The following is a 115,343-nucleotide window of genomic DNA, read 5'->3' as shown; positions in this document are numbered from 1 at the left end:
TGATTGGTATGTAGGGTTTTCTGTGTGGCCTCCAGAATAACCTGATATGGATTCTTTTACTCCGATAACACTTTCGTAAATCGCTTCTACACACCAAAAACATCCACTGGCAAAATAAGCTCTTTCTAAACCGTTTACTGGTGCTACCTGTACCGGTTGAATTTCTTGATTGGCTGCTTTTGCTTGCTTAGAGGTTTGGCTGTTGCTTTGACAACTTGTTAGTAGTATAATTGAGCTACATACAATGTATAAGATACGTTTCATGATTCTAAATTTATTGTATTGGTCATTCTTACTGAGAAAAACTTTCAGAGATTTTATTGAGATGTATACAAAATTAGTAAAACGCGAAATAAATATGACTTAAATGGGTGGGTTCAAGTAAAATAAAAACGACTATCAATTTTGATAGCCGTTTTTGTTTTATCTATATGTTTAATAAAATTTATCCGTTCATAGAAATAAGAAATTCATCATTATTTCTAGTTTGTTTGAAGCGTTCATTAATAAATTCCATAGCTTCTACAGGGTTCATATCAGCAAGATATTTGCGCATCACCCACATTCTTTGGATGGTGTTTTCATCTAATAAAATATCATCGCGACGTGTGCTTGAAGATGTAAGGTCAATTGCAGGGAAAATTCTACGATTAGAAATCTTACGATCTAATTGTAACTCCATGTTACCGGTTCCTTTAAATTCTTCAAAAATCACCTCGTCCATTTTAGATCCGGTTTCTGTTAATGCTGTAGCGATAATCGTTAATGATCCTCCATTCTCGATATTACGTGCAGCACCAAAGAAACGTTTTGGTTTGTGCAGGGCATTAGCATCTACACCACCACTTAAGATCTTTCCAGAAGCTGGTTGTACAGTATTATATGCTCTTGCCAAACGAGTTATAGAGTCTAATAGTATTACAACATCGTGACCACATTCTACCAAGCGTTTTGCTTTTTCTAATACAATGTTGGCAATTTTTACGTGTTCGTGAGCTTCTTTGTCAAAAGTTGAAGCAATAACTTCTCCGCGAACATTACGTTGCATATCTGTTACTTCTTCTGGTCTTTCATCTATTAGAAGGATCATTTGATATACTTCTGGATGATTAGCGGCAATTGCATTGGCTACATCCTTTAGTAACATGGTTTTACCAGTTTTAGGTTGAGAGACAATCATCCCACGTTGACCTTTACCGATAGGAGCAAATAAATCCATAATTCTGGTAGAAATCGTACTTTGTCTTTCTGCCAATGTGAATTTCTCCTGAGGGAACAAAGGAGTTAAATGCTCAAAAGATACTCTATCTCTTACGACTTGAGGGTCAAGTCCATTTATTTTATTTACTTTAATAAGAGGGAAATATTTTTCACCTTCTTTAGGAGGTCTTACTTGACCAAGTACTGTGTCTCCAGTTTTAAGACCAAAAAGTCTTATTTGCGATTGTGATACATATATATCATCAGGAGAAGAGAGGTAGTTATAATCACTTGAGCGTAAGAATCCATAACCATCCTGCATGATGTCAAGAACTCCTTCACTTTCTATAATAGCATCAAACTCGTAATCTGGTTCTTTGTATCTATTTCTGTTGTCACGATTTCCATGATCCCTATTTCCGTTTTCTTTCTTGTTATTGTTACGGTTTTTATTTTGGGGCTTGTTATCGTTACCTCTGTTGTTTCTGTTGTCTTTTTTGTCCTCTTTATTATTATTCTGCTGAGGTTTATTGTTGTCAGAACTCTCGTTGTTTTTAGTGCTTTTGGCACTTTTTTCTTCCTTAGAGACTGGAGTGGCTTTAGCAACAGGAGCAGTTTCAGGAGTTTTTGTGTTTTCCTGAGGAGTTTTTGCTTCTTTGGCAGGAGCTTTTTGACCATCTTGTTTGCGAGTTCTAGGTCTTTTTTGACGAGGATTGTTTTTTGGTTTTTCAACCTCGTTTTTTTCAGGAGTATCTTCTGTGATTACTTCTTTTACTTTGTTGGGATTGGCTGCTTGGTAATCTAAGATCTGATATACCAAGTCCAGTTTTTTCATTGTACGAAACTTGGGTACATTTAGGGTTTTTGCAATTTCCTGCAACTCAGGAAGCTTTTTTGCTTTTAATTCAGAAATATCTAACATTTAAATTTGTTATATAATTTACGTTTTGGTATAAATTTTCTAAAGAAGAATTCTAGGAAAATTTTATTTTGAAGGTAAGTAACCTTGATTGAGCGGGTTACAGATTTTGTGATGCAAGTATACAACTTTATTTTTAATTTTAGACCATATTTATGAAAAGAAACTCTTATTTTTGCTTTTCCTTTAGAAAAGGTCATAATGATACAAAGAATTCAAACTATTTATCTTTTATTAGCTGCAGCAATCTCTGGTGGACTTGGTATGTATTTACCTTATGGATTGGATAGTAATAAGATAGATCTTTATGCTACAGAAAAACCCCTAATTATGGGGATGCTTGTAGGATCGGCAGTTTTATCACTGATTGCCATTTTTTTATTTAATAATAGAAAGCTTCAATTTGTATTGGGGCGTGTCAATATAATATTAAACTTTATTTTACTAGGAGTATTTGTTTATTGGTCTCCAATAGTATCTGGAGAAACTTTTGTTTCTGAGAAAGGTATTGGGATGATCATTCCTATTATTTCTATCGTTTTATTAGTGATGGCCAATAGGGCTATTAAAAAGGATGAAAATCTTGTAAAATCGGTGGACCGATTGCGATAAACCTAACATCTTAGTAGTATTAGTGCGTTAAAACCCGGAGTATGCCAACTCCGGGTTTTATATTGTTAAGGTAATTGATCCTTATTATTACATTCAAGTTGTTATGCAAAATTAAATTTTAGATAAGAATATTGATTATTTTTTTCCTAACTCAATTACTTCCAGATTTTCAATTTTTCCTGAATCCAAAGTAAATCTCAGCATGGTTCTTACCTTATGAAATCCATGTTTTCCAGCTGCTCCCGGATTCATATGTAATACTCCATTTTTTTTGTCAGGGATTACTTTAAGAATATGAGAATGCCCGCATATAAACAAATCAGGAGGGTTGTTGCGTATCTCTTCTCTTGTGTTGATGTTGTATTTTGGAGGGTAACCACCAATGTGGGTGATCCAAACTGAAACCCCTTCGCAAGTAAATTTTTGATGTAATGGATAAGTGGCTCTGGCTTTATCGTTGTCAATGTTTCCATAAACTGCGCGAAGTGGTTTTATGGCCTCTATAGCATCAGTAACTTGAAGGTCACCAATATCTCCTGCGTGCCATATTTCGTCTGCTTCTTTTGCATAATGTAAAATGCGATTATCAATATAACTATGAGTATCGCTGAGTAGGAGTATTTTCTTCACTTTAGAACTATAAAAATGATTTATGGGATTATAAAAAAACAGAAACAATATAGCAGTATTTATCTTTATTTTATAAAGTATATTTGCACTCTGCTTAATGCAAAAATAAACACTTTGAGATATTTTTTAGAACTTTCTTATAACGGAACTCCTTATCACGGATGGCAAAGACAACCAAATGCCATTTCGGTTCAGGAAGTTTTGGAGGAATCATTGTCAACCCTACTTCGATTGAAAATCAATATTGTGGGGGCTGGAAGAACAGATACAGGTGTTCATGCAAGGCAGATTATGGCTCATTTTGATTATGATAATGAGTTAAATACTGATCAATTAAAATATAAACTGAATTCTATTCTTCCGCCAGAAATATCAGTTCAGAAGGTTTATGAAGTAATGGATGAGGCACATGCTCGATTTGATGCTATAAGTAGATCATATGAATACCATATTACGCTTGCAAAAGATCCTTTTGCAATAAATAGATCTTATTATTTTAAAAAAGAGCTGGATGTGGATGCTATGAATGAAGCTGCTAAATTACTGTTAAACTATACTAATTTTAAATGCTTTAGTAAGTCCAAAACCGATGTAAAAACGTATAATTGTACCATAACCGAAGCAATATGGGAGAAACAAGAAAACCAATTAATTTTTAAAATTTCTGCTAATCGTTTTTTAAGAAATATGGTAAGAGCTATCGTTGGAACTCTTATTGAAATCGGTGAAAATAAATTAAAGGTAATTGATCTGGAGCGGATTATCAAAAGCGAGGATCGAGGACAGGCAGGATATTCAGTTCCTGCACACGGTCTATACCTTACATCAGTAGAATACCCAAAAACAATATATCCTACATAAATGGCAGCAAAAAACGGTAATGCATTTGATTTTAAACTGTTCAAGCGATTGATTAGATACACTAATCCTTATCGTTGGACTTTTTACTTTGTTGCTTTTTCGGCGATATTGTTATCAATATTTGCTGTGCTTAGACCCTATTTTTTGCAACAAACAATTGATAAAACCATAATTCCTCAGGATGGTGATTTGTTGATCTACTTTATTAGCTTAATGCTGGGAGTTCTAGTTCTTGAGGTTATTTCTCAATTCTTATTTATCTATTTTGCTAATTGGTTGGGGCAGGAGGTAATTCGTGATATACGTATTACTCTTTTTAAACACATGTTAGGTTTTAAAAAAGAATATTATGATCAATCCGCAGTAGGTAGATTAGTAACCAGAGCGGTTAGCGATATAGAAACTATAGCTAGTATTTTTAGTCAAGGATTATTTATGATCATTAGTGATTTGCTTAAAATGCTTGTCATAATAGGATATATGTTTTATCAAAGCTGGCAACTTACTTTGTTAGTTTTTGCCGTATTACCATTGATTTTATATGCAACCAGAGTTTTTCAGCAGAAAATGAAAGCGGCTTTTGAAGAAGTTCGTACTCAGGTTTCTAATCTGAATTCTTTTGTTCAAGAACGTATAACCGGTATGAAAATCGTACAATTATTTACAAGAGAAGAAACCGAGTATGCTAATTTTAAAGAGATTAATGAAAAACATAAAAAAGGTTGGATAAAAACAGTTTGGTATAATTCTATATTTTTTCCCATTGCAGAAATGTCAAGTTCTGTAACTATAGGTTTGATAGTATGGTTTGGAGGGCTTAAAGCTGCACAAGGAGATGTAATTACTTTGGGAGTTGTTATTGCTTTTATTGAGTTATCTCAGATGCTTTTTAGACCATTAAGACAAATTGCAGATAAATTTAATACGCTACAAATGGGAATGGTAGCTGCTAATAGAGTGTTTGCAATCTTAGATACAGAGTCTAAAATAGAAGATAAAGGAGAAATTAGCTTACTTGATGTAAAAGGAAAGATATCTTTTGATAATGTTAGATTCAGTTATGTTGAAGGAGAAGAAGTGCTGAAAGGAATCTCGTTTGATGTTAAAGAAGGTGAAACTGTTGCTATCGTAGGAGCTACAGGAGCTGGAAAATCTACTATTATTAATTTATTAAGTAGGTTTTATGAAATAGATAATGGGGTTATAACTATAGATAATACAAATATTAAAACTGTAAAATTAAAATCTTTACGCTCACATATTGCTGTTGTATTACAGGATGTATTCTTATTTGCAGATACCATTCTTAATAATATTACTTTGAATAACCCTGATATTACTGAAGAACAAGTGCATCTTGCAGCAAAAGAAATAGGGATTCATGATTTTATAATGAGCTTGCCAGGAGGATATAATTATAATGTAAAAGAAAGAGGGGTGATGTTATCTTCTGGACAACGACAGCTGATATCTTTTTTAAGAGCTTATGTGGCAAATCCAGGAATCTTAGTATTAGATGAAGCTACATCTTCTATCGATTCGCATAGTGAGGAACTTATTCAGGATGCTACTAATAAAATTACTAACGGAAGAACTTCAATTGTGATTGCGCATAGACTCGCAACTATCAAAAAAGCAGATAAAATCATTGTGATGGATCAAGGGGCTATAGTAGAACAAGGTAATCACAATGAGCTTTTGCAGATCACAAACGGATATTACAAAAATCTCTACGAAGTTCAGTTTGCAGTCACGACAGATTGATAATATTCTATATTAATTATTACCAGAGGGAGAAGGCATAACACCAGTTTTAACCATTATTATTGCCATAACTATTGAGAAAATAATAAAAAGTATTACCATTAATATGGTAAACAATAATGTTTTAATAGTGATTTGCTTAAAATTTAAATTATATAATCTTTTTAAAACGTAGGCAATATACAATACTGGTAGAGGAAATTGTATTAATAACGCCCAAAAGATATTTTTAGAAATTAAAAGAAAAGGAAGCAGTATAAAACTTAGAATCATCGCTATATGCGAGTAAGCGTATAGGTGAATAACCAAGTGCTCTGTCAGGTTATATTTCTTATAATTTAGAAAGATAAACCTAGAAATTAAAGCAAGAAAAGGAAGCGTTAAAAAGGTTATCATAGAGTTATAATCAAAAGCGAAATCAGATGACATTTGAGAGATCTCTATTTGATCTTTAGAAAAGAAGGATTGAGCAAAAATTTCATCTTTATATCTTTTAAGAATAAATGTATACAATCCCGCTATCGTTAACGAAATGGCAAAATAACTAAACGGATTAAGATATCTTTTTCTCAACCCATTAACGAATCCATCGATCACTTCTTCAGGTTTTGTAAAAAGATGAATAAATGTTTTAAAGAAAGAATTTTCAATATTTAAGAAACGATCAGTGAATTCCTGGAACAAATGTTTAGAAGTGATTCGTTTAGTAATTTTTTTAGCTCCACAGTGTGGACAATAATTGTAACTTTCAATCTGTTCGCCACAATTTTTACAGTTGTTAACAACAATTAAATCACTCATTAAACTAAATGCTTTTTTATTTTTTCGATTAATTCTTCCCTCGTTTTGAAGATGATGAATTCACCATTTTTTAGATATGATATTTGGCCAGTTTCTTCGCTTACTACAAGTGCTAATGCATCTGTCTTTTCTGTAATTCCTGCTGCAGCACGATGACGTAGCCCAAAACGTAAAGGCATGTCTCTTTCGTTTGTTACTGGTAAGATCACCCGAGTAGCAACAATTCTATTGTCTTCAATAATCATTGCGCCATCATGTAAAGTACTGTTTTTATAAAAAATGCTTTCGATAATTGGAGAGTTTACAACAATATCCATTTTATCTCCCGAGGTTTTAACAAAATCTAATGAGGTATTTCTTTTAATTACAATGAGGGCGCCTGTATATGATTTACCCATGTTTTCACAAGAGGCAACGATAGATTTAACATCTGTCAAAGTTTCTTCAGAAGTATCTCTTATAATTTTAAGTTGTCTTAAAAAGTTGCGTCTTCTCCCAAAATTAGTAGATCCTATCATCAATAAAAACTTTCGGATTTCTTGCTGAAAAACAACAATAAGTGCAAACATTCCAACACCAATAAATTCACCTAAAACACTACTTAACATCTCCATAGCTAGAAACTGAGTAAGTTTCCATACCAGATAAATCATTACAATACCAATAAATATATTGATAGCTGCTGTTCCTTTAACCAGCTTGTAGATATAGTACAAAAGCAAAGCAACAAGTACAATATCTAATATGTCAAGTATTCTAAGGTTGATTAAATCCAAAAGCCTGGTTTTTTGTAAAAATAGAAAAATTAGTGAAACCCTGTTTTGAAAAGCAAATGCAAAACGATGTATTTATTTTACAAGTTCTTCTTTATAGGTGTTAATTAAAGTTATACATTCTATTGCTTCTTTAACATCATGAACTCTTAAGATCGAGGAACCGTTTAATAATGCAATGGTATTTAAACAAGTTGTACCGTTCAAAGCATCAGAAGCTTCAATATTGAGGGTTTTGTATATCATTGACTTTCTTGACACTCCTGCTAAAACAGGGACATTATGAAAATGTAACAATGATATCTTTTTTAATAACTCAAAATTCTGATTTATGTTTTTAGCAAAACCAAACCCAGGATCTATTATAATATCGTTGATTCCGTTTTTTTTAGCTAATGCTATTTTCTCTGCAAAGTATAACTGTATTTCTTTAATCAGATCATCGTAATAATCCAATGATTTCATGGTTTGAGGAGTACCTTTCATGTGCATCATAATATAAGGTACTTTTAATTTTCCTATTAGTGGAATCATAGCTTCATCCAGATTCCCTGAAGAAATATCATTAATAATGGCAGCACCTTCTTCAATACAAGCTTGAGCGACATCACTTCTAAAAGTATCTATAGAAAGTAATACATCTGGAAATTTTTTTACCAGTAATTCTACTACAGGTACTATTCTATTAAGTTCTTCTTTTTTAGAAATATGTTCGGCTCCAGGTCGAGAGGAGTAAGCTCCAAGATCAATAAATGTGGCTCCTGCAGTCAGCATTTTCTCAGTTTGCCGTAGTATGAGTTGTTCATTTTTATATTTTCCACCGTCATAAAACGAATCTGGAGTTAGGTTAAGAATCCCCATTACTTTTGGAGTAGAAAGATCAATTAAAGAACCTTTACAATTGATGGTCATTGGCTGGTATTCAGTTTTTTTGGTTTTTATTTGGTATAATTCCCATATTAAAGCGAAATTTACGCAAAATTCAACAGTTTTATGCAAGATACGTCTACACAATATGATGCTATAATACGTACATGTCGTGATTTATATATTAAAAAGATGAAAGATTATGGTAGTGCTTGGAGAATTCTAAGGCTTCCATCTTTAACCGATCAAATTTTTATAAAAGCTCAACGAATAAGAAGCTTGCAAGAAAATGAAGTCCGTAAAGTAGATGAAGGTGAAATCCCAGAGTTTATAGGTATTATCAATTATAGTATTATGGCATTGATCCAGATTGAAAAAGGAATTGCAGAACAACCCGATTTATCGGTAGAAGATGCAGCTGATTTGTATGATAAACATATCCAAGTTACTAAAACATTGATGATGAATAAGAATCATGACTATGGCGAGGCCTGGCGTGATATGAGGGTAAGTTCGCTTACTGATTTAATTATTCAGAAATTACTTAGAGTTAAGCAGATTGAAGATAATAAAGGGAAAACTCTAGTCAGTGAAGGTATTGATGCAAATTATCAGGATATGATAAATTATGCAATATTTGCTATGATTCATTTAGGAGAGGCAAAAGATTAATCAGGTTTTATAAAATACTGTTAAATTAAAAACAACAAGAAACACAAACATATTATCTTGTCAGAATTATACTAAAATACCACAACTCAAACATGAAAATACTCGTTCATTTTTCCAGAATATTTGTAGCCGCACTTTTTTTATTTTCGGGATTTATAAAGCTCAACGACCCATTAGGATTTTCTTATAAACTACAAGAATATTTTAGTGAAGGTGTATTAAATTTGGAGTTTTTGATTCCATTTGCATTATTAATTGCTGTATTTCTTGTGATTTTTGAAGTGATTTTAGGGATAACACTTATACTTGGATATCTACCTAAGTTTACGGTGTGGTCCTTATTATTGATGATCGTCTTCTTTACTTTTCTCACCTTTTACTCGGCATACTTTAATAAAGTAACTGATTGTGGATGTTTTGGTGATGCTTTGCCACTTACACCTTGGGAGTCCTTTACAAAAGACATTATCTTGTTAGTATTGATATTAATGCTTTTCTTTGGGAGAAAATACATTACTCCAATCAATCCGGCAGCAATGCATAAATGGGTGGTTTTTGTTTGCTTTTCTGCTTGTTTAGGATTTGCATATCATGTGTTGATGCATTTACCTGTTTTTGACTTTAGAGCTTATAAGATTGGTGTAAATATAGAAGAAGGAATGAGTTTTCCTGATGATGCACCTAGGGCAGAACTAGCGTATCATTGGAAGTTTGAAGTAGATGGAAAAGAGAAGGTGATCACAACAAGTGGAGACTATCCTCAGGTAGAAGGTAAATATATAGCTGTAGAAACTGAAGAGATTAGTGCAGGATATGAACCGCCAATACATGATTTCTCGATAGAAAAAGGAGATATTGATTATACCTCAGAGTTTCTTCAAAGAGAGAATCTGATTTTGATAGTAATGTATAATTTATCAAAAAGTGAAGCTGAAGGTTTACATAAAATAAAAGAAACGACGGATAAAGCTATTTCTCTTGGATATGATGTTATTGGTTTGACAGCTTCAACTCCTAAAGATGTTTCACAATTACAACAACAATATGATCTTGATTTTGAATTCTATACTGCTGATGAAACAGCGTTAAAGACGATTTTAAGATCTAATCCCGGAATAGTACAACTAAGTAAAGGAACCATTGTAGATAAATTACATTGGAATGATGCTTCAAAATTGAAATTAGAAAAAGTCGAACCTTCCAAACCGATGCTTAATCTGGAACTAAAGACTCAATTAGATAGTATTATGAAATTGGATCAGGAAGGTAGAAATGCAGGAGATATTTCGTGGGAAGAACAAAAGGTGATTGATAGTACGAACACACAATTTATAGAAGAAGTATTTAAAAAACATGGATACCCAGGTAAATCATTAGTAGGAGAGCCTACAAATATTGCAGCCTGGTTAGTAATTCAGCATTCTGACAAAATAGGAGATTATTTACCGATTATTAAAGAAGCTGGTGAAAAAGGAGAATTAGATTATGCATCAGTTGCCATGATGGAAGATCGTCATTTAATGCAACAAGGATTAGAACAAATTTATGGTACGCAAGGTATTACTTTAAATGATAAAAAAGGAAATTCTGTACCATTGATCTGGCCAATTAAAGATGCAGAATCAGTTAATGAAAGAAGAAAGAAAGCTGGATTTACAGATACTGTAGAGCAATATTGCGAGCGTTTGATGGGAGTACCTTATAAAGTATATACTCTTGAAGAAGTAGAAAAAATAAAACAAGGTTTATAATCCTAATGCTAAGTTACCTTGTCAATAAAACCAGTTATGCATTACTTACTCTGTTAGGAGTGGTGACGGTTATCTTTTTATTGTTCACATTGCTTCCTGGAGATCCTGCTCAAATGATGTTAGGGCAAAACGAAACCGAGGAGCAGTTAAAAAATGTACGAAAGAAATATGGATTTGATCAACCGATTTCTACTCAATATAGATATTATTTAAATGATCTGTCACCAATTTCATTTCATAGTTTAGATGAAGAAGATTTTTCTTATTTCACTGCAGAGAAGTATTCGGCAATACGATTGTTCGCGGTAAAGAATACTGTAGTGGTATTAAAATTACCCTATCTCAGAGAATCTTTTCAGAAAAATGGTAAAAAGGTAAGTGAAGTTATTAAGGAAACACTTCCTAATACAGCGATATTGGCTATATCGGCTATTTTTATTGCAATATGTCTAGGAGTTTTTCTAGGAATTATAAGTGCATTGACCAAAGATCAATGGGCAGATAAGTTGATTCAGCTTTTGAGTACTTTTGGTATGAGTGTCCCTTCTTTTTTTAGTGCTATCATCTTTGCGTGGTTGTTTGGATATGTATTGCATGAATATACTAATCTTAATATGACAGGGAGTTTATATGAGATTGACGATTTTGGAGAAGGAAGGTATATTCAATGGAAAAACCTCATATTACCTGCTATAGTATTAGGCATACGACCTTTGGCTGTAGTAACTCAATTGATGCGTAACTCTATGCTAGAAGTTATGAGTCAGGATTATATTCGAACCGCAAGAGCAAAAGGCCTTTCTACTTTTCAGATTGTTAGTAAACATGCTTTAAAAAATTCTTTAAATCCCGTAATAACAGCTATTTCTGGATGGTTTGCCTCTATGTTAGCAGGAGCTGTTTTTGTTGAATATATTTTTGGATGGAACGGACTAGGAAAAGAGATCGTTGATGCCTTGAATACACTGGATTTACCCGTTATTATGGGATCGGTTCTGGTGATAGCTACTATGTTCATTCTAATCAATATATTTGTCGACATTATTTACGGATGGCTAGATCCTAAAATAAGAGTTTGATCAAATTGTATATAAATTTTGTAACCATACTATTAACCAAAATATAACCTTTACATTAATGAGAAAAAAAATTGTAGCCGGAAACTGGAAGATGAATAAAAACCTGGAAGAAACAGGAAGATTACTTTCAGATCTAAAAACGAAAAAAGAACAAACATCACAGGCCGAAATTATAGTTGCGCCTACATTTACCAGTTTGCAATATGCATCAGAGGCATTAAAGGGCTCAGGAATTAGTGTTGCAGCCCAAAACATGCATCAGTCAGAAAATGGAGCCTTTACTGGAGAAATATCGGCAGATATGATCAAAAGTGTAGGAGTAGAAACAGTTATTTTAGGGCATAGTGAGCGTAGAGCATATTTCGGAGAAACAGATGAGTTGCTTTCTGAAAAAGTAAATACAGCATTAAAACATAATCTCACCATTATCTTTTGTTTTGGTGAAGAATTGCAGGATCGCAAGAGCGAGAATCATTTTTCGATTGTAGAAAGTCAGTTAAAAAACGGTTTATTTCATTTAAATGCCGATGCCTGGGATAATATTGTTTTGGCGTATGAACCTGTGTGGGCGATAGGAACTGGAGAAACTGCAAGTCCTGATCAAGCACAAGAAATGCACGCATTTATTCGCACAACAATACAAAATAAATATAATGATGCTATAGCTGATGAAGTATCTATTTTATATGGAGGTAGTGTGAAACCAAATAATGCCGAAGAGATTTTTGCAAAACCAGATGTTGATGGAGGACTGATAGGTGGTGCTTCTCTTGATGCAGAAAGTTTTTTAGCTATTGCCAATGCAATTTAGATAAAAACTAATATACGATATAAAAAAGCATTCTGCCTTTAAACAGAATGCTTTTTTGTTTTGTAAAGATTAACTTTGCTGCCATAAAATAATGATATGTCAAACACAAAATATTTAGGATATTATTTTAATATTTCTCCAATTCAACTAGCTTCAGAAATTCTGATAGCTGAGCTGGGAAATCAAGGTTTTGAAAGCTTTATTGAAACAGAAAACGGTGTTAATGCATTTATTCAAAAAGAAGATTGGAATGAGAATATACTAGATTCAATACACGTATTAAACTCAGGAGAATTTGAAATAGAATATACTTTTGAGGAGATTGAACAGGTAAACTGGAATGAAGAATGGGAGAAGAACTTTACACCTATAGTGGTTGATGAGGAATGTAGCGTTAGAGCTCCTTTTCATGAAAAGCCCAATACACAATATGATATCATTATAGAACCTAAGATGTCTTTTGGTACAGGACATCACGAGACTACTCATATGATGATACAACATTTACTTAAAACAGATCTTAAGGATAAGAAAGTATTGGATATGGGCTGTGGAACAGGAGTTTTGGCAATCTTGACAGAAATGAAAGGTGCTAATCCTATTGATGCAATAGATATTGATAATTGGTGTTATTTAAATACTATAGAAAATGTAGATCGTAACAATTGTAAAGCTATTACTGCTTATGAAGGAGATGCTACTTTATTGTCAGGTAAGAGCTATGACGTTATTATTGCTAATATTAACAGGAATATCTTATTGAAAGATATCCATATCTATGCAGAATGCCTAAATAAGGGAGGAAAACTGTTTTTGAGTGGTTTTTATAGTGAAGATTTAGATATGATCAATAAAGAGTGCGCTAAGCATAATTTATATTTTAAAGATAATTTTAACAGAAATAATTGGATAGCAGTGTGTTATGACTTGAAATAATTCAAAACATAAGCTTTTGTTTTCCTAAATTTCTATATTTGTAAAAAAGTAAATGGAATGAGCACTCAGGAAAAGGTATTAGAAGAAGTTCTGGAGAAATCTGTTGAACAGAATAATAATGAGATTGTATTGTATAATGATGATGTCAATACATTTGATCATGTTATAGAAACATTGATTTATACCTGTGAACATAGTCCTGTACAAGCAGAACAATGTGCATTATTGGTACATTATAAAGGAAAATGTACTGTAAAAACAGGCCCGTATAAAGAATTAGAACCTAGATGTTCTAAATTACTTCAAGCGGGTTTAAGTGCAGAAATCGTATAAAAAAACTATTTTATCATAAAAAAGCCTAATACCTCTCCGGTGTTAGGCTTTTTTATTTATGGTTATGATATATCAAAAATTTATTTTTAATAGACTATAAATGTGTTTTTAATTCTTAATGCGGGGAAATATCATATTTTTTATAAAAAACGGCTAAAGAGCTTATTGTTATATACTTGTAAAAGATCACATAGACTTGTTGTATAATTAACAAGAAATTGATTTTTGTGTGAATTAATATTTCTTTAACAGTTTCAAAAATCAAATTTATGCTTTGTAGGAAAAATCTGATAATAGTGGTTTTTAAACCTAAAACCTTAAGTTTTCTTTAACAAGTGGATTACTCTATCAATTCACTAGATAAGAGTATAATTTCTATAAAATAGATTGTGTATTTGATCGGTTTTTTTGACAAATTCAAAGGTTCTGATTTAAGGTGATTTTTTCATTTTTTTGAATAAATCGTATACTTAAGCCTGTTTTTAGGAGAATAATTCAAAATATTAACTAATATTTCAAAAAAAATATTATATATTCAAACCGCTAAAAATTCAGAAAAAGTTCAAAGTTTAATGAATTAATTGCTTTTCGAAATTGATTTTATTTTAGTCTATTTTGAAATTAGTAACTACACAAACTCAACTTATTAAAAATGAAGAAAATCAAATTATTAGCGCTTTGCGCTATCGCGGCAGGAGTTATAACATCTTGTCAAAAAGAAGACATTGCTAACGAAACACAACCTGAATCCTCTGTAGAATTATCTAAAGCACATCTAAGTGCCTTAGAAAAGGCTGGTGTAAATATCACTGGTGCAAAATATGCTACAATAGAGTATCTAGATGGATCTTCTGCTGATGTAATTCAGTCTGGAGATTTAAGTCTTAAGGTAAGTCTATTAGAAGAAGGTGCATATGATTTACAAGGTGATGTTAATTCACAAAGACAATACAGAACAAATAACCTTATCAGTGGTTCTAATAGAACTATTGATATTTTAGGATATACGGGTTCTTGTTGTGCACTTACAAGCACAATGCAAACAGGTTTGCGTTGGGCAGTAAACAATTATAACAGAATCAATACAACACTTAATTTCAGATTGACTTTTGGTACAAATTTCCAGGCTGCTGATATGGTAGTATATAACAATGGTTCATCTGGTGCCGGAGGACAAGCAGAATTTCCTAGTGGAGGAAGACCAGGTAAATTTATCCAGATCAATGCTGGAACTGGTACTTTTGGAGGAAATAATGTAAACAATGTTAATGAGCACGTAATCGGGCACGAAATAGGTCACGCTGTAGGTTTCAGACATACTGATTATGCTCGTAGAAGATGTGATAATATTAACGAAGGAAGTAGTAGTGTTGGTGCTATACACGTTCCAGGAACTCCAACTGTTAATCAGTGGGGAGCTAGTGGATTGGATTCTGATTCTTTAATGATCTCTTGTTTTGATGGGAGTGAAGATGGAGAATTCAGTAATTTTGATGTCGTAGCATTAGAATTTTTATACTAACGACTAATTATCAACTTTGAACTTTTTATTTAAAAAGTCATTCTAAACTGGGATGGCTTTTTTTTATGCTATTATCATAAAAATAGGTAATTGACTAAGAATTCTTCGATTTCTATGATGAAAACTGAAAATAGAAGAAATGCAATTTTTTCATGTTTTTACCCCTATTTGTTAGCGTAATATCACGGTTTTGCGGTTTTAACATAAAAATTTTTAGTGTTTAGCATAATACTTTGAAAAAAAATTATATCTTCGATCCCGCAATTTTTTAGAAAAGTTCAAAGCTTTATTAAAAATAATTGTATTCAAAATAGGACTAATTTTTAGTCTATTTTGTTTAAAGAATACACAAACTCAACTTATTAGAAATGAAAAAAATCAAATTATTGGCGCTTTGCGCTATCGTGGCTGGTTTTGCCACTTCTTGTCAAAAAGACGAAATCGCTAACGAAACACAACCCGAATCTTCTGTAGAATTGTCTAAAGCACATTTAGGAGCTTTAGAAGCGGCTGGAGTAAATGTAACTGGAGCAAAATATGCAACTATAGAATATATTGACGGATCTACTGCTGATGTAATTCAATCAGGAGATTTAAGCCTTAAAGTTAGTTTATTAGAAGAAGGAGCATATGCTTTACAAGGGAATGTTGGTACTCAAAGACAGTACAGAACAAACAACCTTGTTACTGGTTCTAATAGAACGGTTGATATCTTAGGATATACTGGTTCTTGTTGTGCACTTACAAGTACTATGCAAACTGGTTTACAGTGGGCTGTAAATAACTATAACAGAATTAACTCTACACTTAACTTTAGACTTACTTTTGGAACTGATTTCGAAAGTGCTGATATGGTAGTATATAACAACGGTTCATCTGGTGCTGGAGGGCAAGCAGAATTTCCTAGTGGAGGAAGACCAGGTAAATTTATCCAGATCAATGCTGGAACTGGTACCTTTGGAGGAAACAACGTAAACAATGTTAACGAACACGTAATCGGACACGAAATAGGTCATGCTTTAGGATTCAGACACACTGACTATGCACTTAGAAGATGTGATAATATTAACGAAGGAAGTAGTACTGTGGGTGCTATTCATATTCCAGGAACTCCAACTGTTAATCAGTGGGGAGCTAGTGGATTAGATACTGATTCTTTAATGATCTCTTGTTTTGATGGAAGCGAAGATGGAGAATTCAGTAACTTTGATGTAGTAGCATTAGAATTCTTATATTAATAATAATAAATTCTAAGCTTTGAACTTTTATAAAAACCATCCCAAATTGATTTGGGATGGTTTTTCATTTTAATATTGTTAATAAACGAACTTTTTAGTCATTAAACCTAAAAATATTTCGAAATAGAAATCCTTAAAAAACTATCTTGTCTAAAATTTGATAAAATCAATTCACTTTGATCGATATCACTAAAAATACGAGCTTCGATTTCAGCAGTCCAACTACTACCAAAACGTCTTGATGCTTCTAGACTAAATATTTTACTCGAAGATTCCAGATCTGAAATTCCGCCTATTAGTATAGATGTGTCCTGAGTATCATTAAAAGCAATACGACTACCCAGAAAAACATCATTTTGCAATGCGTTTAATGAGCGCTCATCTCGTTCATCATACAAATATTCTCCTAAAAGACCTATGTCTAACCCATTATGGTCTATGTTACTAAAGGTGTATTCTAAACCTGCTACTAAAGCAATAAAATCTTGAGCATCTGCATGTCTATAAATAGATTCTAGTTTCCATAAAAACGCATCATGGGTAATTTGAAGATCTAGTCCTGTTTGATTAATTACCGGATAAAAAGCATTAATATTTCCTGAAGAATCAAAAGAAAAAAGAGGCTCTCTTCCTGTTCCATAAAAATGAGAAACACCAATATCTACTATATCAAAATAATGACTCCATCTAAAAGCAAAATCCTGATGCCATTCTGAAGCACTACTTTGATAATCAATATCATCTTTGTCCAAAACTACAGGAAATCGAAGTCTTCCTTTATTTCCGGCAAAAGTACGTTTACGATGATAAGGAAGATAGAAAAAATCAAATGTTCCATATTTATCGGTGACCCAAGTAAATTGTGCCATAGGTTGCCCTAATTTTTCTTCTCCATCAAAGGTCTCAACAGCATCCGTTTGATTAATGATATCAACCAGGTGATTACTTTCTGTAACACCCCAGTATACTTTTTTTAACCCTAAACTAAATTCCCAGTTACTCTTGGCCTTTTGATAATATAACTCACGTATATCCCAATGTGTTCTTTCATCGTCCTGATCAAGTCTGAAAAAACCTTTAAAATTGATGCTTTCGTATCCTTTATTCCATTCAATAGTATACTCTGGTGTAATAGCTATAGATGGAAAATGATCCTCTTGATCAGGAAAAAGAGCACTATCATAAAAGTAGCGATATTCTCCTTGTAGCTCTAATTCAAATTCCTGATTTACCTTGTTAGAACTTTCGTCCTGAGCAAGTAAACTATTAATTATTAATAATTGAATACAGATAAAATATATAAGTTTGATTCTCATGTAATGTTTTTTATTTCCTGATCCTTAACCAGACCAAGAACAGTGATCAATACTCCAATTAGAATGATAAATAAAAATGCTATAAAGAATGGATTTTGGTATTTGTAATAAAATCCTATTGTACAAAGACTAAAAAAGATTCTGATGAATATGGTCCATCGATAAATCTTTTCTACTTTATAATAAAAGATAAGCCCTACCATAGATCCCAATCCTAAAAATATCACACCCAGGAGATTTGATAATTGTGGAGGGAATGATGTATTACTCCATAAGGTAGAAAACACAAGGTTGGGCCAGGATAATAATAACAATCCACTCACAAAAAGAACTGTTATAGAATATAATAGACTTAGCCTTGTGTATTTCATAATTGTATTAAACTATTGACCTACTCTTTTAAGAGCTACTTGTGTGAAATCTTCTTCGGCTAAACTTGCTTCAAAATTATAGTCGCTAAACTTTAAGAGTGTTTCTTTATTACTTTGGTGGTTAACCATATTAAGGGTTAATGCTCTCCAGAATTTTCCTTTATAAAGTTTATAATCGCTATAAGTAAGAGTTTTTAATAGTGAATTTTTTCTATCATAAAATTCAACTTTCTCTAATCGATATCCTTTGTCTTTATTATAGGTTACTATACGTTTTGTATAACCTGATTTAGGATCTACCGGATCTTGTTCTACAATTAAAAAACTACCATTTTCTTTAAGGAATTTGTAGTTGTATTTTTCTACCTCTTGAGAAGAAAGATCCTCATAGGCAAACTCACTTCCTACAAACGGTCCGGACTTATTATTTGACGATATTCTTTTTACTCTTTTAATAGAGGGTAGATATAACCATTGATCATCTGATCCAACTTTATGAGTAAAAGTTAATGTTGAGGTTCCTTTTACATCTTTAGGACTATTAAAAACAATTAAAGATTTATCTCCGTCCTCAATTTGTTCTAAGGTTCTGGTGATCAATAAACGCTCACTGGTTTGTCCATTTTTATTCTTTAAGGTCATTTTAAGGTTTACAATAGAGCTATTAAAACCTACATCTGCTTGTTCTGCTTTTTTAGCGATTTGTAGTCCCTTTTCTTCTGCAGTCTGTGCACTTATTGTATAGATGCTTACTAATGCAACTGCAATTAAAATTAAATTTCTCATGATTCTATTTTGTTATTTGTCTAATTGTATTTGTGGTTTTAAATCTTTTACTGGTTGTTTTACTTTACTCTTACCAACAAGGATAAGCAGTGAGGGTAATAGGATGAAATCAATAATTAGTGCAGCCAGGATAATGATAACTGTTATTCTGGCCATATAACTATTTAAGGCAAAAGACGAAGTAGATAAAACAGCAAAACCTGCTAAAAGAACTATTGTAGTGGTTACCAATGCTTTTCCTACGGTTTCAAATGCATAAATAACTGCTTGTCTGGCATCATATCCTAATTCTCGCCGCGCTCTTAAAAATTTGCTCATAAAATGAACAGTATCATCCACAATAATCCCAAGTGTCATCCCAAAAACGATCACCATTCCTGTATTGATCTGAGCTTTATACATTGCCCAAAAACCAAAACCAACTAAAACAGGAGTGACATTAGGAATGATACTTAACAATCCTAATTTGAAATTTCTTAAGGCTAACATTAAAACTAAAGAGATCAATATAAGCGCAATAATATTTCCTTTAAACATACTATCAGCTTGTCTGAAACCTAGTTTAGAGAACATTAATGTTGGACTCACTGCAATAGCATGCATAGACGATGGAGTATTGCTCTGTAGCCACCTTTCTGCTCTTTTAGAAAACGCAATCATTTCTGAACTCGAGATATTTTCGATAGTCACAGTTACACGAGTTTCAGATTTATCAACATTAATCTGATTGTTTAGGTCTAACCCAAAAGGCAGCGAAAGTTCATATAACAAGAGATATTGCGCGGCTTCTTCTCTATTATCAGGCACTTTGTAATAGGACGGATCATCACCGTGCATAGATCGGTTGACTCTTCTGGCCACTTCGCTAAACGCATTTACATGAATTACTTCAGGTTGTTCATTTAACCAATCTTCAAAGGCATTTAGTTTTTGTAAATATTCTGTGTTGTTAATACCGCCACTTTCACCACTTCCCACAGAAAACTCGACATTGTAAATACCTGTTAGATTTTCACTGATGTAATCGGTATCACTTCTAAATTCTACGGTTTCATCAAAATAATTAATGAATTCATCATTAAATTGATTTCTAGTGGCGAGGTAAGTAAGTACACCAATAACCACTACTGAAATTATGGTTAATCGTATAGGTTGTTTAGCAACAAATAATCCTAGGTTTGTGTACCAGCTCATTTTTTCAGTAAATTTTTCCTCTTTTATTTTTATCTTAACCGGAAGGATTGCCATTAAAGCTGGTAATGCTGTGGTAGAATATAGAAAGGCCATAGTCATACCAAACGCAGTGATATTACCTAAATCCCAAAATGGAGGAACATCACCAAAATTCATAGTTAAAAAACCAATTACAGTGGTTAAACTAGTAATGAACACTGGCATAAAGTTAAGACGCATGGATTCTACTAAAGCTTCTTTTTTGGCGTAGCCGTCTTTGCGCATTTTTTGAAGCATAGTGATAAGAATATGAATACTATCTGCAACGGCCAAAGTGAGTATCATGGTAGGAAATACCGAAGAAGGTGGAGTAAGTTTTATACCCATAATCCCTACAAAACCAACGGCACTAATAATTGAAAACAATACCACAACAAGCGTAGCTAATGTGCTGTAAAAATTTCTTGTAAGTATTAAAGTAGTAATGATCACAATGATAAGCATAATCATAGTTAACATCATGTCTCTCATTGAAGATTCAAAAAATGCGGTGTTAAGAGGTACTAATCCAGAAGAATGTACCTGAAAATCAGGGTTTTTTTCTTTGAAATCTACAATGGTATTTCTAATAAAAGCTGTGACTTCAGGGATTTCTTTAGCACTATCTTCTCCAGGAAGTCGTACAGTAACATTAATTGCTGTTACACTACCGGTTTCATTAATTAAACGATTGACTAGCAGAGGCTCTTTTAAAGCTTTTTCTTTAATCTCTGCGATTTCAGCATTCGTTTTTGAAGCAGATTCATAAGAAAGGTCATCTACATAAAGATCATCTCCTTGTGCGCTTGTATGCTGAAAATTGGTAACTGCATCTACTCGAGAGGAATAAGGTGTATTCCAGGCTTCAGTGGTGAGTTGTTCTATCGCAATAAGGTTTTCTTTAGTAAAAATATCACCATTAGAAGGAGATAGAACGATAACAACATTATCATCTTTTGTGTATTTTTCTTGTAAAGCATCAAAAGCCTCTAATTCGGGATTGGATTTGCTAAAGAATACATGGTAATCTCCATCAAACTCCATATTTCCTTGAGAGCCAAGCCCCAAAGCTAGAATTAAAGACAGGATGAGTACGGGCCATTTGAATTTGATCACAAATTCTGCCCATTTTTTTGTAAACGCATTGGTAGCGTTGCTGGCTTTTTTAAGTGCATTCATATGTATAATTGTTAGTTGACCAGTCGACTATTTCTAAAAGAAGATCTGATACTGATTGTTGTGAATTTTATATAGTTATGACGATTTTGATTTGAATATTAGGACACGGTTATAAACAAATAATGTTAATATTTAATTGACCGGTCGATTATGATTGATTTTTGAATAATTAAATAGTTATTAATTGGTTTGATATATATTAAAAATATATATAGTTGACCAGTCGTCTATAAAAATGTTAAAAAAAATTATTTTAAAATAATATGACTTAGCATATTCATAGCATTATCAATGGGATAAGAACTGTCCATTTCTTTCATAGATACCATGGCTCCTCTAGCTGCATCTTCCATAAACTCAACTAGATCTCTTGCATTTAAAGTATTACTGATCTCACCAAAATCCTGAGCTTCTTCAACAACTTCTGTTATGTAGCTTTTAACCATATCAGTTTTTGTCTGAACGGCATTACGAATCGCTTCACTATGCTCAGCCATTTCGTTAACCAAATTACACCCCATACACCCCATTTTGCAATCAAATTCGTCTTTAATAACTCGGGTACGGTATTCATAAAAATCTAATAATCGTTGTTTGGGAGAAACAGATTTGTTTTGTAATCGTTCCAGAGAAGGAGGAAACTGTGTACTGAAATATTTTTCTATCGATTTGACCGCAAAATCTTCTTTGCTATCAAAATAAAAATAGAAAGATCCCTTCGGCACTTCGGCTGCTTTTACTATGTCATTAACACTGGTAGCATTATAACCTTTGGACCATAAGAGCATCATACCTTTTTCTATAAGGGCATCAGCTTTAGTTTCATGTTTTAAGGTTTTAGACATTCTCTTATTTTCTAGCAGCAAAATTATGACCAGTCGTCTAGTAATTCAAAATTTTTAGTGTTAAAGTTTTGTTTAACTAGGATTTGGTTCATTTTTATTAAGCAGTTTATAAGTAAAAAATGATGTTATAAAATTTTGAAAAAAATATAGCTATTGAGTTGTTTTTAAAATAATTAATTAGCTATATTCTTCATCTATATTTGTTATAATTCACGAGTTTATAATTAAATATTATAGATGATTATAAACCAAAATAAACATGGAAAAATCAAACTTCGAAATTCTCTTTTTGTTTTTAGCTTTATTTTTTGGATTATGTTTTTCTTCTTCTGCACAAATATTTAATCCAGAAATAGAGAATTATTCGATCCAAGATTATGGGGCGGATAATCAAAATTGGGGCATCGATGTGGATGAAGATGGTTTAATCTACATCGCAAATAATAAAGGACTTCTTAGGTATAATGGAACTTCTTGGGAATTATTGGAATTACCTAATAAAACTATAGTACGATCTGTATTATGTGTTGAAGATAAAATTTATACTGGATCTTATGAAGAGTTTGGTTATTGGGAGAGGGATGATTTAGGAAACTTTAAATATACCTCATTAATACCTGCAATTAATAAAACACATGATTTCAGTAATGAGCAATTTTGGCAAATAATATCACATAATGAAGAGATTTTTTTAAAATCTTATACAGGAGGTATTTATAAATATAGTAATGGTAATGTACAGTATCTTGCTGAGAGTGCCGATTCTTATGATTTAGCAACTTATGACAACAAAGTTATTGTAGCAAATAGGAATAGGGGACTTCTGCAAGTTCAAAATGAAAAACTTGTGCCTTTTGATATTACTGGTTATCGTGATTATTTTAAAAACGTCAATAACCTAGCTTCAAACAAGGAATTATTATTTTTTTTCGATTTGAATAAAGGAGGCTTTCTTTATAATAACAAATCTCTCAAAACTATACGATTACCAGAGGAGATAAATAAGTTTTTACAAGAAAAAATACTCAATAAAGTTGTTTTTATAAACCCAGATGAATTGGCTTTTGGTACAATTAAGGAAGGGATTGTTATTTATAATATAAAAACAAAAAATCACCGATACATAAATACTTCTAAAGGGTTAAAGAATAATACCGTATTAGGGTTGAAAAATAATAAAGGTTTCTTATTGACAGCTCTTGATGATGGTCTAAGTGTTATTGATTACAATTCTCCTTTTGCATTTTATACGGATTATAGTGGTATACTTGGAACTGTTTATGACATCGCTTTTTTTAAAGGGAGATATTTTTTAGCTAGTAATACGGGAATTTATAAAATTTCGGATAGCGGTGAACCAATACTTATTCAAGGAACCGAAGATCATGTTTGGGATTTAAACGAAATAGAAGGCCAACTTATAGCAGGTCATAATGAAGGAAGTTTTATTATAGAAGATGGTAATCTTTTAAAAAAGGTTGGAGAAACCGGGGTTTTTTGTACCGTTAAAATTCCTGATAGTTATAATAAATATTTACAAGGAACTTATTATAGTATTAATTTTCTAGAAAAGGATAATAATGGTTGGAAATCCGTCATGATAGGAAATATTCCCTTTCCTGTGAATGATATAGTATTTGAATCAAAGTATGTTATATGGGCAACTCATCCATATAAAGGAGTTTATCGTATTAGACTAGATGAAAGTTACTCAAAAGTTTTAAAAATAGTTAACTATAGCGATAATCAAAATTTTAAACAGTATAGGACTAGAGTTTTTAATATAAATGATACTATAGCTTTTTATAATTCTAATACCTGGTTCCAATATTTTAAAGATAAAGATAGTGTAGGGTTATTTAATAAATTTCAAAAATTTAACGGAAAAAACTTAATCTTAAAAAACAAAGGAGAAGGGTGGTTGATAGATGAGAATAATTCAGGAGATATTACTTATTTTAATAATAATTATGAAGAAATTCTTAAGGTTGACGTGCCAGAAATAAAGCGAAGATTAGTTTCGGGTTATGAAAAAATAATTAATAAAAATGACTCATTGAAACTTTTAAATTTAAATGAGGGTTTTACCATTTTTAATGTAAATAAATTAAAAAAGAGAGAAATTGAAATAGCAAAATCTCCAGTAATAAATAAGATTTATTCTAATAGAAAACAGTTTTCTATCAGAGATTCAATATTACATTTTCCGTTTAAAGATGGTCAATACCTTTCTTTCGAGATATATACCCCTGGTAGATATAAGAATATTCATTCTTATTCTTTGTCAGGGGAGATAGAGCAAAAAGAACTGGTTAAAAACGGGAAGTTGACGTTACAGAATCTTGATTATGGAGATTATTTTTTGTCTATTAAAAATGAAGATATAGGTTCTAAAAAAAGTAAGATTAAAAACCTCTATTTTAGGGTGCTCCCTCCTTGGTATTTATCTAAACCGTTAAAAGCAGTTTATTTTTTAATGTTTTTAAGTATACTTTTTCTGATATACAAAATCAATAAAAGAAGAGTTAAAAAACAACGGTTAGAATTAAAGAAGTTGCATATAAGAAAAACTCAAAAGAGAATTAGTGAATTAGAAAAACAAAACTTGGAAAAAGAAATCAAGACCAAGAAAAGAGAATTGATGAATACAACTGATTCGATAATCAGAAAAAATGAAACAATTATGGTATTACTCAATGAACTTGAACGTTTAGAGAATGTTTCTCCTAATCAGATTCGTACAAGAAAAATTCTTAACACGTCAAAAAAAGATATTAGCGGTACTAATGATTGGAAGGTTTTTGAATCTAATTTTAATGAGCTTAATCAAGAGTTTTTCAAAAGATTAATAGAAATGCATCCAAAACTAACTACAAAAGATTTAAGATTGTGCGCTTATATAAAAACAGGTCTAACTTCAAAAAAAATAGCCCCATTAATGGGTATTACTGTCCGAGGTGTTGAACTTCAAAGATATCGTTTAAGGAAGAAGTTAAGTATATCGGTAAATGATAATTTGACTAATTTTTTAAGAAGTTTTTGATGGATGGCTTTAATTATTAAACTTTTGTCAATCTAAATATTATTGTTTATTTTATTAAAAAATTACCTCTACTCAATAAAAACATAAGGCTTTAATTTCTAAAATAACTCATTCAAAAAGATCTTCTGTTTTTATAAAGCCTTACATTTTTATTACATAAAAAACATCATTTTATTGTGGTTACTCAGTAATTGTATTATGTTTTTTGATACATCATTAATACATCAGTTTGTTAAAATTAATTAATTATTATTTGTTTAAATAATTAATAATCAGTGTGTTAATTTTTTATATCGCATTTTGTAAAATACTACATTTAACGTTTTGATAACTTTGAGGTAAACAAATTAAGTTTTGCTGCAAACAAATTAAATTCAGATTTTATTATGAGATTAAAATTATTATTTACGATTCTTTTTTCATTGGTTATGCAGGTGATACTATCACAAGAACTAATAAAAGGAACAATAACCGATGAACGTAAGATACCGATGTCAGGAGCCTCAATAATAGTTAAAGGTACTACTAATGGTACAACAACTGATTTTGATGGAAACTTTGTAATTGAAGCCAATATTGGAGATATCCTATCTATTAATTATCTCGGTTTTTTAACTAAAGAGATTACGATTACGACAAACGAAGATTATTCGATTGTATTAGAAGAAGATCATAATCAATTAGAACAAGTAGTTGTAGTAGGGTATGGTACTCAAAACAAAGCTATTTTAACCAGTTCGGTAAGTACTATCTCCAATGCAGAGTTGATTAAAGAACCTGTGGTTAATGTAACTCAATCCTTACAAGGAAAAGCTGCAGGAGTACAAATTATAGCCTCCGATGCTCCAGGTCAGGCATCTACTGTTATCATACGTGGTTTAGGTACTATTCAAGGAGGACGAGCACCTTTATATGTTGTAGATGGCATACTAACTGATAATATAAATAATATCAATTCATTTGATATAACTTCGGTGAACGTATTAAAAGATGCTGCTTCATTGGCTATTTATGGAAACCGAGGAGCTAACGGTGTTATTATCATAACTACAAAAAAAGGGAAGACCGGGAAAATGCAATTGTCATTTGATTCTTATACAGGTTTTAGAGATATTTTGAGCACTGTAGAAATGGCTAATGCATCGCAGTTTGTTACTTATAGTAATGAGGCTATATTAAGGGATTTACTTTCAGACAATGACCCAAATAATGATAATGATACGAGTGGTTTTTTCAGTATAAATCAACCATATGATACAGATTGGTTAGATGTAATTACAAGAACTGGTAGAATATCAAATTATAATCTATCATTATCAGGAGGGTCGGAGAATGTACAAGCTTTTTTTAGTGCAGGATTTAATGAAGAAGAAGGTATCTTAAGGGATAATGATTTCAATAGATTAACCCTTCGTAGTAATGTTAATTATAAAATTAGTGACAAGTTTAATTTTTCTCATAATGTAAGTGCTCAATTAGCAAGTATAACACCTCAGGATTTTACACAGTTTACTACGGCATATAAACAATCACCTATAGTACCAGTAGTAGACGAAAACGGAAGATTTGGTTCATCGGCTGCTTTTAATAATGTTGGTAATCCAGTAGTTAATAGATTATTTAATGAAAGTGAACAAAAATTCTTAAAACTTCAGGGAGCTTTTAAATTTGACTATAAGATTTTTGAACCTTTAACATATACTTCCCGCTTTTCAATAGAGGCAGAATATGGGAGATTTTATAATTTTCAAGATCGTCTTGGGTTGTTTTTAGCATCTAATCCGGCAAATCTTGAAGAAAATTTTGATGGAGGAATAGAAAACCCGGCAAGGACTAGACTTACAGTTACTCATACTAATAATTATAGATGGTTTTTAGATAATTATTTCACCTATAAAAAAACGTTTAATGATGACCATACTATAAAAGCTACTCTAGGGATTACTGCCGAAGAAAGTGGCGGTGAATTTTTAACCGGTACCCGAAACAATGTTCCTTTGGACCGTAATCTCAGATTTAATCTAAATATCGGAGATCAGGATGATACCCAACTTTCTGGCGGAGCTCAAAGTATTACCGATAAATTATATTCTTATATAGCTCGTGTTAATTATGATTATAAAGACAAATATTTATTTAATGCTTCCTATAGAAGAGATGGATCCAGCAGGTTTCAAAAAGGGAATCGCTTTGGTAATTTTTATGCTATTAGCGCTGGTTGGGTGATAAGTGAAGAGGATTTTATGCAGAATGGAATATTTGACCTTTTAAAGTTAAGAGGAAGTTATGGAGAACTAGGAAATCAAAATGTACCTTTTAATGTATTAACAGCAACTACAGGTTCAGGTGGATTCTATGCTTTTGGTCCTAATCAGGATTTACAACAAGGAATTACTATAACTGGGATTGTTCAGGAAAACCTTACTTGGGAAACTACCGAAGAGTTCAATATAGGTTTAGAATACGCTCTTTTTAATAAAAAACTGAATGGAGAGATTGATTATTATGAAAGAACAAATACAAACGCAACTTTACAACTAGAATTACCAGATGTTTTTGGTTTTGATCCTTTTAATTCTCACGTAGGAGAAGTATCTAACAAAGGATTAGAAATAGCGATTAATTGGTCTGATCAAATTAATGAAAAGCTAAGTTACTCTATCGGAGGTAATTTTTCATATAATAAAAATGAGTTAACCAAAGTGACAAGTCCATTTTTTAATGAGCAATTAGGTGGTTTTATTAATAATGGACAATACACAAAAAAAGTAGCTGAAGGAGAACCATTAGGAAGCTTCTTTTTATATGAGGTTGCGGGTATAGATGATAATGGAGAGTTTATCTATACTGATTTAAATGAAAATGGTATCACAGATGAAGGAGATAGAAAATTTTTCGGATCCTATATCCCTAAATATTTCTTCGGATTCAATGTGGGGATAGATTATGGAAATTTTGATTTTTCGATTGATACTTTCGGTAATTTTGGGAATAAGATTTATAATGGAAAAAAAGCACAGCGTTTTGGAAACGAAAATATAGAGTTATCTGTATTCAATGATCGATGGACCTCAGGTCGACCCAATAGCCCAGGACCAATTGCATCGAATGAAGTACCATTATCTTCTAATTATTATTTAGAGTCGGGAGATTTCTTTAGAATTAACAACGTTACTTTAGGATATACACTTCCAAAAGAGATATTAAAGTTCTTTTCAAAAGTACGTATATATGCTTCTGCCAAAAACCCTGTAATTTTTAAGAAATTTTCCGGTTTCACTCCAGAACTTTCAGGCAATGGTGATGGAAACCCTCTCGGTACAGCAGGTATTGAATTAGATGCGTATCCCACTTTAAGATCTTTTTACATGGGTATTAATACCTCTTTCTAAAATATATATATGATGAAAAATATAACACAAAAAATAAATTATAGTATTTCGATGATTGTGATAACATTAATATTATTTTCTTGTTCAGAAGATTTTATAGATGTAGAATCCAATCAGCAAACAGAAACAGATCTAACGGCCGAGTTAGCTCCCGAATTAGTAAATGCAGTTTACAATAGTTTTTTACAATGGCCCATGTCATCTTTCTCTTGGGTAGGGTTAACAAGTATTGCCTCTGATGATGCAGATAAAGGAAGTGATCCAGGTGATTCAGGTACTGATAAAAACTTGTTGGATGCTTTAGAGATTGATGCTACACTTATATCTGTAGCAGAGGTTTGGGAAGCTCATTTTGATGGGATACAAAGAGCTAATCAAGCTTTAAGTAGATTACCATTATTTGATATAGATTCAGATGTACAGGACAGACTTATTGGAGAAGCAAAATTTCTAAGAGCTTTAATTTATTTTAGATTGGTTAAAACTTATGGTGGAGTGCCTTTAATTGCAGATGTTCCTCAAATAGATGCTAATCCCAAAGAATTATTAGAAAGAGCAACAAGAGAAGAAACTTATGAGTTTATTGAACAAGATTTACAAGATGCAATTTCTGTATTGCCAGAAAAAAGCGAATATCCAGATAATGAGTTAGGTAGAGCTACCAAAGGGGCTGCAAAAGCTTTATTGGCCAAAGTCAGCATGTACCAGAGCAAGTGGTCAGAAGTAATGACTTTAACTAATGAAATAATAGGGTCTGGTGAATATGGTCTTACTGCAAATTATGAGGACATCTGGAAAGAAATAGGAGAAAATAATATCGAATCTATTTTCGAAATTCAAGCTAGAGGAGATACTCCGACAGCTGGAGTGCAAGGATATTCAGTAAGCCAGGGAGCCAGAGGCGAAGGTGGCTGGGGCTGGGGTTTCAATACTCCATCGCAAAACCTGGCAGATTCATATGAACCTGGTGATACCAGAAGAGATGCTACAATCATCTTTAGAGGAGAAACGCTGTTTGATGGTAGAGAAGTGCTTAATACCGTTGTGAATCCTATGTATAATCAAAAAGCATATTCAAGTGCATTTTCTGATGCTTGGGAAACAGGTAAAAATATAAGAATACTACGTTATGCAGAAGTATTATTGATGAATGCAGAAGCAGCGATTCAAATAGGAGGAGATGCAGCTACACCATTAAACTTGGTACGAAACAGGGCTGGGTTATCCGACATAGTTAACCCAACACAAATGGATATCTGGTCAGAAAGGAGGCATGAATTAGCTTTTGAACATGATCGTTACTTTGATTTGGTTCGACAAGGAAGAGCTGGAAATGTTCTTAGAGCTATTGGATTGCCCTTTGTTGATGGTAAACACGAAGTTTTTCCTATACCTCAAGAACAAATTACTAAAAGTGATGGAATCCTTGTTCAAAATCCAGGATACTAAACCCAAGACAAGGGTTAAATAGATTTTCAAAAACTTAAAAACTAATACAGGAACGTAACGCTAGGTTACACGTTTTCAATATCGTTATATGCCTAAGTTAGTAGATGGAATTAGAAATTAATCATATGAAATGAGTCATAACAATTTGATTTATATCAGTCAAAAATGATTAGTGACGAGTCCCAACTGATAATTAAAAAACTATAAAAAGAAACAGATGAAATTGATGTTAGTCAAAGAATATAATATAATGTTAACAATTAGCCTTTTTATACTTGGTTTATTGTATAGCTGTGATAGCGGGAGTGATAGTGCTCCTCCACCAGAAATAATACCTACAGAAGAAGAAGTTACAGTAATCCCGCATCAGGAACTATTAGAGCTGGTACAGGAAAAAACATTTAATTACTTCTGGGATTTTGCAGATCCTACTAGTGGTATGGCTCGAGAACGTTCTCAGGGTTTGGAAACTCTTACTTCAGGAGGTTCTGGTTTTGGAATTTCTTGTTTTCCAGCAGCTGTAGAAAGAGGGTGGATAAGTAAAACCGAGGCTATACAAAGATTACAAAAAATATTGACCTTTTTAGAAAATGCAGATACTTATCATGGGGTGTATTCTCATTGGTATAATAGTTCGGGAAACACAATACCATTTAGTCCTCAGGATGACGGAGGAGATATTGTAGAAACTGCTTTCTTGATTCAAGGACTATTGATAAATCGACAATATTTCTCAGGAGATGACCCTGATGAAAAAGATATACGTGATCGCATTACCACCATTTGGGAAGCAGTAGAGTGGGATTGGTATACACAAGGAAATAAATCTATAACCTGGCATTGGTCATCAACTCATGAATTTGCTTTAAATCATATTGTAAGTGGCTGGAATGAAGCTTTGATTGTCTATGTTTTGGCAGCTGCGTCTCCAACTCATACTATTGATAAAGAAACATATGATAATGGATGGGCAAGAAACGGTAACATCAGAAATGGAACCGTATATTATGGACAACCATTACCATTAGGAGAACAATTAGGTGGCCCTCTGTTTTTTGCTCATTACTCGTTTATAGGGTTAGATCCTAGAGAGCTTAAAGATCAATATGCTAATGATTATTTTGAGCAAAATAAGGCGCATTCACTTATAAATTATCAGTACTGTATAGATAACCCAAAAGGATTTATAGGCTATAATGAAAATAGTTGGGGTCTTACTGCAAGTGATAATAATAATGGATATTCAGCACATAGTCCTACAAATGATTTAGGAATTATAACACCAACTGCGGCATTGTCTTCATTCCCATATACACCAGACGAATCAACAAAAGCACTAGAATACTTTTACTATCAACAAAATAGCAGACTTTGGGGAGATTATGGCTTTTATGATGCTTTTTCAGAACACCATAATTGGTATGCCAATGGATATTTAGCGATTGATCAGGGACCAATAGTCGCTATGATAGAAAATCATAGAACTCAATTGCTTTGGTCACTCTTTATGAATGATCAGGAAATAAAAGATGGACTTACAAAATTAGGTTTCAGTAGCCCTAATATTTAAAATCTGAAAGAAATAAAGTTATGAATAAAAGACTCTTCATATTAATATGTGTTATACCCTTTTTGGGTAGTTGTCAAAAAGAATTTAAAAACACTAATGCAGATACAAATGACCATTTCAGGAAAGAAATAGATTCTTTAATGGCAATGATGACATTAGAAGAAAAAATTGGTCAAACGGTGTTGTACAGTAGTACTACAGATGTCACAGGGCCGGTATTAGATAAGAATTATATAAAATATTTAAAAGAAGGACAAGTAGGAGCAATTTTTAATGCTACAGGATCAGCTTTTACCAGAAAATTACAGAAAATAGCTATTGAAGAAACGCGTTTGGGTATTCCACTGTTGTTTGGTTATGACGTAGTACACGGGTATAAAACTATTTTTCCAGTTCCTTTAGGTGAATCATCAAGTTGGGATTTAGAATTGATGGAAAAAACAGCGCGCATAGCAGCAATAGAAGCATCTGTAGAAGGGTTGCATTGGACTTTTGCTCCAATGATTGATATAGCTAGAGACCCTAAGTGGGGAAGAATTTCAGAAGGAGCAGGAGAAGATACATATCTGGGGAGTAAAATTGCTAAAGCAAGAGTCAAAGGTTTTCAAGGAAATAACCTCGAAGATAAAAATACAATTTTGGCTTGTGCTAAACATTATGCAGCTTATGGAGCAGCTCAAGCCGGTAGAGATTATCATACGGTAGATATGTCCATAAATACTCTACATAATGTTTATCTCCCACCTTTCAAAGCTGCTTTAGAAGAGGGAGTAGCAACATTTATGACTTCGTTTAATGAACTTAATGGAATTCCTGCAACTGGTAATAAATACCTTCTGAAAGATATTTTAAGAGAAAAATGGAATTTCGACGGTTTTGTAGTTACAGATTATACTTCTATTAACGAAATGGTACATCATGGATATTCAAAAGATTTGAAACATGCTGGTGAATTAGCTATGAATTCGGGAGTGGATATGGATATGCAAGGAGGAGTGTATCTAAATTATATGAAAGAATCTCTGGAAAACGGAAAAATATCAATGAATAGATTAGACGATGCTGTTAGAGCTATTTTGAAAATGAAATTCAAATTAGGGTTATTTAAAGATCCTTATCGTTATTGTAATGAAACTTTAGAGAAGGAAATAATTCTAAATAAAGAACATTTAGAAATTGCTGAAGAAGCTGCTGAGAAATCTATAATACTGCTAAAGAATGACAGTCAATTGCTGCCATTAGATAAAGAAAAAAAAATAGCTCTTATAGGCCCTTTGGCAGATGATGAGTTTCATATTATAGGGCATTGGATAGCTCAAGGTGATCGTAAAGGAAGAGCTGTAAGTGTTAAAGAAGGTTTTGAAACCAAAGGCTACGATTTTAAATATAGTAAAGGTTGCGAAATTGAAGGAGGAAATACTTCTGGTTTTGCTCAAGCAGTAAAAGTAGCTGAAGCATCAGACGTTGTTGTGATGGTTATGGGAGAAGCAGAACATATGAGTGGAGAAGCTGCAAGTCGGAGTAGTATTAAATTGCCCGGATATCAACAACAATTGATTGAAACCATAAAAAAGACCGGAAAACCTGTCGTATTGGTTTTGATGAATGGTCGACCTCTAGACTTAACTTGGGAGAACAATATGGTTGATGCAATCATTGAGGCTTGGTTTCCTGGAACCAGTGGAGGCCACGCGATAACAAATGTATTATTTGGAGATTATAATCCATCCGGAAAATTAACGGTTACATTTCCTAGAAATATTGGTCAGATCCCAGTTTTTTATAATATGAAAAATACCGGAAGACCAGCTGATATTAAAGATGCAAACCCCAGATACACTTCAAAATATATAGATGTTGATAATTCACCTTTATTTCCATTTGGCTATGGATTAAGTTATAGTTCTTTCAAATATGGAGAAATAGTAATGGACACCAAGGTTCTTACATCAAATTCAAAAATAAGAATTACAGTAGATGTATCAAACACAGGTAAGTTTGATGGAGAAGAAATTGTTCAACTTTATATAAAAGATAAAGTAGGAAGTATAACAAGACCAGTAAAAGAATTAAAAGGATTCAAAAAAATATTTCTAAAAAAGGGAGAAACAAAAAAAGTTGACTTTACAATCTCCTCTAAGGATTTAGAATTTTATACAACCAATAGAGGATTTGATACTGAAAAAGGAGATTATGAATTTTTCATTTCAGGAAGTTCAGATCACGAGTTTACCCACAACTTTAGCTTTAAATAAACCGATGTCATGTTTTAAGAATAAAACAATGTATCGAAATAATATTAATCAAAAACCATATACAATGAGACAATTATTAATTTTATTCGCTTTTTTAGGATATCAATCCTTTGGACAATGTATTGATCCGGTAATAACAGATTTTGAGTGTACTCCTCCATCACAAACCCTACCATCTACAGTTGTAAGTATTGCTAATTCATTTAGTGGCGGAATTAATACTAGCCCAAACATTGGGCAATATACTGATAACGGAACAGATGCATTTGATGGATTAGTAATTGATTACGGAACAACCATAGATTTATCAACGAATAGTGTACTTAGATTTAAACTATATTCACCAACTTCTATTCAGGTATTGGCAAAGCTGGAAGGTGGAACAGGAGATGTCGAGATATGGTCTGGTTTTAGCCAAGTAAATACTTGGGAAGAATTTGTATATGATTTTTCTGCTGCCATTGGTAATGGTAATACCAGATTGGTATTATTCTTCAATGCAGCTGTAACTAATGGAACACCTGCCGATCTATATTATTTTGATGATTTAAAATGGGATACCCCTAATATTCTTAATATTGACGATATTTCTATAAACGAGACTAAGTTAATAGCATTATTCCCAAATCCCGTTGATGATCAAATCAATGTGACGTCCTCTGTCGATAGAATAAAAAAAATATCAGTTGTGGATCTATCCGGAAAACAAATCCTACAAAATAAGGTTGATAATTTGGGTTTTTATTCAATGGATGTATCTCTGCTACAATCAGGTTTATACTTCTTAGAAGTTGAATTTATGAACGTATTAGAAGTAGAGAAAATTAAGATTGTTAAAAAGTAAGATTAATCAAAACAAGCACTTGCTGAATAATCAAAAACCATAAATCATGAAAAAAATTGGGTTTTATATAGATGCGTTTATAGTATTATTCTTTGCGACTGGTTTATTTATTTCTTCTAATATAAAAGATGATATACCAGAGAAATTATCTAATGTAACCTTTATTTCTAAAACAGATATGAATTTAGATGAGAATGATATTTATGACTCTAAATGTCAAGATAACTTTGAGTTGATTGAGATTCTAGAATATTAAAAAACCAAATCAAGAATATAATGTGGTACAATCTTTAATTTGAGAAATAATCATAGTAAAGAATAGCTGATAATATTTATTATGTGAAGAAAAACAAGGTTTGAGATAATACAAAGCCTCAAATAAAAGAGAAGTACATTTTATATATGAATGAGTGATTTGAGTTAGTTTGATAAGAGGAGAGGAAATCATAATCCTCTCCTTTTTATCAACAATTCGGATCTAAAACGAAAATTAGAATTATAAAAAAATAAATACGCATATATGGCAATTCTTTCTTTTTTAATATTTACAGTATTAGTAGGTGTTATTTCATATTTTTCTACACGCGGTACTAATGAGAAATCTTCTGAAGGTTATTTTTTGGGAGGCCGTAGTCTAACTGCGGGCGTAATAGCTGGATCATTGTTATTAACCAATTTATCTACAGAACAAATTGTAGGTCTAAATGGAGCAGCTTTTAAAGAAGGTATTTTAGTAATGGTTTGGGAAACTTTAGCCGCGATTGCAATGGTAATAACAGCGGTATTCCTACTACCTAGATATTTAAAAGGAGGTATCACAACCATCCCTCAATTTCTAGAACGAAGATATGATACCACAACAAAGGCGATTACATCAGGTCTTTTTTTAACAGGGTATGCGTTTATATTGTTACCTACAGTACTTTATTCAGGAGCACTAGCTATTAATACAATGTTTGATATTTCTCAAATACTAGGGCTTTCAGAAACTTCTGCTTTATGGATAACAGTTTGGGGTATTGGTATCATAGGTTCTATATATGCAGTTTTTGGAGGGTTAAAAGCAGTAGTAATATCAGATACAGTAAATGCTATAGGATTACTAATTGGCGGATTAATGATTCCTATTTTTGGACTATGGGCAGTTGGTGATGGAAGTATTTTTAACGGAATTCAGATATTAATAGATTCTCACCCAGAAAAATTTAATGCCATTGGTAATATAAAAGCTTCTGTTCCTTTCTCTACAATTTTTACGGGAATGATGCTGGTTCAATTATTTTATTGGGGAACAAATCAAGCCATTATACAAAGAGCATTAGGAGCTAAAAATCTAAAAGAAGGCCAAAAAGGATTGTTACTAGGTGCATTCATTAAAATTTTAGGACCTTTGATTGTTGTACTACCTGGTATTATCGCTTTTCACTTATTTGAAGGAACATTAGAAAATCCTGATGAGGCGTACCCTACATTAGTTAGTGCGGTTCTGCCTGTTTCTTTAGTTGGTTTTTTTGCTGCAGTGTTATTTGGCGCTATTTTAAGTTCATTTAATAGTGCTTTAAATAGTTCTGTAACGTTATTTGGGATAGATATTTATAAAGAATATTATAATAAAAATGCCAATGAAAGAACAATAGTCAAAGCAGGTAAAACATTCGGAATTGTTTTGGCAATTATATCTATGTTTATAGCGCCATTATTATTGTATGCTTCAGATGGTTTGTTTGGATACCTTCAAGAAGCAAATGGGATTTATAGCATTCCTATTTTAACAATTATCGTTGTAGGGTATTTAACAAAAAAAGTACCTGCCATTGCTGCAAAAACTGGTATTATTTTGGGCTCTTTACTATATATGTTCAGTCAGTTTGTTTTAAAACCATTTGTAATAGGTAATGAAAATTACCCTCATTTTTTACATGTTATGGCTATTCTGTTTATACTTAATGTGTTAATAATGTTGGGGATAGGTAAGGTACAGCCCAAGGTAAAAGAATACCATCAAAAATATACAAAACAAGTAGATATAAATCCTTGGAAATATGTAAACATAGTTGGTGTTATTGTTTGTGTCATTGTGATAGGGATTTATATTTATTTTTCTTGAGAATAAAAAACCTCTAGTAACCTGCATCATTTTTTTATTAGCTCGTCTTAGTGGGTGAATTAAAAAATGAAAAGATGCAAAAAGATAATTTACCGATAGCAATAATAGGGGCAGGTCCTGTCGGACTTGCCGCTGCAGCCCATTTAACAAAGAAAAATATCCCATTTATAGTATTTGAAGCTGGAAATTCTGTTGGACACAACTTTTTATCTTGGGGACATGTAAGGGTTTTTTCTCCATGGAAATATAATATAGATTCTGCTGCGGAAGAACTATTATCCCAAACAGATTGGATTTCTCCAGATAAAAATGATTTGCCAACAGGAAACGAATTAGTTGAACAATATTTTAAACCGTTATCTAAGCTTCCTACAATAGCAAGTAATATTCACTTGAATTCAAAGGTAATTTCTATTGGCCGTAAAGGACTTGATAAAATGAAAACCTGGGGACGTGAGAACAAACCTTTTTCTATTAAAGTAGAAGAAAGCGGAAATATTGAATATTATGAAGCAAAAGCAGTGATTGACTCATCAGGTACCTGGAACCAGCCTAACCCTATAGGTTCTGGAGGCGTATATGCAGAAGGAGAACAAGAATTACAAGATCATATTTTTTATGGTATTCCAAACGTAAAGGGTAAGGCTTTGGATAGGTATAAAAATAAAAACGTAGCAGTAGTAGGAGGTGGTCATTCTGCAATTAATGCCTTGTTAGATTTAGCAATGGTTCAGGAAGAATATCCAGAAACACAACTCAATTGGATATTAAGAAAGGATACCTTGGATAAAGTTTACGGAGGAAAACAAGATGATGCCTTAGAAGCCAGAGGAGCACTTGGCATTAGAATTGAAAAACTAGTTAATAGTGGAAAACTGAATGTATACACCCCTTTTCATATTCTTAAATTAATAAAAAATAATAAAGGGATTCAGATCGAGGGCGATTTAAATGGTGTGACAGAAACGATTAAAAATGTAGATGAAATCATTAGTAATACAGGTTCTCGTCCTGATTTAGATATGATTCGTGAAGTACGTGTTGACTTAGACTCTTCTCTTGAGTCAGTGTTTGATTTAGCAGAATTAATAGATCCAAATATCCATAGTTGCGGAACGGTACGACCTCATGGAGAAAAAGAACTGAGACATCCAGAGAAAGATTTTTATATCGTTGGATCAAAGAGTTATGGTCGTGCACCAACTTTCTTAATGGCCACAGGATATGAACAAGTGCGATCGATAGTAGCATATATGGATGGTGATATTGAAGCAGCAGAACGGGTAGAATTAAATCTTCCTCAAACAGGAGTTTGTAGTTCTGATCTTGGAGGTAGCGATGTAGCTTGTTGTGGAACAGAAAAAACTGAAGAAAAAAGCAGTGGAGTATTCGTAAGTACTTCAGAAGCAGGAAAACCAATACCCGCAGAAGTAGAAGTAGGAGGGTGTTGCAACTAAGGTTTTGCATCATTTTTTAAATGATACGTCTTAGTACATGAAAATAATAGATAATTTTAAAGTAAATCGTAATGAAAACAAGAGAAATAAAAGAGATAGTAGAAAAAAAAGGAGGAGGATGTTGCGGGTCAACACCAGACGCAAAAGAAATAACACATACTTCTCAAACCAATCATACTCCTATTGTTGAAGAAAAATCTCAGATTACTGGAGGATGCTGCGGATAGACGATTCAGTATCAATTCAAAAAACTAAAAGCTCCTCTTTCAGAGGGGCTTTAATTGCTAGTACGGTAATGGCATTTGCCGGACTTGGCGATGCTCTTTTATACCCATTACTACCCGTTTATGGAAAAGATATGGGTTTTTCTGTATTCTTTATAGGTTTACTATTATCTGTAAATCGTTTTGTAAGGATATTGATGAATACGGTTATTGCTAATATGGTGAATCAGTTAGGGATGAAAAAAATCCTTATCATAACATCAATTTTAGCTACAATTACCACATTTCTTTATGGAGTGAAACTAGGGTTGATTGTTTTCTTAATTGCCCGTATCTTATGGGGGCTGAGTTATGCGGGTTTGAAGATTGCTACTTTAAATTATGCGGCTTATTCTGAAAATAAATCAGGCCTTGCCTTTGGGCTTTCAACAAGTATAAAAACTCTTGGTGCATTTTTAATCCTTTGGTTTGGCCCAATGGTAATTACCAAATATGGTATTGCTAACGGACTTTTTATTGTGTCTTTAATAAGCTCAATAGGAGTCGTTTTGGTAATCTATTTACCAAAATATAAAGGAATAAAAACGGATAAGGTTCAAACTAAAGAAACATTTAAACCCAGTGCGATCAATATACTTGTCTTTATGTTGTCTATTACTATAGATGGAGTTTTAGTAGTCGTATTGTCTTATTTGTTAAAAGATGAATACCTTAATTCAAATCAGTTACTAGCTGCTGTGGCATTTTATCTTTTATTAAAACGTTTATTTGTTTTGATCCTTTCTTTTGTTAGTGGATTGATCACATTAAAAATTCCTGCTATTAAATTATTTAATACGGCAGTTTTATTCTGTGTCATAGGATTATTTTTGATCTCAGCAGGGTTTATTATTCCAGGAATATTATTAACATTTCTATTCAATCCAATCATTGTTACATTTTCTCCACTTGTGGTCATTGAGAGACAACAACAAGAGAAGAATGTTTTACAAGCTATTTCTAGTATTAGTACGTGGTGGGATTTTGGTGCTGCCATGGGCGCTTTTATAGGGATATTTCTAATTAATGCAATAGGACAGCAACTCCTGTTTTTCATACTCAGTATATTTATTTTAATTTTGTTTACCAGTTACCTTATTCAAAATGCAAAGACAGATAGAAAAATTATATAACCCACTTTTTTTATATGTTAAAAAAAGGGTAAACAGTCGAGAAGACGCCGAAGACTTGACTCAAGAAGTTTTTTATAAACTATCAAAATCCCAAAGTGATACAGTGGATAATGTAAAAAGTTGGGTATATACCATTGCAAAAAATACAATTACCGATTACTATAGAAAGAAGAAAGTCTATTTTGAAGGTATCAATGAAATATCGTTTACTTATGAAGAGGAAGAAGAAGATGCTTCTAAAGAATTAAGTAAATGTGTTAATTCATTTATTGACGAACTTCCAGAAGAGTATCGATCAATTATGACACTTTCAGAGTTAGAAAATGTTTCTCAAAAAGAGATAGCAGATCGATTAGATATGAATTATGTCACAGTTCGTTCCAAAATTCAACGAGGTCGTAAAAAACTAAAAGAACTTTTTTCTGAGTGTTGTATAATTATCCAGGGTGGGAAAGGAAGTATTTTGAGTTATCATCAGAAAGAAGATTGCGATGAAAACAATTCCTGCTCAGATTAGTTAAGAATCATTTCATTTGATATTTAATAAAAAAAGCTACCAGAAGGTAGCTTTTTTTGTGCATCATTTTTTGATTATATCGTCTACTACTGGTGAATAAACAAATTATAAAAAAACAAAAAGATGAAATTTAACTTAAAATCACCATTAGTATTAGGATCGTTCATAATTGGAATGTTCTTGAATACCAATGCGATTGCACAATCTTCTGATAGTAGTGGTAAAAACCACGAGAAAACTACTTGCTCAAAAAAACATAATGATAAATCAAAAACTACGTGTGCAACTTCAGCGACTGCATCAGATATATCCACTTCTGGATGTTCTCCTTCTAGTTGTAGAGGTGCTAAAACAAAGTTTGGTGAAGCCAAAATAATAACTACCCTAAGAAGTAACTTAATTGCTCTTAAAGCCAATATGGAAAAATCAAAAAAGATAAACTTTGAAGCAAGATCATACGATATTCATGGTATAGTAGGTAAAACAGATGAAGAAAGCCTAGTAATTATCACAAAAGAAGTTAAGATCGTAGAACAAGCGTTTTCTGAAAAATTAAACTATAAAACTCCAGAATTTATACTTCCCGAGAGTAAGGCCAAACAGGTGGTATATCTAACTAATCGAATTGAAGCTTTGAAAAAACTTCTTTAAACACCGATTAAGAATCCTTAATGTAAAGATTGAGGGTTCTTAATTACTAACTATTATACTCTTTTTATGACTTTTAGGAAAATCATAAGTCTTTCTATTGCCATAAGCTTTATTGTTTTATGCATTACAGGTGTATTATCTTTCTTTAATACATACTCTCGTGTGGTAGCATTATTACATACAATTTTTGGAATACTATTTACAATTGGAGTGCTATTTCATTTCAAAAACAACTTTCGTTCTATTAAAACATATAGTAAAGGAAAACTCATTGTATTTGTTTTTACCGCGATATCTCTTTTTTTTCTTGGAGCCTATTATCAAGCAAAACCTTTTGAATATATAATGAATTATGGAGCAAGATTAAAAGCTAATTCTGAACAAGAATTAAATCTTTCAGAATATGAAATTATAGAAATGAATACAGTCAATAATGTACATTTAACTATAGATTTATTACGATCAGAACATTATTGGCATCCGCAGATGGCAATTTGGATAGAAGATAGTACAGGAAATTATCAAGAAACATTATTTGTATCAAAGGCAACTGCCAGAGGATTATTTTTTGGAGGGAGAAATAAAGAAAATTATAAAAGTTTTGATGAAGAAAAAGAAACTTCAGGAGATTATAGACGAGTAAATGCATTACCCGTTTGGTCACACAAAAGAGATGTGAAATATGAAGATGGATTGTATGTTCCTACAAATAAAAACCCACTTCCTGATGCAATTACTGGAGCAACTATCACGGATAATTTTAAATTAAAAACTTCAATCGCTAAGATTTCTAATTTCAGGTTAAAAATAGAGCTAAATGTAGCTTTTGATGATAACGAATATTATTCTGAGTTTGATTTTCCTGAGGATGAAGTATATCATAGCGGAACCGGGCAATTAGGTCAACCTTCTATCATTTTTGATGCTCAAATAGACATGAACGATGGTAAGAATTATTATCTTATGGAGTTAATAGGTCATGGCCATCATTCAGGGCAAACAGGAGAGATTTTTAAAGATTTATCAACTTTAACTACCGCAAAGAAAATTGTAGAACGCATTGTAATAGGTGTTCATAAAAATTAAAAACAATGGCATGCATCATTTTCTGTTTTTTGCATCTCATTAGATAAAACTAAAAAAATATGAGTTTATTTGACAACGTTTTAGAAAACTACAAACATCATTTTGCAAAGCATAATCCTCAAATGCTAAAACATATATTTGGATCTGATGATGTTATGCCTTTTTGGATAGCTGATATGGATTTTAAAGTTGCAGATCCTATTTCTAAAGAATTAAAAAGATTGGTTGATAGAGGTATTTATGCCTATGAGTTTGATGCTAGCAATGTTTATAAAGAAATTGTAAGTTGGAATGAGAGAAGGCATCAACTTTTACTTGATAAAAATGCTTTTGTTCAGGTTACAGGAGTATTAACTGGTATTTCTTTGGCTATTCGCGAATTAACAGAGATAAATGATGGCGTGTTAATACAAACTCCTGTATATCATCAATTTGCTCAAATCATTAAAACGGCAAACCGAAAGATTGTAAAAAACCCATTAAAAATGGTAAATGGGGCTTATGAAATGGATTTTGAGGATTTAGAACAAAAACTGAAAACTGAAAATGTAAAAATAATACTATTATGCAACCCTCATAATCCAGTTGGTCGCGTATGGAAACACGAAGAACTTGAAAAAGTAATCAAACTAGCCAGCATATATAATGTAACTATTATAAGCGATGAAATTCATGCTGATATTATTTATTCAAAGCATAAATTTCAGAGTATCACATCATTTAGTACAAAAAATCAAATAACACTTATAGGTTCTCCAGCCAAGACATTTGGAATGCAAAGTATTTCTAACGGATATCTTTATATTCCTGATGAATCCATTCGACAACAAATTAAAAACGAGGTTGATTCCATGTATTTGAATCACGGAAATGCTTTTTCCACTTTTGCTACGATTGCAGCGTTTAAATATGGAGATTTCTGGTTGGATGAACTATTAACATATTTAGAACAAACAATTATCTGGATTCAAGAATACCTAAAAGAAGAGCTTTCTATGATAGCTATGTATCCGGTTGAAGGGACATATCAGGTTTGGTTAGATTTTAGTAAATTCAATTATTCTAAAGAAGAGTTAAATGATTTATTGGTAGATAAAGCAAAACTAGGACTCACACCTGGTTACTGGTTTGATAAAGAGTACAAACAATTTGCAAGAATGAATATAGCATCTCCTTTACCCAAAATACAAGAAGCTTTTAATAATTTGAAAGTAGCAATTCATGAAAATATATGATACTATTGTTATTGGAGGAGGACAAGCAGGGCTATCAGTCGCTTACTTTTTAAGGCGACATAAACTTGATTACTTAATATTGGATGATCAGGAAAAACCTGGAGGATCGTGGTTAGAAACCTGGGATAGTTTGAAATTGTTTTCACCAGTCACCTTTAGTTCTTTGTCAGGTTGGATGATGCCAAAAGGAAAAGAAGAATATCCTACCAAAGACGAGTTTTTAAGTTATATCGATGCTTATGAAAAACGATATGATTTTCCGATCAGGAGGAAAACTGAAGTTATTCAGGTAACTAAAGAAAATGAACTTTTTAAAATTCAAACTAACAAAGACGAGTTTTATTCCAAAACATTGGTAAGCGCAACAGGAACAGCTAGAAACCCTTTTATTCCCGAATATGATAATTCTACTATTTTTTTAGGAGAACAAATACATTCTTTGAATTATAGAAATACTGATAATTATATAAACAAGAAAATACTGGTAGTAGGAGGCGGTAATTCTGGCGCACAGATTTTGGCTGAGGTCTCAAAAGTTGCCGAAACCAAATGGGTAACATTAGAAGAGCCCATTTTCCTGCCAGAAGATATTGATGGTCGTTATCTTTTTAATGAAGCAACAAGAAAATTTTATAACCAATCGTCAACGATATCATCAGTAAAAGATTCTACAAAAATATCATTAAGCAATATAGTTCAGGTAGAAACAGTAAGAGAGGCTCATAAAAGAAGCGTTTATACCTCGTATAGACCATTTAAAGCTTTTTATGAAAATGGTGTGCTTTGGGATGATGGTACTAAAGAAGAATTTGATATTGTAATATGGTGTACAGGTTTTAAAGCAAATCTTAAACATTTAGAACCTTTAAACGTTATCAATAATAACCGAATTAAAACCAAACATACACGATCTATTTTAGAGCCTAAACTTTGGTTAGTAGGCTACGGTAGCTGGACAGGCTTTGCTTCTGCCACTATTTATGGAGTAGGCAAAACCGCACGCCAAACAGTAAAAGAAATTATTGAATCTTTTAGATATTGATATTGTCATTGTGATCAAGGTAAGTGGTTTGTTATTAGTTTGTTTGAAAACAAATTAGACATCAAAATGTCTATGTAGCTTATATTTTTTAATATTCTTAATTAATATTAAAATATCTCAGTATCTGTAAGGATTATGTTCTTTTGTTTTTTTAATAGTGATGACTATCCTCAACAATTACAACTTTAAGGATACAAAGTTTTTTTTAGTTATCTTATTGATGGATTATGAGGTGTTTGTTTAGATATAAAGAATAAGCTGTACGTATAAAATGGCTTTTTTATATTACAGTAAATTTTTCTTTTTTGAATTAATTCCTATTATAATGAAACCAATTAAACTTATCCAAACGAAGAATGTTCGTACATTATGATGAAAACCCCAATTATCCAATGTTTTTAAAGCGATCAAAGGCTCAAGTATACCAGATTGTAGAGCTGGATTGTAAACAAAACTAAAAAGGGTAAAATTATACATTTGACAAATAAGCAAAGTTACAAGGGATAAAAACCATAGTTTTTTTAAATTTCCTCTCGTATTTTTATGTAATCTATATGCTCCAATCATTGTTATAATTGACAATAAATGAACAGGAATCATTAAATAAGAGAATCGATTAAAAGGACCTGAAAACCATATTTGAATTTGAAAGCCATCTAATTCCTGCCAATATGGTACAAATCCTATTGCAATAAATAAGTAAATGAATGCTACAGCAGATACAAAGGTAAATGCTAAGATATAAGAAACGGATTGTTTTTTAAGATACATTGTTTTGTTGTTTAATGATTTAATAAATGAATTTGGTTTTATTGAACAAGTAATTTAAGGCTTACAATATTTCCTTGAGTGTTACTTTTTAATGTTCCTATTTTGTGGTCAAATAACCCCTGTAAGTTGTTTCCTGATGGATCTTCTAGTCTAGTATTTATTTGGATATTGTAATTTCCAAGACTCCATTTTTCATCAGGTACAAACTGCCACTCTTTTTCTTTATTAAGGGTTTTTATCTTTCCTTTGAGATAAAAGCCTTCTTGATTTAAAATATGTATACTCCCTAATAGTGAACCATAATCTAGCGTGTTAGGAAAGGTTATAGCCAATGGTTCTTTTGTATTAGGTTTAGGAGCTTTTATTTTCCAAAGATTTGTATTAGGTTCAGATATATCTTCTTTAATTACTGTGAATATTTTTTTATGTGAAATTTTTAAGGTTTGACCATGGATATCTTTTACATTTTCTATAATTAAAGAACATTTCTGATTAGGTTTTAAAACTCTTCCCATGATTTGATTTGCCTGTAAACCGGTCTTGACTCGAGAAGGATCAAATAAAATTGTCAATCTTTTTTGATCTTTATCCCACAGTTCATACACATTGTTGAAAATAGCATGACTTACATCATTGTTTTTCTCATCATATAACCTGATTTTTTCAAGAGTACCAGAAGTTCTCATTGAGTTTGAAAAAACAATGTACATTCGAAGAAGATTTTCAGGAAGCGAATCTAAAGTGGGATAGACAGATTCTATAGACAGAGGATCGATGTTTTTTTTAGGAAGTGAAAACCACTGTTTTCTTTTTTCTTTTTTAATGTTGTATACTAATACGTACTGTGTGTTTTCTAGCAAAGGAAAATCCGGAATGAATTCGGATATATTGGCATTATTAAACTTAAATTTTCCTGCTAAAGGAATCGTGCTTAATTTGTTTTCATTAATGTCCCATATATAAATGTTAACAGGTTGGTCAGATAGATGACTATTATGAAATACTATCTTGTCTTTAAGAACAGTAAGCTTAATGTCCTTTGAATCATTACATGCAAAAAGAAATGAAATAATAAATATGTAGAAAACTCTATGCATTATTTTATGATATTAACCCTAACAAGTTTTGTATAAAACTTGCTAGGGCCTTTTAATATTAATTTTTTCGTACTAATTCTGGATAGCCTTCAAGAGGTCTTGACATATTGTGATAATTTTTATAAAGTTCTGCTCCTTTTGGATATTTATAGTCAGTAAAATCAAATTCATTTATAAAATCACTTAAACGAAAATATGTTCCTTTTAATTCTGATAATAAATCGACAGTCCCTTTATCTATATTTCGTCTTAAAACAGTTAACAGCATAGGGTTTTGGTCATCGATATGCATAACACCAGATAGAGGTACAGGAAATATAGGTAACCCTTCAGGCCCGTCTGTATAGGTAGTTAACCCTTTTCCTAGGTTTGCTTTTTCCAAATCTTTAATAGAAATGATACTACCACTACGATTTTTATTAATAATCAATAACTTTTTGTCAATTTTACCTTCAAAATCTTGCGCATCAAAAACAAGCATATCTATAGGGACATTTCCATAACCTAATTCGGCTACTGTTTTAGATTTCATGTTTCCATTTTCTGTTATTTGAGAAACTGGGAACGTAACCAATGGCGTACAAGTATATGCTGCAATCAGTGTTTCTACACCATTGAGCTCTTGAAATAACATCGTTCTGATAGGAGCTCGAGTTTCATTTTGTACATGCACGGTATGAAACATCTCAATACTGTTCACCTTGGTCTGTTTTCCATTAAATGGATAAGGAATTACACGTAGGGTAGATGCAAATTCACCATTACTTAAGCCCGATACATATAAGTTATTTTTATGAAAATCAAGATCCGTGATCGTTAGAGTATAAGCAGGAATATCTCTCCAAAAGTTAGGAGTGTTTTCAGGAGTTCCTAATATATCTATTTTGGTATGTTCAGCCTTAGCTACATTAAAAAACCGAACATCACCTGTTTTAGGACTTACTATAGCAATTAATGATTTTGCATCTGGAGCATAACCTCGTTTTACAGAAATATAGGCTTCCTGACTTACAGGATGAATTTTCATATCCTGAATAACAACATCAGAAGCGGCAATACCTAGTTTTTCTGCAATCTTTCTGTCGATTCCTCTAAGGTTATACGGTACTGGATCTTTTAGTTCTATAGCTTCTGTACTTAATGCATGTACTACGGCCGATTTGCTATCTCCGACAAACAAAACATTATTTGGGCCAAAAGTCATAATACTTGCTCCAGGTAATGTGTATTCTTCTATATTAATACTTCTTTTTGTGGTTGTAGGTTTCGAATTTACTGCCAATATTTTATCATTGTCGGTATTTGTTTTACAGCCTATGGTAAAAAGAATTATAGCTGTAAATGCCATTATTTTTTGAATTGTTTTCATAATCATTATTTTGAATTAGAATTTTTAAAGTGTTTTTTAGAATTTATAGCTTAACGTTGGTGCGAAGTGAAGAATGTTTTCTGATTCGCCTGTTGCTTTTTGAAAATCTCCAGCTATGAAATAACTCAAGTCCCAATCAAATGATAAGTGCCGGCTAATCTCATATGAAGCTTTAAAACCGAACTGATTTCCTAAATTTCTATTAGAAACCCCGTTTGTTTCTCTATTTACAAAGCGAGGTGGTTGATATAAACCATCATTTCTAGAAGCTCTCCAAAAGAAGGCCCATTCTAGATATAAGTTTAAGTTTTCTGTAGGTTGAATGCTAAAAGAAGGGTGTACTCCGATAAGGTTAACAGGAGTAATGGTTAAAGCCAAACTATAATAAGAGGGATTAACAAACATTGGATTAAAAGTGTTTATCTTCTGATCATTGGTGTCTTTATCTCCACTTGTATATTGCAACTTCAGACCAGGTCTTGGCTGCCAGGGAGTATTGATAAATTTGTAGTGCCAATCCGTTTCAATATCAAAAGCGTTAATGTTCGAATTTCCTATTTCACCAAATTGAAAAATGACTTCGGTATTATACTGCCAACGTTTTCCGGATGTACCAAAACGACGAATCCCTATACTATGCCTGGTTTCTTTACCTGTCACATCATTAAATCGAGCATTATCTGATTGAAAACCTAAATAATACACCTCATTTAAACCATTGAACTTTCTTATTTTAAACTGGGAATATACACCCCAAAGCTTTGGATTAATCGCATCATTCTTAAATAAGGTAAACTTATTGTCAAACGCATTAAAGGTTGGTTGTACCTCGCGAGCATAAAATGCTTGAATATTAGTTTCCTCGTTTTTAAATATCAATCTACCGGCATCAAAAGATCTACGAATATTTGGCCCTTCACGTAAACCTACCAACCGTGCGGCTCCAAATGGCATTTCTTGACGACCAAACCGAAATAATAATCGAGAATCATTTTGAAGTGGTAGTTTAAAATCAATAAATAATTGGTGAAAATCTATTTCGTCAAATTCTGTAAACTCTCTTTCGTGACTGGTATACCCATGGTAAAGCTCTCCAAAAACCCGTACATATTTTCCCAACACCAAATTAACGTGTAGATTAATACGCTGTGAATAGAAATCCTGATCTTTTTGGCTTTCCCATAACCTATTCGAATAATGTTCAAATCGTGATCTGAGCTGACCACCAAAAGATAGGTATGCATCTTTACTTTTATTTAAAGGAATAAATTTAACTGGATCAAAGAAGTCTTTTTCGTATGGATTTTTTTTCTTATTATTTAAATAAGAATAGTTTTCCTCTGCTCGTAAAACTTTAAAGGGTGGAAGTTTTGATTTTGTATTTGAATTACCTTCCTGACTAAAAGTAATTCCAATGCAAAGAATAATTAATAGATATGAGATGTGAGTTTTCATTAAAATTTATTTATACTTCAAATTTCGATGTATAAAGAATGTTCTGCATTGATGTATGATAAGAAAGAGCTTTATTGAGGATTGATAAAATCAAAAGCTCTTTCTAATTAGATAAAATATTTTAAGATTAAGTGAGACCACTATAAGGTCCTGAACGTGAGAAAGGAGCATTTTGATCTAACTCAAAATACACTAAATCAGCTGATCTATTTAATAATTCAATACTTAGATCTTCGTCCAGTACAAGGCTTTCTCCTTTGGTCAATGAAACTGTGTTATTGATTTTAATATCACCATCAAAAACATATAATAAACCTGTTTTACCTTTATTTACCTGAAGTGTAGTGTTTTTGGTAAGATGATTGTCAAAAACCTTTATTTTGCTATTAATGACAAGCGGAGTATTTTCTTCTTTATACCCAGCAATCAATCTCCAATTGTTTATACTGTATTCTTCTTTAAAATCATAAAACTGTACGCTAGGTTCTATGTCATCTTTTTCTGGACGTATAAAGATTTGAAGCATTTCTACATCTTCACCAACATCAACAACTGTTTCTTCATGAAGAATACCACTTCCAGCATTCATCATCATCATATAAGTATTATGAATAGGGATGAGGTTTCCGGTACTATCTTCATGGGTCATTCTTCCTTTTCTGATATAAGATAAGATCTCGTCATTTTTATGAGGATGCATGGATACAACAAATCCTTTTTTTATATAAGAATAATCGACTCGTCCTAACTGGACTAATCCTATATCATCGGGATTGTTCATGTTAATTCCTGGTAAAGTCGATTCTATTTGAAATTTATCGCCTCCAAACAACCTTCTCTGATCTAAGCTGTTTTTTACAATCATAGTTTCTAATTTTATTGTGTTATTATTTTTCTGATATTGAATTATCTCTAAATAGTGAGCTATTTTTTTTCCTTTTTAGATATTCAATTTTAAAGTTGTTTAACAAACTCTTGTATAGAAGTATGTAGTTTCTCATTCTCTTCTATTGAAGAAATGCCGTTGTCAAATTCGTTGTAAAAACCAGGTAGACTATAAGAGGCTGCAACTTTGGCTCCTAAAAAAGGGATTACCTGGCTTACTTGCCGAACTGCATATTGTCCGCCAGAAGGACCAGGAGAAGTACTTAATAAAAATACATTCTTATTATTAAAAATGTTCCTATCAATTCTTGATAACCAATCCAATGTGTTTTTTAATAAAGCGGTCATTGAACCATTATGTTCTGGTAAAGCCAGAATAAACCCATCATAATTTTGAAGCTCCTGATATAAAGAAGTTATATAATCGGGGATACCCTGTGTTTCTTCAATATCTATGTTATAGATAGGTATATCCTCTCCCAAATCGAGAATAGTTGTTTCGATTTTGGGTATTTGTGTTAGAGTATATTTTAATAACTCTTTATTTATTGATTTTTTACTACTGCTTGTTGAAATTCCAGCTACTTTTTTCATACTACTAATGGTATTTAAATTGATAGCACAAAATTATTGCAGCATTAACGCTTGTACATTGATGTATGGTAAGAAAGGTGTTTTAGAATGATTAAAAATTCTTTCTGATCAATTCTTTTCTAACTCTACTTAAGCTTTCTGGTGTAATTCCTAAATAGGATGCAACCATCCATTGAGGAACTCTTTGTAACAAATCTGGATAAGATTTTATAAAAGAAAGGTATCGCTCTTCAGCAGAGGTACTTAATAAAAGAATTAGTCTCTTTTGAAGACTTCGTATATGACTGTGAAGTGCTTTCTCATTATATGTGTTTAGAGCAAAACTAATTTCTGAAGCTTTAGGAATAAAATCGTGACGTATGTATACCACTTTTGTATCTTCCAGAGCATCAATATTAGTATATGAAGGTTCATTAAAAAAAGCGCTACTTCTGTCACTGATAAACCAGTTTTCGGGAGCGAATTGTACAACATGTTCTTTTCCAGCTTCGTTAATTGTAAAAGAGCGTAATAATCCGTTTTCTACAAAAAAAGAATCTTTACAGACTTCTCCAGCACGCAATATGATTTGCCCTTTGGAAAAGGATCCTGTTTTTAGATTAGCTGTTAACAAATCTAACTGTTCTTCTGTTAGATTAGCGTGCTTTTTATAATATGCTCTAAAATTTGAAAGTTTCATTTCTACAAACTTATAATTTTTTTAAAAAACTCTTTCTAACATAGAGAAGCTATTTAAAATACAATGAGCTATTATTAATGCCCATAAATTACGGCCAGAAATAACATAAGCTATTCCCATAACCAATCCAATCATTCCAACAGTAATCGATCTTTCTGATAAGTCATAAGAATGTCTAAAACCAAATAATACTGCTTGTATTACCACAGCAAGAATTGTCCTTACAGAGGTAAATGAGAGTAATTTTTCAAACCAGTTTAGCATAAAACCTCTATCAATTAATTCTTCTAGCATCGATTCTACCCAGACAAATAGAATAATTGATAAAAACAATGGGATATTTCCTTTTAGATCACCAAATCGACTAACCCCTGAGGATTTGTGTTCACGAAGATTGAGAGGGAAATTGTCTTTGATTATTTCAAAAACTATTATAAAACAAATCACCGTGATTATTATTAAACCAGCGGTTAATAAGGTTATCCAAAAATTCTTTGGTTTACATAACCCCAAATCTTTCCATTTTATACCTCTTACACGCATTCGCCACGTTGCTACAGAAAAGGCTATAAGAGAACCTAAAATAACACTGGCTATATATCCAATTTGAGGGATATATATTTGTCTCGCAAGAAATAATGCGGATATATAAATTATAAGATCAACTAAATAGTCTTTATAATTGGTTGTACCGTCTTGTGTTTTTTTGTTTGTATCTGTATTTTTTTCCAAAATAATTACAATTTATATATGATTAAACTAAATACCTGGCTTAAGACGAAGAGAATAAAAGGTGCGTTTATTCGCTATGGGCAGTTAATAACACTAAATACCCAAAGCTCAAACTTTTAAGGATAAGATTTATAAGTCAGTTTTTAAAAGAGGGTTTCAGGAGTTATTTTTTTATTCAAGTTCGATTACATAACTCTTCCATACTTTTTATTAACTGTTCGATCTTTTTTTCAATGCTATTATCAGCTTTAGGTATAATGTGATGAAAGGGAATAACTGCTAGCATCGTTAATGGTATAATTAGAAACAGTAATTCGTTGGGTAAATCGATATAGTCAATTCCTAATATATCGCCGAGATTTTTGTCTTGATTATTAAAGTAGGTATAGATAACCATAGGAGACAATAGAAATCCAACGCTTATTATTGTATTTCTTCGGTTAATCTTATTAATGGCTTTGATTTTGAGGTCAATAGATTTTAGGTATTCGTAACAATTAGTATTGAAGTTTATCGATCTTAGAGATTGTAAATGTTCTTTACTAATAAAAAACCACACCAGGCAGAATAAAGATGGTGTAATTGACCACCAGAAATTAATATGAGAAAACATCATTACAATAGGAATAACGACGGCCAAAATTAATAAAACGTATAACTCCATTTTAAAGCTATTAAATAGCTTTTCGATGATGTATGTCGATTTTTGACTATAAAGAGAATTTATTTGAGGAATTACAAGTTCTGTATTACCAATAAAACCTTCTTTCCAAATTTGTTCAATTGATTTTTCCATTCAATAATTTTTTTAATCTATTTTTAATTCGTTTAACTCGAACCCCAATGTTGTTTGCATTGGTTCCTATAATCTCTGCTATTTCCTGATAAGGGAGTTCATCTAAGTAGAGTAGAATGACCGCCCGATCAGTTTCAGAGAGTTTCTTTATAGCATTATAAAGTTGATTTAATGATTCATCAGAAAACACTTCTTCATGATCCGTGATATGAGGAGATATAGTATCGGAAACAAAAAATTGCTCATTTCTTTTTTTCTCTTTTTTCAATAAAGTCAGACACACATTAAGAGATAAGCGATAGATCCAGGTAGACCAGTCCGACTTGCCAACAAAATTATCTTTACTACGCCATATTTGTAAACAAACTTCTTGATAGTAATCCTCAAAATCTTCTTGAGAATTACTATATGCTCTACAAATTTTAATAATAATCCGAGCGTAGGGTAGGATTGATGTTACGTAAAAATCCGTACTCATTATTAATGCTTTTATTTAGTTAGTGGCTCATAATTACTTTTATTACACCCTATATAAGTTTTTTTGTTTTTTTAATTCAATAAAGTGATTATACGCGATTTATCTTGGCATCAAGTCGTCTAGATTAACAAAATATTTGAAAATACCTTGATAATTCTAGAGATAAGGGAATTTTTAGACAATTATTAACACGATTCAGTGACTTTTATCACTGCCTGAACATCCTTTTTGAAAGTAAATTTGAATGATTTTAAAAATGGTTATCCATTATTCTTTATTAAAATCAATACTTGCCCCAATTTAAATAAAACATAGATAGAACAGCCAATCTGAAGGCTGTTCCTACATAACTTTTTCCTAATTTAAAATAGTAATAATATGATTAAGATCATTGATTTTATAAGGACAATAAAACAAGAGTATGATACCTCACAAATACCTTTTCTTTCTAAACAATTAGAGAGAGTATCTATTACAAAGCCCTATAAAGGTTTAAAAATTCTGCACAATATTCCGTTTACCAAAGAAACTATAGTTAAGCTAGAAATCTTATATGCTGGAGGAGCAGATATCACGGTAAGATCACCAAGTTTTATGGAAGCAGCCCCTGCTTTGGTAGATGAATTTAAAAAAGCAGGAGGATGCTGGAAAGAAAATAATACAGAAGATAATTCTTGTTATGATATTTTTATGGATTGTGCAGGTGAGTTATTAGATCATGTTTCACCTAAGATAGGAGTCGTAGAAATTACCGGTACCGGAACTCAGAAATATAGGCTAGCAGAAGTTGAATATCCTGTAATTTCTGTAGATCAAAGCGAAATAAAAAAATTAGAAGCAATGTTGGGTACTGGCGAAGCTTTTGTAAGAGCTTTTCAGGAAATTACAAGAGAGCAAATTCATAATAAAGAATTTATGATTTTCGGATTTGGAAAAGTAGGGAAGGGGATCACCCGATATCTTAGTTCTTTTACCAATAAAATCACAATAATTGACAAATCATCAGAGAATTTGATGGAGGCTAAAAAACTAGGATTTAAAACAATCAAAGAAGATAATAAAGAAATCATAGAATCCTTAGCACCAAAAATGTTTGCCATTGTAACCGCAACAGGAGTTAAAGATGTTATTTCAAAAAATTACAATCCTCAATACTTTTTAAATAGCTATTTGGCCAATATGGGAGGAGAAGATGAGTTTGGATTTGCTTTTGATATAAAAGATGTTTTATGCGATAAAAAGCCGATCAATTTTTTTATAAACCATCCTACTCTTATCAAGTATCTGGATCCTGTTTTTTATGCACATAATATGGGGGTTGATCTTCTATTGTTTGCAAATCTTAAAAATGGATTACATCCTTTTCCTAATTTCTTATCAGAAGAAATCGTGCTAGAATGGGAAAGTATTTTCAAGGAGAAATTATACCCCAAATTAACTCACGTATAAGAACTGCAAATCTAATGTTTAACCATAATCGATAATTCAACAAACCTTTGAAAATGTTTATAAGATAACCATAAGTCATAAAACTCTTAAAAATGAAAAACCTAAAAGAACTTATTAAATATTGTCATATAAAAGTATTTAATGGAAACAGATGTCCCATTCTTACTAAAATAGAATCGCAGTATAAAAACGAATATAATATCCCACATTATGACTTTTTTTATTACGACTCTATGAACGAAGAAATCGGTAAGAAAATAGCAGATTATTTTGATGCAACACCTCATAATTCAAATAACATTTATGTTAAAGCTGCTTATGAACAATTGTCAAAAGAAGTTATAGATCAATTTCTTTTTTTACAGGAAAGCGAAATGAAAATTGATTTTGAACCCTTTAAAGGAGATGGAGAACCTTATAAGAATAGCTTTGAAATGTTAATGGATATTCATAATTACCATATGTATTTTTTTAAGACAGAATCCGGTTTTGGAGAATCTATAAAAAATGAAGATAATATGATGCTACGTAAAACAGGTATTTTTATAAAGGATTACGAATTACTCGTAAATGATATTTTTAGAATTGTACATGATGTATTTGGACACGCTTCATATGGGTACAGTTTTGGTCCTATTGGAGAAGATTTAGCCTGGATGACACATAGTAAAATGTTTTCTCCTTTAGCAAGAGCAGCTATTACTACGGAAACCAGAGGACAAAATTGTTGGGTAAACTTTGGACCTCATTTACGAAACTTGAATGGAAAAGTATATGAAAAAAATGAGGAGAAATGGATACCTCCTTCTCAAAGACCTTTTGCAGAACAAAAAATGATTCTTTTACCAAAAGAAATTAGCGGAGTAGAACTCCATAAAAATCAAGGAGAAGTACTTGCAAATCATATCAAAGATTGGAATCCTCTTCTAAGCATAACACATGAAAAAATATGACTAAAAATTTAGAATCTGCTTATTTACAAACACTATATAGAGTGTCTTATAAAAATAAATTCTACGATTTAAAAATAGGAGTAAGAAATAACGAATTCGAGTTATTATGTAACCAATTAGAGATTAATAGCTGGACGATTGTTACGGCATATAATCCATATTCAAAAAAGTATTCTGATCAAAAAAATGAATTTAATAATCAAAGATTAAAAAATACATTATTGCAAGAAGAATTAATTGTTTTTGATGCAGAAGGAATTCCTGTTAATGATGAATGGGAAACCGAAAAAAGCTTTTTTGTTTATAATATTACATTGAAAGAAGCAAAGGATCTTGCAATTCAATTCAAGCAGAATGCTATTGTATTTGGTGATCAGATAATCCCATCAAGGTTAATATGGGTAGTTTAAATTTTAATAACATAGTTATCTAAAATCATATTAAAAAAACTCATCAACTGATGAGTTTTTTCTGCTAATGGTAATTTTCTTCATCTTTAATCAAGTAGAGTTTTATAATTTAGTACTTCTGATATTTAGGCCTTTTAAGTTAGATTCTGGAGAAATCTCAATTTGAGTATGTTTTTTCATGTTTAGTTTTATATTTAGCAAATGTTGTTTTAGTTTTGATCAATACCCAAAAATATTTTGCATAAACTTATTCTTAAAATACTTCTTTCGTTACCATCAATTATGATGTTTAGCCAGTCTATTCAAGTGTATCCTGAATGGATCGATATTGAAAAAGGGTTATCCCAAGGTCATATTTCATCATTTGTTCAAGATAAAGAAGGATTTTTATGGATGGGAACCAAAGATGGATTAAATCGCTATGATGGTGAACACTTTGAAATTTTTACCGAAGATATCGAAGATCCCTATTCTATTACTGGAAATTATATTCAAACAATACACGATGATGATGGGTTTATGTTAGTTGCAACCTACGAGGCCTTAAATGTGTTTGATAAAGAAACAAAACGATTTTATAAAATACCTTTTGACACTGGTGATACTAAGTTTGTAATTACAAGTATTATAAAAGATGAGTTTAATCAATACTGGTTAGCAGAGTTAAATACAGGAGCATTATACAAACTAACACTTTCCAGTAATTTCTTAAAAAAAATAAGGCTTGGTAATCAGATATCAGAGCTATTAAGCATAAAAAGAGACAAAAATGTAAATCATCTTTACCCTTTTTTTGTTTCGAAGTATAAAGATGATTTATTAGTATACGTAAGCCAAATCAAAAAAGAAAACGGGATTTGGGAAAAACATTTCAATACATTCAATACAATAACAGGAGAAGTTTTAGAAATCAACTCAAAGCCTTTTGATTTTATTCATTACAGGTACAAATTTTTGGTTTCAAATAACAGTATAGTTTTATCCTTTTGGGGAGAAAAAAACCTAGAGGTTTATAAAAATAATGAATGGGAAAAAATAGATACAGATTTTACTATCAAAACGATATCTCATTTAAAGGAACGCAAACAAATTTTGATAGAAGATGATTCAAGGTACTTGATCTTTGATGAAACTATATTAGAAAAGAATACTATTAATGAAAAAGATGCAGATCTGATCGTATTAAAAACAAAAGCGAATCATACTTGTTGGCTACAAGATAAATCAGGAAATTACTGGATAGGAACTAATGGATATGGCGTGGTAAAAGTAGGACATCGACAATCTAAAATAAAAACTTATTTTACAGGGAAATCTATTTATGCCAAGCCATTTATATTAAGTGGTGGAGATATATACATTGGAAACCCAACTACTCAAGAACGATTATTTATTCAAAAGACAGAACAAGGGATTGCAAGGTTAAAACAATTTGCCAATATTACAGAAGGTTTATGTGACTTAGTTGAAGACAATACCGGCACCATTTGGGGTTTATATTGGGAAAAGGGTTATTATAAAATTGCTAAAGAGATTGATGGGCAAATTATTGACATCAAAGTAATCAACCAATCAACTTACACTGTTCCTCCTATACTATATTACGATGCTGTAGATCATAAAATAGTACTGGTTTCTAATTCAGAAATAACTATTTATAATATTAATGAAGATCAAATAGAAACCTATAATTACTCAGATCAATTTGGCCCTCATATCCATAGGTATATAATAACCAGGACTCCAAATGGTAATTATTGGATAGGAACTAACGTAGGGATGATACGAGCAGTAATTAAAAATGGCAAAGTAGTATTTAAACTGTTTAATAAAGGTAATGGATTACATAGTAACGAAGTGGCGTCACTATATCCAGATATTCATGATGAAAACATACTTTGGATTGGTACAAAAGGAGGAGGTTTACATCGCTTAGATATTACCGATATGTCTTTTGACTATGTAAATTCAAAAAACGGATTACCAAATGACGTTATTTATAGTGTTTTAGAAGATGAAAACAATACCTTATGGATGAGCTCTAATTTGGGATTGATTAGTTACCATAAGCACACCAAAGAAATTAGAAACTTTAAAAAATCCGATGGACTTCAAAGCAATGAGTTTAATACATACGCTTATGCTAAATCATTTGATGGAAATATGTACTTTGGAGGAATCAATGGACTAAATAGTTTCAATCCGTCCGATTTAGATAAAAATCAAAACCTTCCTGAAATATGGATTACCGGTCTAGAAGTAAACAACAAAGAAATAAAGTATGAAGATACTTCAGGGTTACTTTCTAAATCCATAGAATATGCTGAAGATATCACACTACCCTATGAACAGAACAATATTGCTTTAAGCTTTGCAGCTATAGAATACACTGCATCAGACAAAAATAATTTTAGTTATTACTTGGAAGGTGCAGAAAAGGAATGGGTACATACAACTACAGAAAATAAAGCCAATTATCTAAATATAGCACCTGGCAATTACATTTTTAAAATCAAAGCAGCAAATGGTGACGGTATATGGAATGATGATGTAAAACATCTAAAAATTACAATTCTAGCACCTTGGTATAAAACTAACATAGCTTATGCTATGTATATTTTAGCAGGAATTATAATACTTCTACTCATTATAAAAACACGAGAAGATAAAATTAAAAGTAGAGAGCAAATAGAAAAATCTAAGCTGGAAAACAAGTTGCTAAATCAAAAGTTAGAAAATAACAAATCAGAACTAAAACGATTTACTAACTTATTGTTGCAAAATAGTGAAGAAACTGAAGCATTACATCAAGAGTTGGAAAAACTTAAAAAAGAAACACAGAACACTTCTTTTACGAATTTAGAAAACCTACTGAATACTCGGATTTTAACAGATAAACAATGGTTATTGTTTAAAGAAAAATTTACTGCCGTGTATCCAGATTTTTTCCATCAATTGAGAAACAAAGAATACGATTTTTCTGAAGCAGAAGAAAGATTATTGGTTTTAGAAAAGGTTAATTTAAGACCCAAAGAAATTGGCGCAATATTAGGAATAGCAGGGCCAAGTGTATCTCGTACCAAACATAGGCTAAAAAGCAAACTAGGGATAGATAAAACTGTTAGCATTATCGAATTTCTTGAATTATAATTAGTATGTATTAAGGGTTACCTCAAATCCAGACTAAAACCCTAATAGACAACCTTCTTCCTTATTGTCTTCTTTTTGTCTATATTCAAAATTCCTATTAAACACCATTCATAAGTACTTTTGACGCTGGATTTTAAACACCCCAGAAATGCGAAATGCTTATTTATATATCTTTTGTTTATGCACGTTAACAGGATTCTCTCAAACATTCAATTATCAGGCAGTAGTTAGAAATGCTGCAGGAGATCCTGTAACAAATCAATCCATTGGAGTTGAAATTGGTATCAGAGAAGGCGGGCCATTAGGAGAAACTTTATATTATGAAACTCATACGACTACTTCAAATGCTCATGGAGTTATCTCTTTATCCATAGGAACAGGAACTTCAAGTGGTACTTTAAACGATGTTGATTGGAGCACACAAAATCAATGGTTGGGAATTGGGGTTGATATTACTGGAGGAACCACCTATGTACAATTGGGCAATTCAAAACTAAATTATGTACCATATGCATTGTATGCGTTAAAAAGTGGAAATACTGGTCCTTTTTCAACTACAACCAATGTAACAAGCAATGCTTCTGGCGATACCACTGCAGATGATTATGTATTTGGTAGTACGCAAATAGAAAACGATACTGGAACAACTAGTGATGATAACCGTTTTTTCTTCGATAAAAGTAGCGGTATATTTAGAGCAGGACGAGCCTTAAACGATGAATGGAACTATGCAAATATGGGGAGTTATTCGGTGGCGTTTGGTTCTAATAACATTGCTAAAGGTTCAAGTTCTTCGGTATTTGGAACGTCAAATTCAGCAGAAGCCTTTAATGCATTTGTTTCAGGAGAAAATAACTCTGTTAGCAATGTAGCTATTAATTCGGCAGCGTTTGGTACAGGTAATACTAACAGCGGATTAACCACTTTTGCAGTAGGTATAACCAATGTGCTTACGGCAACATCAGGGATTGCTTTAGGATCTAACTTATATGCAGATTCCTATAACCAAATTAATATAGGTTATAACAATACACAATTAACAGGAAACCTAATAGCTCCAGTACTTACAGATCGATTATTTGTTGTTGGAAATGGATCTAGCCCTAACTCTAGAAGTGATGCTTTAGTAATACTAAAAAATGGAAATACAACCTTAAATGGTACTTTAAAAATAGATGGAGATAACCAGGGAGCTGGAACAGCTTACACATTACCTGCACAAGATGGTAGCTCCAATCAAGTGATGCAAACCAATGGTGCTGGAGTGGTATCTTGGGTGAATAATGCTGCAAGTACTACTTTTTCAACAACAGCAAATGTGACGAGCAATGCGTCTGGTGATACTACAACAGATGACTTTGTGTTTGGTAGTACCCAATTAGCGGATAATGTTAATACAGAAGATGATAACATCAGATTCATTTTTGATAAAGGTAAAGGCGCTTTTAGATCAGGAAACTCAAATGACTCCTCAAAATGGGAAGGTGCCAATCTAGGTTTTTATTCGGGATCTTTTGGTTTTGAAAATATAGCTTCAGGCAGTCAATCTTTTGCTTCTGGAGGGTTTAATAATGTAAGTGGATTTTATGCAGTTGCTATGGGACACAATAACCAAGTAGATGGTATAAGTGCTTCAGCTATAGGAGAAAGCCTTACTTCAGAAAGTTATTTCCAAGTGTCATTAGGAGGTTTTAATACCGGAGCATCAGGAACCTCAAATGTACCTGTAGCAACAGACAGACTCTTTGTTATTGGAAATGGAACCGCTGTTCATAACAGAAGTGATGCATTAGTAATGCTTAAAAACGGTAATACCACACTTAATGGTGAGTTAACTACCAATAGCCTAAAAGTAAATAATCTACCTTCTTTTGCTGCTGACTTAACAAATCATATTCCAATCACTTCTGCTGGCTACTGGGTAACAATACACACTTGGACCACAGCAAGTTCAACAGCTACTCAACTACACGATGATGGTGATCATTTTAATGAATCTAATGGGTGGTTTGTTGCTCCTGTAGATGGTTTGTATCAGTTTAATTCTCAGGTGAGGATTGATGGAGTAACTTCAGGATTTGTTAGATTAATATTAGCTGTTAACGGAATTCAAAATCTGGATGGAGGGTTTCATGCGATTAAGACTGGTTCAGCAGATACACTTTACGAGACCTTGAATGTTGGTGGTGTTATGAAATTGACAGAAGGTGATACGGTTTCTTTACAAGTATTTGTAAGTGCAGATGAAAATTGGGTTATAGACTCAGAATCTGGTTTCAATGGTTATCTTATCAATAAACTATAGTGTAACGCCTTTGTTTTTAGTTGTTTAAAGCGTTGTCTGCTTTTTGTCTATATCAAAAAACTTGTCATCATCGATGACCGATTTATATTTACTTGCCTTAAATACATACAATAATAATAGTACAAAGATCCCCTTATTCTTTTGAACTTCTATTATGATTGAAATTTTAAAAAGAACGTAACCTACAATCTTATGAAAGCAAAATTACTTGTAAGTGTCATTGCATTATGCCTAAGTATTGACCATCTATTGGAACAAATGTTTGCCGATTCACTACACAATAAAGGCGATAACCAGACCATACTAACAATCGATGTAACTAATCTCTTTGCTAAGAATATTTATATAACTCATTAGATAAGCATAATCATTCTTGTGCTGCTAAAAAAATAAAATCAATTCTTATAACCCCATTTTACCATGAAACAATACTACAAACCTACTATGATTAAAAAAATTAATTATCTATGTTTTCTGTTATGCATGATAACAGTGTATTCTTTTGCTCAAGTAGCAGAAATAGAACCAAACAACGAAGCAAATCAAGCTGGTACACAGCGTATCTGGGATGGTCCTGCAACTATAACGGGAACGGTTTCAAATATGGATCCAGATTATTGGAACGTATCTAAACTACCAGGATTAGATCCTCAGAATGTTATAGAACTTTTTATTAGTAGCGGCTATGACCCTGCTACGATTCAAGTAGAATATGAGTTAAGAACTGGCGGTTATAACGGAACTGTAGCAGTGCCTTTTCGATCGCCAATACTTTTGAACCAGTCATCAGCTACTTTTTTTAATGGCATTGGATATCCATCGGTTCAAGCGGGTTGGTATGAAATGACGTTTAGTGGCTTGGGAATGGCGGATAATTATATGGTGCTTAAGATTACTACAACATCAGGCACACCCGTACCTTATAACATAGTATTACAAAGTGAAGATTATCCAGCCTGTAATACTCCTGCTGATGTTGCAGGGTTAAACGTTACAACACTAGGAGGAGCCAGTTTACAATTAGATACTTTTGCAGCAGTTAATGGAATTACAGGAGGATATGTAGTAGAAATAAATGATAGTCCAACATTTAGTGCTTTACCTAATCCGCAATTTGATGCACTTTCAGATGCTACACCATCAACGGTGTACAGCGGTTCGGGGCAGCAAGTAGTGTATGCTTCTCCTACACCAAATAGGTTAGCAACAGGTTTTGAAGTGCCAACGGTGCCTGAAAATTTATCTGTTACAGGCTTGAATTCTAATGTAACTTATTACTTTAGAGTTACTACTGCCAATGAATGTAATGGTTACTTTAGTTTTAGTAGTGGTGTTACTGCAAGCGGTGCTACATTTGCTTGTGATCCTCTATTAATAGCACCAAATCAAGTTGCTGGAATAACTACAGTAAATAATACAGTAGATTCATTCGGTGTGTCTTCTTTTACCGCTCCAACAGGTGGAGCAGATGGCTATGTCATAAAGGTAAATACTACTAATAGTTTTACAGCACCCATTGATGGTAGCATGCCCAGTGCTAATACAACCTATAACTTGGGAGCAGGAGAACAAGTGGTGTATACAGGAACATCAGCAACTCCTAACATAACAATTACTGGTTCTGCTGTTACTTCTGGAACAACTTTCTATGTAAAAGTGTATGCTTATAATAACTGTGAAGGAAATAGTTATTTTGAGAATACAGGAACTACAACTAGTGTAGCTATCTGTAATGGTGCACCAACCGTAACCCCTTCCTCATTATCCATTGATCAGGTAAGTTATAACTCAATGAGAATTAACTCTACTTCTGGAGCAGGAGGAGCTATTGGACAAGTGATTTTGATCAATACAGTAAATTCTTTTACACCTCCTGCAACAACGGGGACATTGCCTATTGGTAATACTTCATATTCCGGTACAGGACAACAAATAATTTATGCAGGAAGTGATGTAAATCCTGCAGTAACCGTTACCAATTTGACGAATGCTAATGGAGGAACACAGTACTTTTTCAAATCTTATGCATATGATCCTTGTGGTACCAATTTTTACTTCGAATCTAGCGGAGTAGATACAAATGCATTTACTTGTGGGGCAATCCAAAATGTAGCAAGTAATGCAGTATTTTTTGAGGTAGGTGATTCTTTTATGGATTTTGTAGCCTTTTCACCTGCTGCAGGAGTAACAGGCTATGTAGTAAAAATGAATACGGTTAATACATTTTCGCCTCCTGTAGATGGTAATAGTACATTACCCATTGCAAATACTAATTATACAGGAGGAGAACAGGTGATTTATGCCGGGACATCGTCTAGTCCGGATTTTCGTATTACAGGATTGAGTGCGGCAACAACCTATCATTTTACGATATATTCTTATACCGATTGTAGTGGGACGTTGTTTTACGAACAAACAGGGTATAATTTCTCTAGAGAAAACGTAAACTCACCATCAAATCTTACGTTTAATGATTTTAGTGTCACGTTTGGTGATCCCGATTTTAATTTAAATAACCTTACCTCATCTCTTTCTCCCGGGGCAAGGACGTATACAATTTTACCAGGAGGAACATCTACTGGTAGTTCATTATCAGGTACAGGAAACAATATCATGACACCTGGTAATGTGGGAACAGTATTGGTACAAGTAGATCAAGCTGCTGCTGCAAATTTCAATTCAGGAACAGCACAAGCCACCATAACAATTAATAAAGCAGCACCGGCAATTACTTTTAACAACCAGACCGTTTCTTTTGGAAGTGGTGATGTGACACTAGGAGCTACTTCAAATTCAACAGGAACTATATCTTATAGTTTTGTTGGAAGTGCAAATGGGAATGTGCTTTCGGGGGCTAATAATGAAATATTAACACCAGGAAATGCAGGGACAGTAACTATCCGTGCTTCTGTTGCAGAAGATGCTAATTTCAATGCTGGAACAAAAGACATTTTCTTTTCTGTATCAGCTCCTTCAGAAATCATAGGAATCAATGCAAACGGAGTATACAAAATTGTAAATGAAAGTACAGTATCAACATTAGTAGATTTTACGGTAAATGCTACTACAACAGGCTCAGATGGAAAAGGTGAATTACTTCAAGTAAGTGGAAAATTGTGGGGAGTAACCAATACAGGTGGTGCTAATGATAATGGAACTATTTTTAATATCAATACAGACGGTACCGGTTTTAACAAAGTACACGATTTTAATGCAACAACAGAGGGAGGTAATCCTTCAGGTTTTTTAACTTTTAGCAATGGTAAAATTTTGGGAGTATTAACAAGCGGAGGACCAGGATCAGGAAGTGGATCACCAGCAGGTAGTATCTTTTCGATTGATACAGATGGATCTAATTTTACGGTAATACGTGGTTTCTCTTTTGCTAGTGGTACAGTTTCACCATTAGCGGTACCTAATGGCGGACTTACAGAAGCGAACGGAAAACTTTGGGGAGTAGCACAATTTGGAGGAAACTTCTTTTCTGGAGGGATTTACAGCATCAATGCAGACGGATCAGGATACTCTGAAGATTATTTATTCCCAAATGATGGATCATCATCACAACCTATCACTAAATTAACATTAGCCAATAACAAATTATGGGGTACTACAACATCTAGAGGAGGATCTGTATTTACAATAGATCCATCAACTATTAATCCATCAGGAGTAGGTTTTAGCCAGATTCATCGTTTTGCGTTTAGTGGTGATGAATCGTTTGGTAGGCTAACCATTTCTGGAAACCAACTTTTTGGTGTTTGGAGACAAGGAGGAGCTAATAACACTGGAGTTCTTTTTAGAATTAATGATAACGGTACCGGTTACACTACGCTTTATGATTGGCCGTTTACAGGTGCACCTCGGAACCCTTTATCTGCTTTGAGTATAGATGGAGGGACTATTTTTGGAAGTACAACTACAGGAGGTATCAATAATTTAGGTACTGTTTATAAAGTCGATACGGATGGTACAGGATATCAGGATATCATAACTCATACATCGGTACCAGGAATTGGATCTTTTTCGATTGCCAAAGACAGGCTTATACCAAGCATTAACTTTAATGATCAGACAGTTGAACATTTAGGTACAGCTACGTTAGCGGCCACGTCCAATTCTACAGGAGCAATTACGTACTCCTTGATAGGAGATACTACTGGATCTACATTAAATGGAACTATTTTTACAGCTGGTAATGTAGGAACGGTAACTGTTCGAGCTTCATTAGCACAAGATGAGAATTTTGAAGCAGCTACTAAAGATATTACCATTACGATTAGCAAAACTAATCCAACGTTTACCATTGCAGATATTGATACTACCTTTGGTAGTGCGGATATTACCTTAACGCCAAGTGCAACAAATTATACAGGAGGTACTGTTACCTATCAGTTTGTAGATCCATCGAATACTAATAATGTAAGTACAACAGGTTTCAATACCACAAGTATGATTTCTGCTACAACATTAAATGTAGGAACGCAAGGAACAGAAACCGTTCGAGTTACTTTAGCAGAGACAAGTAATTTTAATGCAGCTACTTTTGAGTTTCAATTGAACATTGGTGGTGGAATAGCTGATTTGTCTGAGTTTACAGATTTTACAGTAGAATTATTACAATCAGATCTAACACTAAGTGTTCCTTCAGCTCCTGGAATTACTGTAGATTATGAGTTATTAACTTCAAATACAGAAGCTAGTCTAAGCGGTACAAATAGCGAAATCTTATCAATAGGTAATATTATAGGAACAGAAACTTTACGAGTTACTGTTAATGAACCTAATTATACTTCCACTACAAAAGACGTAACTCTCACTATTGCAAAAGCAAGCCAAACGATTACTTTTAATCCTTTAAGCAGTACTAATGTTGGGTCAGCTCCTTTTAATTTAACCGCTACTTCGGATTCAGGGTTACCGGTAACTTATGCTAGTTCTAATCCTTTTGTAGCTACTATTTCTGGAAATATGGTGACCATAATAGGAAAAGGAACAACCAATATAACGGCAAGTCAAGCAGGAAATGAAACCTATGCTGCAGCAACAGAAGTGGTAGAAAGCTTAACTGTTAATGGAATTATTTTACAAAATCAAGAAGTGTCTGTAACACCAACTTCAGGAGTTTGTGATGTTGAAGCAACAGTTTCTTTAGCTTCTTCTCAAAATGGTGTAAATTATTATTTGAGAGATGATCTTGACAATAGCTTGATCGAAGTTAAAGAAGGGACAGGAAGTGGCATTTCTTTTACAAGCGAAACACTGACGGCAAATAAAACCTATAATGTACTAGCTGTTGATGCTGAAGAAAGATTAAATGCGTTGCAATTTGATGGGGTAGATGGATATGTAGAAATACCAAATACAATCAACAATGAATTTTCAGGAAATAGAATCACAGTAGAAACATGGGCTTATATTCCTTCTTCTGATGATACAGATCAATACACTTCTTTGATTACTGAAGCATTTAATAATAACAAAATCAAATACCAAATAGCCATTTTGAATGGTCAAATAGAGACAGGTTTTTACGATAGCGGTTGGACTACTACTCCTTTAGTAAACTATCCTAAAGATAAATGGATTCATATTGCCTCTACTTACGATCAAAGTAGTTTGATATTATATATCGATGGTGTTGAAGTGTCAAGACGATCTGCTTCTGCTGCTTTACCAAATGGAAATGGTGTATGGCATTTAGGTAGACGTTGGGATCAAGCGCAAACATCGGATTTTATTTTTGGTGGAAGATTAGCAGAAACAAGGATATGGAATGTAACCAGAACTGTTACGCAAATCAATGAGAATATGAATATTCGTATGAACAATGCAACTGGATTGGTAACAAGTTACACTTATGACGAAACAACCGGAACAACTTTAGCTGATAAAACAGGTAACGGATTTAATGGCACATTAACTGATTTACAAGGAGATAATACCAATTGGGTATTGGCAGTTAATCGTTTAGAAATGACCAATACACCAGCTGTTTCAATAGAGGCTTTAACAGATCAAACGGTAAGTTTAGTTCAACCTACTGTTCAATCCGCCACTATTTCCTTAGAAGGATCACAACTTGGTGTAGATTATAGTTTGAGAGATAATGCAGATGATTCAGTCATAGAAACTATTACAGGAACTGGTTTAGCGATAATCTTTACAACAGAAACTATTACAGCAGATAAAACCTATAATGTATTTGCTGATGGAGGTACTTGTAATTTGCAACTAACCAATACTCCTACAGCTATTTTCGCAAAGTTAAATCAAACCATTACGTTTAATGCTTTGACCAATCAAACTTTGGGTGATCCAAATTTTGATTTGTTAGCTACCACAGATTCTGGATTAGAAATTACTTATACAAGTTCAGATGAAACGGTAGCAACAATAAGTGGCAGTACGGTAACAATAGTAGGAGTTGGAACTACTAATATTACCGCTTCACAATCCGGAAATGCCAGTTATGAAGCTGCAACGGATGTGATGCAAAGTTTAACGGTCATCAACCCGAATATATTAGTAACTCCTAAAGCTTACTTACAAGGAGCTGCTACAAATCCTAATACAGGAGAAGAAATGCTTATGCGAGATGATTTACGTGTGGCGGGTATCATACCTCTGACTAGTCCTTATACGGATGCGGTAACCATATCAAATAGTATATTAACAACTACAGGAGCCAATACCATTGTAGATTGGGTATGGGTGGAACTACGAGATGCCAGCAATCCATCAACGATAATTGATAGTAAATCGGCATTATTACAAAGGGATGGTGATATTGTAAATCATATAGATGGAACATCTGCGGTAGAATTTACGCAATCCTCAGCTTCTTACTATGTGGCCATTAAACACCGTAATCACTTAAATGTACGTTCGGCCAATACCTATAATTTATCAGCAAGTAATACTGTTATTGATCTTTCTACAAGTAATACCGCATTACAAGGAGGAGCTAACGCCATAATCAATATGGGTAACGGAATATTTTCTATCCCTGTTGGAGATCAGGACGAAAACGGTCAGATACAGAATGCAGATATTAATGCTGTTATTCAATTATTAGGAGGATCAGGCTATAACAAAGCGGATATGGATATGAATGGTCAGATTCAAAATACGGATATCAATACTCTGATGAGCCCTAACCTTGGTAAAGGAGAACAGTTTTAAAACATTGATAATGAACTAACGGAGACTTAACAAATTCTCAAAAAATATAAAAGAATTAAAACCTTAACCCCTTAAATATATAACATGAAACACAATTATTACCAATTTATTAAGAACTTAACCCTGGTACTAGCCTTGGTGTCAGGATTAATGAGTGTCCGGGGACAGGATATTCATTTTACTTTTGCCAATGCACAAAACACCAATGATGGAACTGATGATTTCTACGAAGTAGATGTATTGATCGAAAGTACTGTAGATTTTAAACTAGGATCTGGACAGTTATACCTGAACTATAATACAGCTGCATTTGGAACTAATATTTCTGCTGGTGGAAATATAGAATATACCCAACCTAATGGATCTATTTTAGGACAAACCAGTGGTCCTTTCCCAATCTACACTAGCTTTATTCAAAATGATAATACAACCTCAAGAGTATCTTTATCATTTCAACAAGGATTAAGTGCGGGCGCTATTAATCCTGAAAACGTTACCAGTACTCCAACTGTTTTATTTCACATAAAAATTAAGTATGTTGATATAACAGAGGATCCAATGATAATCTTTGAGACTGGAGCAGTGTTTTTAGATCAGTTTTTCACAGCTTGTGGTCCCTCTTCTGTCACTTTTCCTAATTGTACTAGCGAACCAGGAACACAATTGTTTAATGATACTTTTGATTCTTCGGGAGCAGAAATTGATACAACACCTCCTGTAATTACTTTAACGGGAGCGAACCCACAAGTGATCGAATTGGGAGTTGGATATACAGAACTGGGAGCTACTACCGATGATGGATCAGCTGTAGTGATCGATGACAGTGGATTTGTAGATGCAGTAGGAAATTATAGTATTACATATAATGCAACTGATGGATCAGGAAATAATGCGGTAGAAGTAATTAGAACAGTAAATGTAGTAGATACCACTGCACCGGTTATTACTTTAACGGGAGCGAACCCACAAGTAATCGAATTAGGAGCAGGATATACAGAATTAGGAGCTACTACGGATGATGGATCAGTTGTGGTGATTGATGACAGTGGATTTGTAGATGCTATAGGAAGTTATACTGTTACATATAATGCTACCGATGCATCCGGAAATAGCGCAGTACAGGTGACGAGAATCGTAAATGTAGTAGATACTACTGCACCGGTAATTACCTTAACGGGAGCGAACCCACAAGTAATCGAATTAGGAGCAGGATATACAGAATTAGGAGCTACTACCGATGATGGATCAGCTGTGGTGATTGATGACAGTGGATTTGTAGATGCTATAGGAAGTTATAGTATTACATATAATGCTACAGATGCTTCAGGAAATAATGCTGTACAGGTAACGAGAACTGTAAATGTAGTAGATACTACTGCACCGGTTATTACTTTAACGGGAGCGAACCCACAAGTAATCGAATTAGGAGCAGGGTATACAGAATTAGGAGCGACTACTGATGATGGATCAGCTGTGGTGATTGATGATAGTGGATTTGTAGATGCAGTAGGAAGTTATAGTATTACATATAATGCTACGGACGCTTCAGGAAATAATGCAGTACAGGTAACCAGAACTGTAAATGTAGTAGATACTACTGCACCGGTTATTACTTTAACGGGAGCGAACCCGCAAACTATAGAATTAGGTGCAGGCTATACAGAATTAGGAGCGACTACGGATGATGGATCAGTTGTGGTGATTGATGACAGTGGATTTGTAGATGCTATAGGAAGTTATAGTATTACATATAATACTACCGATGCATCCGGAAATAATGCAATACAGGCGACGAGAACAGTAAATGTTGTAGATACCACTGCACCAGTGATTACTTTAACAGGTGCGAACCCACAAGTGATCGAATTAGGAGCAGGCTATACAGAATTAGGAGCTACTACTGATGATGGATCAGCTGTGGTGATTGATGACAGTGGGTTTGTAGATGCTATAGGAAGTTATAGTATTACATATAATGCTACAGATGCCTCAGGAAATAATGCAATACAGGTAACCAGAACTGTTAATGTTGTACCGGTGCTAAACATAGAAGAACAAGTATTAAATCAACTAATTCTTACCCCAAATCCTGCCAAGGATCATTTCCGGATTGATGGACTAAAAGAAAATATAGAAGTTGCTATATACGATTTGAACGGTAAACAAATTAACAAAATTTTGATCCATCCGACAAATACTATTAATATTACACAGCTAACATCAGGAGTGTATTTTGTGAAAATAACTATAGGACAGACTAGTAAAACGTTTAAGTTATTAAAAGATTAAAAAAATAGACAGCAGCGAGTTCAAGACTCGTCGTTGTTTAATATCAAATAAGAGTTTAATTTATGTAAAACCTATAAACTAAGTAATTTTACATTTTTTAACGGCTAAGAACAAGTAGAATCGAGTCATATTCTTGCTATTAAAAACAAAAAAACTAAAATGTTTAATTTAAGCATTTTAGTTTTTTTTAACCTATTGTAAAAACTTATTTTTTGTCAAAATACAGTCATTTTTGTTAGACAACAGATTATCAATGCAAAATGATTCGATAATTCAAAAACCCTGGATTAGGTTGATAAGAAAATACTTTTTCTAATCAAAAGTTATTTGATAAATACTTGGTTAGTTAAAACATTAGGTATGTTTTTAATGCTTGAAATCAAAGAATCATTATTTTTAATCAATTAGAAACCCCCAACGCTTGCGAAGGAAATTTGAAAACCTTAAATTTTCAATAAACTAAGAATAAAATTTCTTCTGCAGAATATTCCGTGGGTTTGCCCGTTGAAATATTTTTTTCTATTACATATTTACCTATTATCTTAATGTTTAATCACTATCTTTTTAGATACAAATCCTTTAGAAATAAAATACCCTCGCAACCAATATACTCCTTCTTGTAGATGATCAACTTTTATATATTCTTGTAATTGATGCTCATTAAACTGATAAATTTTCTTTCCTGTCATATCATAAATTTCCAGAACTTGAAGATTTTCAAAATTCAAAATTCTTATATAATCTGAAGCGGGATTAGGAAATACTTCTAAAATTGGGTTGGGATTATTTACAATTACAGTTCTAATAACCTCTTCTGCCATATTACCATTACTATCTATTGCATTATATGAAATATAATATGTGCCGGTAGCGTCAATAAAATCAGAGCTATTAATAATTACTTCGGATCCATCATCGGTAGTAGCTCCTAATTCGGTATAACCGGAACCTTTGGTAATTATTTGAGGATCATCTCCTAATAAAGTAATTACTGGAGGTATATTATCTTCTACTGTGACCAAGGCATTACAACTATTAGTATTACCTGAGGGATCAGTTGCTGTAAGTGTAACTGTATGAACTCCTACTTCTGCCAAAGAAAACTGAGTTTTGTTTAGAGTTAAAACAACTCCACATGCATCATTAGAACCATTGTCAATATCGGCTGCAATGATGGCGGCATTTCCAGTAGCATCTAGCTGAATGGTTATGTCTTGGCATACAACCATAGGTTGTATCGTATCTTGCACAGTTACTGTAGCAGTATTAGTATCTGAATTACCATTGATATCGGTTATCGTTAACGTCACTGTGTTTGTTCCAATGTTTGTACAATCAAAATTAGTAACATCCAAACTCATTGATTGAATTCCGCAGGCATCTGAGGAACCATTGTCGATCTGAGCAGGACTAATGGTTGCATTTCCTGAAACGTCTAGTTGCACAGTAATATTTTGTGTAATAATTGAAGATGTAACGTTATCCTCCACAGTTACTATAGCGGTATTGATACCTGAATTACCATTGACATCAGTTACCGTTAAAGTCACTGTATTTGCTCCAACATTAATACAATCAAACGAAGAAGTATCTAAACTCATCGATTGTATTCCACAGTTATCTGAAGAACCATTATCAATCTGAGCTGCAGTGATATTTGCATTTCCAGAAGCATCCAATTGTACGGTGATATCTTGTGTAACTACACTTGGTCCAACGGTATCTTCAACAATTACTGTAGCGGTATTGGTATCCGAATTACCATTAACATCGGTTACTGTTAAGGCCACTGTATTTGTTCCAACATTAGTACAATCAAAGGAAGTAATATCTAAACTCATCAATTGAATACCACAAGCATCTGACGAACCATTGTCTATTTGCGCTGTTGTTATACTTGCATTTCCTGAGGCATCTAATTGCACAGTAATATTTTGTGTAAGTACAACAGGTGAAACATTATCTTCAACAGTTACTGTAGCAGCATTGGTATCTGAATTTCCATTGACATCAGTTACGGTTAAGATCACCGTGTTTGTTCCAATGTTCGTACAATCAAATGATGTTACATCTAAACTCATCGATTGAATTCCACAATTATCTGAAGAACCATTATCGACCTGAGCTGGTGTGATACTTGCATTTCCTGAAGCGTCTAACTGTACAGTGATATCTTGTGTAACTACACTTGATAAAACGTTATCTTCTACTGTTACTATTGCGGTATTGGTATCCGAGTTTCCGTTCACATCAGTTACGGTTAAGATCACCGTGTTTGTTCCAATGTTCGTACAATCAAATGATGTTACATCTAAACTCATCGATTGAATTCCACAGTTATCAGAAGAACCATTATCAATTTGAGCTGGTGCGATACTTGCATTTCCTGAAGCGTCTAACTGTACAGTGATATCTTGTGTAACTACACTTGATAAAACGTTATCTTCCACTGTTACTATTGCGGTATTGGTATCCGAGTTCCCGTTCACATCAGTGACGGTTAAGGCCACTGTATTTGTTCCAACATTAGTACAATCAAAGGAAGTAATATCTAAACTCATCGATTGAATACCGCATGCATCTGAGGAACCATTATCAATTTGCGCAGGCGTTATACTTGCATTTCCTGAAGCGTTTAGTTGAACGGTGATGTTTTGAGTAATTACGGCAGGTGCAACATTATCTTCTACAGTTACCGTAGCCGTATTGGTATCTGAATTTCCATTCACATCAGTTACGGTTAAGATCACCGTGTTTGTTCCAATGTTCGTACAATCAAATGATGTTACATCTAAACTCATCGATTGAATTCCACAGTTATCAGAAGAACCATTATCAATTTGAGCTGGTGTGATACTTGCATTTCCTGAAGCGTCTAACTGTACAGTGATATCTTGTGTAACTACACTTGATAAAACGTTATCTTCTACTGTTACTATTGCGGTATTAGTATCCGAGTTTCCGTTCACATCAGTTACGGTTAAGGTCACTGTGTTTACTCCAATATTTGTACAATTTAATGAAGTAGTATCCAAACTCATCGATTGGATTCCACAATTATCTGAAGAACCATTATCGACCTGAGCAGGTGTGATACTTGCATTTCCTGAAGCATCTAATTGTACTGTGATATCTTGAGTAACTACACTTGGTTTGGTTACATCAACTGTACTAAAACTTCCTTCTGATGAAAAAGCTGATCCTGCAAAACTATGATCTATGGCTTGTACTTTAAAGGTATAATTAGTAGTACAAGCTGCAGGAAGTTTATATATATAACTGGTACCTTGTCCTACATTACCTAAAGCAGGAAGTTTACGCCATCCATCATTTTCTTGTGCCATTGGAGTTTTAGCATATATAGGCATCCCTACTGGGTTCTCTTTTATATATACATTGTAACTTAATCCACTACCAGAGGTTTCTGTATCTGTACTGGCTGTCCAGCTTAAGGTTACGACATCACCATTTACTACAGCTGCTGGATTCGTTGGGGCTGTAGGTATTGTGTTTGAAGTAGCTATATTGTTAATATATATTTTTGAAATGAAAGAACTGTTTGTCACACCTGACAATGCGATGTCTAAATCCCCATCATTATCATAATCACCCCAAACGCCATCACTAACCACTAAACCTGGTAAATCATCCGTAATAAGTTGTGTAAAAACACCTGCGTCATTCGTATATATTCTAGTTTTCGCCCCACCTCCAGAACCCGTTAATAATATATCTAAATCTCCATCATTATCATAATCACCCCAAGCTGCTGAACCTTCTTGCACCCCTAATAAGTTAGCAGTTGCTAGTTCTGTAAAACTCCCAGCTGTATTGGTATATACTTTTGTTACTCTAGCGCTTCCAGTATATCCAGACAACAAAATATCTAAATCTCCATCATTATCATAATCACCCCAAGCTGTTGAACTATAAGATACTCCTGTTAAATTCGCTGAGACAAGTTCTGTAAAAACACCATCATTGTTAGTATAGATTTTTGATATATCTAAACTTCCAGTGTATCCTGTTAGTAATACATCTAAATCCCCATCATTATCATAATCGCCCCATTCTACAGAACCGCTACTTAATCTTGGGAAACTAGCAGTGGTGAGTTCTGTAAAAGTTCCTGCATCATTGGTATATATTTTAGAAATACCTCCCGTTAAGAATATATCCAAATCCCCATCATTATCATAATCTCCCCAAGCTACATCTCCAAAAGCGATTCCTGGCAAATTAGCGGTTGCTAATTCTGTAAATGAACCTCCAGTATTGGTATAGATTTTTGATATAAGAGTATTCCCAATATCCAAACCTGTTATAAGTAGATCTAAATCCCCATCGTTATCATAATCACCCCATTCCACAGCCCCAGATTGTACTCCTATCAAATTTGCCGTAGCTAATGCTGTAAAAGTTCCGTTATTATTAGTATAGATTGTTGAAATTGGATCGGTAGATGCGGAAATCGATTTTTTACCAGATACTAATAAGTCTAAATCCCCATCATTATCATAATCGCCCCATGCTACAGCACTTTGAAAAACATTAGTCAAATTGGCAGTATCAAGTTCAATAAAGTTTCTTAAATCTACAATACTAAAAGTACCTTCTGTAGAAAATTCAGAGCCAGCAAAACTGTGATCAATAGCCTGAATTTTAAACGTAAAATCTTTGTTCGTATTAAGATATTCTTGAGGTAATTTCCATACATATGAAGTGTTTTGTCCTGCATTACCTATAGCAGGAAGTTTACGCCAACCATCATTTTCTTGCGCCATTGGACTTTTAGCATATATAGGCAATGCCACTGGATTTTCTTTTATAAATACATTATAACTTAAACCACCACTAGGTGTTTCTGTATCCGTACTAGCTGTCCAACTCAAAGTCACTTCATTTCTATTTACCACAGCTGTAGGATTCGTAGGCGCTGTCGGTATTGTATTAGAGGTAACAGTGTTATTAGTGTATATTTTTGAAACTCTTCCTCCAACTAATTCACCTGTTAATAGAATATCTAAATCATTATCGTTATCATAATCTCCCCAAGTTGCAGAACCATAACGTACACCAGTTAAATTTGCAGTGGTCAATTCTGCAAAAGTTCCTGCGGTATTGGTATATATTTTTGAAATCTCTGTACTACCTCCTATACCTGTTAGCAATATATCTAAATCTCCATCATTGTCGTAATCGCCCCAAGCTGCAGAACTATGTTGTAACCCCGGTAAATTAGCAGTAGCTAGTTCGGTAAAGCTTCCAGAGGTATTGGTATATATTTTTGAAACCGTTGAGCTTCCTGTATATCCTGCCAATAAGATGTCTAAGTCCCCATCATTGTCATAATCGCCCCATGCTACAGCACTAAAAGATACCCCTGTTAAGTTTGCTGTAATAAGTTCTGTAAAAACCCCTCCGGTATTGGTATATATTTTTGAAATATCAGCACTTCCTGTAAACCCTGTTAACAAGATATCTAAATCTCCGTCATTGTCATAATCTCCCCAAGCTACAGAACCATTATCTACCCTTGGTAAATTAGCAGTAGCAAGTTCAGTAAAAGTTCCTGCCGTATTAGTGTATATTTTTGAAGTACCCCCTGTTAATATTATATCTAAATCTCCATCATTGTCATAATCGCCCCAAGCTACAGAACTACCTCCTATCCCTGTTAAATTAGCTGTAGCAAGCTCGGTAAAAACTCCTGCTGTATTGGTGTATATTTTTGAAATATTGCCACTAACAGATTGACCTGTTAATAAGATGTCTAAGTCCCCATCATTATCGTAATCTCCCCAAGCAGAGCGACCAAATGCTACTCCTGGTATATTTGCAGAAGCAAGTTCAGTAAAAACGCCAGCAGTATTGGTATATATTTTTGAAGTTTGACCACCATTTAGGTCTGTGTTAGTTCCAGTTATCAATATATCTAAATCGCCATCATTGTCATAATCACCCCATGCTACCGAACTATTTTCCAACTGTGATAAACCAGGAGTATTCAGTTCTACAAAAGGACTTAAATCTACACTAAAAGTACCTTCTGTAGAAAATGCAGATCCCGTAAAACTATGATCTATAGCTTGTACTTTAAAGGTGAAATTAGTATCTATTCCATGATATTGCAGAGGTAGTTTCCACCTATATGAAGTGTTTTGTTGTGCGTTACCTCTAGCAGGAAGTTTACGCCAACCGTTATTTTCTTGAGCCATTGGGCTAACTGTGTATGCTGAGCTTGTCGAAGCATCTTTTATATACACATTATAACTTAAACCACTGCTGGGAGTTTCTGCATCGGTACTGGCTGTCCAACTTACCGTAACTTCATCTTTGTTTACTACGGCTGTTGGATTCGTAGGTGCTGTGGGAGCTGTGTTCAGTGTAACTGTATTGTTGGTAAATATTTTTGAAGTCACAGGAAATTCTCCTGTTAATAAAATATCTAAATCGCCATCATTATCATAATCACCCCACGCAGAACGACCAAATGCAGCGCCTGGTAAATTGGCTGTAGCAAGTTCAGTAAAAGCTCCCGCTGTATTGGTATATATTTTTGAAATATTTCCGCTTGCAGTCCAACCATTCAATAAAACATCCAAATCTCCATCATTGTCATAATCTCCCCAAAGTGCAGCACCAACATTAACTGCTGTTAAGTTCGCTGTGGCCAGCTCGGTAAAAGTCCCTGCCGTATTGGTGTATATTTTTGAAATACTAGCGCTAGCTGTGCTTCCTTCTATACCGGTTAACAATATGTCTAAATCGCCATCATTGTCATAATCGCCCCAATCTACTGAGCTAAAAGACACTTGTGCTAAATTTGCTGTGGCGAGCTCAGTAAAAGTCCCTGCTGTATTGGTGTATATTTTTGAAATACGCGAACCTCCTGCGGAGCCAGTTAGTACAATATCTAGATCTCCATCATTATCATAATCGCCCCATGCTACTGCACCATCTGTTACTCCAGTTAAATTTGCTGTAGCGAGTTCGGTAAAAATTCCTGCTGTGTTGGTATATATTTTTGAAACTGTAGCACTTCCTGTAAATCCTGTTAGTAAGATATCTAAATCTCCATCATTATCATAATCACCCCAGGCTACCGCACCATTTGTTATTCCTGTTAAGTTTGCCGTAACAAGCTCTGTAAAAGTCCCTGCCGTATTGGTATATATTTTTGAAACTGTAGTACTTCCTATGGAACCTGTTAGTACAATATCTAAATCTCCATCGTTATCATAATCGCCCCAAGCTACAGCACTATTGTTTACGTCTGTTAAGTTTGCAGTAGCAAGTTCTGTAAAGGTTCCTGCTGTATTGGTATATATTTTTGACACTCGTGTACTTCCTGTCCAACCGGTCAATAATAGGTCTAAGTCACCATCATCGTCATAATCACCCCAAGCTACAGCACTTTGGGCAACGTCTGTTAAATTTGCTGTGGCAAGTTCGGTGAAGGTTTGTGCATTAATCCAAAAACTGATTAATGGACATAGGCATAGTAGTAGTTTTTTCATGATAAGGGGGGTAAAATATTACTGTTGTTATTATTTCATTATATATTGAACTTATCTTGACTTTTTATAACTTCTTAAAAGTCATCTTTTTCACTTAAATGAAAAAAGTCAAGATGGATTCCATACTAATACAGTTAATTTATGAAATACCCTATTTTTTATTTCCCTCTATTTTTTACCATTTTTTAGTTAAACAAATTACCGGATTTTCAATTCACAGATAAGGAAGCAATTAAGTATACTATACATTGTTTTACCTTTAGTATTGCTTGATTTTAAGAAAAGTAGTTTTTTAATAGAGTGTTTTTTGCATTTCCATCTTTATGAGAGAAAATTAACTGGTAATAGATTTATAATATCCACAAGATTTTGTAATCACGATTTCTTTACTCCCTGAGTATAGAATTTTTTTAGAGGAAAGAATTAGTCAACAGAGCTTTTTATAGGAATATCTTTTAGATTTCAAATTATGATTGATTTTTCCATAAAATAAGGAACCACGTCTTTGTCTTTTGGACATGGTTTTTTGCTTGTTGTGATCTTGAGCATTCATAGTTCAAAATTTTTAGTACATGATTCAAAGTTAATTGGAGAATTTGCTTGTGATGGTAAAGTCTTATTGATCGCTTCTTAAGTTCTTCATCTTCATCTCATAATTCAATTAAAAACTTCTTAGTTTTAATTTTCGTTAGGATCCTTTTAAGTTATTAAAATGCGAGATGCATAAATAATTTGAGATTAAAACCACTAAGGTGTGACTTTTTCAATTTCCAAGCGAATAATATGGTAAACAGTAGTTGTTAATGAAGTTGAATGAAGACAATTTTTTAAAAGTTCTAAAAGAAAATCAAGGGATTATCCTAAAGATTGTGAATTCCTATTGCAAAAAAATTGAAGATAGAGGCGACCTAATTCAAGAAATTACCATTCAATTATGGAAATCTTGGAAGAATTATAATAGTGATTATAAAATATCTACTTGGATGTATAGAATTGCTTTAAATGTAGCTATTACTTTTTATAGAAAAACATCCTGAAAAGAAACTCTTATTCAACCTTTAAAGGAAGAATTGGTCTTCGTTCACAATAATGAAGATATAGATTTATCAGAAAGCGTAAAGCAATTATATTATTTCATATCAAAATTTAATGCCTTAAACAAAGCTTGGAATTCTCTTCTAAGCATAACACACGAAAAAATATGACTAAAAATTTAGAATTTACTTATTTACAAACACTATATAGAGTGTGTTATAAAAATAAATTCTACGATTTAAAAATAGGAGTAAGAAATAATGAATTTGACTTATTGTGTAACCAATTAGAGATTAATAGCTGGATGATTGTTACAGCTTATAATCCATATTCAAAAAAGTATTCTGATCAAAAAAATGAATTTAATAATCAACAATTAAAAAATACATTATTGCAAGAAGAATTAATTGTTTTTTGATGCAGAAGGAATTCCTGTTAATGATGAATGGGAAACCGAAAAAAGCTTTTTTGTTTACAATATTACATTGAAAGAAGCAAAGAATCTTGCAATTCAATTCAAGCAGAATGCGATAGTATACGGTAATAATGTAACTACGCCCGAGTTAATTTGGATAACTTAAAGTTTTTATAAACTGATTGTTTATTTGGGTAGAATTTTTCATTCAAGATTTTATTGAAATTGAAAAATCCATTGACGGGTATTCAAATCTGCTATATGTTTAAAATATTGATGTCCACTATTGTAAAACAAAATTATAATAAATTCATTTTGAGGTGATTTAGTGGTTGGTTGTGTTTCTTTACCGCCTTTCCTTTTTTTGAGGTCATTTTGATTCATCAACATATTAACTTCTTAGCAAAAAATATCAAAGCCTTTTACATCCTTTTGTGTATATTAGTTTCTTAATAATGTGCTATTTTTTATAATCCCCAAAAGAGATAAGTTAAGTGTTAAATTGTTTTTTTAAATATTTATAATGTCAAGTAAAATTAGAATTGTTTTTGTTGAAATACTTGCTAGTACTTTGGGTAATTTATTGGTTGTATTACGACCAGAAAAAGCGCGTCAATTATCAGAAAAAGGAGTTACTTTAGTATTAAATAATTTAAGCTTAACTGAGCGTCTAATGCGTAGAGCCATACTGAAGAACATCGAAAAAAAGGAAGACTATGACACATTAGCAGAATTACATCAAAACTATTGGACCAAACAAGGTTCTGATTTTTTTGAGGCTACCAATGATACTTTTAAAAATAACTTCTTACCAGATTGTTCATTTATTTTCGAGCTCTTAAAAGATGAATTATCAAATCAATCAGAAGAATTTAATACGCTAGTAGAAATTGGAACAGGAAATGGTAATGTTTTAGAGTATTTGAGTTCAGAGTTCCCTAAAATCGATCATTTTGTTGGTATAGATCTTAGTTCAATTCAGATTGACATAAACAATAAAAAGTTTCACGAAAATAAAAAGCTTGAGTTTGTTGCCTTAGACGGTTTTGAATGGGTTAAAAAAAATGGTCAAGGAAATACTATTTTTGTGACCTCAAGAGGTGTGTTAGAGTATTTTGTAGAAGAACGATTACAAGCATTTTTAAAAGAAATAAACGATTTAGGAAAAACTATCTTTATAGCTATAGAACCTAATGGTACAGAGCACAATTTTGAAACAAACCCCAAATCTCAACCTTACGGACCTGAACGTTCATTTTCTCATAACTATCCCAAGCTCTTTAAAGATGCAGGTTTTAGTATATGGCATTTATCATATAAACCACTTGAGGAGTCTACTAAACTAAGTTTTATTGGAGCAAAGAATTGATATTTAAAAAACTATACCTTTTCTACAATATTTATTTTTTTTGCCGGATTCATAAAATACATAAAGCCTAACATCACTAAAAAATAAAGAGTAGCAAACGCAGCATATGTAGGGATCCCTCCAAGTGTTGGTGAGATTGGTAATATTATTATAGACATATTTAACATATACTGTAATATCCATACACAAATACCACTTTTAGTTTTTCCATAAATAACAGTACACATACCAGCCGCTCCCATCATGTTTAAAAATAAAGGCCATAAAGGAAGGTCTAGTATAACACCAGTATTGATATAAACTGAAGGAACCCACCATAGAGCCCAGAAAAAACCAATAACTTGACTTGCATAAAATGGATTCATGGTTTTAGATAATGTACGAATTGAATAACTCACCCATACAACCTCACCCATAAACGCCCAAGTCAATAAAAAGAAACTAGTTCTGAAGTTTGGAATATTGAATTTTAACAGCGAAAAATAATCATCACCATTATAAGAAGCCTTTAGAAATAATGTGAAAGCAGCTATTGTTAATGAAAATAGCAAACTAAATATGTACCACTTAGGATTAATTTTCCATTTTAACATAGGCCTGAACACATCTTTTAGACCTTCATTTCCTTTGGTAAATTTTACGATGCAAATTAATAAGAATAAAAGCGCATAAAAGCGACCATGAGTATATACAAAACCTGTAATAATTCCTTTGCTATTTGCATAAGTAATAATTGTATTGATAACAGGGGCAAGCACTAAAAATATCCAAATTTCATATTTTTTTATAAAATCTACCATAATTTATATATATTCAGAAAAACCAATAATATTTGTTTTTATAAATCCTTGAGGTTAAGAATTTAGATTTCTTAACTAAATTGATTATTTTTAGGGGAAAGGTAATCCAACGGATTTTATTCCGCAATATGGAAAAATTTATTGACTTTTGTCGAAAAATTTATCGACTTTTGTTGAATATATAATATTCTTGTTATAAGATATTATATCTCCCCTAACACATAATACCAAATCTAATTAATAACAGGCTTTTTCAGCCAATTGATCTATACCTATCTTAGGTATAAATTTATGGTTGTTATTAATAATTTGGACGCATCTAAAATGTTTTTATGGTTTTATCGTGTTAATAATCAGTTTTTATTATCACTAATTAAAAGAGGTGTTGAAAAAATAATATAAAAATGAAGCTTGCTGATACAATACAAGGACCAATACTTAAATATCCAAAATCCACCCTTCATGAGCTCTTAGAAAAACAGGCTTTGACTACTCCAAAAGCAGTTGCTCTTCAATTTGCAGATAAAAAACTTTGTTATGATGAGTTACAAAAAAGAATAAATAAAACAGCTCATTATTTACGGGATAAAGGAATTCGTCCAGGTCAAATTGTTGCGCTTTCATTAGATAGATCTCCTGAGCTGATAGTTTCAATGTTTGCTATTCTGCAATGTGGCGCAGCATATGTGCCGATTGATGTACACTATCCTCAAAAAAGATTAGAGACTATAATTACAGATTCAAAAGCAAGTTTTGTTATTTGTAAATCTTCAAAAAACCATCTTTCAGATACTTCAAAAAACATATACATTGAAGATATAGTAGAAGGACGAAGTAATTTTTCTACTCAATCAGTCGATATACATATAGATCCACAATCAGTCGCTTATATAATTTATACTTCTGGTTCTACAGGCACCCCTAAAGGAGTCCAGGTTTCTCACTTAAATACGATCAATCTCATTTATTCTATGAGTAAAGAACCTGGGATTAATGAAGATGATAAAATTTTTGCGGTTACTACGATTTCATTTGATGCTATGGTTATGGAAACATTTCTTCCATTAATACATGGTGCATCTATTGTGATCGTAGATGAAGAAACAAGACTTGATGGTCAAATATTACTAGAAAAAGCCTTTGAAAATAACATCACTATGATGTGGGGAACTCCAAGTATATGGCAAATACTTTTGGATTCAGGTTGGAAGAAACCTTTAAACATTAAAGCATTAATCGGAGGTGAACCTGTGCCCATAAATTTAACCCATAAACTTCTAGATCTTTGTAGTGAATTGTGGAATATTTATGGCCCAACCGAAACCACTGTGTGTGCTTTCTTAACCAAAATCACTAAAAACGATGATCCTATCACTATAGGTAAACCCGTTGCCAATGCATATGCCTATTTATTGGATCAAGAAGGCAATCCAGTAGAATCGGGAGAAGTTGGAGAAATAGTAATAGGGGGAGACGGAGTGTCCTTGGGGTATTTGAATCGCCCTCAATTAACAGATCAAAGTTTTGTTGAAGATCCTTTTAATTCAAAAACAAAAAGTAAAATATACTTATCTGGTGATTTGGGGAAACTTTTACCAAATGGTCAGATACAATGCTTGGGGCGCAAAGATCAGCAGGTCAAAGTCAGAGGTCATCGTATCGAATTAGGTGAAATTGAAGCTGTTCTTGATACACTTCCAAGCATTAAAAAAAATGCTGTTGTCGTTAGTAATTTAGCAGTAGGAGAATCAAAATTAGTTGCCTATTTACAATCGGCAGTACCAGAACAGGATATAAATAGTATTCGCAACCAGCTCGAAGAAATTCTACCGGATTTTATGATCCCTTCCATTTTTATGTGGATTGATGAATTTCCCATTACTACAAATGGAAAAATTGATAAGAAAAAGTTGCCTGCTCCTGAATATGTACGACCAGAATCAGCACCTCTTTTTAAAAAACCACATACAAAGTTAGAAAAAGATATAGCATCCATATGGAGTGAATACCTCCAAATACCAAGCATTGGTATTGATGATAACTTTTTTGAATTAGGAGGAACCTCACTCCTAACACAAAAAGTAGCCACTTCAATAAGGCAACATTTGAAAATGAAGGTTCCAGTAACAAAAATTTACCAGTACCCAACCATTGCTTTATTATCTAAGTACCTGGAAGTAGATTCCAAGCCGAGTGATTCCTTTATAGACTTTTCAAAACAAAAAGAAAAGAAAATATCCAATGATATAGCCATTATTGGAATGTCGGGAAGGTTTCCAGGAGCAGAATCTATTGAAGAATTGTGGGAAGTTCTTAAGCAAGGTAAAGAAACCATTTCCTTTTTTACACCTGAAGAACTTGATAAGACCATTTCAGAATCTTTACGAAACGATCCTCTTTATGTAAAAGCGAGAGGTATTGTGCCTTCAGCTAAAGAATTTGATGCTAAGTTTTTTGGCCTCAATCCAAAACTTGCTGAAGCAATGGATCCACAGCAACGATTATTTTTAGAAATTGCCTGGGAAGTTCTTGAGCAATCAGGTCATCTTCCTAAGCACTATAAAGGAAGTATAGGGGTATATGCAGGAACTGGCACAAATACTTATTACAAAAAAAATGTACTCCCTAACAAAGCATTGTTAAATCAGGTAGGAGCCCTACAAGCAAATACAGTTAACGAAAAAGACTATATCTCCTCTCGAACCGCGTACCATCTAAATCTTAAAGGGCCTGCAGTAAGTGTACAGTCTGCTTGTTCCACTTCGCTACTTGCAATTGCTGAAGCTGTAGAAGCCATAAGAAATAATCAATGTGACATAGCTATAGCAGGTGGATCCAGTATAACCGCTCCTATTTATAGTGGTCATCTCTATCAGGAAGGTTCAATGCTAAGTTCTGATGGACATTGTCGTTCTTTTGATGCAGATGCCAAAGGAACCGTTTTTAGCGATGGTGCAGGAGTTGTACTTTTAAAAAGTTTAGAAAATGCAAAAAAAGATGGAGATTTTATTTACGGTTTAATAAAAGGTGTTGGTATTAATAATGATGGTGGTGGTAAAGGTAGTTTTACTGCACCTAGTGTAGACGGACAAGCAGATGCCATTACCCGAGCACTTTATGATGCTCAAATTTCACCATCATCAATTAGTTATTTAGAAACACACGGTACAGCTACTCCTTTAGGTGATCCAATTGAAATGGAAGGACTTCAAAAGGCGTTTGGAGAACAAGATCAAAAGACCTATTGTGCTATAGGTTCTATAAAAAGTAATATGGGGCATCTTACCGCAGCGGCAGGTGTTGCTGGTTTGATTAAAACTATCTTGGCGCTGAATCATCGTCAAATACCGCCTTCTTTAGGATTTTCAAAACCTAATCCAGCTATCGATTTTAAAAACAGTCCTTTTTATGTAAACACAGAGTTATGTGATTGGGAGCATAAAGATGTTCGTCGTGCAGGGATAAGTTCATTTGGAGTTGGTGGTACTAATGTTCATATTATCGCAGAAGAATACCTTATGGAAACTAAACCTTCTGATTTGGGACGTCCGGTACAACTATTACCCTGGTCTGCAAAATCAGAAACCAGTTTAGATAAATACAGAAATGAATTAGGAAATTATTTAAGTACAAACTCTTCGGTTTCTTTAGCTGATGTGGCATACTCCCTTAAAACAACCAGAGATAGTTTTAGGCATCGTCAATTTGTAGTAACAGAAACTACTACTGAAGCTGCTCAAAAACTCTTGAATACTAAAAAAAATAATTCAAACCACACTGTTTTAAATGCTATTCCAAATGAAATTGCCTTTCTATTCCCTGGTCAGGGAGCTCAATATTTACAGATGGGAAAAGCGCTTTACCAACACGAAGATGTGTTTCGTGAAGCAGTAGATCGCTGTGCTGAAATTTTACAGAAAGAATTCAATTTTGATATCCGAAATATTATATACCCAAAAAGTAATACACTTGAAGCAGAAAATACTTTAAAAGACACTCAATTTACACAACCTGCCTTATTTGTTGTAGAATATGCGCTTTCTCAACTATGGATCAGTTGGGGAATTGAACCTACGATACTTTGTGGACATAGTATTGGTGAGTTTGTTGCAGCTCATTTAGCAGGTATATTTTCTTTAAAGGATGCATTATTACTTGTTGCGGTTCGAGGTAAATTGGTAAATCAACTTCCTGGAGGCAGTATGTTATCTGTTAGAATATCTTTTGATAGTTTATCTCCAATTCTTCCAGAAACACTTTCAGTTGCAGCTATAAATTCTGATCAACTTTGTGTGGTTTCAGGTGAAGATAAAGCTGTTGAATCATTTGCAAAAATTTTAGACAAAAAGGATATTCCTAATCGTTTACTTTTAACAAGTCATGCTTTTCATTCTACGATGATGGATCCTGTATTAAAGGATTTTGAGAAAGAAGTCAAAAAAACAAAGTTAAATATCCCTCAAACACCAATTATTTCAACAGTAACTGGTAAATGGCTTAAGGATGAAGAAGCTATCGATTCACAATATTGGACCAATCATTTACGAGCAACGGTCTCCTTTTCTGACGCAATGGATACAGCTTTTGAATTAGATGATATACTATTACTAGAAATGGGACCTGGTCGTGCATTAACAACTTTATCACAACAAAAAAAGAAGTCAAAATCCGCAACCTCAATTGCGAGTTTGGTATTGCCAGGTGAAAATAAAAATTCATACCATACCATATTACCTGCTTTAGGGCAACTTTGGTTAAAAGGTATAGAACCTAACTGGAAAGCTTTTTATAAAAAACAATCCAGGCAAAAAGTCTTGTTACCAACTTATGCATTTGATCGTAAGCCTTGCTGGGTAAACCCTCCATTAAAAGATATAACCACTGAAAACAACAGTAAATCAGTTGAACCAAATAATAATCAACCCATACAACCTAAAATGACTACAGTTGAACAACCTAATAGAAAAACAGTAATTCTAGAGAAAATTTCAGAAATAGTTTTGAATACTTCAGGGATAGAGTTAGAATCCTCTGAGTATGACTATAGCTTTCTAGAACTTGGTCTGGATTCTCTTGTTTTGACTCAAATGGCAATTACCTGTAAAAATGAATTTAAAACACCTATTACTTTTCGCCAGTTAAATGATGAATTTGGGACACCAAATCTTTTAACCAGTTATTTAGATGAAAATTTACCTCCCGAGCGTTTTGCTCCAGTATCCGTAACTTCTGCTGTAGGTGCTTCGGTTTCTAACATACCATCAGGTATACCAGTTCAAACAAATTCTTTACCAACTAACCTCAACGCTACAAATAATTCTGCGATAGATCTCATCGCCCAGCAACTTCAGTTATTAGGTAAACAATTAGAGTTATTAAAAGGAAATAATCCAGCTCCTGCATTAGTTCAAAAACCTTTAAATAGTGAAGTAAAACCCACTACAGATTCGTCATCAGAAATACGTTCTGAAGAAGAAGTTAAAGAGCATAAAAAGCCTTTTGGTGCTTCACCAAGAATTGAGCGACAAACATCAGAACTCGATAGTGAGCAGGAAGCTTTTTTAGAAAAATTAATTATTAGATACAATAAAAAAACCGCTGGTAGTAAAACCTATACGCAAAAACATAGAATGCATATGGCGGATCCAAGGGTTGTATCTGGTTTCAAACCATTAACAAAAGAATTAGTATATCCAATTGTTGTTAAAAAATCATCGGGTAATCGCCTTTGGGATTTGGACGGCAATGAATATATTGATACCTTAAATGGTTTTGGTTCATGTCTGTTTGGGCACCAACCTGATTTTATAAAAGAAGCTCTGCATCAACAAATAGATCTTGGTTTTGAAGTAGGTCCTCAACATCCTCTTGCAGGCGAAGTTTGTGAACTACTTTGTGAGTTTACAGGTCATGAACGAGCAGCTCTTTGTAATACCGGTTCAGAAGCAGTTTTGGGAGCCATGCGTATTGCTCGAACAGTTACAGGACGATCGCTTGTCATTGCATTTACCGGGTCTTATCACGGGATCAATGATGAAGCCATTGTACGTGGTTCAAAGAAATTAAAGACCTTTCCGGCAGCAGCAGGTATTTTGTCAGATTCCGTTCAAAACGTTTTACTACTAGATTATGGTACTGATGAAAGTCTAGAAATCATTCGTAATCATGCACATGAAGTGGCTGCAGTTCTTGTAGAACCTGTGCAAAGTCGTAGACCTGAATTTCAGCCAATAGATTTCCTTAATGAAGTTCGTGAGATCACAAAGGCATCAGAAACTTTACTCATTTTTGATGAAATAATTACAGGATTCAGGATGCATCCAGGAGGTACACAAGCAATGTTTGATATAAAAGCAGATTTAGCTACTTATGGAAAAGTCATTGGTGGCGGAATGTCTATTGGGGCTATTATAGGTTATAAAAAATATATGGATGCTCTTGATGGTGGATTTTGGCAATATGGAGATAACTCCATCCCAGAAGTAGGAGTTACTTATTTTGCCGGTACATTTGTCCGTCACCCACTTGCACTTGCCTCATCCAAGGCGTCTTTACTTTTTATGAAAGAACAAGGGATAGCACTTCAGAATAAATTAACAGCTATGACAAAGGATCTGGCTTCTGATATTAATAAAGAATTTGAAAAGCAAAATCTACCTATAGAAATAACATATTTTGGTTCGTTATGGAGAATTAAATTCACCGAAGAGATTGCCTATTCTGAGCTGTTATTTGTATTAATGAGAGAAAAAGGACTTCATATTTGGGATGGATTCCCTTGTTTTGTGACAAATGCCTATCTCGAAGAGGATATTACTCGGGTTAAAACGGTATTGTTTTCGTGTATTGATGAACTAATCTCTGCGGGGTTTTTGAAAGCGCATTCACATGATTTTATATCTAAAACAAAAGACACACAAACCAAAACTTCTATTGAACAGTTAAATATCCCTCCTGTTCAAGGCGCTAAGCTTGGAAGAGATGAGAACGGAAATCCGGCTTGGTTCGTAGCAGACGAACAAAAAAATGGTGGGTATCTTAAAATAGATTTATAATATATCTAACTACTATTAGTGTATTTAAAAAATTAGCATCGCAACCTATATGAAACAACAAACTACCAAAGTTAAACCACATATTGTCACTTCGTTTAATCCATTTTCGGGTCCTGAAATAGTTCGCATAGTGCCTATAACTCAGTCTCAAGCTGAAATATGGACGGCATGTGTCTTAGGTGGCGAAGATGCAAATAGGGCTTATAATGAGTCTATATCACTTATCTTAAAAGGTAATTTGAATAGAATTGCTTTAGAAGATTCAATACAAAAATTAATTGGTAGACATGAATCTTTGCAGGCAACTTTTAGCCCCGATGGGCGCTTTATGATAATTTTGAATCATATTCCTATTGAAGTTGCTTATCAAGATATTTCACAACTTGATGAAACTCAAAAAAATAAAACGGTAAAAAATTATCTATCAGGAGATGCCAATTATATTTTTGATTTGGTTAAGGGACCATTGTTTAAAGTTGGTTTACTTAAGCTTTCAGAAATAGAGCATCAATTAATACTTACAGCACATCATATTATTTGTGATGGATGGTCTCTGGGAATCATGCTCGAAGAATTAGGAGGATTTTATTCTGCCATTGTTCAGGGCGTGAAACCAGATGTTCCACGATCTGAAACATTTAGTTCTTATGTAGAGGAAGAACAGGAATTCCTGGAAAGTCAGGAATATATAAAAACCGAAAAATACTGGCTTAAACAATTCGAAACATCCACTCCAACAGTTACGCTGCCAACAGATTTTCAACGACCTCGGTTAAGGACTTTTAATGGGGATCGTTTAGATTTTACTATCGATAGTGACTTGGTCACTAATCTAAAAAAAGTTGGGATCCAATCCAGAGCTAGTTTTGTAGTAACTTTATTGGCTGCTTTTGAGGTTTTCTTATATCACAAAACAGGTCAAGATGATTTAGTATTAGGGTTACCTGCTGCAGGCCAGTCTCAAAGTGGTAAGACACAATTAATAGGGCATTGTGTGAATTTGCTTCCTTTAAGAAGCAAACTTGTTAAGGATATGCAATTCAATACATATTTAAAAAATAGAAAAGCTGTAATTTTTGATGCCTATGATCATCAACAATTTAGTTTTGGACAATTACTACAAAAACTCGCGATTGCAAGAGATCCATCTAGAGTTCCATTGGTTCCAATTATGTTTAATATTGACATGGGCATGGCCAGCGCAGTTGATTTTAATGGCTTAACTTATGATCTAAAGAGTAATCCAAGGGCATATGAGGCATTTGAACTTTTTTTAAATGCTAGTGGATCAGAAGAAAAACTCACTCTAGAATGGTCATATAATAATTCTCTTTTTAAACCTGAAACCATAGAACAAATGATGGTTTCTTTTAAAGAAGTTCTAAATGGAATAGTTACTAATCCTGAAGTTAAAATAGGTGATATAATAAAAGTAGATGATTCAGCTTATACAGCATTGAATGATACTTTGATCACTTATCCGCAATTACCATTACATACACTACTTACAAATCAAGTTCGAAATACTGCTTTAAAACAAGCTGTCAAATTTGGTGATTCCGAAATTTCATATGAACATTTAGAAAAAAGAGTTAATCAATTATCACATTATTTAGTAGAACAAGGAATAGGTAATGGTGATTATGTGGGTGTTTCTTTACCGCGTTCGATTGATCTTGTCGTCACCTTGATAGCTATAATGAAATGTGGCGCTGCTTATCTTCCTTTGGATCCTAATTTCCCTGATAAAAGGCTGAAGTTTATGTTAGAAGATTCGGAAGCCAAATTTTTAATTACTACCAAGGAATTTTCGCCTTCATTTAAGGTCGATACTAAAGTATTATTGTCAGAAGATATATTTTCGAATTTATCGAAATATGCCTTTTCATCCCTTAACATATCGATTGATATAAATGATGTTGCATACATCATGTATACCTCAGGCTCTACAGGCAAGCCTAAAGGAGTAATGGTTACCCATAAAAACCTGGTTAACTTTTTATGTAGCATGATGGATGAACCAGGAATTAAAGAAAATGACAAACTACTGTCAATAACAACTATATCATTTGATATTGCAGGGTTAGAATTATTTCTTCCACTTTTAAAAGGGGCAACATTAGTAATCGCTAACGATGAAACCGCAAAGGATAGCCGTCTTATGTTAGATTTACTAAAGGATGAAAACATTACTATGCTACAGGCCACTCCTACCACCTGGCAAATGTTATTGGATGCCGGATGGGAGGAAACATTACCTATTAAAGCACTTTGCGGAGGAGAAGCTTTGCCTATAGGATTGGCAAAAAAGATATTAAAGAGAGTGCACGAATTATGGAATGTATATGGCCCTACAGAAACAACTATATGGTCTGCAGTTAAAAGAGTTTTGAAAGATGATGAAATAGTAACTATAGGTCATCCAATAGCAAATACGCAACTATATATTTTAAATGAACAAGATTTTCTAGTTGCTCCAAATATGATTGGCGAGATATGTATTGCAGGAGATGGAGTATCCAATGGATATTGGAAACGTTCTGACTTAACAAATGAAAAATTCATAAAAAATCCATTTGAAACCAAGTTTAATCAGATTTTATACCGTACCGGAGATCTAGGTAAATTGCTCCCTACTGGCGAAGTACAATGTCTAGGACGAATAGATCATCAAGTTAAAATTAGAGGGCATCGTATTGAATTAGGCGAAATAGAGCAAGTTATAGATGCACTTGATGGTGTGGATACTTCTGTAGTAATTGTAAAAAATGATTTGTTAGTTGCGAACATAGTTTCAATCAAATTAAGTAACCTTTCAGAAACCCTGATAAGTAATTGGAAAAAAAGCTTGACCGAAACATTACCTGTACATATGGTACCTCAACAATTTAATTTGTTGAGTGAATTCCCTACCACGCTGAACGGTAAAATAGATCGTAAAGCCCTGATAAAATCATCTTCGATTAATTGTACTAAAACCACTTTTAACGCTGCTCAGACCAATTCAGAACAAATTATTGCGACTATTTGGCAAGAATGTTTAGGAATTGAGAAAATAGATATTCATAGTGACTTTTTTGAATTAGGAGGTCATTCTCTTATCGCTGTAAAAGTGATGTCACTTATAGAGAAAAAGACAGGAAATAGATTGCCGTTAGCTGCTTTATTAGGCCATCCTACTATTCAAAAATTGGCAGCATATATGGATAAAGAATTTATTTCCTGGGATTCATTAGTGCCTTTAAAAACAAAAGGGACTAAAGATCCTCTTTTTGTTGTGCACGGAGCAAATTATAACATTTTAATTTATAAAGATTTAGCCGATCACTTAGATGATGATCAGCCAGTTTATGCATTGCAAGCAAAAGGGCTTAGTGGTGAGATTGAGCCTCATGACTCTGTAGAGGCAATGGCATCTCATTATATATCAGAAATTACATCTGTACAACCAGATGGTCCTTATGCATTAGCAGGGTTTTCTTTTGGAGGTATTATTGCTTTTGAAATGGCAAAGCAATTAAAGGCTCAAGGTAAAAAAGTAAAGACCCTTGCATTACTTGACAGCTATGTTTATCCTTCTTATTATTACTCTAATCCTTTTGTGAAAAAAGTAGTTTCAAAACTTTATGATATCGCTCAATTAGTTTTTATGGCGTTTAATATGTTTAGTAGTAAAAACAACTTTAAACGCAGAAGCCACTTACTAAAACTTAAAGTTGAAGGATTGCGTTTACGATTAAAATATGGACGAGAAAAACAGCAACAAATGCAATTTAATCGCACAGCAAAAATTGATAAAAAACATCAATTAGCATTTGAGCGTTATAATTTAACCCCACAAGATATACAAGTAGATTTGTTTAGAGCGACTAAAAATATCTTTTATGCCCACGATTATAATAATCTGGGATGGAGAAAAATAACACTAGGAGGAATTCGTAAACATATGGTGCCTGGAAATCATTCTGAAATGTTTCTTTCACCTGCTGTTGAAGAATTTGGGAGTAAATTACAACACGTCTTGGATAATTTTGATTCTGAAAGCTCTGAGTAAAATAATTGTCTAGAACATTTGAAACTTCAGATTCAAGATTTTAATTTTCAGAAAGGAAAATGATCTTGGAACGGAATATTCTTAAAGCTTCAGGCAATATCAATCAGGATAAACTACAAAAATTAAGAAAGTAATATTTACGAATAAAAATTTCCTCATCAGTCAGTTATTTTAATTTAAGTGCCCATCCTTTATTTAGACAGGCACATATTGATAATAATAGTTTTTAAAAATTAACTATCTCCTCTTAAACCCAAAAAATCTTGAAATAGAAACAGTAAAAGTTCCATTCCTGGCTCCATCTAAATATGGAAAGGCAAGATTATTATTATGAACATCGTTTAACCCGTGTTGATATCGAAAGCTTATGGTTCCTCTAGGAATACTAACTCCAAAACCTAGAACAATTCCATAGTCAATATCATTAAGGTTTACTTCATTGATGTCTCCAAGACCTGTAAAAAAGGTTCCATTAAAATCAAAGTCTGAATCCAAAAGGAGGCTCCCATAAACTCCAGCTTCGAACTGAAATAATCTACCTGCTTTAAGATTTAAGAGAATGGGAGCTTCGATATAATGAAGGTTGAACCTTACATCCCCTACGAAAAGATTATTAATATTGTAAAAAGCACTGGCCCCTTTCTTAGTATAATACAACTCAGTTTGCAAGGCCACCTTCTCTAATTGGTTTTTACTAAATTTAAAACTTATACCAACTGATGGAGTATATTTGAAATTAGTGTCTCCATTATCCAAACTTTGAAAGGTAGAAATTCCTGACCCAAATTTTATCCCAACTTTTCCATACTGACCATAAGTTGTAATGGATAAAAAACAAGTCATAGTTATTATAAAAATGAATTTGATTTTCATGTGAAATAAGGTTTATGATTGAATTAAATTGATTTCTCCTGTTTCGAGGTTCAATAGATAAGAACTTCCATTGGTAAAGTCAACACGAGCTTCATTTTCGTTAAGGAAAGTAACTGTACCACTAAAATTGCTGCTTTCTGAGGTCTCACTATAATCCACATTTAGAATGAAGGTGGATGTTCCTGACACGATAAGAGAAGTATTTTTGTCTACATTCAATTCATTAAATTGCATCGTATATGTGATATCGAAACTGTCGTTAAATATCTTAGAAATCCAATTGCCCTCACGTTGATATAACCCTGAGTAGAATTCATTTATAGTCCCTATTTCTAATCCAGTTACTGTAAATTGAGCATTGACATTTTGTTGAGATGCAAAATACAAAGCATCAATATCGTGTAATGCAGTTACCTCATAAGAGATCATATCTAAAGGATCACAAACTTTAGAAAAATGATCTGTGAATTCGAATGCAGAGGTAACATTTCCATAAATAGAAGTAAAATCCAAAGTACCAGAATTACTTCCTTGCTCCTCGCAATCCAAACTATTGGTAATCTCAGTACTAAAGTGATTAACATTAGATGCCAAACCATAAGTGTTATAGGCAAGAGAAGTTGCCACGATCTCAGCAGCTCGTTCTTCAGAAATCACTACTACCAACACATCATCATTGTTATCACAAGAAACTGTGATATGACCCGCCGTCAATACTATGGTTAGTATTACTATTTTTTTTAAATACTCTTTCATTTTGTACATTTTATTGTTTTTTCTTGTTAAAAATCCACTACTTGAAAGTAAGGAAAGCCCCAGGCACAAAACCCAGGTCTCTCCTATACCCATCAATCAATCAAACCAATTTAATATTCTAATCTCCTGTCGTTTACACGAATTTTTCGATTCAATCGAGCATTCTTATTTCCGTAGCCGTTAGGATTTCTTTTCTTTTGAGCATCAGAACGTTCAGAGAGATTGTTACTTCTATTCTGTTGAAGGTTTCTTAATTCATCTTCTCGTCCAGAAGCTTTTATCTTTTGATCTATTTCTATCTTTTTAGAATTAATTTTGTACTTGTTCTCTAGTTTAGTATCTCTAATTCCGAGACCATTTGGGTTACGACTTTCCAGAAATTCAATTCTTTTTTCTAGATTTTCTTTTCTGAACTGTTGTTGTTCTGTTGTCTGTGCATTCATAGAAAAACTTAGTATTCCCAAAATCAATATTATTATTGCTTTTTTCATTATTAAGAATTTTAATTGTTCTTTTTTTATGTCCCAAAAGTATTGTGAACAGTACCATTAAAGAGGAGAAACAACGTCAAACGGGCAAAATTCAGATTAAAACATCCCGTATTTCAAATAAAAAAAGCTTCCAAAATTGAAAGCTTCTCTTTAACTATTACAGAACTAAACACTAATACTTTTCTCCTCGTTCTCTTCTGTCATCTCGACGTTCTCTTATATCCTCCCGCTTTTCCCTTCTATCCTCTTTTAATTCTTCTTTGGTCTCATCAATGTCAGCCACCATTGTAGCAATGAATTTTTTAACTATATTTTCATTAATTTCCTTTTTTGTTTCTTCGTTGACTATGCTGAAAGTAGCCACTCTCAGTTTATTATATAGGATTTTCTGGTTATTGTAACGCGCTTCCAATTCTTCTAAATCCCGTTGATCATCACGCTTATCCCTTCTATCATCTCTTTTATTATGGCGATCCCTTGCCATATCCCGTTTATCATCATCGCTTCCTGTATATTGCCTTCGGTTTCTTCTACTTTCACGACGATTTGTTCCTTTTTCCTTGCTACTTTGTACAACTTCTATTTTTGCCCTTTGTACTTTTTCATTTGTTTGTGCAATTTCTCGTTTCATACTAGCAACTAGTATTGTTTTATAAGTTCTTGCTTTTTTAAAATCATTGGAGGCAATTGCCATTTGTAATGCTACTGTATTAGTTCTAAAAGTTGCCAATTCCTTGATGTCTCTTTCAAGCATTGCTGCATCGATTCTAATTTGGTTTCGATCCTGTACGATTTCCTTTGTACTTTGAGCTGTTATCGTTACTGTCACCATCAGAAGTACCATTACTAAAATTGGTTTTATATTTTTCATTGTTTCAGGGTTTAATTGTTTTAGCATTTTTACTTTCTCAATACTTTTTTAAAGTAATCCACCATTGGCTTGAACACAATCACAAATGGGTTATAACCAATAAATCCAGTAGTTACCCCGTAATTTACTTTTTCGGTCTCCTGGACATAGGTTCCAAATATTCTGTCCCAAAATATGAGCATCCCACCATAATTCTTGTCAAGATATTTTTCATTGGAGCCATGGTGTACCCGATGTGCAGAGGGCGTATTGAAAAATTTTCCTTCCAAAAATCCTAGCTTACCTATAGCTTCTGTATGCAGTAAAAATTGATATAACAGGCTTATCGCCAGACATAATGAAATGAAGATTGGTGAGAATCCCAGAATAACCAGAGGGATATAAAAAAAGACACTGGTGAACTTCCCAACCCAATTCAAACGTCCGGCGGCAGTAAGATTAAACCACATACTCGAATGATGTGTATGGTGGATCGACCATAAGAAAGGAATCTCATGACTCCATCGATGATACCAATAATATACCATCTCTACCAGTAAGAAAGTAATCAGAAATGTATAGATATTCATCGGGAGATCGAACAATTTTAGAGGCTCTACCCACTCAAAAAAGAATAATCCCCAGGCTAGTGAGACCGGTTTCAACATTTTTCCCAGGATAATAATCACAAGATTAGAAAATGAATCTTTTATATTATAACTGCCTCTTTTTGTGATCGAAGACCAAATGATTTCAATTATAATCAGACCAATAAAGATTAAGAATAATAATTCTGTGTATGTTGTTTCCATAATACTTTTGTTATTTTTTATAGCCCAAAAGTATTGTGCAATCTCAGGTCACATCAATAAAAGTAAATGAAACATCCAAAAGACTAGGTAAAACAGGCGTCTTGTAATTTTTTATTAATGAGCATTAATCCATTTCTTTAGATATGGTGCTTTTTCTTTACTAACAATAATTTGTTCCTCTGGTTTGGGGTGAATATTTAAGATCAATTTTCTGTTAAAGTACAATTGTAAATTCTCAATGGCACTTCGTTGAACAATAAACTGCCTATTAGCTCTTATAAATTGGTTTGGATCTAGTTCGGCTTCGATATCATCCATTTTTTTCTCCAGAACATAGCTTTGATTTTCTTTGGTAACAGCCTTTACAACTCCTTCATCTATTATGAAATAAGCTAGATTATCCACACGAAGTGGATAAAGAGTATCTCGTTGTTGAACAAGATATGTATTCTTATAGTCTTTCCTTTCACTCTTTAAAAGGTGTAACATTTCTTGAAATTCAGTAGTGGTGGTGGATGAAAATTTCTTTGAATTTTTGAATTTTTCTATAGCATCTCTAAGTTCATCTTCATTTATAGGTTTTAACAGGTAATCTATGCTATTGACCTTAAAGGCCTTTAAAGCGTATTCATCATAAGCTGTTGTAAATATAACAGGTGCCTTTACTTTTGTACGTTCAAAAATCTCAAACGATATCCCATCTGCCAGATGAATGTCCATAAAAATCAATTCAATCTTTGGATCATGGTTAAAAAAAGCAATCGCTCCTGATACCGTATCAATAACCCTCTCAACAATCAATGATGGTTCTACCTCACTTAAAAGGTATTTGAGATTTTTAGCTGCAGTGTGTTCGTCTTCTATAATAAGTACTTTCATGTTAGAGGTAATTTAACAATAAAATATCCATTTATATCTTTGATGAGCACTTCTTGACCTATGAGCAATGCAAAACGAGTATTGAGATTGCTCAAACCTACATTAGTACTTTCAACATGACTTGTACGTCGTTGTATTTTGTTTTTTACAATTATCCAACCATCTTCATTAAAGATTTTTACAACAAAAGGTCTACTTGCTGAAATTTCATTATGCTTAATGGCATTTTCCACCAACAATTGAAGTGATAGAGTAGGTATTTTATGTTGAAATAAATCTTCGCTTATGTTGATTTCAATCTGAAAAGATGCTTGATAACGTTGTTGAATAAGATAGATATAACTCTCCAAAAAACGCATTTCTTCTTTTAAGGTAACCATGTCGTGGTTCTTACTTTGTAGAATATAACGATATAAAAAAGAAAGTTTATTGATGAATTTCCCTGCAGCCTTTTGATCTTCCCTGACCAAAAGACTTAATGAATTTAATGAGTTGAACAAAAAGTGAGGGTTTACCTGATTCTTAAGTGCTGCAAGTTCGTTCTTTAAACTTTGCTGTTTGAGTATTTCTTTTTCAATAGCATCCGTCTTTGCACGATTATTCAAAGCTATTGTCTTACTGATCACCAATAACATAATCATAATAAAAAAGTAAACAAACCAATTAAATCGTGGGGTTAAAGTAGTAGAATCCCCTGAGTTAACTGCCACATCAAAAATTCTAAAAAGAACCATCCATAAAAATAACATTATGAAACTGAGAATTGACGATTTGAAAAATGCCTTTTTCTTGAACCATGTGATATTCCATTCAATATTGAATTTTAACATCAAGTAGCAAAATCCAAAAAGAGACACCATCCTAAAAACGGTGTCTTTTATTGATATCCCTAAAAAACTACTTACAAGTGATCCTTCATTTCCAAAAAGAAAAACCAATCTTGGAATGTTGACTAATAATGAAAAACTTAGAGCCACAATGAATATAAGCCTGTTGATGTTCATAAATGAAAGGTATATTCTAGGTTACAGTTAGTATGAAATTTTAATGAATCCAAAAGAAAGAAGATTATTGATTTCTTTTTTCTTTTACCTTTTTTTGTATCTCTTTTTGAATATTTAAATATACTTTATATTGTTTGGAACTCAAAAGGGCTTTCATCTCATTGTTCTTATCTCTTTGTATGGTTTTGTATGCTTTATATTTGGAAAACCTTGACTCTGAACTATTCTTTAATTTTTTTAGTTGATACCCATATTTTCTAGAAATCTCAACGAAATGTGGTTTTTGTTCTTCAGTGAGATCGAGACGCTTCTGATATTCAGAAAACTCACCAGATAAGCTTTCCAACAATAAATCTTTTCGCTTAATCTTCTGCTCTAGATACAAAGTATATTGTTCCTTAGAAAGCAACGATTTCATCTCTTTATCTTTAAGCTCCTGGATATTATTGATAGTTTTTAATTTGTTCTCTTTTTTTGCACCACTATTCTGAACAAAATTCAATTGATCTCTATATTTTCTTGTAATCTCCTCATATTTGATCCTCTGTTCTTTGTTTAAATCCAGCTGTTTAAAATAAACCTCTAGGTCGGCCTTTGCGTTTTGCTTTTGCTCTTCTGTAAGCTTTTTTTTCTGGGCATTAGCGAATACTCCAAACATAAGTGCCATTGTTAACACGGTAATGTATTTTATAGTTCCTACCATCTTTAGTTTTTTTTTATTTTTCTATTCTTCTAGATTTCCAACTACCTTGAATGCCTTTCCTTCTGGAGTTGTTACTACTTTATACAATGTAGATCCATACTCGAAATAGTTCTTACCGTCAATTTCTAATTGTTCTGCGTCTTCTGGAAGTTCGTGAACAATTATGTTCTCGGGGGCTTCTATTGTCTTATAACCATTATTACTTTCTATATAATAGGTGCCTTGATAGTAATAATATGGTATGTTTGCTAAAACTATAGTTCTATGACCAACAGGTAAAATCTTAACTCTTATTCCAATTGGAGCAGTTACCACTACATATCTCCCTCCATAGTATCTATAATAAAGTCCTCTATGATAATGATAATGTATTCCATTTCTCTTGATGACTACCGTAGTCGAAGGTAAGGTCCTAACTGCTCTCACTATAGGCACTGGCCTTCTGTAAACCACTCTTTGACTTGTTGTTCGTACTACCGTTCTCTTTGGACCTCTTACAACTACCTTTCGTTGGGCATTTACAGTTTCATTCATAAATAATGCTCCGAAAACACTTAAGATTGTGATTATTCGTATTACTCTCATTTTAAATGCGTTTTAATTTATAGAGCAAAATTATATCTGATTAATTGCTTAAAGCAGGTTATTTTAATGAACCATCCAAAGTTACTTATGAAGCAGGCTTAGCATAATTTAATGTGGGCGGGAAAACCAAATAAGTATATATAGTCTTATTGATCACTTCTTAAGTTCTTCTTCATCTCATAATTCAATTAAAAACTTCTTAGTTTTAATTTTCGTTAGGATCCTTTTAAGTTATTAAAATGCGAGATGCATAAATAATTTGAGATTAAAACCACTAAGGTGTGACTTTTTCAATTTCCAAGCGAATAATATGGTAAACAGTATTTGTTAATGAAGTTGAATGAAGACAATTTTTTAAAAGTTCTAAAAGAAAATCAAGGGATTATCCTAAAGATTGTTAATTCCTATTGCAAAAAAATTGAAGATAGAGACGACCTAATTCAAGAAATTACCATTCAATTATGGAAATCTTGGAAGAATTATAATAGTGATTATAAAATATCTACCTGGATGTATAGAATTGCTTTAAATGTAGCTATTACTTTTTATAGAAAAACATCCCGAAAAGAAACTCTTATTCAACCTTTAAAGGAAGAACTGGTCTTCGTTCACAATAATGAAGATATAGATTTATCAGAAAGCGTAAAGCAATTATATTATTTCATATCAAAATTTAATGCCTTAAACAAAGCTTTGATTTTACTGTACTTGGATCAATACAGTTATGAAGAAATTGCTTCAGTGTTAGGAATATCAAAAACGAATGTTTCTACTAAAATATCTAGAATCAAAATGCACCTAAAAAAAGAATTTAATCTAAAAAAATAATGAAATGGATATACAAGATTTACAACAAAAATGGAATGAACAAGGAAATTACAATGATTTGGTTACGAAACTATTTATAGAGTCAAGACACAGTAAAATTGATACGGTAATAAAAAAGAATATGTTAAATACGATTCTTTTTATGCTATTAAATCTAGTTGTAAATATATATGCCTGGTTAGTTTTAGTTTCTGATTTTGAAAATATTTCGACAAGATATATTGGAATATTAATGCTCATACTAACCTATATAGTAGTATTTAAAAATATCCGACAACTAGACTGTATTTATAGAATTAATAACTCAAAACCTATTGTCGAACTACAAAAATTGATAGGAAAACTAAAAGTGGAAAGAATAAAACATAACAGATTTATTTTCATTTTTAGCAATCTGTTTTTTTGGTCTTTAATTATCTTAATTTTTAAATGGGATTTAACATTATTGATTCCTTATATATGGCAAGAGGCTTCTATCGTAGTAATCATTCATATGGGTTTTTCAATTATTTGGTTTCCTCTGTCTGTTTGGATATTAAATAAATATGATGCTACAACAAAAAAATCTAAATTTTGGAAACGATTAAATAAAGATTCTTACTTATCTGATGAATCATTAAACTCTTCATTAAATAATGCACTTAGTTATTTAAAAGAGGTTGAAGTTTTCGAAAATGAACATATGGTTTAAAAGGCCAATAAATAATAGCAATTAAAACAGAAGTTTGCGGAAGATCAAAAGATATATCAATAGAAATTGGTCACGACGTATATCAGTAGATTTCATCTATTAATTAACCTGTTATAAAAATATAACTGTTTAAATTGTTAAATACCAAAGATTTAATTGGATACTGTCCGTTTTAACTTGAGAACAAAAAAAACCTGTAATCTATAAATTACAGGTTTTTACTTTCTTTGTGACCTCGGCAGGATTCAAACCTGCAACCTCTTGAGCCGTAATCAAGTGCACTATTCAGTTATGCTACGAGGCCTTTTGCTTATTGCGGGTGCAAATATAGTTGTTTTTTATAATGATGACAAAATTTATATTAAATTTTATTTATCAAAAAAAGCTACTTGCTATGTTTTAGAAATAAATCACTAAAAACAATAGTCAAGTAGCCTTGTTATAGTAACCTCTGTTATAGTTTTACAGGTTATTTTTTACTTACCTTTTTTCTTCGCCATCATTTTTTTGGCAAGATCTGCACCAATCAATGATTGTAATAAGTTGTTATCTTGTTTGCCATTGTCACCATCTTGTATATAGATTTCTGGCAATCTTAAATCTTTTAGTTGTTTGGCAACATTTACAGAGGTTTTATAATCCCATTCAGCACGTTCTTGAGGAGTTAATCCAGCACTTACCAATTTTGCATTTTCATAAGATTGTGCATCTGCCAATGTTTTCTGGGTTTTAGCTTTAAACTGAGCTACTTCATAATTCTTACGCTCTTCAATAAGGTTAAACTCTGCTACTTTGGCTTTGGTTTCGGCTTCAATGGTTTTTTGAATTTGCTCCTTTTCTAATCGAGCGCGTTCTGCTGCTTTTTCGGCTTCACCTTTGGCAATTTCTTTTTGTGCACGATAAAACTCACGTTCTGCTTGTTGTTTTTCTAATTGTGTTTGTGCTACCTCTTCTTTTTGTAATTGTAATCGCTTATCAAAGGTAGTTTCCCAATCAATTTCTGTAACAACAGCTTGAACCACAGTAAGACCATAAGCTCCTAGAGAATTTCCTTTTTCTCTTACGGGTTCTCCATTTCTGTATTTGATTCTAAAACGCTTTTGTTTAGATTCTTTATTGACAATAGTTCTTACAGTTGTACTATCACTGATGATTTCTCTATTATCATTGGCAACATACTCTTCTAAGACATACATCCCATTTTCTAATTGATCTTTAAAATAACGATCAAAATCAGAAGCTTGCCCTGAGATATAATCCTGAGCATCCATAAGCTTACAGGTATTTTTAATAGATTGATCAATATTAGGGATGATCCTTGAACGGATCAGGTTCCTTTCTGTTTTATTACGATCTGCTACCGATAAAAACTGAGCCTCATCGGCAGTATTAATGCTTATAACAACCGAAGTGGCAATTCTCGCTTTAACGGCATCGCTAAAAGCCCAATATTTAGCAACATCAACATTGGCATATTTACTTTGTTCTCCTAGCTCACCATCATCTTTGTTAGGGATCACATATTTGATCGGTAATTCAAATTGAATAGGAATCAAACGGCCCCACATTTTGGTATTAATTCCTTGATTAACTACCGCTTTTTGACTACCCCAAGGATATTGCACCGCATAAGCGGTACCTGGTTCTGCATAAAAGAACATTCCAGAAATGACGCTTAGCACAAATCCTAAAGCAATCATCCTAAAACTTCGCCCTTTTGTAAACCAATTCAAGATTTTGGAAGTTTTTAAAAATGTTTTGAGAATAAGTACTATGATTCCTGTAAGAATCATCAGGATTCCTATAAATGTTAGCATGATAAATGGTTTTAAAAATGATTAATTATTTTTTTTGTTTCCTGGAGAAGTAATATTGTTTACATGTTTTCTGAGTTTTTAGGATTAATATTGACTAGATTGGTTGATTGTCTTTTTAATATATTAAGTAGGAAAATATTGACAAAATGTTTTGGTGAAAATCTATGAATTTGATTTTCATTTATATATCAAAATTATTGATTTGCTTCTTAATTGTAATATGAATGTCTTGAAATAAGTTTTAAATTAAAACATAATTATTGTAATAGAGTTTTTAAATGTAATTAGGGAAGGACGTTTTTTGCTTGTTTTTTTATAAATAAAGGATTTATGAGTTTTTTAAATCTCTTTTTTTCAATTTTCATTATTTTCGACCCATGAATTTACAAGATTATATTAGAGATATTAAAGATTTTCCGAAACCAGGAATTCTCTTTAAAGATATCACTCCACTATTAGCAGATTATAATGCTTTAAAGGGTTGTGCAGATCAATTAGTAACAAATTGTCCTAAGGATATAAAGATTGATAAAGTCATAGGGATTGAGGCCAGAGGCTTTATTATTGGAGGGATGATAGCAGAACGATTAGAGGCAGGATTTATCCCGGTTCGTAAGAAAGGAAAACTACCATTTGATGTAAAATCCAAAAGTTATGGACTTGAATATGGAGAGGATACATTAGAGATACATATTGACGCTATTAAACCAGGAGAGAATATTCTGATTCATGATGATGTATTGGCTACTGGAGGTACGGCAAGAGCTGTATGTGATTTGGTTGAGGAATTAGGAGGGGTAATAGTACAGTGTAGTTTTATTATGGAGCTTGAATTCTTAAACGGGCGTGACCAACTTACGACTTCTTCCATAGCTTCTTTGATTACCTATTAATAGAAAAAGCCTTCAGTTATCTGAAGGCCTAATCTCTTACAAACATTATGTGGGAAAATCTATTTCTTCTTAGTAGTGGCAATAATTGCCCCATCTTTTGCTTTATCACCATAAATACTTATTGCTGTAGTAGGTTTTAAGAAATCTACAGCTTCTAGCTTATCTGATTTGGCTAATTCATCCAGGGTTTTGAAATCAGATTCTTTTCCATCGATGATAATCAATTTCTCGATATCTGGATCGTCAACAAAATTAAATTGTTTTGATCCAAAATTCTGGAACGGATAGAATTGTTGTCCATTGATAATAAAGTTGCCATCTTCGCCTTTTTCAAAAACAAAAGATTTTTTGATTTGATCTTTTAATTTATTCATATCAAAATGCTTTCCGTTAAAAAATAAGGAATCCTGATCTTTGTCAAAATCAAAGTTAAAAGCAAAACTATGTTTCTTCATGATACTATCCATATCAAAATCACGAAACGAAAAACCTGATTGATTTTTCCAGGCCATAATATCAAACATCCCAGAATTGGTAATGTATAAGTTGTCATTTTTATACCCTAATTCTATATCAGATATTGGTTCATCAGATGAGGACGAGTACTTGCTTTTTGACTTCCCTTTTTTAAGGATAATGGTCAAACTTGTGATTTCGTTACTTTCGTTAAATTCAATTTTGTTTATAATCAATTCGATACCGTTTTCTGAAAAGAACTGTTTAAGATCTTCCAATTCTTTTTCGGTGGTATTTTTATTAATTATAGCCGTAATGTCTTGTTTATTCTCAAATATTGAATGTGTCTCAGAATTTGTCGTAAACGCTGTCAGGGATAACATACCTAGTATGCACGTTCCTAAAACGATCCATTTTTTCATACTAAATCTATTTTTGGTTATTTATTTAAAGATCTTTGAACTTCACCTTTAATTACGAAAAATAGAAGCTAGTGTTGCAAAAAATAATTATAAATGCAATAAAATGTTACTCTTGAATCATCCAAGAGCTCGCTTAGTAACATATAAACGCCACCCAAATATAAGTAGTTGTAGTTTAGAGGCTTTACTAAGATCTAATCGTTTTTTAGTAAAGCTTGGAAGGATAATTTTATTAAGCCCGGCAAGAATTGAAAAGAATTGTTTTTTCATATTTCTAAAATACAAAAAAACTCACTTATTTGAAGTGAGTTTTTGTAAATGATAGTAAGTTTATTATTATTTTTCCTTAGTGATGATAGATACAACTCCGTTTTCTGCATCCTCACCAAATTTTGTTATGGCTGCTATACCTTTTAATACATGAACAGATTCGATAGCATCAACTTCATATTTTTGCAATTCTATTTCAGAAACTTTTTTTCCATTTATATAAACTAATGGTCTGATTTCATTTTTGTCTACAAAAAGAACATTGTCTTTAGTATAAATCTTTACGTTATCTTTTTTTGATGATAATACAGAAGGATATTTGTTTTTTCCTTTTTTATGTTTTGCCCCGGTTCCTTTTCTAGCTTTTTTCTTAGTAATAATATCGATTACTCCATCTTTTGCTTTTTTTCCGTGTTTTTTGATAGCTTTTTTTCCTTTAATAACTTCAATACTTTCTATCTTATCGGATTTTAGTTTTTTTAATTCTTTTTTAGAAGCTTCTTTACCATCGATAAAAAATAAAGGTTCTTTATCTGAGTCTTCATCAAAGTCAAAAATGGTACCTTCGTCACTCGAGCGAATAAATATGTTACTGTCGTCATCATCTGATTTACTGATAAAGATGTTGCCTTTTACTTTTTTGTCTTTATGTGCAAATACGACTCCTCCATCATCGTCACTATTGATTGTAAAAACTGTGCCTCCACTTTTTCCAGATTTGTTTTTAAACCAAATATTTTTGCCTGCTGATTGGCCGATTCCCATTTTATCATTTTTACTGTCATATGAGATCATAATAGAGGTAATAGGTGTTTCATTTTCAATAGAAAAATTGGCATTACTTTTTTCAGAGTTCATAGCTACACTAATCGCTGTGATTTCACTATCATTATTTCTTTGAATATTGCTAAAAGTAACCTTGACGTCGTATTCATTCTTAAAGATTCTTTTTATCCTATCTAAGTCTTCTTGTGTTGAGGTTTTATGTATTATAAACTCTATAGTTCCTTTTTTCTTTTTAGTTTGGGTCGAAACTGTAGTCACAGGTTTTTTAATACTTGGAAAAGTATTTGCTGCGGCAAGAGCCTGATTTTTTTTTGAGATTTTTGGATTGTGTTTTAAGGTAGAAACACTTTTTGAAGATTGTATGTTTTTGGAGTTGGATACATTCTCTTTTTCTTTACCAGAAAGGATTTTTTCTGGTGTTGAAGAGAATATTTCTTTAGCATTTTCTTCGGGTAAGATAGTTTCTTCTGCTGTAGGTGTAGCTGGAATATATTTTATTTCTGTTTTTGTATTAAAACTCCACAAAAACAGACATAATAAAGGAATGATAACGGTGATTTTCCATAAATTTTTATGGTTTGATTGTTTCTTGTTTAACATAACAATTCGTTTTTTGATTAATGACTGATAAAAATTATTGGTTATAGAAGAGTAGTTGCTTGAGCAAACTTTTACTAATGCCAATTGATATTCTTTTTTTGATGATAAATTTCTTGTAGATTCTTGATCTGCAATAAATTCTAGATTTTGCTCTAGAGCTTTCTTATAGATCCATACTAATGGGTTTATCCATTGAAAAATCACTACAAGATTAATAATAAGAAGGTCTAATGTATGATATTGTTTTGCATGAACTTTTTCATGTTTTATGATCATATCTAACTCTGTGGGTTGATGTAAACCAGGATTAAAAATGATATATTTAAAGAAAGAAAAAGGTGCAATATCTTTTGAAGTTTTAATAAATAAAAAGCCTTCTTTTGTTTTTTCTGATACAGCAGTGAAAACCTTCTTCAGTGATAAAAGTTGAATGCCAAATCTGCTTAATAATAAAGTTGATACCAGGAGATAACTGCTAAACCCAATAAACCACCAGTTTATTTCAGTTTCAACAAGAGATTCTTCGTGTACAGAAACAGTTGATGAACTGAATATAAAATCTTGTAAAACTGGTTGTTCAAGATATTGTATAGTGGTAAACTCTAAGAATGGAAGTAAAATAGAAGATAGTATTCCAATTAATAAAAAATGTCTGTTAAGAGTAAAAAAAGTATCTTTTCTAAGTAGGAAAAAATAAACCAAATAGAATAAAGAAAGAATGATACTTGATTTAAATAAATATATCAAAAATGTTTCCATGACTTATTCTTTTTGCTCAATTACTTTTAAAATTTCTCGTAATTCATCTGCAGATATTTTTTCTTCTTTGGCGAAGAAGGATACCATATTTTTATAAGAATTATTAAAATATTCTGTCATCGCCTTATTTACAAATTGATTTCGATATTGTTCTTTGGTAATAACAGGAAAGTATTGGTGAGTTTTTCCAAAAGCTTTGTGACCTATGTACCCTTTCTCTTCTAGATTTCTGATGATTGTGGATACTGTGTTATAGTGTACACTGATCTTTAATTCTGCCTGTACTTCTTTGGCAAAGGCTTTTTCAAGCTTCCAAAGTACCTGCATAATCTCTTCCTCTTTATTTGTGAGTTTTTCCATTTGAATATTGATTAACAATAGTCAAATGTATAACTATGATTTTAGTTACACAACTATTTATGTAGTTATTTAACTATTTTTATAGTTTTGATTGTTTTTGAAAACAGAAAAATAAACCTAAATACGGTTTAGGAGTTCTCTTTTTTTATCTCTGGAGATGGATAATGATTTTCCGTCACTCATAACAATATGTCCTCCGTCATCATTGCTTAAAAGTTTTAGATAATGAGTATTTATGAGGTTAGATTTGTGAATTCTAAAAAAATTAGATTGAGTTAACTTTTCTTCAAAAAATTTAAGGTTTTTTGATACAACCATTTGGGGTTGACCATTAAGAATGATAGAAGTATAGTTACCTTCTGCGATACAATACATGATGTCATTGATCTTAATAACGTGTAATCCTCTACTGTCAGATAAAACAATTTGTTGAGACTCTCTAAGAGCATATAATGTTTTTAGGTTTTCCTGAACCGTATCTTTTGAAGCTTTTTCTTTATTTATGTATTGTTCAGCTTTTAGTACTGCTTCTTTTAATTTTATAGGGTCAACAGGTTTAAGTAGATAATCTATTGCATCATATTTATATCCTTTTAAGGCATAATCTTCATGGGCTGAAATGAAGATGATCTTGAAATTTATATCTTCAATATCAGGAATTATGTCAAAAATAGTGGTATTCCCTAATTGGATATCCAGAAATACTATGTCTGGTTCTAGCTCTTTAAATAGTTTTCTTATCGATGATCTATCTCCTCCTTCACCAATTATCTCGACTTGGGGACAGTAAGCCTTTAATAATAATCTTAAGCTGTTTCTTGCCAATTTTTCATCATCAATAATAATGGATTTAAGCGTTGTATTCATGGTATTGTTAATTTATGATGGGGAGATTAATAGTTATCCTAGTACCATTAGGAGATTTATCACTATCAAATAAATCTCGTACTTTTATAAATGTCTTTTTATACCCTACTTTTTTAAGTAATTTTATTCTTTCTGAAGTGTTTATGGAGGCAATAGACAAATGAGTTCTTTTTGAAGAGTTTTTCTGTAATTCATTTGATTTTGCTCTGCCGATACCATTATCCTCTATAATACATTGTACATTATTTTCTTTTTTGAGAAATGATAACTTAAGCTCTTTCTTTTCTTTACTACTTAATCCGTGAATAACAGCATTTTCTATATGCGGTTGAATGATCATAGAAGGGATTTTTGGATTTAATTTTATCAAATCTGTATCAATTACCTTTTTGAGAACAAACTGATCATCGAATCTTTTGTTTTCAATATTGATATAGGTTTCTATGATTTCTAGTTCCTCTTTAAAGCTTATAAACAAGCTATCAGAATTAAATAAGATTCTACGTATGAGTTGAGATAACTGTCTCATATAATTACTGGCTTCAAATTCGTCCTTTTGAAGAATAAAGCTTTGCAAGGTGTTGAAAGAGTTAAATAAGAAATGAGGATTCATCATTGATTTTAATGATTTTAATCTCACTAAACTTATCTCTTCATTAAGTTGTGATATTTTTAATCTACTTTTTTGATATATGGTTAAAAACAAAAGAATAATAAATAAGCTAAAAGCTCCAATACTTAGGGCAACTATTTTGATATTAGAAACTTGCTTATTTGTTTTATTGTTTTTGTCTTCTAGATTGGTAATTAGCTGATTTTTTTCGGTTAATATATTGTTGTATTCAGATTTTGCAATTTCTTTGGTTAGATTGTTTTTATTGAATTTTTCTAAATACTTTTCTTTGGCTTTCAAATACTTAATTGATTCATTTAATTCTCCTTTGATTTCATAGATTTCAGCTAAATCATTTAAACTCATTATGATAGAAGGAGGGTATTCGTTTTGGGTTTGACGGATAGATTTTTTATAGTAGTGAATCGCTGTATCATACTTTTTAAGATTGTAGTTGAGCTCACCTACGGTATTAAAGAAAAAAGATTCAAAAGATTCTTTGTGAATGTCTATAACCTTATTGACGTCAATATATTTTTCTATAATATCAGAAGCTTTTTTAAACTTACCTTGTTTTATATATCCATATGCCATGTTGTTTGCAGCAATTTCTAAGGAGCTTAAATTGTCTGGGTTTTCCTTAAGAATGTCCATGGCTTTTTTAGAAAAGTATACTAGCGAATCATAATTTTTCTCCCCAAACGTAGATGATATATTTAGATAAAAACTAGCCATAGCGTGGTGTGCGTCCGGATTGATGAATTTTAAAGATTTTCTAAATTTTTTCCTGGCAAGATCGGGTTCTAACAATTCATTCAGTAGGGTGCCTTGATTAATATATACATAATATTTAAAAGGTTCTCTTTTATGAGTATCCGCTAATTCGTATGATTTGTTAAAATAGTTTAAAGCTGGTAGATATTGGTCATTCTTTTGCATTTGCCTGGCAAGCATAAAATAACTTTCTATGACACAATCAATATTATAATCATTACAATATTCCAGCAAACAAAATATCTCTTTGGTAGATGCATTATGAGGAAGGTTGTATGTGTAATATCTGGTTAATTGCAGATCACTTGCTATGATACTATCCTTATTATTGATTTTTCTTGCTAATCTCTGTTTGTTTTTGAGATTTTGAATGATTGAATCTTGAAATCTTCTTTTAGAATTGTCGGTTATAATATTCTGAGAAAAAGTAGTATCAATCAGTAATATTTTAACAAAAAAGAATATTATGATGGAAATTCTTTTAACTGTCATTTTGATTATTTTGAGAAGGGGAATTTACGAAATATTTAAAGTTTTGGTGAATATTGTATTATTTTGATAGTTCATGGTTTAAAATTGACGGTTCGTGTAAAAATATAAACAGTTCATGTAATGCGGTCAGGATTTAAAATATGTTAAGAATATCTTTAATCAACTTTTTAACTTATAACACAAACTCAATGAAGAATTTTTAAAACCCTGGTATTACTAGGTGTTGTTTTCTTGTTAGTGTTTACTTCATGCGAAAATGAACTATCAGAAAGCTTTACCGATCAATCATCTAACGATATTTCTAAAGATATATTGGATAAGATAGCTCACTAAAATACAACCTAAATGAAGTTATAAAGCAAATTTTAGGGATATAGATGAAAGCGCAAAAGAAATGTATCTTAACTGAAGGTGATTTTTTAATGTCTTATGATTAGATCAAGAATGCCTGTTTTCATTGTAATAATGGAGAATTTGGACAATACGATAGAGTACATTGGAATACCTTTATTAATAGATCTAATAGATCAAACAAAATGATAAAGCAGTCGTCATATATTCATTGATAAGTACCCCAAGACTGTTTTTTCGAGGTTTAATTACCCTAAAATAGCATTCATAAAATGGATGCTATTTTTTTGTACAGTATAATGGTATATAATAGTATCTTCGCAAACAAATTTAGAATATGATTCAGAGTATACTATTGGTAATTGTAGGTTTAGTTCTTCTAGTAGTAGGAGGTGAGTATTTGGTTAGATCTTCTGTAGCGCTATCATTTAGACTTAAATTATCTCGAATGGTAATCGGATTGACCGTAGTTTCTTTTGCTACCTCTGCACCAGAATTATTGGTTAGTATCCAGGCTGCTATGGGTGGACTCTCAGATATATCATTAGGAAATGTAATAGGCTCTAATATTGCTAATATTGGTTTAGTATTGGGGATCACTGCTATTATTGCTCCATTAGCAATTGATAGGGACTTTTATAAGTTTAATTGGCCGGTAATGGTTTTGCTATCTTTTGTGTTGTATATCTTTTTGGATAATGATGGGGTATTAACTCAACTTGAAGGATTTATATTAATTGGATCATTAATCTTATATCTTTTTCTTTTGATCAGGAGAGCACGCAAGTTTTCTGATACAATGGTTGAAGAAGTAGATGATACTTTACAAAAAGTCTCTAATTTCAAAATTGTTATATGGTTACTTATCGGAGCTGCAGCTCTATATTTTGGATCTGAATTATTAGTAAGTGGAGCAGAAGATATTGCTTTAAGGATGAAAATTAGTGAAGGAGTAATTGCCGTAACATTGATCGCTGTAGGAACCAGTGTTCCTGAATTAGCAGCTTCTGTTATTGCAGCTCTTAAGCAAGAAAAAGCAATATCTCTAGGAAACTTAATAGGTTCGAATATTTTTAATATAGCTTCTGTACTTGGAATAACATCTTTAATTCAGCCAATTACAGTAAAAGATCAAACATTAATGGATGTTAATATATTTTGGATGTTGGGATTTGCTATGGTTTTACTTCCGTTAGCATTTATTCCTAAAAAAATGATCCTGGGCAGACCCAAAGGACTTTTTATTTTTGTTGCGTATTGTGTCTTTATTGCACTTATTTTTATCAAGTAACAACCACTTACCAACTTTTAAGAACCGCTCATCATAATTACAGATTGTGCCGCATAATATTGTTTTACTTTTGATGTGAATCAAAAAAACATACTTATGGCATCAATAGTTAAATGGATTATTACCATAGTAATTACCTTATTGTTTCAGCTACTATCAGCTCAAGATATTACCGGTGCATGGAATGGAGTATTATCTGTTCAGGGGACAGAGCTTCCGGTAATTCTGACTGTTCAGGAAAAAGAAGATAGTTATTCAGCTACTCTAAAGAGTCCGAAACAATCTGATCAGGAAATTCCAGCAGATAAAACTGTTTTTACAAATGGGAAGCTAATGATAGAAATAAATGCATTAGCGGTAAAGTATGAAGGTAGTATTGAAGAAGGACGGATCAAAGGCACATTTACTCAAGCAGGGAATTCACTTCCTTTAGATTTAAGTAAGGATGCGATTTCTATTACTTCTCAAGTTTCTAAAAAAAGACTTCAAGATCCAATTGCTCCATTTTCTTATGATGTAGAAGAGGTAGTTTTTAAAAATAAAAAAGCAAATGGGATTAAACTTTCAGGTACCCTAACATTACCAAAAAATGTAAAGAACCCAACTGTAGTGATTTTAATTTCAGGATCAGGCCCCCAGAATAGGAACGAAGAGATTTTAGGTACTGATCATAAGCCTTTTTTAGTGCTTTCTGACTTTTTAACTAAAAAGGGGATTGCGGTTTTGCGCTATGATGAAAGAGGTGTAGCAAAAAGTGAAGGAAAGTTTAAAGGAGCAACTTCACTTGATTTTGCATCTGATGTTGAAGCTGCAATTGATTTTTTAAAGAAAAGAAAAGATATAGATACAAGAAAAATTGGATTGATAGGGCATAGCGAAGGAGGGTTTATAGCACCTATTGTTGCTTCAGAAAATAATGATGTGGCATTTATTGTTCTTTTGGCAGGTACAGGTGTAGATGGAGGTCAAGTGTTACTAACTCAAGTGAAAAAGGGGGCTGAGCTGGCAAATACACCTAAAAATTTTATAGAGATAAATAATAATCTTTATGAAAGTGTATTGTCAGCAATATATGAAGAAGATGACAAGGATATAATGCTAGAAAAATCTAAAAAGAACTTAACAACGTATTATAATACGCTGGATGAAGGAATGAAAGCAATAATACCTTTAGAAAAATTAGAGACGGGATTGCTAGAATTGGCAAAAGACCCTTGGTTTAGATATTTTATAAAGACAGATCCATTACAATATTTATCCAAAGTTAAAATTCCGGTTTTAGCGATTAACGGAAGTAAAGACTCTCAAGTACTCTCAGAACTTAATCTAACAGGTATTAAAAATGGCTTGATAAAAGCTGGTAATAGTGATTATACCATTAAAGAAATAGAAGGGTTGAATCATTTATTTCAAAAAGCTGAAACAGGAGCCATATCAGAATACGCAGTTATTGAAGAAACATTTAATCCAGAAGCAATGAAATTAGTTAGTGACTGGATTTTAAAGAGATTTTAGATATTTGTTATTACATCTTAAGAGAATAACTATTTCATTATTTTTTAGAAAACAATTGGTTTGAGGACAGTAAAAATTTCAAAGAATTCGTGGTTTTGGATCCTTCAGTTTTTAGGCTGGGGCGGTTTGGGAATAACACAGGTTGTTTTAAAATACCTGGTCATAGAACCGGATAATCTAATGTATTTGCTACTAGAAGGTGCTCTTATTGTTATTACAGGAATATTATTTACAAATGCATTGAGAGCGGTAATAAAACGCAGAGTCTCTCTGGATAATTTTGGGTTTAAATCATTTTTGTTTGTTGTGATTGTTCTTTTGACCTGTAGTATATCATTAGCCTTTTTTCAAGAACTGGTAGCACAATATTTTTATGTAGAAATTACTGGCAAGGATATAGAGACGAATTCTATTGCTAATTATATTAATACATTTATTATCATATTTTTATGGCTGATTCTTTATTTCTCAATTGGTTCAATTATTAAAGGGCAACAAGGAAAAGTAGAACGCCTGAAATTAGAAAGTACTTTGAGAGAATCTCAATTGAATACCCTTAAAGGACAGGTGAACCCTCATTTTATGTTTAATAGCCTTAATAATATACGGGGATTGATGTTGGAAGATGTGCATAAGTCAAGAGAGATGATTACCAAATTATCTGAGTTATTACGTTACTCTTTAAATAGTGATAAAGTAGACGAAATATCACTGCAAAAAGAATTAGAAACTGTTAATAATTATATTGAACTATCCAAAATTCAATTTGAGAAGCGATTAACATATCAAGAAAAAATAGAAGAAGGGCTTTTGAATATAAAAGTACCTCCGATGTTAATTCAGATGTTAATAGAAAATGCGATAAAGCACGGCATAGCTAATCAAATCAAAGGAGGATTAGTGAAACTTACAATTCATAAGGAAAATGGTGCTCTTTGTATAAAAGTAATGAATACAGGAAAACTTGTTGACAATAAGGTTTCTACAAAAATTGGACTCCAAAATATATCAGAAAGATTAAGATTGTTATATGGAGGATCATCATCATTTACATTAGAAGAAGAAAATGAGGATGTGATCGCAATAATTAAAATTCCGTTACATGAATAGCACTGCCGTTATTATAGAGGATTCTCGTCTTGCTCGTAAAGAGTTAAAGGAGTTATTGAAAGATTATTCTTTTATAAATATAGTAGGAGAGGCAGAAAATGTAGATGATGCTTTTAAGCTGATCACCA

86 protein-coding genes and 1 tRNA gene (2 of these 87 running past the window's edge) are annotated in these 115,343 nt (G+C 32.6%); 47 read left to right on the top strand and 40 right to left on the bottom strand.

Annotated features, from left to right (window positions below):
* On the bottom strand, positions 1 to 264 hold the start of the coding sequence (gene msrA, locus U0D62_RS02115; RefSeq protein ID WP_322193583.1) for a peptide-methionine (S)-S-oxide reductase MsrA. Its footprint begins 402 nt before the window's first position; the window shows 264 of its 666 coding nt (coding positions 1-264); it begins with the start codon at positions 262 to 264; its stop codon lies off the left edge, out of view.
* 181 nt (positions 265 to 445) lie between these two features.
* Entirely contained in the window at positions 446 to 2,122 is a 1,677-nt protein-coding gene (gene rho / locus U0D62_RS02110) for a transcription termination factor Rho (protein ID WP_322193580.1), read from the bottom strand.
* A gap of 198 nt (positions 2,123 to 2,320) precedes the next feature.
* Here rho and U0D62_RS02105 point away from each other — a divergent pair, with 198 nt between their 5' ends.
* Positions 2,321 to 2,731: a DUF4293 domain-containing protein gene (locus tag U0D62_RS02105; protein ID WP_322193578.1), complete on the top strand. Its 411-nt coding sequence runs from the start codon at positions 2,321 to 2,323 to the stop codon at positions 2,729 to 2,731.
* Positions 2,732 to 2,866: 135 nt separating this feature from the next.
* Here the strand turns inward: U0D62_RS02105 and U0D62_RS02100 are convergent, their stop codons facing one another.
* Positions 2,867 to 3,361, bottom strand: a complete 495-nt coding sequence (locus U0D62_RS02100) for a metallophosphoesterase family protein (RefSeq protein ID WP_322193575.1) — start codon at positions 3,359 to 3,361, stop codon at positions 2,867 to 2,869.
* Between the two features lie 114 nt (positions 3,362 to 3,475).
* Between U0D62_RS02100 and truA the strand changes: the two genes are divergently transcribed.
* Both truA and U0D62_RS02090 read left to right on the top strand, forming a co-directional pair.
* Positions 3,476 to 4,222, top strand: coding sequence for a tRNA pseudouridine(38-40) synthase TruA (truA, locus tag U0D62_RS02095; RefSeq protein ID WP_322193573.1), 747 nt, complete (start codon positions 3,476 to 3,478; stop codon positions 4,220 to 4,222).
* On the top strand, positions 4,223 to 5,986 hold the full coding sequence (locus U0D62_RS02090; protein WP_322193571.1) for an ABC transporter ATP-binding protein: 1,764 nt from the start codon (positions 4,223 to 4,225) through the stop codon (positions 5,984 to 5,986).
* 12 nt (positions 5,987 to 5,998) lie between these two features.
* Here U0D62_RS02090 and U0D62_RS02085 read toward each other — a convergent pair whose 3' ends face one another.
* From U0D62_RS02085 to folP, 3 genes are all read right to left on the bottom strand, one after another.
* Positions 5,999 to 6,787: a DUF3667 domain-containing protein gene (locus tag U0D62_RS02085; protein ID WP_322193569.1), complete on the bottom strand. Its 789-nt coding sequence runs from the start codon at positions 6,785 to 6,787 to the stop codon at positions 5,999 to 6,001.
* Positions 6,787 to 7,563 carry a diadenylate cyclase gene (locus U0D62_RS02080; protein WP_322193567.1) on the bottom strand — a complete coding sequence of 259 codons (777 nt, stop codon included), beginning with the start codon at positions 7,561 to 7,563 and terminating at the stop codon, positions 6,787 to 6,789. The genes U0D62_RS02085 and U0D62_RS02080 overlap by 1 nt, the downstream gene beginning before the upstream one ends.
* A gap of 72 nt (positions 7,564 to 7,635) precedes the next feature.
* The gene (folP, locus tag U0D62_RS02075; RefSeq protein ID WP_322193566.1) at positions 7,636 to 8,472 is read right to left on the bottom strand and encodes a dihydropteroate synthase; all 837 of its coding nucleotides are present in this window, start codon (positions 8,470 to 8,472) and stop codon (positions 7,636 to 7,638) included.
* A gap of 81 nt (positions 8,473 to 8,553) precedes the next feature.
* Between folP and U0D62_RS02070 the strand changes: the two genes are divergently transcribed.
* From U0D62_RS02070 to U0D62_RS02035, 8 genes are all read left to right on the top strand, one after another.
* Positions 8,554 to 9,099 (top strand): DUF1599 domain-containing protein, encoded by a 546-nt coding sequence (locus U0D62_RS02070; RefSeq protein ID WP_322193565.1) that lies wholly within the window; start codon positions 8,554 to 8,556, stop codon positions 9,097 to 9,099.
* A gap of 92 nt (positions 9,100 to 9,191) precedes the next feature.
* Positions 9,192 to 10,850, top strand: coding sequence for a BT_3928 family protein (locus tag U0D62_RS02065; protein ID WP_322193564.1), 1,659 nt, complete (start codon positions 9,192 to 9,194; stop codon positions 10,848 to 10,850).
* 5 nt (positions 10,851 to 10,855) lie between these two features.
* The gene (locus U0D62_RS02060; RefSeq protein WP_322193563.1) at positions 10,856 to 11,929 is read left to right on the top strand and encodes an ABC transporter permease; all 1,074 of its coding nucleotides are present in this window, start codon (positions 10,856 to 10,858) and stop codon (positions 11,927 to 11,929) included.
* 58 nt (positions 11,930 to 11,987) lie between these two features.
* Positions 11,988 to 12,740, top strand: a complete 753-nt coding sequence (gene tpiA / locus U0D62_RS02055) for a triose-phosphate isomerase (protein ID WP_322193562.1) — start codon at positions 11,988 to 11,990, stop codon at positions 12,738 to 12,740.
* 96 nt (positions 12,741 to 12,836) lie between these two features.
* The gene (gene prmA / locus U0D62_RS02050) at positions 12,837 to 13,676 is read left to right on the top strand and encodes a 50S ribosomal protein L11 methyltransferase (RefSeq protein WP_322193561.1); all 840 of its coding nucleotides are present in this window, start codon (positions 12,837 to 12,839) and stop codon (positions 13,674 to 13,676) included.
* 57 nt (positions 13,677 to 13,733) lie between these two features.
* On the top strand, positions 13,734 to 14,009 hold the full coding sequence (locus U0D62_RS02045) for an ATP-dependent Clp protease adaptor ClpS (RefSeq protein WP_322193560.1): 276 nt from the start codon (positions 13,734 to 13,736) through the stop codon (positions 14,007 to 14,009).
* 652 nt (positions 14,010 to 14,661) lie between these two features.
* Positions 14,662 to 15,531 (top strand): M57 family metalloprotease, encoded by an 870-nt coding sequence (locus U0D62_RS02040; RefSeq protein WP_322193559.1) that lies wholly within the window; start codon positions 14,662 to 14,664, stop codon positions 15,529 to 15,531.
* A 368-nt stretch (positions 15,532 to 15,899) separates the two neighbouring features.
* The gene (locus tag U0D62_RS02035) at positions 15,900 to 16,769 is read left to right on the top strand and encodes a M57 family metalloprotease (protein ID WP_322193558.1); all 870 of its coding nucleotides are present in this window, start codon (positions 15,900 to 15,902) and stop codon (positions 16,767 to 16,769) included.
* A 107-nt stretch (positions 16,770 to 16,876) separates the two neighbouring features.
* Here U0D62_RS02035 and U0D62_RS02030 read toward each other — a convergent pair whose 3' ends face one another.
* The 5 genes from U0D62_RS02030 to U0D62_RS02010 all read right to left on the bottom strand — a co-directional run bounded on the left by U0D62_RS02030 (position 16,877) and on the right by U0D62_RS02010 (position 22,478).
* A complete protein-coding gene (locus U0D62_RS02030; RefSeq protein ID WP_322193557.1) occupies positions 16,877 to 18,085 on the bottom strand; it encodes a hypothetical protein in 1,209 nt (402 codons plus the stop codon).
* Entirely contained in the window at positions 18,082 to 18,456 is a 375-nt protein-coding gene (locus U0D62_RS02025) for a hypothetical protein (protein WP_322193556.1), read from the bottom strand. Before U0D62_RS02025 ends, U0D62_RS02030 begins: the two co-directional genes overlap by 4 nt.
* A gap of 12 nt (positions 18,457 to 18,468) precedes the next feature.
* Positions 18,469 to 19,242, bottom strand: coding sequence for an outer membrane lipoprotein-sorting protein (locus U0D62_RS02020; protein WP_322193554.1), 774 nt, complete (start codon positions 19,240 to 19,242; stop codon positions 18,469 to 18,471).
* 12 nt (positions 19,243 to 19,254) lie between these two features.
* Positions 19,255 to 21,633 carry an efflux RND transporter permease subunit gene (locus U0D62_RS02015; RefSeq protein WP_322193553.1) on the bottom strand — a complete coding sequence of 793 codons (2,379 nt, stop codon included), beginning with the start codon at positions 21,631 to 21,633 and terminating at the stop codon, positions 19,255 to 19,257.
* A gap of 248 nt (positions 21,634 to 21,881) precedes the next feature.
* On the bottom strand, positions 21,882 to 22,478 hold the full coding sequence (locus U0D62_RS02010) for a TetR/AcrR family transcriptional regulator (protein WP_322193552.1): 597 nt from the start codon (positions 22,476 to 22,478) through the stop codon (positions 21,882 to 21,884).
* A gap of 259 nt (positions 22,479 to 22,737) precedes the next feature.
* On the opposite strand from U0D62_RS02010, the gene U0D62_RS02005 reads away from it, so the two are divergent.
* From U0D62_RS02005 to U0D62_RS01930, 16 genes are all read left to right on the top strand, one after another.
* Positions 22,738 to 25,521, top strand: coding sequence for a helix-turn-helix and ligand-binding sensor domain-containing protein (locus U0D62_RS02005; RefSeq protein WP_322193551.1), 2,784 nt, complete (start codon positions 22,738 to 22,740; stop codon positions 25,519 to 25,521).
* A 386-nt stretch (positions 25,522 to 25,907) separates the two neighbouring features.
* Positions 25,908 to 28,913 carry a SusC/RagA family TonB-linked outer membrane protein gene (locus U0D62_RS02000; protein ID WP_322193550.1) on the top strand — a complete coding sequence of 1,002 codons (3,006 nt, stop codon included), beginning with the start codon at positions 25,908 to 25,910 and terminating at the stop codon, positions 28,911 to 28,913.
* 12 nt (positions 28,914 to 28,925) lie between these two features.
* A complete protein-coding gene (locus U0D62_RS01995; protein WP_322193549.1) occupies positions 28,926 to 30,362 on the top strand; it encodes a RagB/SusD family nutrient uptake outer membrane protein in 1,437 nt (478 codons plus the stop codon).
* Between the two features lie 226 nt (positions 30,363 to 30,588).
* Positions 30,589 to 31,932, top strand: a complete 1,344-nt coding sequence (locus U0D62_RS01990) for a glucoamylase family protein (RefSeq protein WP_416135534.1) — start codon at positions 30,589 to 30,591, stop codon at positions 31,930 to 31,932.
* A 20-nt stretch (positions 31,933 to 31,952) separates the two neighbouring features.
* On the top strand, positions 31,953 to 34,187 hold the full coding sequence (locus tag U0D62_RS01985; protein WP_322193547.1) for a glycoside hydrolase family 3 N-terminal domain-containing protein: 2,235 nt from the start codon (positions 31,953 to 31,955) through the stop codon (positions 34,185 to 34,187).
* Positions 34,188 to 34,251: 64 nt separating this feature from the next.
* Positions 34,252 to 35,031, top strand: a complete 780-nt coding sequence (locus U0D62_RS01980; RefSeq protein ID WP_322193546.1) for a T9SS type A sorting domain-containing protein — start codon at positions 34,252 to 34,254, stop codon at positions 35,029 to 35,031.
* 46 nt (positions 35,032 to 35,077) lie between these two features.
* Positions 35,078 to 35,287: a hypothetical protein gene (locus tag U0D62_RS01975; protein WP_322193545.1), complete on the top strand. Its 210-nt coding sequence runs from the start codon at positions 35,078 to 35,080 to the stop codon at positions 35,285 to 35,287.
* A gap of 264 nt (positions 35,288 to 35,551) precedes the next feature.
* Positions 35,552 to 37,138, top strand: a complete 1,587-nt coding sequence (locus U0D62_RS01970) for a solute:sodium symporter family transporter (RefSeq protein WP_322193544.1) — start codon at positions 35,552 to 35,554, stop codon at positions 37,136 to 37,138.
* Between the two features lie 74 nt (positions 37,139 to 37,212).
* Positions 37,213 to 38,595 carry an NAD(P)-binding domain-containing protein gene (locus tag U0D62_RS01965; RefSeq protein WP_322193543.1) on the top strand — a complete coding sequence of 461 codons (1,383 nt, stop codon included), beginning with the start codon at positions 37,213 to 37,215 and terminating at the stop codon, positions 38,593 to 38,595.
* A 71-nt stretch (positions 38,596 to 38,666) separates the two neighbouring features.
* Positions 38,667 to 38,822: a hypothetical protein gene (locus U0D62_RS01960; protein ID WP_322193542.1), complete on the top strand. Its 156-nt coding sequence runs from the start codon at positions 38,667 to 38,669 to the stop codon at positions 38,820 to 38,822.
* Positions 38,810 to 39,991 (top strand): MFS transporter, encoded by a 1,182-nt coding sequence (locus U0D62_RS01955; RefSeq protein WP_322193541.1) that lies wholly within the window; start codon positions 38,810 to 38,812, stop codon positions 39,989 to 39,991. The genes U0D62_RS01960 and U0D62_RS01955 overlap by 13 nt, the downstream gene beginning before the upstream one ends.
* A complete protein-coding gene (locus U0D62_RS01950; RefSeq protein ID WP_322193539.1) occupies positions 39,963 to 40,508 on the top strand; it encodes a sigma-70 family RNA polymerase sigma factor in 546 nt (181 codons plus the stop codon). The genes U0D62_RS01955 and U0D62_RS01950 overlap by 29 nt, the downstream gene beginning before the upstream one ends.
* A gap of 123 nt (positions 40,509 to 40,631) precedes the next feature.
* Positions 40,632 to 41,159 (top strand): hypothetical protein, encoded by a 528-nt coding sequence (locus U0D62_RS01945; RefSeq protein ID WP_322193538.1) that lies wholly within the window; start codon positions 40,632 to 40,634, stop codon positions 41,157 to 41,159.
* Between the two features lie 66 nt (positions 41,160 to 41,225).
* Entirely contained in the window at positions 41,226 to 42,245 is a 1,020-nt protein-coding gene (locus U0D62_RS01940) for a hypothetical protein (RefSeq protein ID WP_322193537.1), read from the top strand.
* A 59-nt stretch (positions 42,246 to 42,304) separates the two neighbouring features.
* Positions 42,305 to 43,480 (top strand): MalY/PatB family protein, encoded by a 1,176-nt coding sequence (locus U0D62_RS01935; RefSeq protein ID WP_322193536.1) that lies wholly within the window; start codon positions 42,305 to 42,307, stop codon positions 43,478 to 43,480.
* Complete coding sequence (locus U0D62_RS01930) at positions 43,467 to 44,522, top strand: ArsO family NAD(P)H-dependent flavin-containing monooxygenase (protein ID WP_322193535.1); 1,056 nt, start codon at positions 43,467 to 43,469, stop codon at positions 44,520 to 44,522. The genes U0D62_RS01935 and U0D62_RS01930 overlap by 14 nt, the downstream gene beginning before the upstream one ends.
* Before the next feature lie 285 nt (positions 44,523 to 44,807).
* Here the strand turns inward: U0D62_RS01930 and U0D62_RS01925 are convergent, their stop codons facing one another.
* The 10 genes from U0D62_RS01925 to U0D62_RS01880 all read right to left on the bottom strand — a co-directional run bounded on the left by U0D62_RS01925 (position 44,808) and on the right by U0D62_RS01880 (position 53,378).
* Positions 44,808 to 45,293: a hypothetical protein gene (locus U0D62_RS01925; RefSeq protein ID WP_322193534.1), complete on the bottom strand. Its 486-nt coding sequence runs from the start codon at positions 45,291 to 45,293 to the stop codon at positions 44,808 to 44,810.
* Positions 45,294 to 45,331: 38 nt separating this feature from the next.
* Positions 45,332 to 46,390, bottom strand: coding sequence for a hypothetical protein (locus U0D62_RS01920; RefSeq protein ID WP_322193533.1), 1,059 nt, complete (start codon positions 46,388 to 46,390; stop codon positions 45,332 to 45,334).
* Between the two features lie 58 nt (positions 46,391 to 46,448).
* Positions 46,449 to 47,759 carry a hypothetical protein gene (locus U0D62_RS01915; RefSeq protein WP_322193532.1) on the bottom strand — a complete coding sequence of 437 codons (1,311 nt, stop codon included), beginning with the start codon at positions 47,757 to 47,759 and terminating at the stop codon, positions 46,449 to 46,451.
* Between the two features lie 36 nt (positions 47,760 to 47,795).
* The gene (locus U0D62_RS01910; protein WP_322193531.1) at positions 47,796 to 49,214 is read right to left on the bottom strand and encodes an alginate export family protein; all 1,419 of its coding nucleotides are present in this window, start codon (positions 49,212 to 49,214) and stop codon (positions 47,796 to 47,798) included.
* A 127-nt stretch (positions 49,215 to 49,341) separates the two neighbouring features.
* Positions 49,342 to 50,079, bottom strand: a complete 738-nt coding sequence (locus U0D62_RS01905; protein WP_322193530.1) for a pirin family protein — start codon at positions 50,077 to 50,079, stop codon at positions 49,342 to 49,344.
* An 89-nt stretch (positions 50,080 to 50,168) separates the two neighbouring features.
* A complete protein-coding gene (locus U0D62_RS01900) occupies positions 50,169 to 50,693 on the bottom strand; it encodes an NAD(P)H-dependent oxidoreductase (protein ID WP_322193529.1) in 525 nt (174 codons plus the stop codon).
* Positions 50,694 to 50,784: 91 nt separating this feature from the next.
* Positions 50,785 to 51,372 (bottom strand): Crp/Fnr family transcriptional regulator, encoded by a 588-nt coding sequence (locus U0D62_RS01895; RefSeq protein WP_322193528.1) that lies wholly within the window; start codon positions 51,370 to 51,372, stop codon positions 50,785 to 50,787.
* 21 nt (positions 51,373 to 51,393) lie between these two features.
* Positions 51,394 to 52,104, bottom strand: coding sequence for a CPBP family intramembrane glutamic endopeptidase (locus U0D62_RS01890; protein WP_322193527.1), 711 nt, complete (start codon positions 52,102 to 52,104; stop codon positions 51,394 to 51,396).
* A 175-nt stretch (positions 52,105 to 52,279) separates the two neighbouring features.
* Complete coding sequence (locus U0D62_RS01885; RefSeq protein ID WP_322193526.1) at positions 52,280 to 52,900, bottom strand: hypothetical protein; 621 nt, start codon at positions 52,898 to 52,900, stop codon at positions 52,280 to 52,282.
* Positions 52,884 to 53,378, bottom strand: a complete 495-nt coding sequence (locus tag U0D62_RS01880; protein WP_322193525.1) for an RNA polymerase sigma factor — start codon at positions 53,376 to 53,378, stop codon at positions 52,884 to 52,886. The genes U0D62_RS01885 and U0D62_RS01880 overlap by 17 nt, the downstream gene beginning before the upstream one ends.
* Before the next feature lie 378 nt (positions 53,379 to 53,756).
* Between U0D62_RS01880 and U0D62_RS01875 the strand changes: the two genes are divergently transcribed.
* The 7 genes from U0D62_RS01875 (at position 53,757) to U0D62_RS01845 (ending at position 71,119) form a co-directional block, all read left to right on the top strand.
* A complete protein-coding gene (locus U0D62_RS01875; RefSeq protein ID WP_322193524.1) occupies positions 53,757 to 54,827 on the top strand; it encodes an NAD-binding protein in 1,071 nt (356 codons plus the stop codon).
* 92 nt (positions 54,828 to 54,919) lie between these two features.
* Positions 54,920 to 55,780, top strand: coding sequence for a hypothetical protein (locus tag U0D62_RS01870; protein ID WP_322193523.1), 861 nt, complete (start codon positions 54,920 to 54,922; stop codon positions 55,778 to 55,780).
* Positions 55,777 to 56,190 carry a DUF3293 domain-containing protein gene (locus U0D62_RS01865; RefSeq protein WP_322193522.1) on the top strand — a complete coding sequence of 138 codons (414 nt, stop codon included), beginning with the start codon at positions 55,777 to 55,779 and terminating at the stop codon, positions 56,188 to 56,190. Before U0D62_RS01870 ends, U0D62_RS01865 begins: the two co-directional genes overlap by 4 nt.
* Positions 56,191 to 56,427: 237 nt before the next feature.
* Positions 56,428 to 59,340, top strand: coding sequence for a ligand-binding sensor domain-containing protein (locus U0D62_RS01860; protein WP_322193521.1), 2,913 nt, complete (start codon positions 56,428 to 56,430; stop codon positions 59,338 to 59,340).
* A gap of 148 nt (positions 59,341 to 59,488) precedes the next feature.
* On the top strand, positions 59,489 to 61,645 hold the full coding sequence (locus U0D62_RS01855; protein ID WP_322193520.1) for a C1q-like domain-containing protein: 2,157 nt from the start codon (positions 59,489 to 59,491) through the stop codon (positions 61,643 to 61,645).
* A 420-nt stretch (positions 61,646 to 62,065) separates the two neighbouring features.
* Positions 62,066 to 68,830: a choice-of-anchor tandem repeat GloVer-containing protein gene (locus U0D62_RS01850; protein ID WP_322193519.1), complete on the top strand. Its 6,765-nt coding sequence runs from the start codon at positions 62,066 to 62,068 to the stop codon at positions 68,828 to 68,830.
* A gap of 84 nt (positions 68,831 to 68,914) precedes the next feature.
* Positions 68,915 to 71,119: an immunoglobulin-like domain-containing protein gene (locus tag U0D62_RS01845; protein ID WP_322193517.1), complete on the top strand. Its 2,205-nt coding sequence runs from the start codon at positions 68,915 to 68,917 to the stop codon at positions 71,117 to 71,119.
* Between the two features lie 542 nt (positions 71,120 to 71,661).
* Here the strand turns inward: U0D62_RS01845 and U0D62_RS01840 are convergent.
* Positions 71,662 to 78,639 carry an FG-GAP-like repeat-containing protein gene (locus tag U0D62_RS01840; RefSeq protein ID WP_322193516.1) on the bottom strand — a complete coding sequence of 2,326 codons (6,978 nt, stop codon included), beginning with the start codon at positions 78,637 to 78,639 and terminating at the stop codon, positions 71,662 to 71,664.
* 803 nt (positions 78,640 to 79,442) lie between these two features.
* Here U0D62_RS01840 and U0D62_RS01835 point away from each other — a divergent pair.
* The 4 genes from U0D62_RS01835 to U0D62_RS01825 all read left to right on the top strand — a co-directional run bounded on the left by U0D62_RS01835 (position 79,443) and on the right by U0D62_RS01825 (position 81,458).
* Positions 79,443 to 79,676, top strand: a complete 234-nt coding sequence (locus U0D62_RS01835; protein WP_322193515.1) for a sigma-70 family RNA polymerase sigma factor — start codon at positions 79,443 to 79,445, stop codon at positions 79,674 to 79,676.
* A 164-nt stretch (positions 79,677 to 79,840) separates the two neighbouring features.
* Positions 79,841 to 80,092 (top strand): hypothetical protein, encoded by a 252-nt coding sequence (locus U0D62_RS01830; RefSeq protein WP_322193514.1) that lies wholly within the window; start codon positions 79,841 to 79,843, stop codon positions 80,090 to 80,092.
* A complete protein-coding gene (locus U0D62_RS25515) occupies positions 80,082 to 80,255 on the top strand; it encodes a DUF3293 domain-containing protein (RefSeq protein WP_416135526.1) in 174 nt (57 codons plus the stop codon). Before U0D62_RS01830 ends, U0D62_RS25515 begins: the two co-directional genes overlap by 11 nt.
* 357 nt (positions 80,256 to 80,612) lie before the next feature.
* Positions 80,613 to 81,458, top strand: coding sequence for a class I SAM-dependent methyltransferase (locus U0D62_RS01825; RefSeq protein WP_322193512.1), 846 nt, complete (start codon positions 80,613 to 80,615; stop codon positions 81,456 to 81,458).
* An 11-nt stretch (positions 81,459 to 81,469) separates the two neighbouring features.
* Here the strand turns inward: U0D62_RS01825 and U0D62_RS01820 are convergent, their stop codons facing one another.
* Positions 81,470 to 82,258: a hypothetical protein gene (locus U0D62_RS01820; RefSeq protein WP_322193511.1), complete on the bottom strand. Its 789-nt coding sequence runs from the start codon at positions 82,256 to 82,258 to the stop codon at positions 81,470 to 81,472.
* A 404-nt stretch (positions 82,259 to 82,662) separates the two neighbouring features.
* Here U0D62_RS01820 and U0D62_RS01815 point away from each other — a divergent pair, with 404 nt between their 5' ends.
* Together U0D62_RS01815 and U0D62_RS01810 are read left to right on the top strand one after the other, a co-directional pair.
* A complete protein-coding gene (locus U0D62_RS01815) occupies positions 82,663 to 89,313 on the top strand; it encodes a polyketide synthase (RefSeq protein WP_322193510.1) in 6,651 nt (2,216 codons plus the stop codon).
* A 49-nt stretch (positions 89,314 to 89,362) separates the two neighbouring features.
* Positions 89,363 to 93,367 (top strand): non-ribosomal peptide synthetase, encoded by a 4,005-nt coding sequence (locus tag U0D62_RS01810; protein ID WP_322193509.1) that lies wholly within the window; start codon positions 89,363 to 89,365, stop codon positions 93,365 to 93,367.
* Between the two features lie 237 nt (positions 93,368 to 93,604).
* Here the strand turns inward: U0D62_RS01810 and U0D62_RS01805 are convergent, their stop codons facing one another.
* The 9 genes from U0D62_RS01805 to U0D62_RS01765 form a co-directional block, all read right to left on the bottom strand.
* Complete coding sequence (locus U0D62_RS01805) at positions 93,605 to 94,240, bottom strand: porin family protein (RefSeq protein ID WP_322193508.1); 636 nt, start codon at positions 94,238 to 94,240, stop codon at positions 93,605 to 93,607.
* A 12-nt stretch (positions 94,241 to 94,252) separates the two neighbouring features.
* Entirely contained in the window at positions 94,253 to 94,996 is a 744-nt protein-coding gene (locus U0D62_RS01800; RefSeq protein WP_322193507.1) for a hypothetical protein, read from the bottom strand.
* Between the two features lie 110 nt (positions 94,997 to 95,106).
* The gene (locus U0D62_RS01795; RefSeq protein ID WP_322193506.1) at positions 95,107 to 95,487 is read right to left on the bottom strand and encodes a hypothetical protein; all 381 of its coding nucleotides are present in this window, start codon (positions 95,485 to 95,487) and stop codon (positions 95,107 to 95,109) included.
* A gap of 172 nt (positions 95,488 to 95,659) precedes the next feature.
* Positions 95,660 to 96,358 carry a hypothetical protein gene (locus U0D62_RS01790; RefSeq protein ID WP_322193505.1) on the bottom strand — a complete coding sequence of 233 codons (699 nt, stop codon included), beginning with the start codon at positions 96,356 to 96,358 and terminating at the stop codon, positions 95,660 to 95,662.
* A 29-nt stretch (positions 96,359 to 96,387) separates the two neighbouring features.
* Positions 96,388 to 97,149 carry a sterol desaturase family protein gene (locus tag U0D62_RS01785; protein ID WP_322193503.1) on the bottom strand — a complete coding sequence of 254 codons (762 nt, stop codon included), beginning with the start codon at positions 97,147 to 97,149 and terminating at the stop codon, positions 96,388 to 96,390.
* A 114-nt stretch (positions 97,150 to 97,263) separates the two neighbouring features.
* Positions 97,264 to 98,028, bottom strand: coding sequence for a LytR/AlgR family response regulator transcription factor (locus U0D62_RS01780; protein ID WP_322193502.1), 765 nt, complete (start codon positions 98,026 to 98,028; stop codon positions 97,264 to 97,266).
* Positions 98,025 to 99,032 carry a sensor histidine kinase gene (locus tag U0D62_RS01775; protein ID WP_322193501.1) on the bottom strand — a complete coding sequence of 336 codons (1,008 nt, stop codon included), beginning with the start codon at positions 99,030 to 99,032 and terminating at the stop codon, positions 98,025 to 98,027. The genes U0D62_RS01780 and U0D62_RS01775 overlap by 4 nt, the downstream gene beginning before the upstream one ends.
* Positions 99,033 to 99,096: 64 nt before the next feature.
* Complete coding sequence (locus U0D62_RS01770) at positions 99,097 to 99,735, bottom strand: hypothetical protein (RefSeq protein WP_322193499.1); 639 nt, start codon at positions 99,733 to 99,735, stop codon at positions 99,097 to 99,099.
* Positions 99,736 to 99,756: 21 nt separating this feature from the next.
* A complete protein-coding gene (locus U0D62_RS01765; RefSeq protein WP_322193498.1) occupies positions 99,757 to 100,320 on the bottom strand; it encodes a DUF6515 family protein in 564 nt (187 codons plus the stop codon).
* A gap of 330 nt (positions 100,321 to 100,650) precedes the next feature.
* Here U0D62_RS01765 and U0D62_RS01760 point away from each other — a divergent pair, with 330 nt between their 5' ends.
* Both U0D62_RS01760 and U0D62_RS01755 read left to right on the top strand, forming a co-directional pair.
* A complete protein-coding gene (locus U0D62_RS01760) occupies positions 100,651 to 101,148 on the top strand; it encodes an RNA polymerase sigma factor (RefSeq protein WP_322193497.1) in 498 nt (165 codons plus the stop codon).
* Positions 101,149 to 101,152: 4 nt separating this feature from the next.
* Positions 101,153 to 101,839 (top strand): hypothetical protein, encoded by a 687-nt coding sequence (locus U0D62_RS01755; protein WP_322193496.1) that lies wholly within the window; start codon positions 101,153 to 101,155, stop codon positions 101,837 to 101,839.
* A gap of 230 nt (positions 101,840 to 102,069) precedes the next feature.
* Here the strand turns inward: U0D62_RS01755 and U0D62_RS01750 are convergent.
* Together U0D62_RS01750 and U0D62_RS01745 are read right to left on the bottom strand one after the other, a co-directional pair.
* Positions 102,070 to 102,143 (bottom strand) — tRNA-Arg (locus tag U0D62_RS01750).
* A gap of 172 nt (positions 102,144 to 102,315) precedes the next feature.
* Positions 102,316 to 103,656, bottom strand: a complete 1,341-nt coding sequence (locus U0D62_RS01745; protein WP_322193495.1) for an SPFH domain-containing protein — start codon at positions 103,654 to 103,656, stop codon at positions 102,316 to 102,318.
* Positions 103,657 to 104,033: 377 nt separating this feature from the next.
* Here U0D62_RS01745 and U0D62_RS01740 point away from each other — a divergent pair, with 377 nt between their 5' ends.
* A complete protein-coding gene (locus tag U0D62_RS01740) occupies positions 104,034 to 104,549 on the top strand; it encodes an adenine phosphoribosyltransferase (protein ID WP_322193494.1) in 516 nt (171 codons plus the stop codon).
* Between the two features lie 59 nt (positions 104,550 to 104,608).
* Here the strand turns inward: U0D62_RS01740 and U0D62_RS01735 are convergent, their stop codons facing one another.
* The 6 genes from U0D62_RS01735 to U0D62_RS01710 form a co-directional block, all read right to left on the bottom strand.
* Positions 104,609 to 105,427, bottom strand: coding sequence for a hypothetical protein (locus tag U0D62_RS01735; RefSeq protein ID WP_322193493.1), 819 nt, complete (start codon positions 105,425 to 105,427; stop codon positions 104,609 to 104,611).
* A gap of 117 nt (positions 105,428 to 105,544) precedes the next feature.
* Complete coding sequence (locus U0D62_RS01730) at positions 105,545 to 105,697, bottom strand: SsrA-binding protein (RefSeq protein ID WP_322193492.1); 153 nt, start codon at positions 105,695 to 105,697, stop codon at positions 105,545 to 105,547.
* Positions 105,698 to 105,763: 66 nt separating this feature from the next.
* Complete coding sequence (locus tag U0D62_RS01725; RefSeq protein ID WP_322193490.1) at positions 105,764 to 107,842, bottom strand: M56 family metallopeptidase; 2,079 nt, start codon at positions 107,840 to 107,842, stop codon at positions 105,764 to 105,766.
* Between the two features lie 3 nt (positions 107,843 to 107,845).
* The gene (locus U0D62_RS01720; protein ID WP_322193489.1) at positions 107,846 to 108,202 is read right to left on the bottom strand and encodes a BlaI/MecI/CopY family transcriptional regulator; all 357 of its coding nucleotides are present in this window, start codon (positions 108,200 to 108,202) and stop codon (positions 107,846 to 107,848) included.
* 117 nt (positions 108,203 to 108,319) lie between these two features.
* The gene (locus tag U0D62_RS01715) at positions 108,320 to 109,069 is read right to left on the bottom strand and encodes a LytR/AlgR family response regulator transcription factor (protein ID WP_322193488.1); all 750 of its coding nucleotides are present in this window, start codon (positions 109,067 to 109,069) and stop codon (positions 108,320 to 108,322) included.
* Positions 109,070 to 109,076: 7 nt separating this feature from the next.
* A complete protein-coding gene (locus U0D62_RS01710) occupies positions 109,077 to 110,948 on the bottom strand; it encodes a tetratricopeptide repeat-containing sensor histidine kinase (protein ID WP_322193487.1) in 1,872 nt (623 codons plus the stop codon).
* A 688-nt stretch (positions 110,949 to 111,636) separates the two neighbouring features.
* Here U0D62_RS01710 and U0D62_RS01705 point away from each other — a divergent pair.
* The 4 genes from U0D62_RS01705 to U0D62_RS01690 all read left to right on the top strand — a co-directional run.
* Positions 111,637 to 112,590, top strand: coding sequence for a calcium/sodium antiporter (locus tag U0D62_RS01705; protein ID WP_322193486.1), 954 nt, complete (start codon positions 111,637 to 111,639; stop codon positions 112,588 to 112,590).
* A gap of 96 nt (positions 112,591 to 112,686) precedes the next feature.
* A complete protein-coding gene (locus U0D62_RS01700; RefSeq protein ID WP_322193485.1) occupies positions 112,687 to 114,105 on the top strand; it encodes an alpha/beta hydrolase family protein in 1,419 nt (472 codons plus the stop codon).
* A 60-nt stretch (positions 114,106 to 114,165) separates the two neighbouring features.
* Positions 114,166 to 115,215: a sensor histidine kinase gene (locus U0D62_RS01695; RefSeq protein WP_322193484.1), complete on the top strand. Its 1,050-nt coding sequence runs from the start codon at positions 114,166 to 114,168 to the stop codon at positions 115,213 to 115,215.
* Positions 115,208 to 115,343 carry the beginning of a LytR/AlgR family response regulator transcription factor gene (locus U0D62_RS01690; protein ID WP_322193483.1) on the top strand. Its footprint extends 587 nt past the window's final position, so only the first 136 of its 723 coding nucleotides appear in the window; its start codon is at positions 115,208 to 115,210; its stop codon lies off the right edge, out of view. Before U0D62_RS01695 ends, U0D62_RS01690 begins: the two co-directional genes overlap by 8 nt.

It is taken from the genome of Aquimarina callyspongiae, assembly GCF_034322225.1.
In the GTDB taxonomy this organism is placed as follows: domain Bacteria; phylum Bacteroidota; class Bacteroidia; order Flavobacteriales; family Flavobacteriaceae; genus Aquimarina.
This window is presented reverse-complemented; position numbering and strand designations above follow the sequence as displayed.

Excerpts from the sequence above, each read along its gene's own strand:
- U0D62_RS01945 (WP_322193538.1), top strand. The coding sequence starts at position 40,632 with ATGAAATTTAACTTAAAATCACCATTAGTATTAGGATCGTTCATAATT.
- U0D62_RS02070 (WP_322193565.1), top strand. The coding sequence starts at position 8,554 with ATGCAAGATACGTCTACACAATATGATGCTATAATACGTACATGTCGT.
- U0D62_RS01960 (WP_322193542.1), top strand. The coding sequence starts at position 38,667 with ATGAAAACAAGAGAAATAAAAGAGATAGTAGAAAAAAAAGGAGGAGGA.
- U0D62_RS01770 (WP_322193499.1), bottom strand. The coding sequence starts at position 99,735 with ATGGTAGGAACTATAAAATACATTACCGTGTTAACAATGGCACTTATG.
- U0D62_RS02105 (WP_322193578.1), top strand. The coding sequence starts at position 2,321 with ATGATACAAAGAATTCAAACTATTTATCTTTTATTAGCTGCAGCAATC.
- U0D62_RS02010 (WP_322193552.1), bottom strand. The coding sequence starts at position 22,478 with ATGTCTAAAACCTTAAAACATGAAACTAAAGCTGATGCCCTTATAGAA.
- U0D62_RS01830 (WP_322193514.1), top strand. The coding sequence starts at position 79,841 with ATGACTAAAAATTTAGAATTTACTTATTTACAAACACTATATAGAGTG.
- U0D62_RS01975 (WP_322193545.1), top strand. The coding sequence starts at position 35,078 with ATGAAAAAAATTGGGTTTTATATAGATGCGTTTATAGTATTATTCTTT.
- U0D62_RS01900 (WP_322193529.1), bottom strand. The coding sequence starts at position 50,693 with ATGAAAAAAGTAGCTGGAATTTCAACAAGCAGTAGTAAAAAATCAATA.
- U0D62_RS01710 (WP_322193487.1), bottom strand. The coding sequence starts at position 110,948 with ATGACAGTTAAAAGAATTTCCATCATAATATTCTTTTTTGTTAAAATA.
- U0D62_RS01740 (WP_322193494.1), top strand. The coding sequence starts at position 104,034 with ATGAATTTACAAGATTATATTAGAGATATTAAAGATTTTCCGAAACCA.
- U0D62_RS01705 (WP_322193486.1), top strand. The coding sequence starts at position 111,637 with ATGATTCAGAGTATACTATTGGTAATTGTAGGTTTAGTTCTTCTAGTA.
- U0D62_RS01955 (WP_322193541.1), top strand. The coding sequence starts at position 38,810 with ATGCTGCGGATAGACGATTCAGTATCAATTCAAAAAACTAAAAGCTCC.
- U0D62_RS01855 (WP_322193520.1), top strand. The coding sequence starts at position 59,489 with ATGCGAAATGCTTATTTATATATCTTTTGTTTATGCACGTTAACAGGA.
- U0D62_RS02005 (WP_322193551.1), top strand. The coding sequence starts at position 22,738 with ATGGAAAAATCAAACTTCGAAATTCTCTTTTTGTTTTTAGCTTTATTT.
- U0D62_RS01965 (WP_322193543.1), top strand. The coding sequence starts at position 37,213 with ATGCAAAAAGATAATTTACCGATAGCAATAATAGGGGCAGGTCCTGTC.
- U0D62_RS01875 (WP_322193524.1), top strand. The coding sequence starts at position 53,757 with ATGATTAAGATCATTGATTTTATAAGGACAATAAAACAAGAGTATGAT.
- U0D62_RS01820 (WP_322193511.1), bottom strand. The coding sequence starts at position 82,258 with ATGGTAGATTTTATAAAAAAATATGAAATTTGGATATTTTTAGTGCTT.
- U0D62_RS01845 (WP_322193517.1), top strand. The coding sequence starts at position 68,915 with ATGAAACACAATTATTACCAATTTATTAAGAACTTAACCCTGGTACTA.
- U0D62_RS01895 (WP_322193528.1), bottom strand. The coding sequence starts at position 51,372 with ATGAAACTTTCAAATTTTAGAGCATATTATAAAAAGCACGCTAATCTA.
- U0D62_RS02060 (WP_322193563.1), top strand. The coding sequence starts at position 10,856 with ATGCTAAGTTACCTTGTCAATAAAACCAGTTATGCATTACTTACTCTG.
- U0D62_RS01995 (WP_322193549.1), top strand. The coding sequence starts at position 28,926 with ATGAAAAATATAACACAAAAAATAAATTATAGTATTTCGATGATTGTG.
- U0D62_RS02090 (WP_322193571.1), top strand. The coding sequence starts at position 4,223 with ATGGCAGCAAAAAACGGTAATGCATTTGATTTTAAACTGTTCAAGCGA.
- U0D62_RS01940 (WP_322193537.1), top strand. The coding sequence starts at position 41,226 with ATGACTTTTAGGAAAATCATAAGTCTTTCTATTGCCATAAGCTTTATT.
- U0D62_RS02065 (WP_322193564.1), top strand. The coding sequence starts at position 9,192 with ATGAAAATACTCGTTCATTTTTCCAGAATATTTGTAGCCGCACTTTTT.
- U0D62_RS02015 (WP_322193553.1), bottom strand. The coding sequence starts at position 21,633 with ATGAATGCACTTAAAAAAGCCAGCAACGCTACCAATGCGTTTACAAAA.
- U0D62_RS01765 (WP_322193498.1), bottom strand. The coding sequence starts at position 100,320 with ATGAGAGTAATACGAATAATCACAATCTTAAGTGTTTTCGGAGCATTA.
- U0D62_RS01880 (WP_322193525.1), bottom strand. The coding sequence starts at position 53,378 with ATGAGTACGGATTTTTACGTAACATCAATCCTACCCTACGCTCGGATT.
- U0D62_RS02040 (WP_322193559.1), top strand. The coding sequence starts at position 14,662 with ATGAAGAAAATCAAATTATTAGCGCTTTGCGCTATCGCGGCAGGAGTT.
- U0D62_RS01795 (WP_322193506.1), bottom strand. The coding sequence starts at position 95,487 with ATGAAAAAAGCAATAATAATATTGATTTTGGGAATACTAAGTTTTTCT.
- U0D62_RS01910 (WP_322193531.1), bottom strand. The coding sequence starts at position 49,214 with ATGAAAACTCACATCTCATATCTATTAATTATTCTTTGCATTGGAATT.
- U0D62_RS01925 (WP_322193534.1), bottom strand. The coding sequence starts at position 45,293 with ATGTATCTTAAAAAACAATCCGTTTCTTATATCTTAGCATTTACCTTT.
- U0D62_RS01725 (WP_322193490.1), bottom strand. The coding sequence starts at position 107,842 with ATGGAAACATTTTTGATATATTTATTTAAATCAAGTATCATTCTTTCT.
- U0D62_RS01990 (WP_416135534.1), top strand. The coding sequence starts at position 30,589 with ATGTTAGTCAAAGAATATAATATAATGTTAACAATTAGCCTTTTTATA.
- folP (WP_322193566.1), bottom strand. The coding sequence starts at position 8,472 with ATGACCATCAATTGTAAAGGTTCTTTAATTGATCTTTCTACTCCAAAA.
- U0D62_RS01785 (WP_322193503.1), bottom strand. The coding sequence starts at position 97,149 with ATGGAAACAACATACACAGAATTATTATTCTTAATCTTTATTGGTCTG.
- U0D62_RS01745 (WP_322193495.1), bottom strand. The coding sequence starts at position 103,656 with ATGCTAACATTTATAGGAATCCTGATGATTCTTACAGGAATCATAGTA.
- U0D62_RS01865 (WP_322193522.1), top strand. The coding sequence starts at position 55,777 with ATGACTAAAAATTTAGAATCTGCTTATTTACAAACACTATATAGAGTG.
- U0D62_RS01760 (WP_322193497.1), top strand. The coding sequence starts at position 100,651 with ATGAAGTTGAATGAAGACAATTTTTTAAAAGTTCTAAAAGAAAATCAA.
- U0D62_RS01805 (WP_322193508.1), bottom strand. The coding sequence starts at position 94,240 with ATGAAAATCAAATTCATTTTTATAATAACTATGACTTGTTTTTTATCC.
- U0D62_RS01930 (WP_322193535.1), top strand. The coding sequence starts at position 43,467 with ATGAAAATATATGATACTATTGTTATTGGAGGAGGACAAGCAGGGCTA.
- U0D62_RS01720 (WP_322193489.1), bottom strand. The coding sequence starts at position 108,202 with ATGGAAAAACTCACAAATAAAGAGGAAGAGATTATGCAGGTACTTTGG.
- U0D62_RS01915 (WP_322193532.1), bottom strand. The coding sequence starts at position 47,759 with ATGAAAACAATTCAAAAAATAATGGCATTTACAGCTATAATTCTTTTT.
- U0D62_RS01735 (WP_322193493.1), bottom strand. The coding sequence starts at position 105,427 with ATGAAAAAATGGATCGTTTTAGGAACGTGCATACTAGGTATGTTATCC.
- U0D62_RS01825 (WP_322193512.1), top strand. The coding sequence starts at position 80,613 with ATGTCAAGTAAAATTAGAATTGTTTTTGTTGAAATACTTGCTAGTACT.
- U0D62_RS01815 (WP_322193510.1), top strand. The coding sequence starts at position 82,663 with ATGAAGCTTGCTGATACAATACAAGGACCAATACTTAAATATCCAAAA.
- rho (WP_322193580.1), bottom strand. The coding sequence starts at position 2,122 with ATGTTAGATATTTCTGAATTAAAAGCAAAAAAGCTTCCTGAGTTGCAG.
- U0D62_RS01985 (WP_322193547.1), top strand. The coding sequence starts at position 31,953 with ATGAATAAAAGACTCTTCATATTAATATGTGTTATACCCTTTTTGGGT.
- U0D62_RS01715 (WP_322193488.1), bottom strand. The coding sequence starts at position 109,069 with ATGAATACAACGCTTAAATCCATTATTATTGATGATGAAAAATTGGCA.
- U0D62_RS02035 (WP_322193558.1), top strand. The coding sequence starts at position 15,900 with ATGAAAAAAATCAAATTATTGGCGCTTTGCGCTATCGTGGCTGGTTTT.
- U0D62_RS01755 (WP_322193496.1), top strand. The coding sequence starts at position 101,153 with ATGGATATACAAGATTTACAACAAAAATGGAATGAACAAGGAAATTAC.
- U0D62_RS02020 (WP_322193554.1), bottom strand. The coding sequence starts at position 19,242 with ATGAGAAATTTAATTTTAATTGCAGTTGCATTAGTAAGCATCTATACA.
- U0D62_RS01835 (WP_322193515.1), top strand. The coding sequence starts at position 79,443 with ATGAAGTTGAATGAAGACAATTTTTTAAAAGTTCTAAAAGAAAATCAA.
- U0D62_RS01775 (WP_322193501.1), bottom strand. The coding sequence starts at position 99,032 with ATGAACATCAACAGGCTTATATTCATTGTGGCTCTAAGTTTTTCATTA.
- U0D62_RS01950 (WP_322193539.1), top strand. The coding sequence starts at position 39,963 with ATGCAAAGACAGATAGAAAAATTATATAACCCACTTTTTTTATATGTT.
- U0D62_RS02000 (WP_322193550.1), top strand. The coding sequence starts at position 25,908 with ATGAGATTAAAATTATTATTTACGATTCTTTTTTCATTGGTTATGCAG.
- U0D62_RS01780 (WP_322193502.1), bottom strand. The coding sequence starts at position 98,028 with ATGAAAGTACTTATTATAGAAGACGAACACACTGCAGCTAAAAATCTC.
- U0D62_RS02045 (WP_322193560.1), top strand. The coding sequence starts at position 13,734 with ATGAGCACTCAGGAAAAGGTATTAGAAGAAGTTCTGGAGAAATCTGTT.
- U0D62_RS01840 (WP_322193516.1), bottom strand. The coding sequence starts at position 78,639 with ATGAAAAAACTACTACTATGCCTATGTCCATTAATCAGTTTTTGGATT.
- U0D62_RS01700 (WP_322193485.1), top strand. The coding sequence starts at position 112,687 with ATGGCATCAATAGTTAAATGGATTATTACCATAGTAATTACCTTATTG.
- U0D62_RS01850 (WP_322193519.1), top strand. The coding sequence starts at position 62,066 with ATGAAACAATACTACAAACCTACTATGATTAAAAAAATTAATTATCTA.
- U0D62_RS01870 (WP_322193523.1), top strand. The coding sequence starts at position 54,920 with ATGAAAAACCTAAAAGAACTTATTAAATATTGTCATATAAAAGTATTT.
- U0D62_RS01800 (WP_322193507.1), bottom strand. The coding sequence starts at position 94,996 with ATGAAAGAGTATTTAAAAAAAATAGTAATACTAACCATAGTATTGACG.
- U0D62_RS01905 (WP_322193530.1), bottom strand. The coding sequence starts at position 50,079 with ATGATTGTAAAAAACAGCTTAGATCAGAGAAGGTTGTTTGGAGGCGAT.
- prmA (WP_322193561.1), top strand. The coding sequence starts at position 12,837 with ATGTCAAACACAAAATATTTAGGATATTATTTTAATATTTCTCCAATT.
- U0D62_RS02025 (WP_322193556.1), bottom strand. The coding sequence starts at position 18,456 with ATGAAATACACAAGGCTAAGTCTATTATATTCTATAACAGTTCTTTTT.
- U0D62_RS02085 (WP_322193569.1), bottom strand. The coding sequence starts at position 6,787 with ATGAGTGATTTAATTGTTGTTAACAACTGTAAAAATTGTGGCGAACAG.
- U0D62_RS01810 (WP_322193509.1), top strand. The coding sequence starts at position 89,363 with ATGAAACAACAAACTACCAAAGTTAAACCACATATTGTCACTTCGTTT.
- tpiA (WP_322193562.1), top strand. The coding sequence starts at position 11,988 with ATGAGAAAAAAAATTGTAGCCGGAAACTGGAAGATGAATAAAAACCTG.
- U0D62_RS01970 (WP_322193544.1), top strand. The coding sequence starts at position 35,552 with ATGGCAATTCTTTCTTTTTTAATATTTACAGTATTAGTAGGTGTTATT.
- U0D62_RS01980 (WP_322193546.1), top strand. The coding sequence starts at position 34,252 with ATGAGACAATTATTAATTTTATTCGCTTTTTTAGGATATCAATCCTTT.
- U0D62_RS01730 (WP_322193492.1), bottom strand. The coding sequence starts at position 105,697 with ATGAAAAAACAATTCTTTTCAATTCTTGCCGGGCTTAATAAAATTATC.
- U0D62_RS01885 (WP_322193526.1), bottom strand. The coding sequence starts at position 52,900 with ATGGAAAAATCAATTGAACAAATTTGGAAAGAAGGTTTTATTGGTAAT.
- U0D62_RS01790 (WP_322193505.1), bottom strand. The coding sequence starts at position 96,358 with ATGAAAAATATAAAACCAATTTTAGTAATGGTACTTCTGATGGTGACA.
- U0D62_RS01920 (WP_322193533.1), bottom strand. The coding sequence starts at position 46,390 with ATGCATAGAGTTTTCTACATATTTATTATTTCATTTCTTTTTGCATGT.
- U0D62_RS01935 (WP_322193536.1), top strand. The coding sequence starts at position 42,305 with ATGAGTTTATTTGACAACGTTTTAGAAAACTACAAACATCATTTTGCA.
- U0D62_RS02030 (WP_322193557.1), bottom strand. The coding sequence starts at position 18,085 with ATGAGAATCAAACTTATATATTTTATCTGTATTCAATTATTAATAATT.